The following is an 83,304-nucleotide window of genomic DNA, read 5'->3' as shown; positions in this document are numbered from 1 at the left end:
GGGGCGGCGCACCCTGTGGTGCCCCGCCCCGCCAGCTCTCGCTCGTTACGGAACCCTAAGGGCTAGGGAACGAGGAACGAGAGGATATTGGTCTGCAGGAAGACCAGCAGGCAGACGACCACGAGCATCGCAAATGACCAGGGAACCACGGCCTTGAGGATCTCGGATTCCTTGCCCTCCATATCCACAGAGGTGGCCGCAATAGCCAGTGACTGCGGCGAGATCATCTTGCCGACCACACCACCGGTGGTGTTTGCTGCCAGCATCAGCTCGGGGGTAGCACCGCTCACACCAGCATGCTGCAGGTTCTCGGCAGCGGATACCTGTAGCTTGGAGAAGAGCGCGTTTGCGCTGGTATCCGAGCCGGTCACCGCGGTGCCGATCCAGCCCAGCACCGGTGCCAGTACTGCGTAAATGGTACCCAAGCCCGCCAAGAAAGTACCCATTGCGACGGTCTGACCCGAGAAGTTCATGACGTATGCCAGTGCCAGCACCGAGGCAATGGTCAGGATCGTCCAGCGCATACGGTAGATGACCGAACCGAACTCGGCGAAAACGGCTGGGAACTTGAAACCATACCGCCCCTTCTCGTTGAAGAAGAAGTAAACAACCGCAACGATCAGGCCTGAGATAATCAGCAGAGTACCGGGGTTTGAAAGCCAGGTGAAGGTGTAAGGGGCGTCCTTGACGGGTGTGCCGTCCTTGGTGACCAGACGGGAGCTGAGCGCGGGGATATTGATTTTAATAGCCACGGTCTTCAGCCATGCCTTCAAACCGGCATTGAGGTTCACGAGGCCGAAGATAGCGACCACAATCAGGTAGGGCAGCAGAGCCATCCACACGCGTACTGCGGGCAGTGCCTCTTTCTCCTCAGACTGTGAAGGCAGGCCGTAGCGTTCACGCACGCCCTCAACACCGCGCGGCTTCCAGAAGCGCAGGAAGAGCACCGCAGCACCCATCGAAACAATACATGCCACCACGTCGGTGAGGTTGTAGGCGGGAGTTGCGGCGGTAATCCACTGCGCAATAGCGAAGGAAATACCGATAACGAAAGCGGGGAGCCATGCATCTTTAACACCCTTCATACCGTCGAGGATGAAGAGCAGAATGACGGGCACGAACATTGCCAGGAACGGTGCCTGGTGACCGACGATAGTTGCAATAACGTGCGGGTCTTTGCCGCCAACGTCGCCTGCAGTCACAATCGGGACGGCGACGGCGCCGAAGGCCACAGGAGCGGTGTTAGCAAGAAGCACGGTAATAGCTGCTTTGAGCGGCTTCACACCGAGGGCAAGAATCATGGTCGCGGTAATTGCCACGGGAGCACCGAACCCTGCGAGGGCTTCAAGCAGACCACCGAAGCAGAAGGCAATCAGAATCGCCTGGATGCGCAAATCGCCGCCGCCCAGACGGTCGAAGGTGCGGCGCAGGTCTTCAAAGCGTCCGGCAAGCACGGTGACCTGGTAGAACCAGATAGCGCCGAGGATCACCCAGCAGATGACCAAACCGTAGATAGCGCCGCGTACCGCGCTGAGTCCTGCTAAGTCGAAGGGCATCGTAAAGCCGAGGCTTGCCACTAGGATAGATGCGGCAAGTGCTACCAGTGCCGACCAGTGCGCGCGTGCCTTGACGACGAGTAGCATGATGAAGAAGGTCAGCAGCGGTATGGTTGCCACGAGCGCGCTTAGCCCAAGGCTTCCCCCGACTGCGTTGGGTTCAGCGAAGAATGTATTCACTGGAACTCCTTTGGTTCGGTTCGACGTGGATGTGGTCAGACCAATCAAAACTCCACGAGTTCGTGGCGCTTATGGCGCCGCTTGGGATGTGGTCTGACCATTAGCTTCATGTGAAGCCTACCCGAAGGGTGCTTTGAGATACAACTTATAGAGTGCAGGTGTGTTTTCCGCACGATGGCGGGGGAGAGGGGTGATATTTGCGTTCTGGGCGTCAAAAACGGGTTGTTCCAACTTCTGGCATTAAATTTCAGCTCTGCGCATAGAGATTTTGCGCACTGTATTTTTTCGAGATGTTCCCGGGTTGTACCACCCGATATTGCAAGGGATTTCATGGGTAAAGTATGCATATTTACGGGAAATTATGCAGATAAATTTGGCAGTTCCGCGTCAGCTCGCGGATGTTGCATATACACCCGCTGGAATGTCTGTTTAAGGTATCTCGAAACATTGGGGTTGCTATGACCTAAAGCATGCTTTACTACCTGAAACTAAGGGAATCCTTAAAACTCAATTTGGTGAGAAAAATGTTCGTTATTTCAATTAAAGGAATGCTCCGAACCTGGTGTTAAATGAAGATCAACGAAGAAAGTCTACGATTACGTTTCTACACCGATATGACCGGTCCCCGTAAACACCGGCGGGTTCCTGAGAGAACCTGGTCAGTCATGATCCTGGCGCGTTGAAAACCCGCGTTACGTAAATTCGGCACAGGAATTTGCGTCCCGGAGCGCATACCGCATCCCACACCAGCGGTTCTGTAGAGACTCGAAACCAGAAAGGACGGATAACATGCGTATTGCGCTTTTCTCCACGTGCATTGTTGATGGCATGTATCCCCGCGTAGCGCGCGCGACCGTCGAGATTCTAGAACGCTTGGGGCATGAGGTTGTTTATCCTCCCGGGCAGACCTGCTGTTCCCAAATGCATGTCAATTCCGGGTACTTTGATGATGCTTACCCCGTCGTAAAAAACCACGTCGAGTCTTTTGAGGCGTGGGACTGGGATGTTGCCGTGGCACCCTCAGGTTCCTGCGTGGCATCCCTGGGGCACCAGCAGCCCATGATAGCTCGTCATCAGGGCGACGAAGATCTTGCCGTGCGAGCAGAGCAGATTGCCGCACGCACCTTTGAACTTTCCCAGCTTCTCATTGACGTTCTGGGTATCACCAACGCCGCCGAGCAGCTTGGTTCTTACTTCCCCGAGCACGTGACCTACCACAGCTCATGCCACGGTATGCGCCTGCTGCACCTTGGCTCCCGCCAATCAGATCTTGTGCGCACCGTTGAAGGCATTAAGTACACCGAAATTGAGGGCCTCGACCAGTGCTGCGGCTTCGGCGGAACCTTCTCGTTCAAGAACGCCGATGTTTCCGGTGCGATGGTTGAAGACAAAGCAACCAATGTTGAGAAGACCGGTGCATCCGTATGCACCGGCGGCGACTGCTCCTGCCTGATGAATATCGGCGGTGCACTCTCACGCCGCGGATCCTCTGTTAAGACCGTCCATTTTGCCGAAATCCTCGCCTCCACCAAGGAGAATCCGCTGAAGATTGACGGCAACGTAGAGCTCGCCTTCGCATAGAAAGTAGGTTGATGATGACTTCCACCGCAATCCCCCTGGGTATGCCGAAGGTCGTGCACTACGGCGAAGGCAATATCTTTGAGAACGAACCGTTCCCCGAATACGCCAAGCGTGAGCTGAAGAATGACCAGCTGCGCAATAACCTGCGTTTCGTGACCCACGCTATTCGCAATAAACGTGCCCGCGTTACCAGCGAGCTGCCCGACTGGCAGGAACTGCGCAACACCGGCGAAATGGTGAAGAACTATGTGCTCTTCAACCTGCCCCAAATGCTGGAACAGTTCGAGCGCAACTTTACCGCGCGCGGCGGTCACGTGCACTGGGCGCGCGATGCTCACGAGGCAAACCAGATTGCCCTCGATCTGATTCGCGAACAGGGTGTGGACGAGATTATCAAGATCAAGTCCATGGCAACCGCTGAAACCGGTCTGAACGAGTTCTTGGAAGAGAACGGCATTAACGCCATTGAGACTGACCTTGCGGAAGAAATTGTGCAGCTCGGCGAAGACCGTCCCTCGCACATCCTGGTTCCGGCAATTCACCGTAACCGCCGCGAAATCCGCGATATTTTCCTTAAGAAGATTGAAGGCATTAACCCGGATATTACCGATGAACCCGCTGAGCTTGCGGAGGCTTCGCGTAACCGTCTGCGCGAAAAGTTTCTCTCGACCAAAGTTGCCGTTTCGGGCGTGAACTTCGGTATCGCTGAGACCGGTACCATGACCATCGTGGAATCCGAAGGCAACGGTCGTATGTGCCTGACCCTACCCGATACCCTCATCTCGTTCATGGGTATCGAGAAGCTGCTGCCCACCTTCCAGGACTACGAGGCATTCCTACAGCTTTTGCCGCGTTCCTCCACCGGTGAGCGCATGAACCCCTACACCTCCATGTGGACGGGCGTAACCCCCGGGGACGGCCCGCAGAACCTGCACGTGATCCTCATCGATAATGGCCGTACCGCTGTGCTGGCCGATGAACTGGGTCGCCAGGCGCTGCGCTGCATCCGTTGCTCCGCCTGCATGAACGTGTGCCCTGTGTACGAGCGTGCCGGTGGTCACGCCTACGGTTCCACCTACCCCGGTCCGATCGGTGCAATTCTTTCGCCCCAGCTTTCCGGCATTGAGGCGGCGCACAATAACTCGCTGCCATACGCATCTTCGCTATGCGGTGCCTGCTACGAAGTGTGCCCCGTGAAGATCAACTTCCCCGAGGTGCTGGTGCATCTGCGCGGTAAGGATGTTGAAGCGAAGCACGCGAAGAAACACGCACCCACCCAGATGGACGCCATGATGTACGGTGCTAAGAAGCTGTTCTCCTCGGGCAAGATGATGGCGGTCGCCGAGCGTGGTCTGCCGATGTCCCGTCTGATTAGCGGCAAGAAACATAAGATCACGAAGGTGCCCGGAATTGTCGGCGGTTGGACGGATTACCGCGATATTCCTGAGCCTCCCAAAGAATCGTTCCGCAACTGGTGGAAGAAGGAAAAATCTGGTGCACCCGCTCGCGACAGCGCCGAGCGCGTGGATATTGCCGCTCTCATCGAAGCGAATAAGAGTAAGGTTGCAGAAGCCGCAGCAAACGCACAGGCTGCGGCCGAAGCTCAGGCGGCTCGTGAAGGTAAGGAGAACGCATAATGTCCTCTGCGAAGGAAGATATTCTCACACGTATTCGTGAGTCCCTGTCGGACGCCCCCGAGGCACCAACCCCCGTGCGTAATTACCGCCGCGTGAGCGAGCTGAACCGCGAGCAGACTATTGAGATGCTGGTGGATCGTCTGATCGACTATAAGGCGAACGTCTTTAACGCGACCGAGTCGAATATCGCCGAGGTTATTGCCGAGCGTCTGGGAGAGAACTCGCGCTATGTGGTTCCCACCGGGCTGAACCCCGAATGGCTGCCAGAGGATACCGCAACCCGCGTGCATGTCACCGATTCGGGGAGCACTCTCGAACCCGGCGCGCTTTCGGTGCACGAGCTTGATGCCGTGGATGCGGTGGTCACTTCCTCGACCGTATCGTGCGCTGAGACCGGCACCATTTTCTTGAACTCCACCCCGCAGGAAGGTCGCCGTGCGATTTCCCTGGTACCCGACCACCATGTATGCGTGGTGCCGGAATCTACAGTTGTGGAGCTGGTGCCGGAGGCGATTGAACGCATCACCTATGAGCGCCCGGTGACCATGATCTCCGGGCCGTCTGCGACCAGCGATATTGAGCTGATTCGCGTGGAGGGTGTGCATGGGCCGCGCATCCTGGATGTGGTGATTCTCGAAGGCAAATAGCCGGTTCGGCAAATGCGGTAAACGGACTATGCGGTTGAGCCTAGAGCACCGCTGACGCAATAGAAAGGGGATGGGAACCTAACGTGGTTCCTATCCCCTTTCATTGTGTGCGGGCGTACTTTCCGCGAGCAGATGGTTTTTGACCGATAAAAGCTTTAGCTCCTGTATCGGCTGGTTAGGGAGCGATATTCTCTGGTCGGCAATAAATCCGTAGGGCTCATCGACCCTTGGGGACTCTCACCTATCTCGGCTGAAAACCTGAAGGAGCTATAATTTAGAAAGGGTTTTAACTGGTTTAAAATTTTTTTACTTATACCGAGTGATTGGTTCTATAGGATTATGAATTTTTTATCATGCTTCGTGATATTTTTAGAATATTTTCTTCTCGATATTAGAACCATCATCATTGACGAAATACCATTCATTATTTGAATAACGTAAGCCGATTGCGGACTTTTTCTCAGCTTTTTGGTCTGAAAATTCTAGAAATGGTGTAGTTGTTCCAGTGGTAGAGTTATAAACCTTGGTTTCTGGAGATATTCGTATAATACTTTGCCATTCTCGGATCGAGGGATCATTTAGATTATTATTTGATCCCGCTGTTTCAAATTCGACGCTGCAGGGATGCTGTGGTCCTATAACCCATCCGGTTTTTTCTTCATAGAGTTTGATAATTTCAGAATTAAGAGTGAGTCGAGCATCAGTGATTTGGCTAAGAGGTTTAAGATCTCCAGTCAGGTACGCGTAGTTAACTGCTTCTACCCAATAAGCTATAGAAGCGTAAAATCCATTGTTGCTGTATTCGTTGATGTAGTCGGGCATGAGGGGTTTAGGGACGTTTTGCGCCGGATGTTCGGTGGTTGCTGGAATGAATTTACCGTGTTTTTCGTAGGTATCAAGACGAACGGGTCCATCGTAGTCATATTTACTGCCAATATCGAAAGATTGCGTCGGCTTAGGGTATGTGGCTCTTGCTTTAGGAGCGCTTCGTGTAGTGGGCGCGCATGCGCCAAGTGCGAGCGTTCCTATGCCGAGCCCAAGAGTAAGGAAAGCACGACGTGTGGGCAGGTGTGTGGAATTCATGGGCGTTTGGCTCTCTGGGCATTTTGGTCAGTGTATTACTCTATTGTATAGGGTATGGTTTGGGTTGTTGTCTGGCTGATTTTGCTGCGATGAAGGGGAGTATGATGGGCAGATTATCTCGCCGATTAATATTTACTGGTGGTTTGGGTGTTGTTGCTGGCTCGGTGTTGAGTTCATGTGCTGTTTCCAGGCCAACTCCTTCTAGAACTGAGGGTTTTTCGTCTTCTCCTTCGCCTACGGAGGAGCCTTTTTGGGATGATAAAGATCGTTCGGGTGAGGTGAAGTATTGGGAGTTTCAGGCGGTTGGTAAGTTTATTCCTGGGACTCGGGAGCATCGTGCGTGGGGTGTTCCAATTCCTCGCCCTTATCAGTCGAGTAATGGGTATGCTATTTCGCATATGCGGACTAGTATTGGCATGTGGGTTTCTGCTCTGAATTATTTGTTGCTTACGGGGGAGGCAGAGCCTTTGAAGATTATTGATCCTGAGTTGAAGACGGCTCGTCCTGATATTGTGAAGCTGTATGAGGACGAGACTGGGTGGGTAATCAGCCCAGATAACTTTCCTATAAAAGCCGAACTTGTCGCTCCGCAACCGGTGGAATTCGCAAAAGGATCAAATGTCTTTACCTGGGATGCTCGGTTGAGTGTAGATGCCAGTGCTTCGGTGTTTTATGCGGACACGAAGGAGAGCCGTCCTTTGGCTGAGGTTCTAAGGTTACAGCCGGGTGAGGTGCAGTTGCAGATTGTGTATGTGGAGGGTAAGTGGAGGTCTGAGACTGCTTATGATGTTGTTTATCAGGTCTCGTGAGAGGTTTTAGAGTTTTTTCTTCTCGACATTAGAGCCATCATCATTGACGAAATGCCATTCATTATTGAGGTAGCGCAAACCAATCATAACTTTCTTTTCAGCGGTCTGATTTATCGCTTCTAAAAATGGTGTAATCGAACCATCGACTGAATTGTATATCTGGGTGTCTGGGGATAACCGGATAATACTTTGTCGTTCTCGAATGGAAGAATCTTTTAGGCTGTCGTGTGATCCTGCTGTTTCAAACTCAACGCTGCAGATATGCTGCGGTCCGATAACCCATCCAGTTTTTTCTTCGTAGAGCTTGATAACTTTGGAGCTAATTGTTTGATGGGCGTCGGCGACTTGGTCGAGGGGTTTAAGATCTCCGGTGAGATAGGCATAATTGACGGCTTCCATCCAATAAGCAATAAAGGCGTACATCCCGTCGCTACTGTATTCGTTGATGTAATCGGGCATGAGGGGCTTAGGAACATTTTGTGCCGGATGTTCGGTGGTTGCTGGAATGAATTTACCGTGTTTTTCATAGGTATCAAGGCGTATTACTCCGTCGTATCCATTTTTATCCTTGTTGAGCATGAAAGTTTGTGTTGGTGAGGGGTAGGAGGGGCTTGGTTTTTCTTTAGTGCGTGTTGATGGTGCGCATCCACTGAGTGTAATGGTTGTGGCGGTGAGTCCGAGGGTGAGAATGGTTCTGCGTGTGGGCAGGTGTACAGAACTCATCGGGTCTCGCTTTCTACGCATTATGGCTAGTGTATTTACTCTACCGCATGGGGGAGTATTAGGTTTACGTGGTAGGTAGCTATATGCGAGCAGGGTAAGGGAGGCAAGGGAAGCAGAGGTAGTCGAAGAAGCCTGCTGCATTGCATACCCCGTATGCAATGCCCCCGCACCACCCGGGCAGCATGAGAACAGCACGGAGGTGGATACGGCAGGCGTGCAGAGGCAAGGTCAGCCACACACTAGCACGCACATCACGAGCTGGAGCGCAGCCGCCCGCAGCCACAGGCACAGCGAAGCCCCTGCCGCGCATCCGGGAGAGTACCCGGTGCCCAGCAGGGGCTTCTAGGAACAAGCTACAGAACTTTACGCGCGAGCGTCGAAGTGCTGCAGACCGGAATCTTCGCGGCTACCGCCTTGACCGTCGCCAACATCGCGGTAATCGCTGATCCATTCAATTTTCTGAACCCACTTGACCATCTTGTAACCGTGCATGGAATCTGCACGCAAGCGTAGGGGACCACCGTAAACATCTGGGAGGGGCTTATCGTTCATACCCCAAGCCAGAATGGTTTCGTCCTCCATTGCCATGGAGATATCCAAGCATTCGTAGTAGGGTTCGGTGGGCCTGCCATCGTAGGTGTGACCCACGTGCCCGTAGGAAGTCACCATAACGTACCGTGCGTTATCGTCCTTTTCGACAAGGGCGAGTACATCACGCAGGCGAACACCTTCCCATTTGGCGATGCCCGTCCACCCCTGCATGCAGGTGTGCATCGTAATATTGACTTCCTTGCCCAAGGACTTCAAATCGTCGATGCTTAGCGACTTCGGCTCTTTCACCAAACCGCCCAGCTCCAGGCGATAATCTACGAAGTCCTGTTCACGCAATCGGTTCCATTCGGTGCTTTCACGCTCTGTAGGCGGGCGTGTGTTAACCCAGTGGAACGGCGAAATATCGGCATCCGTGAAGGTCTGCTTCTTGACCTGATGCGAGGAGATGCGATCCAGGAACAGGTTGCGAACCGGCTGGGTCAGACCCCAAACGAAGGTCTGAGCGAAGCGCAGGTCACGATGCGACCAGTAAGAAGCACCGATCCAGACCGCGAGAACTACGACGACGCCAACGATCAGCATGGTCACTGCTTGGGCGAACTGTGCCGCATCAATCTCGTTGTAGTTCTTGTTGAGCATCATGTGCGCAATGTTGTACTGCGGGTGAACGATGAGTACCAGCGCCACGTGCATGATCGTGAAGACGCAGTAGAACGCCATGCCCAAGAAGTGAATTGAGCGGGCGGTCTGGCGGTTACGGAACAACCGCACGTAGCGTGGGAAGCGACCGCAGAACGCGGGGCTCATGATAGGACCGGTGGCAATCATCAGTGGTGCCACGATGAAAACCACGGTGAAGTACATGAGCTTCTGAAGCGCATCGTAGGGTTGGAAATGCTCAATAGAGGGGATTTGGAAACCCGCGTAAATCTGGATGGACTGCCATGCCTCGGGGAAAATATCCCAGGAGGTAGGAACAATACGGCGCCACTGACCCGTAATAAAGAGTAGGCTCACATAAACCAGACCATTAGCAATCCAGATGACGGTAGTGAGAGCGTGCCAAGCACGTCCCAAGCCAATCTGAGCCTTACCGGGGAGCGAGATCAGAGGGGAGAGGCTTCGTTGATCGTCGCGGGCGGTGTATTCGCCAGGAACGGTTGAAACCTTATCCTTCGTGAACTTGAGCCACTCAGACCCGGGGGTGCAGTGGTTGTTCCAGTAAAAACGCGGATGTGAGGCAATAACTTCCCAACCGGATCGGATGAGAAGTCCAATCATCAGAAAGTTAATGAAGTGGGTGATGCGCAGCCAGGCAGGAAAGTCTAGTGCTACACCACCGGCACTCATCATGAGTGTTTGGTGCATTTGTCTTCCTTAGAATGACTGTGTGTGCGTATGGAATTAGTGTGTGAGGCCGTAAAGTTGAGATGCTCTAATGAGCTATTCAGAGGTTGAGTCCATATCGTTCTCCGTCCCTGTAGAGCTCGTCTGTCAACGCGGGACTACCCGGAAGAGTCATGTCTCGACTAACCTGCAACCCCACATGAGATATTGGATTCTGTGGGATTTATGAGGAGCCCTGCCGTATCTATTTCATCTTAGCTGACACAGTGTCACTCGCAAAAGATAAGAGGCGTAACACGCCGAAAATTTGTCGTAAAAATACCGAATATTACGGACTTTTGAGGGTGTTAATGACCTTAAGTAATGTTGCTGGACAGCGATTACGTGATGGGTAAATTATGGAATTTAAGAGGTTATATGTATGAAAACTTAGGATACCCTTTTTGTGGGTTTAGAGCGATTAAACCAAAATTACATGTTCTTATTTTATGGTTTCAGACACCTCAACTCGTCGGCACCCTGAGAACCGGAGTATGCACGATGCACGCGAACGCAGCAGGTGAGGCTCGGTCGGGCACATCTCCCCGCCCGCACCTAGAGCGCGAGTAGATATTATTTCGGCGAGCAGATAACGGATTGTTATCTGCTCGCCGAAATAATATCTGGGGGTAGAATCCTGACTCTAGACCGTGCGGATTGCATCGGCGGGCTGCGCGCGAGAGGCCACAATAGCCGGAACCATGGCAGATACCAGTCCGGAGATCCCACCTGCGCCGAGCCCCAGGAATAGGGGAGTCGCCTCCAGAATAGGTTTCCAGCCATTGAGTTGGCATATCAGTAAGGTCAGGAGCGTGCCTAGTGTAATCCCCAAAATACCGCCCGCAAGCCCAATAAAAAGCCCTTCAAGCAGAAACATGCGCCGTACTGCCGCTTTCGACGCTCCCACCGCACGCCGTAACGCGATCTCGCCGCGCCTGGTTTGCACGCTTAAGTACAGAGTTGTGCCCGCGCTCAGTGCCGCCAGCAGAAGAATACCCCAGGAGGATACAAGCGAGAGGGTTGCGATATCGTTCGAGACCCCGCGATGCAAAGACCTCAAGTCTGTGACCGTCTGAACCTTGTAATTTTCCGGGTGCGCCGCATCCACGCTTAAGGGCGCTACCTCAGAAACAGGCGCGGGGTAGCCTGGTTTAGTGCGCATGAGAAAAAGGTGCTCGTTTTGCGGGTATGACGATGCGCTCTTCATATCAAGCACCACAGCATTAAGCAGGAGAGCATCTCGGGGAGCTTCCTCAATAATGCCGACCACACTATATTCCCGCCCCTTGACTGTCACGATGGAGCCGGAACCAGAACCGGAAATCCCAAGCTGTTCCGCTGCGTGCTTTCCTACGAGAGCCGAAGGGCGGTCTTGATTCGTATGTGCGCGGGTAAAAAGGGTGCGGGCGTTGCCTGGTTTGGTGACCGCCTCTGCCGCATCCAGGTACCCCGTGTCGATAGCGTAGGTGAGCACGCTTATTTTATTGATGGGAACCGGTACGTCAAGCGGGAACTTTGAGACATCACCGGCGATGCTCGTGCGGTATCCGACGGCAGTAACCCCGTTAATCGCCGTGAGTTTTTGGGAAACCTCCCCGGCTTCTTCAGAGGAAAAATCTTGGGAGACGGGTGAAAGTCGAACCTCGTCGAGAGCCGCCGCTTCCAGGCGTTCACTGACCTGATGAGCAGTGCTGTTCAAGAGTCCCGAGGATGCCACCAGCCCGGTGACCGCGAGCGCATAGGCGGTGCAGAGCAAAGCTGAGCGTCCTAGCCGTGTTGTCATGGCGGCCGCCGCATCCCAGACGGAGGAGAACCAGGCTCGAACACCGCTGCGTTCCAGGGGCTGCTTTTTCTGCTGCCGTTCAGACATATTATGCTGTGGGGCGGTACTTGATTCTGCGTCCTCGAGGTGCACCTCTTCTAGATGGCCGTCTACCATGCGCAGACACCGGCTTGCCTGACGGGCAACATCTTCATCGTGGGTAATCAAAACAATGGTAGTACCCGCCGCATTGAGCCTTTTGAAATCTTGCATGACTCGCTCGGTAGTTACACGGTCCAGGTTTCCGGTGGGCTCATCAGCAAGAAGAATATCCGGGTGCGTGCTCAGGGCACGGGCTATAGCAACCCGTTGGCGTTCACCGCCGGAAAGCGCACCTCCGGAATACATGAGCCGGTGTTCCAGCCCCAACTGGGTGAGTGTCTCTTCGCTAATGCGTAGTTGTTCGTGAAGACCCACTCCCTGTACCCGAAGGGGAAGTGCAACATTGCGTATCACGCTTTCGTGGGGCAGCAGATGTGCGTCTTGAAAAACGAACCCGAGATGTCGGCTGCGCAGAATGTCCAGGTCGCGGGTCGGTGCATGGGTAATGTCACGTCCACGAAGAAAATAGCTGCCGTGCGTGGGGGTATCTAAGAGGCCGAGCACATTCAAGAGCGTAGATTTACCGGACCCGGAAGGGCCGATAATTGCGAGCATATCGCCCGGGTACACCCGCAGGTCTAGGTTCTGCAGAACGGGAGTATCGGCCCTGGTGTAGGTTTTGGATATGCCTACGAGCTCAAGAATAGGCTCATACCCGTTGTTGATGGATTCTTCGTGTTCGGTTTCGTAGGGCAAGTCAGCGCTACGGGGTTGGGATTTCAACGTCGGTTCCTTCCCGCAGCTCCTGGTCGCTTTTAATGGCCGCCCAGCCTTCAGCCTGGCGTACTACGGTCACGGTGACTTCTTCTCCACTGTGTAGGCGCAGATACTCTTCACCGTTTTTCTCACGCAGGGCTGTAATAGGTACGGCTAGTGTGGGGTCGCCGCTGCTTTTCACCTCAAGAGTTGCGGATGCACCATCGGGCGCTTGGAACCCTTCCGGCACGGTGAAGGTCACGTCTTTACCTGGTATATCGCCGGTGGCGTTAAACTCTGATATTGCGGTAACGGTTGCCGTTCCTGAGGCCCCACCGGCGGATTTTGCTTCGGCGGTGCTGCCCACGTGCAGGTCACGGGTGACATCGATGGTTGCACGTGCCACGATCGTGGGAGAGCCGTTCCGTGTAGTCAACAGCGGATTCTCCCCCAGTACCGTACCCTGTGCTGCGATAGTTTCGACGGTGCGCCCCGCAGAGGGCACCAGCATAAAGGTTTTCCAGTCGATGCTTTCGACATCGCCGTTGGCAACCCCTAAGTTGTAGAGGAAGGACTGATAGGCCTTCATACTTTGTTCCGACCAGGTGCCGTCTGTACCGGGGGCATACCCCCAATTGGTGAGGGTCTGTTGGAGCGCCAGCACATCAGACCCCGAATCGTCTTTCTTGATGGCGCGGTAGAAAGGAATGGAGTCGGGCATGGCAATAATGGGTACATCAGAGATTGTTGCCACAAGGTCACCGGGGTGAATGGTGCGCCCGGGTTCTACCGCAACGCGAGTAACCACGGCACGTTCAGCCCCTACAGCAGGGGAGTAGGGCTCAGTTTTACCCAGTTGCACTTTCCCTTGAAGTACCGTCGCCTGCCCTACCTGACGTTTCTCGATTTTGGTGGTGACGGTGAGTTTTTCTTGAGAGCTGGCAAGGGCCTCTGACTGTGCGGTACTCATATTTTTACCCACGATTAAACCTAGAACCAGAAAAAGCAAGTTAGCGCAGATAAAAATAATGAGGATGCGCGAGCGGGGAATGCGCTCCAAAGAAACGTGTGACGTATTTTTTACCATGAGGGCAGCGGCTCTCCGTGATCGGCTAATACTTTTTTAGCCTCTTCGATTTGGGCGTCAAGGTTTTTGCGGTATTCATCAAGCTGCGGCTTGTACTTTTCGATGGCTGCGGCCTGATATTGTGCCCGGCGGTTCATAGTTTTCATGAAATATCCGGTGCTGTCTTTGCAGTCTAGATCGGCGAGAGCGACTTCAATTTCTTTTTCTTTATCGCCGGGAACTTCTGGTGCCCAGTAGTAGTCTTTGGGAATAGAAATACCTTTATCTTTGAGGCATTGTTCCCATTCTCCGTGCCATTTTTTGACGTCTTCATCGCGCATCCATGCGGAGTCTGCTTCAAGATCAGCCTGAGCAACGATAGTGTTGGCTTCGGGCATTCGAGCGGGGAAATCGCCCAGCTGACGGACTGTATTTTGGCATTCGCTATATATTTCCATCTGGGCTTCCGAATATTCTTTGTGGGGAAGTAATGTAACTATACGAATTTTTGTTACATCATGGTCGATAGAGTATCCGTATTTGGAGACGTAGTCTTTATTCCAAATTCCGTACTGAAAATATGGTTTAATTTCAACGCCATCTCCGGTGCTGCCGCTTGGAACTCCTCGCGCTACTGAACAGTCATTGTTATTGTAAATATTTGCACTGAGCGTTATAAGCCCTTCTGATGTAGACATCATATATTTGTTGAGTGGAAGAATAATTTCCATATGTTCGTTATCAAAGGTTGCTTTAACATCTGAAAATTTTGAATAATTTAAATCTTTTCCGGCGGTAGGATCACCCTGAGGTTCACCTGTGTGGGGTCCGCTTGAACATGCTGAACACAGGAGAGTAAGGCAGGTGATGGCAGAGAGAAGCCTTTTCATAGCTTTGGATTCTTTCGAGATGAGGGGACTGAGCATCCAGTCCAACAGAACCATGTGAGTGGTACAGCACGTTTTTGTGATGTATCTCAAATCTAGCGTAAATCACCCAGAAAGCAAGGCTGTAGAATTATAAAATTACCCATATTTATGAATAAATATCTGTGAATTATGAATAAATATTGATGAGATGTGTGGCATACACGCGAAAATGATGTGTTATAGCCCCCCCCATATAAGGGATATATGTAGCTGATGTGCCTCAAAAAGCCGGTGGATGCTCAACGCAACATGTATATATATTTTTTCTAAGTTAACGGACATCTATCTGACAGATACTCGTTACGGGACGTCATATACCGTCTAAAACCCGGAATCTCGCAGGTAACACCGTCCCTATAATCGTGCGGGTTTCTGGCATGGGAGGGGGGACCACGAACTTCGGACGGTGTGGCCGCAGCGAACGCATCGACGCGGGAAAATCCCTACAATGAACCATAAACGCAGAACGAGCAACGCCTTGTGTCAAACCTACAGGAGCAGCAGATGAGCAATGATATGGATCTTCGCACCTCCTATAAGAAATTCATCCAGGACTTACCCCAGCTTCTCGCGGACAAAGGCCCCGAACAGGTATATGCCCTGTACAAAGCCGAGAATTACGGCAGCCTACGCGCGGGCGGGTTCCGCGAGGAAGTTGAACGACTGGCCAGTCCCGCACCTCACTGGTGCGATCAGGGGTTCTTTCGGTTAGCCGAGCTCTACGATGGGCTGCAGCTGAACCATGACGACGACTATTTTCTGGCGCTTATGAACTTGAACGTTTCGCTTCGGCAGAGTCTACTGCGCCACGACCGGCAATTTCGTGACGAGCTGCTGTGGCACCTGTTCACCGTCGAGGGAACCCCCGAAAGGTCGCTCGCGACGGTAGATAAAAATACGTTCAGAAACACCTGGCAGAGAGAACTGCTTGATGCTTCCGCCGAGGGGCTGATTCCCCGGGAACATCTGCTGGATGTGTGCCTGGCATCGTTAGCGCGGGACTTTGCCGCCTACCGCGCCGGGTGGTTCTCCCGCATGTATGCCGCGCTCAAACCCACCGCCGCAGAATCCGCTCAACGGCAGGATACACTCGTGAATCTGCTGGGGTCGCCGGTGGGCACGACCGTAACCCTAGCGGTCAAACAGCTTTCGGCGGTGCATCGGGCGGGGCTTCTTGACGCCGACCAGTTCGTTCGTGGATGCGCCCCCGCACTGCTGACGAGCAAGGCGAATGCGCTGGCGATCCTCAAACTCTTGGCGTCTCTGCGCGGTACAGTCGGTGATGCGCCGGTTGCCGAAGTATCTGTTGCGGGGCTGAACCACGCGCATCCGCAGGTGCAGGTGGCAGCCGCAAAATTGCTGCATCAAGCCAAAGCATCATATAGACCGTGCGGGAGCCGCCGAGCTGTTGGCGGAGAACCTTGACGTTCGACTCTCCTACGAAGACGCCACTACAGGGTTTTCGCAGGCTGCTCCGGCGCTAATGTTCACCCGGTGGGCGCATACCTTTGAGGATATGGCGTCCATAGACCCGCGCGTTACCCTACGTTTCTTAGGCGGTCTGCTGCCGCATTGTGAGCGCACCCAGCACGGGATGGGGAAGCTCCTGGGAGTATATGCGCAGGAATACGTGCGTGCTTACGGCGCGAATGATTCCCCGCAGCTAAGCCTCGAGATGACCGCGTGGTTAGGCGGTTTTAAAGGATCTTCGCAAACGGCAAAACATGCGCGGGCTATCCTCAAAACCCTCACCTAAATACGCTTCCTTAGCCCGGGGAACCAGCTAGTTCTCCGGCGGTTTCTGGGTTTTGGAGGACCCCGAAGAGTCATTGCCCCGCAGAGGACTGTGCGTTTCTTTCGTCGGTTTCACAGCCGGAATCATGCCGGTTGTGAGCTTCACCGTCGCGTTGCGGTGCGCCTTCAACGCATCAATCTGGGCACGTTTAGAAACGCCGGACTCAGCCTCAGCCGTCTGCGACCTAAAAGCCCGCTTAATGGCTGCAGCCCACAGTGGGAACAGCAGAACCGTGAGGGCACCGCCGGTCACCAGAAGCGATGCGGTAGAGCTCTCAAGCAGCCCCGAACTCGTGGCGATACTCGTGACCGCCACAATAATAGGCAGACCCGCCGCCGAATACAGCGCTAACTCAACCTTCTCGCTCATCGACTGCAGCCCCGAACCCGTGTTCGTGAACCTCTCCGCAATAAACACCGGCACCCCGCGCACCAGCAGAATACCGATAACCACCATCGCCAGCAGCAGAGGCGAAGACGCCACCACAGAAGGGTTAATCCCCATACCGCTGACCACGAAAAACAGCGGAATCATGAACGTAAACCCGACCGTCTCTAACCGTGCCGTGATCATGTGAAGTGCGCCCACCGGGGTGAGCGAACGCATAATAATACCCGCAGCGAAGGCGCCGAGCACCGCATCCAGCCCGAAAAGCGCCGTAAACATAATGAGGGTAGCCAGCAGAAACATAGCAAGACGCAGCACGAGCTGACTGGTTGTGTTAGTTTCTACCGCCATAATCTGGCGCAGGCCGGGCACTTTCTGCAGAAGACGATGCGGAATAATCGCCGTCACCACAGCAATCGCCATGAACCCCAGCAGAATCAAAATCGCCAAGCCCGGCGAATACGAGGAGAGCAGCAGCGACATCGCAAAAATCGGGAAAAGCTCGCCAACGGCGCCGTGCACCAGCACCGCATTACCCACCCGAGTACCCGCTGCACCATGCGATTTGAGCATGGGCAGCAGCGTGCCTAGAGCCGTGGAACTCAGCGCAATGCCCACCGCAATATAGGTGTTAAAACCCTTGGCGAAACCGGTGATGAGCGCCGCCCCCAGCACGCCAAGCGCAAAACAGATAAACCAGGTTGCGATCGCGCTTTTGCCCTGGCGGTTACGCAGCGAATCGACGTTAATCTCAAACCCGGCAATCAGAAAGAGCATGCCTAAACCCAGCTCTTTCAGTAGCGGAATGCCGCCGTCGCTGCCGGATGCCAGCCCCAACACGTTCGGGCCTATGAGCACACCGCAGATTAACAGGAACACCACATCAGGGATGCGCTTGCCCGTTAGCCGCGACATGATGGGCGAAAGCAGCGCCGCTAAGGTCACCCAGAAAATCGAGACATACTGCGCGGTACCCTCAACCCCGGACGCCTCGTGCGGACCCGTAGCAAGAATATGCGTGTGCGCGGCGGCGAGGGGCTGGGCAAGCTGAGAAACATCCAGAACGTTCATAGTGAAGAAAGCATACCTTAGATACTTCGGGTTATTCACATAGGAGGGGCTTCAATGAGTTTGGGCGTAAGTACAGCGGGCGAAGAAATCTACTCCAGTTGCCCAAGGTATCACATGACGTTCCGAAGCCAGCGGATAATCCGCACACAACAATCCGGTATCTTGCACCCACCCCCGCACATCTGCGCCCTGAGCTGGGGCAAAACATTTTGACATCACGTGATGCGGCATACCCTCAACACGAACCGTCACAGCATCAGGCGCCGCTAGAAACCGCCCGCAGAACACGGTACCGTAGAATGCACCACCACAGGCACGAGCGAGCAGGAGATGCATGCTACCGGAAACCAACACCCGGCGAGATACCGGGTTAGACAGCGCTCGCGCTTTTGCGCTTCTGCTCATGCTTATTCCCGTGAGCGTAAGCCATAACCTGGTGCCCGGCAAACATTTGAGCTGGCTTTCACAGATGCTTCCACAGGCGTTGGATCTGTTCGCCGTGATTCTGGGAGCGGCTGCATATTTATACTCCCGCAAAGTGGCTTTTCCGCAGTTTTTTGCGAGCAGCATCGTGCGTTTTCTGGCGTTCTGCGTGCTCGGCTGGATTCTCGCCCAACTTCCACACAGCACCTTTGCGGATCAAGCTTTTTCCGGGTGGAAAGACTTCCCCATCCGTTTCGATATGCTTCTGCCCCTAGCCGTGCTGACCCTGCTGAGCATCGGGCTAGTATATATGCCGTTTTGGGTGCAGCTTGCCGTGACCGTGCTCGCCAGCCCCGCCGTGCCGTTCACTTACGAGCGGCTGAGCGTGGGCGGGTGGACTGCCGACGACTGGCTGCATCGTACAATTCCAGCAATCGTGAACGAAAGCGCGGGAACCATGTTTCAGGATGGGTTCAAACTCATTTGGCTTATGGGCTTGGGCATGGTGCTGTGGCGAGGGTACGAAAAACTCGGCGCACGCCTGGGCACACCGGTGGCGCTGGGTTCTCTTGCTATGAGCATCTACCTGTGGGTGTATCCGCATGCCCAACTGGGACCGCTCACGTGGCCGATCATACTCACCATCGTAGGCGTGGTGGGAACCATCTGCACCTGGGGCGAACTTGCGCGGCTCAGTGCCGGAAAAGGCATGCTGGAACCGTTCGCGCGGCTGGGTCGAATGTCGTTGAGCGCATCCATTGTGATGCTGGGGCTGGCATTCTACGGTGGCGGGCGGCTCGTGACGATGGTCGCCGGTGAAGGTTATCGCGCCCCGCAGCAGGGGAGCGTCTATAGTTATGCGCTCTGGTTCGGGTTCCTGCTCGTATGGTGGGTGCTGGCGATGATGCTGTGCACCCTGTGGGAGAAAATTCAGCAGCGAGGCCCCCTCGAAATGGCGCTCGCCCTCATGAGCGGGCGGGGATAGGACCTGGACTCGGTGTCTACAGTCCCGAAGATCTCGTCCTCGCATCGCAGCGCGGACAGGCCCGAAAGACACTCGCTGCCTCAACGATAAAAAATGAGGTAAGGGTGAACCAACATGCTAAGGATCTGGCAGAGCAATACGGCACTAAGTGTAATGGTGGTCATCAGTTTGGTGGGTCGCTGGAGCCAAGCCGACCTCGCCGAATGTATCAACGTGTCACGGCAGACGATCGTCTCACTAGAGAACGGTCGATACGAGCCGACGCTGAAGACCGCCATGCGGTTATCGGCAGTGTTCGATGCACCGATCGAGGAGAAGATCTTCAGCCCAGACCCCGACAACCTCAGCCTCGGTCGCACAGACTGACCACACGCGCCCTTGACCCACAAGACGTCGAACGCCTCGATTCATCTGGATGGACGCCGATACAGCGAGGCCACTACGAGCACACCGTTACCTTCCGCCCAGGGCGATGACGAGCGTTGCTGCTGCCAGCAGGAGGCTGGTCGGTGCCATCGTCCAGCGTTCGGCGGGGCTGCGCGAGATCGCGTTGAGCGCCACGCTCGCGGCGAAGAACGCGAACACCACCCAGGTCAAGACGATCACCGCTGTACTGTCTCCGGCCGGGAGAACGCCCGCGCGGCTGAGCAGCAGGGCCGCCAACCCTGCGTACACCAGCACCGACGCCACACTGGCGACGCGGAGCCCGCGCGGCAGAACGCGGTGCTGGCCGCCCCACCCGAAATGACCTAAGGGGAGGCCCGACGCGGCGAGGATCTGCATGATGGCGAGCGCCGCCAGCAGCGCGAGCGCGACGACAAGAGCGATGGCGGTCATGCGGTTTCCTCTCGTTGAGCCACTGCATTGCGAGGATATGCGCAAGGATGCAGTGGTCCGGGGTCGACCGCCGTCTTGCTCCTGTATCGCTTGACCAGGTGCCGGGCATCGACAGTCAGAGGCGGAGTCGCGGTATCCATCATTCGCTCCTCAGATCGTGGGCCATGCTCGGTCGAGTACGTGCTGGTAGGGCTCTTCCTGGTCACGGTCACTCCTGAGAGTTCTTGGTCGACTCGGCGAGTCCGAGCAGCTGGCGTGTCTCGCGCAGCCACTCCCGTTCGGCCTCGGCGTGGACCAAGCCATTGCGCAGGGTCGCCGTCTGCAACAGCCCCATCAGGTCATCGGACCTGATCGTGATCGAGGATAACGTGGTCAACGCCTCGTTCATCTGACGCTCCCGCTCATCAAGCATCCTCTCCACCCCTTCCCGGCCGATCAGGGCGGCAAAGAACAGCCGGGCGAGGAACGGCTCCTTGGGAAGGTCCTCCTCCACCGGAGACGACAGCCAGTCCGTCAGCTCCGCGCGCCCGGCGTCGGTCAGGGAGTGCACCTTGCGGTCGGGCTTGCCGTCCTGTCGCACCACCTCTGTCGTGATCGCCCCCGCCCCGCTCAGCCGATCCAGCGTCCGATAGATCTGCGATCGGTCGGCGTGCCAGAAGTGCGCTACCGAACTTGCGAACGCACGTGCCAGGTCGTAACCACTTGCGGAACGGATCGACAGCAGCCCAAGGATTGCGTGCTTCAATTCCATGTCATATAGTCTACCACACACCTATATGACTATACACCTATGAGTTCGGAATCTACGAGCACACTGGTGCTGCGGTCACCTGTCCAGGGACGACCCGCCATAGTGTGGGCCGCGGTCTTGAGTCAGGGCGCGCGAGGACTGGAGGTGGCGGTGACGTTCCTCGACAGTACGGTCGGTGGCATCGCGCTGCATCTGCTCGATGGCACGGGGCTGCTTGACGCGTCGAAGTGGGGTGCGTGGTTGTGGTCGCACTTGTGGATGGAGGCTGCTGACGGGGTGCTGCATCAGGAGTGTGGCTGGATGCGCGAACCAATCATAGGGCCTCGTCTTCGCAGGGAAAAGGATGCTGCGTTTGAGTTGGATCAGTTTCCTCGGGATCCGCAGTGGGTTCCGGAGTGGATGGCGGTCAAGGCGACTGCTTATCACAAGGAGGCGGAGAAGTGGGAGCGTCGGGCTAGGAAGAAAGCCGAGAAGGCTGAGGCTGCGGGGGGGGGGCAGCTGTATGTGACTGGGCGCATCAAAGATATGATGATTGTGAGGGGGGGGGAGAACTATTTCCCGAACGATATTGAGAAGTCTTTGCGAAGGGACTTGCCAATCCTGCGTGGGCGGCGGTTTGTCGTGTTCCAAAATACGGAGGACCTTATCTATTGCTTCGTGGAGGAGGTGATTGAGATAGGCGATAGCACGGGTGTTCCAGGTCTTGTTCGGGACAGTGATGATGAGGTTGGCAGCATGTTGCGATCCGGAATCGCGCGTAGCGTGGCGCAAAGATATGGTTTGTATGTTGCTGATATGCGGGTGGTTCCGGCGGGCAGCTTGCCGACGACTGTCTCTGGAAAGATTGTCCGGACAGGTTTGGAGGACCTAATCAGTCGGTTAGACGTTGGAGAGAACGACGAGTGAGTTGATGGTATATGGGAACTGCAGTAGAGTCCGGTAGTCGCGAAATTACAGATTTAAGGGATAGCCGCGTTCTAGCGCTTGTGCTCGTCTGCACGGTGAGTTTCATGAACGTCCTGGATATCACGGTGGTGTCGGTGGCACTGGGTGATATCGGGCAGAGTCTTGGTGGGTCGCAGAGTGAGTTGCAGTGGGTAGTGGACGCTTACACGTTGCCGTTGGGAGCGTTGCTGATGTCAGCGGCGACTTTGAGCGGAAGTCTGGGGCGGCTGCGATTGTTCCGATGGGGGCTGATCCTGTTCACGGTGGGGTCGGCCGTGTGCGCGTTGGCCCCTTCGATGGTCGTACTCAACGTTTTCCGGGCTCTTCAGGCGGTCGGTGGGGCGATCTTCTTGGGCGTCGGCGTGCCGATGATCTCTGATCGCTATGCCGCCGGACGCGAGCGGGCACGAGCTACCGGGATTTACGGGCTCATCTCAGGGGTGGCTATCGCAGTGGGGCCACTGGCAGGCGGCGGTCTGGTCCTAGTCGCCGGGTGGCGCTCTATCTTTTGGATTAACGTCCCTGTGGGGGTGGTGTCCTGGTTGGCGTCGTGGTATGTGAAGGATCACGGCGCGGATCGCAGAGGTTCAGACATGGACTGGCCCGGAACGCTGCTGGCAGTCCTTGCCGCCGGGGGCGTGACGGTCGTCCTGCTGGAGGGGTCGGCATGGGGGTGGACCAGTGCGCGCACACTTGGTGGCGTTGCCGTCGGACTGGCCGCGATGGGTTTGTTCATGGCCGTCGAGCGGCGCTCGGACTCACCTATGGTTCCGGGACGCCTGCTGACTGACCGGCTCTATGTGGTGAGTATCCTGACCGGCTTTGCCGTCCAGGCTGGTCTGGTGGGGCAGATGCCCTGGCTGTCGCTGTATGCGCAGAATATCTACCTGTTGTCACCCCTGCAGGCCGGACTCTGCTTCCTCCCGTTCAGTCTCTGTGCCATCGCGGGGGCGTGGCTGTTTCGTGGCGGTAATAGGCGCTGGGCGCCGTCGGCCAGGCTGCTGGGGATCCTTGTCGTCGGGTGCGCGGCGCTGATGTCATGGGTACTGTTGTACGGCTCATCGACCTGGGTGGCGCTCCTGCCGGGTCTGATCCTGGCAGGCATTGCGGTTGGCGCTGCCGGGACCGTAGTCAACGAGCTGGCGGTTGCCTCCTTCGAGGGTGATGACGCAGGTGCGGCCTCTGGGCTGTCCGCTGCGATGAGGCAGATCGGTGTGGTACTCGGCGTGGCTGTCTCCGGCGTGGGGTTCGGTGGCGCGAGCGAGCACGTGGTGCGTGATCAGTGGCCGGTGGGTGCGCAGGAGCTTGTCAGCAGCGTGCGCTCAGGACAGGGACTGCGTACGACGGCTAGTGCTCCCGGTGCCGGGCGCAGCCTTCTTGCCGACGTCGTGCACCGTGCCACCGACTGGGGGATGGTGACCAGTTTCGCGATCGGGCTGTTCATCATGCTAATGGTGCTGGTTACCGGTGTCCTGTGGCTACGACGAGGAGGCGTCAACATGCCGACTCCGGGGAAGAAAAACTCCCCCGGTCCGAGAAACACCGCGCACCCCGCACACTAAGCGTCATGAGTCAGGCGTTTTCGCCTCACAGCTCTAGAATGCTCGGCTTCGGCGTGCCTTCTTGGGCTTCTTCAGTAGGTCGGTCATGGGGAAGTTCACATACCAGGCCTGGCGCTACCCCGGCAGAACACCAGAATTGGAGCACGATTCCGGGGACATGAATCTTCATATCCCCGAACTCGGTATTCCGCGAGATTAAGTCACAAGGACGACCCTCAAGAAATCTGCTTTCCCAAGACTTCAGCCACAACCGCCAAAGCTGTAAATGCATGAAAACTTTGATAGGACATGACGGATTATCTTAGCAGGTTGATCACAGCCTTGCGTGAGGCTGAGATTCACGTTCAAGGCAACAAAGGACTTGTGAGTTTTCCTTGCAGGCGAAACATCAACGACGCCTGCTTCTGGGCAACCAATGACACATGGAATGTGGGCTATTCACGCTGGCTCACGGATCCAATAGCAATTCTCACCACTCCTGATCGTGATGTCTCACTGCGCTGGCTGATTTGCTGCATCGGCAACCTGTATCGCAAGAAGCAGAATGATTCTACCTCCTCCCTCTCCGAACCACTTCCGGATTCGTGAACGGCTGGAAAGTTCCCGAACCCAGCAACGGATAGGCACGTAACGGACTACTGTCGGACAGTGCGGGCGTATTCCTCTATCACAACGCCGGATTCAAAGCTTCGACAACTCACCAGATCAAAGTTCTGTATGACGGTACCAGCATTACCGAACAGTCGGACACCATCACCAAGGACGACGGGATTGCGTTTGAGAATGAGGCGGTCGATCTCGGGCAGCAGCTCTCCTGCAAGATTTCCACCACCGCAGAGATAGATCGCAAGCCCCTCTTGCTGCTTCAGCTCACGCACAGTCGCGAGCGCGTCAGCGGTGAATGTCACGCCAGCTGGCGGGGCTGTCTCCGAGCGTGTTGCGACGAACTCGCTCAGGTGCGCATAGGGTCGTTCAATACCGGCCGCCCGCGCAATGTCATAACTTGCTCGCCCTTGAATGACCGTGTCGAAGCGATTACCCGGCGGATGCATGTCGAGTGCCGCGAGTACATGGGCGGGGAGCGCATCGGCGAAGTCACTCAAGTAGACAGCCATGTGATCCCCTTCAACGGGGAAGGCATCGTAACTGCCGTCCGGTGCGGCGATGTAGCCATCGATAGACACGGCGACGTAGTAAATCAGTTCACGCATCATATCTCCAATCACTACTTTTGTCGTGGTTAACATGACTTTACCACGATATCAGTAGTACATGCGATAGCATGATCACATGGTCCGTAATGCTGAACGACGCACACTGCTCTCCGACGCTGCTGTACGAGTACTCGCTCAACAAGGCTCACGCGGTCTGACGCATCGGGCGATCGACGCCGAGGCGAAAGCACCCAGAGGTACAGCCTCGAACTACTTTGCCTCGCGCGATGAAATCATCGATGCGATCCTGCTCCGTATTAGTGAACGTCTGCAGCCGGACCCCGACATCCACGCTGACCTTGCCCAGCGACCTCCCGGCGTTGAGCTATTCACCGAGTACTTGCGCGACATTGTCCACCGGCTGACAGACAACCGTGATGCTGCGATAGCGCTCTTCGAGCTGCGGCTCGAAGCCACCCGCCGCCCGCGCGTCGCGGAGGCGCTCACCACCTGGCGGCGAGCAGGGCTTCAAGCCGATATCGAGTTCAACGAGAAGATGGGCCTACCCGGTCGGCCGGCGGACATCACGCTTTTCCACTACGCCCTCGACGGACTGCTTCTTGATCATCTCACCGTTCCCGTGGATGAAACTGTCAACCCTGACGAGGTGGTGAGCGTGCTCGCCCACCGACTTCTCGGCAGCTGATGCAACTCATCACTTTAAAGTCGCCAACACACTGGGTTCTCCCCAGACTCTCCAGCTCAATCCTGCTCTGCCGAGTAGACGCGGTCTACCAACGACAGCTCAAACTGCTGCATTTTGTGTCGCTGTCCAGGGCATGCTTGTCACGCAGATACTCCAGCGTCAGAACGAGGTTCTCAGTGGGGCCACTACGTGCTGCGCATAGGCGCTCGCCCTCATGAGTGGGCGGGGTTAGCCCGGCGAAGTGACGAATATGCTAGCACGCACGGTTTCTCTTCGATACTCTGGTGCCTACTGAAGAACACGTGAGAGAGGAATAAGTCCGTGACGTACTTTGCGTACAGGGTGGTGGGGAAGACTGAATATAACGGATTCGATGTCCCCCAGACTCCGCAGTCTTTCGCCGACGATACCGAGCAGCGCCTCACTGATCCCGACTTTTTGGAGGGTGACAAACGCTTCGCCCTGGTGGTGTGGGCTCTGCCTGAAGGCGTGAACCATGTTGATGACGTTCCCCAGGATTCGGTGGCGCACGGCAACTATATACAGTGTGCCGGTTCCACGCATGCGATGACGGTGGAAATTAGGGTGGCTGCCGAAGATGGTTCGTATGAACAGTACACGGTGGCCCGCAAACCTGTGACCGACCCCGATGCGTGGACAACCATCACATGGGTTGGTAACCGTATGCCCGCTCAAGTGCACCCCGAAGAGGTTTTCACGGGTGAGCAGGCGGCGCCTATCTTCCGCGCCTACATTGAGGACGGCGTAATTCCGCCGCGCGAGTTGCTTCGTGTATTGGATATTTAGACATTTGACTCGACCCAATGGGTGATCCGAGCAGAAGGCACATACAGTAAACCCCCTGAAGATTACTCTCAGGGGGTTTAGAATTGGTCGGGATGACAGGATTTGAACCTGCGACCTCGTCGTCCCGAACGACGCGCGCTACCAAGCTGCGCCACATCCCGGTGTTAACCTGTCGGACAACCCGCAGGCAACTCATCAATAATAGCCGAAGAACCCGGGGAAAGCAACACGAATAAGCCCTCTCAAAAACCTGTAAACCCTGAGTTTCCAGGGGAGTAAGTGCGGTGTCTTGTGCGTGTGCTTCCGCCTTCTGCTTGACACACTAAAAACGCGGAAGCACACGCAACACCGGAGAGAAACGCTCAACATTTCCCGCAGCGACTGTACAAGATTATCCGCTTAGATCTTGGCGAAGCGGAACACAAACGCGGCAGTCGCTTCACGAGTAACAGGCTCATGCGGGCGGAAAGTGCCGTCGGGCCAGCCGGTCGTGATCTTCTGGGCCTTGAACCACGCGATTTCGCGGTGGAACGGGCTCTTCGAGGGAACATCCGTAAAGGGCGCCTGAGTCGGTGCCACATCGTCGTTCATATTGGCGGCACGGTAGAAGAACGCCGCCAGAGCCTCACGAGTAACGGAATCGTGCGGGCGGAAGGTACCATCCGACCAGCCGGTCGTGATGTGCTGCTGATGCATCCACACGATCTCCTTGTAGAAGGGATCGCTCGGAGCAACGTCGGTGAACGGCGACTGCTTGGGCAGAACAACATCGGGTGAGCCAGCCATCCGGTAGAAGTATGCGGCAATTGCGGCGCGCTCAATATTCTGGGACGGGCGGAAAGTGCCATCGGGCCAACCCGTCGAAATACCGGTCTGTCCCAGCCAGGTGATCTCCTGATAGAACATGTGGGTCTGGGGAACATCCTTGAAGACTACCGCCGCTGGCTTTTCGCTCGGCGCGGGTGCGGGTGCCTCCGGAGACGGGCCGTCACTCGGAGCCGGTGCGACTACAGGCGCCGCAGGAGTCGGATCTACCGAGAGTCCAGGGTTCGCCTCAGCCGCCGGTGCGCCGGGGGCTGCGGATGCGCTCGGCGCAGGATCCGCCGCCTTCGCAGTCTCCGCAAAAGCAGGCTGAGCGGCAAAGGTCAGACCAAGAGCAAGAGTGAGTGCAGAAGCGGTGCCCTGAGCCAGAAACCTCCTCGCATCATTGCGTGACATATTTTCCTCCATGAGGTTATAAGGGTTTAAGTGAATGAGTATCTGCGCGCTCTACGAAGCGGCAAGACACCTTTATCATCCACAAAAAACTTTGCCGTGTCTACTCAGGCGGTTACAGCTAAGAACTATGACGTTTAGGGCTCTCATGCACGTATCACAATAGATAAACGTGCGCATAAGAGTTAGGCACTGGGGGAGTCTGAATCCTGCCGCGCATCCTCCCACGAGGTGTACATTGCGGCAAACTCGCCACCGGCGGCAATCAGCTCCTGCGGTGAACCATCCTCAACAATAGACCCCGCAGAAACAACCAGCACCCGGTCCGCACTCAGCACGGTCGAAAGACGATGCGCAATCACCACGGCGGTACGCCCCGCCAACAGGGCATTGAGCGCCCGCTGCACCGCCCGCTCGCTGGGAATATCCAAGGATGCGGTAGCCTCATCCAAAATCAGTACCCGCGGATTTGCCAAGAAAACGCGGGCAAAAGACACAAGCTGACGCTGCCCGGTCGAAAGGTTCACACCGCCGCGCCCGAGCATCGTGCCGTACCCCTGCGGGAGGGTCTGAATAAACTCATCCGCGCCGACAGCCTGCGCCGCCCGGCGCACCTGGTCGTCGGTCGCCTGCGGGTTGCCCAAACGAATGTTCTCGGCAATCGAGGTTGAGAACAGAAAGACTTCCTGGGTGAGCATAACGACGTTTCGGCGCAGCTCCTGATCGGTCAGGGAACGTACATCCACGCCGTCGAGAAGCACCCTGCCGGTATCAACGTCATAGAAACGGGCAATTAATTTGGCAATCGTAGACTTTCCGGCACCGGTTTCACCCACGAGCGCCACCGTCTGCCCCGGTGTAATCCTCAGCGACGTAGGCATGAGCGCGTGCTGACCTGCAGTGTAACCGAATGCGGCATCCTCAAGAACGATCTCACCCAGCGGGGCTGCCTCTGCCGAACTCTCGGTGCTCGCCGGCGTGGAGGGGGACTGCGGCAGGCTTACCGGATGCTGCGGGTCTTGAATCTGCGGTTTTTCGGCTAAGAACCCGGAAACCTTCTCCAACGCCGAAAACGCCGACTGGAGTACGTTATAAAACTCGGAGAGCGTCATAATCGGCTCAAACACCCGGTTCGCGTAAATAATGAGCGCAAGCAGGGTGCCCACCTGCATGGTGCCGCCGAGCACCGCATACCCACCAATCACAAGCGCCGCCGCCACAAAAATATTGCCCAGCAGAATCAGCACGGGGGAGTAGATGCCGAAGAGCTTGATGGAATCCATGACCGCCACCCGGTACCGCTCGGCGTTGCGTGCGTACGATGCGCGCGCATCCGCCTCTGCACCGAAACCCTTGATAGCTCGAATACCGGTGTAGGTTTCAACAAAACGGCTTGTCAGCTGGGCAGATTCATTACGCATGGCACGGAACGCGGTCTCTGATCGGGTGCGGAACCAGCGGGTTATCAGCCAGATGGGAACCGTCATAGCCACCAGAAGCAGCCCGATGCGCCAATCCAACAGGAAAATGGCGATTACCGAGAACGCAATCCCCAACAGGGTTGTGGCAAGCTGACTGATACCGCTGTCTAAGAAGGTGCGGATCGTATCAATATCACTTGTCAGCCGCGAAATTACGCGGCCCGATGTATATGACTCGTGGAACGAGACGCTCAGCGACTGCGAATGCTGGAACACGCGCGTGCGCAGGCTCAACAGCACACCCAGCGAAACCCTCACCGTATACACCACATTCACCCAGGTCAGGGTGCCGTTAGCGAGCACGGTCGCCCCAAAAAGCACTACGAAGAATATAAGCGGGGCGCTGTCGCCGCGGGTGAGCGGTTCAATCGCGGTATCGAGCACGCGCGCAATCAGCCAGGGCTGCACGGCGGATGCGATCGCCCCAAGTATTACCGCCGCCACCGAAATCGCCAGGGACAGTCGATGCGGGCGCAAAATCTCGCGCAGTAGACGGTACGAACGTTCCCGAGCCTGCCGCCGCTCTTCGGGGGTCAGGTTCGTGCGTTCGTCGGAATTCGGCACGAGACGCTTGGGCATTAATCCTCGTCCTGCACACTCATTAGGCGGCGATACTGTGGCAGCTTCATAAGCTCGGTGTGGGTGCCTTGGGCGGTAATACGGCCATCCTCCAGCAGCAGCACCCGGTCGGCAAGCGCCACCGTTGAAGGACGATGCGCGGTCAGCAGGGTGGTAGCCCCGCCCAGTCCTTCGTGGCCGGTGCGCAGCGCCTCAATAATCTTCTCTTCCGTGTGAACGTCCAGCGCCGAGAACGGATCATCAAGCAGCAGCACGCTCGGGCGAACCGCCAGGGCACGCGCCAAAGAAAGCCGCTGACGCTGACCACCCGAGAGGCTCAACCCCTCTTCGCCAATAATGGTATTGACCCCTTCGGGAAGGTCGTCCACGAAATCGCAGGCCGCGATCGTGAGGGCGGCGCGCACACGCTGATCCGCCTCCTCAGAAGAGCTAAGATCGTGCACCCCTAACAGGATGTTCTCACGCACCGACCCCGAGAACAGCACGGCCTCCTCAAAAACAGAGGCCATTTGCGCGCGTACCTCAGGCAGCGGCATATCGGCGGCATCGTGACCACCCAGCAGAATTTTTCCCGAAGAGGGCTCATAGAACCGCGGAATCAGGTTGAGAATTGTCGATTTTCCGCTGCCGGTAGCCCCCACGAGCGCCAGAATCTCGCCCGCAAAAGCCTTAAACGTAATATCGTGAAGTACCGACGGGGTTTTGGAGGTTGCAGCCTTCTGCTGCGCACGCGCAAACTCGCGTTCCTGCTCCGTAGGCTCGGGGCTTGGATCCTGCATATCAGCCTGTAACTCCGGGAACGCTGCGGGGTCTGACTCCTGCGCGGAACCGGCGCTGTCCTGGTGATCCTGCGGACCCTTGGCAAAACCTAGAATCTTCGCCAGAAAACCGCCCAAACCGCTCTGCTCGGCGTGATCCGTTGAAGCCCCATCCTGCCCGGAATGCTCCTCAGGAACCTCAGCCGTGCGCGCTTGATTCTCAGCGGAATCTGCGTGTGTGCGAGCTTCCGAACCAGAGTCAGAATCTACAGCGCTTGCCTGCTCGGCATAGCTAAAGCTCACCGCCTCACACGCCACAGAAATTGCGCCACCCGAAGGATAAGCCACGGTCTCCTCCTCAACTAGTCGTACCTGTTCATCGCCGGGATCCGACATCACCTCAACGTGACGCTCAAACGCCACCCGGTAGTTCAAATATGATGCCATCAGCGCGGTCGAACGGAGCACATGCCCCAACACCACCGTCAGCACCGCAAAATAGGCGGTCATCGCGCCCAAAGAAAGACTACCCGATGCCACCTGCGGCGCGCCCACCAGCAGGGCGAGCATCGTCACCGCCCCCACAATCACGCGCTGATAAAACCCCACGCGCGCCACCAACATGGCACGGCGATGCTCCACCTCATTCAAATGTTCGGCATCGCGGGTGTACTCGGTAATCTGCTCGGGGGAGCGGCCCAGCGCTTTCACCACCCGAATACCGCGCACAGACTCCTCAATGCGGGTCGAAAGATCGCTGGTGAGCCGCTGAATCTCGCGGGTGTATGCCTCATATTTGCGCACATAGCTGATGAGTGACAGCACCAGCACCGGAATAGCCACCACAAAAATAACCGCAAGCGGGGCGGATGCGGTCACCATAAAATACCCGCCCGTTACGAACATGACCACAACCGACGTCATCTGCACCAGCGCAAACGAAAGCCACCGGCGAATCGTACTCAAATCGCTCATGGAACGGGTGAGCAGCTGCCCGGAAGACCACCGGTCAAGAACGCTCAGCGGCGCCCGCAAAATCCGGTCAAAAAAGTTCATGCGCATGCGGATTTCAAGCGTGGAGGTAGGATCCACGATCAGCCACCGCCGCCAATACGCCAACGATGCGTTTCCTACACCAATCAAAAGTACTAATCCGCCGCCAATCCAGACTCCCGCCTCGATCGTATTCTGCACAAGCTCATCGACAATGAACCGAAGCATCTGCGGAATAGAAATTTCGAGAATCGCCGCACCAACAGCGACCAGCATGCCGATAGCCCAGCGCCACCGAATCGGGGCAATATACGGCAGGAACTTGAGGGGCGCGCGCTCGCCCGCATCGTAATTCACAGGTGCGGGAATAGGCTCCGGGGCGGTTTCCAGGAAGGGATTGCGTCGTCGAGAAGTGCCAAGGGCGTGTGTGCGGGTCGTGCTCGATTCCTCCTGCTTAGATGCGGTTCAACGTTTCTACAAGGTGTGAGCGTTAGTGCTCTTAATTATAGAGGGGCACCCCGGATGCACCCGCTACGGTTCTGCGCTGAGCGTCCCGTTCTTATCGGTGAGCTTAACCCGTTCTCTTACGTCTTAACCCGCGAGCAGGTAGCTTTTGACCGAGCAGGTAGGAAAATACTACCTGCTCGGTCAAAAACCACCTGCTCACGGATATAAAGGAAAAAAACCTACCCGTCCTTAGCCGTGAGGGTGACGAGCACCGCCTCCGGGGGACAGAAGAGTCGCACAGGCGCGAACCGTGAGGTCCCCAGCCCCGCCGAAACCTGCACCGGAACATCGTCCTGATAGCTCACACCCTTCGCGCGCGAAGGCGGCAAATCACAGTTACTCACGAGCGCACGACCGCCCGGCAGACACACCTGCCCGCCGTGCGTGTGACCGGCAAAAATAAGTTCGGCACCATCCTGCACAAATCTGTGCAGAGTGCGCATATACGGTGCATGGGCAACACCCACACGAATACGCGGCACGTCCGAAGACTCAAACGCTTGCGGTGAGAACCCCGGATGCGCATCGTAACGCAGATGCGGATCATCCACCCCCGAAAATTCCAGGCGCAGCCCACCCAACGTGATGCCGTCGTACCGGTTAATAAGCCCTACCCAGCCGCGCGACTCAAAGGCGTCATGCATACGCTCAATCGGAAGCGGCACACGCGACCCCTCCTCAATCTCCTGAGGCGTGCGCGCCTGCCACAGATACCGTGCAGGATTCTTCAGCACCGGGGCAAAATAGCAGTTCGAGCCAGGCACGAAAACCCCCGGAAAATCCAGGAGAGGGTCAAGTGCCTCTAGGAGAGGATCAAGCCCGCCCACATGCGAGAGGTTATCGCCCGTATTCACCACCAAATCCGGGTTCAGGCCCGCCAAAGAATGCATGAACTCGGTCTTCGCCCTCTGCCCAGGAATCATATGCATATCCGAGATATGCAGAATCCTAAAGTTTGGCGACCCCACCGGAAGCACCGCGAGAGTTTCCTCGCGCACCTGAAAATTATTCAATTCGACGAAGCGCCCATACGCCGCCGTGGCGGCCCCCAAAGCAAGCCCCGCAGCCGCAAACTTCACCATACTCTGTGTGAAGTGCGAACCACGTGCCGCTTCAGAAGCCGCCACGGATGCGCGGGCACCGGATGCGCTCTCACACATCGTGTGCCTTTCTTCAGTACGCCCTCTTAGTTACCGTTGACGTTTGTTGACGTCACCGATGCCGGGGGCTCAGTAAACTTCTCGGTGTTGTACTTCGGTGCCATGGCCTGCATGAACTGCTGCCACTGGGCACCCGCATAGGTCGCACCGTCCACGTACTCCAGCACGCGACCGTTAATCGCAATACCGTTCATCGAGCGGTAACCCAAGTCGTTACTGCCCACCCATGAAGCAGTTGCCAGGCCGCGGGTGTAACCAACCATCCAAGTCTGCGAGGAGTTATCGTTCGTACCGGTCTTCGCGGCGGAAGCATCCGGCAGACCGATAGCGCGCTTAGGCGCTGAACCTCCGGAGGCAAGCACGCCCTTGAGCACGTAGCTCACACCGTTAGCAATATCCGGGCTGATCGCCTGCTCACACTTAGACTCGTAAGTCTTCATGGGCGAACCGTCACTCTTAGTAATCTTCTCAAGTGGGCGCGGCTCACAGTACTTACCTTCGCTCGCGAAAGTTGCGTATGCGCTCGCCATGGTCAGCGGGGTAGCACCGTACCTGGTACCACCAATGTTTGCACTGAGCAGACCCGGATCGTACAGCTGCTGACCCAGACCGTCGTGCAGGTGCAGCTTATTTGCCATATCGCTGATATCGCAGAGGTCGAGTTTACTGACCATCGAGTACAGGTAGGAGTTAGCCGAAACGCGAATACCGTAGGCGACCGTACCCCAGCTCTGGTATCCCGGAACCGCGTTCTTGAAGGACCAGCCGTTAGCGGAGTCGCGGTAGTAGTACTTACCGCCCTCCACACAGCGGGCGTTCCACCCAAAGCTGCTTGGGTAGGATAGGGCCGTACCATCGATTTGGGCGTTCACACCTCGACCAGAGTTAATCCACTGGGACAGCACCACGGGCTTGAAGGTTGAGCCCGGCTGGAATCCGGGGGTGCCGCCATAGAGCGAATCTACGTTGAAGTTGAACTGGGTTTGCGAGTGGTCATTCGCATCCTTGGGTTTACCCCATTCGGCGTTCTGAGCCATCGCCACCACGCGACCGCTGCCAGGCTCCACACTGGTCAAAGCGGCGTTCACGTTGTTGGTGTTGGTGGAACCAGGCTGAACGGCCTCCACAGACTGTTTAGCGATCTTCTGCGCTTCGGGGTTCAGAGTACTCACAAGCTTAAAACCGCCGCGGTTGAGCAGGTTCAAACGTTCCTCGGGAGTTGCCCCGAAAGATTCGTCGAGCGCAACATAGTTCACCACGTAGTTACAGAAGAATGAGCTTTCGCCCGCAACAGAGCAGCCCTTCTCAGGCGGATGAACATTGAGCTTAATAGGCGATGCAATGGCTTCATCGTATTCTTGCTGTGAAATCTTACCGTCACGAAGCATGGTGCCAAGCACCACATCGCGGCGTTCACGCGCCAGATCGGGGTGGGTTGTTGGGTCATAGGTGTTCGGTGACTGCACCAGACCCGCGAGAAGGGCCGATTGGGCTACCGAAAGATCCTTCGCGGAAATACCCCAGTAGTATTGGGCCGCCGCCTCAACACCGTAGTTGGTACCGCCCAAGTTCACGATGTTCAGATAGCCCTCAAGAATCTCGTCTTTAGACTTGTTCTGCTCCATCGAGATAGCGAGCTTCATCTCTTTGATCTTATCGAGATACCCTTTATTCCCGCCTAGGGTTGTGGGGTCTGCGCCGCGCTGCACATCGGAATCAACGATCAGGTTGTTCACGTACTGCTGTGTGAGTGTCGATGCACCCTGACGTTTCTTCGGGTTCAGGAAGTTATTCGCGAACGCACGACCAATGCCGATAGCTGATACGGCACCGTGGTTGTAGAAGTCGCGGTCTTCCACCGAGATAATGGCATCACGCATATGCGGTGACATCTGATCGAGCTTAACCTCTGTGCGGTTTTCCTCGAAGAAGGTCGCAAGCTCGGTCTTACCATCAGAGGCGTACAGAGTCGATGGGCGTGAGAAGGGGCCTTCTGAAATGTCTTCCGGAAGATCCTGGAACCACGTCATTGAGGCATTAGCGACCATGCCAACACCTACCGCCGGGGGTACCACGATAATTGCTACCAAGAACCCGGCAATGATACTGAACGCCACAAACTGCAAAAAGTCACTGGGGCGACGCCGTTGCGCGCGCGATTTTTTTCGTGAAGCCATTCATTCAGTTTAGCGGATACACCTGAGAACGCATCCCTCAAAAGGGTTAAACTCTAGGTTTAACTTGCCGGTTTCCCGTCTTCGCGGGCAACGCGCCGGATGTACTTCCTTGGCTATACCGTGAAAACACTGGATCTATGCCCCGAAAATCCGCGTCATTTCGCGGGTTATGTACTCTGTGCGGGGCTGACCGGCGTACCCGGTGCACGAGGTGACCGTTCGGCGTCACGTTCTGCCCCTTTGTTACGCCTAGAGCGTTGAACCTGCAATAGAGCGCAATGACCTTGTTCGAGCCGGGGAACAGGACTACCCTAGAGCTATGAAGAAATGGGAATATTTGACTGTGCCGTTGATCGTGCACACCACCAAGGCAATCCTCGATAACTACGGTGAGGAAGGGTGGGAACTTGTTGCGGTTCTGCCCGGTGCACCCGCACCCAGCGGACCGACCCCTGCAGGCAACATGGTGGCACCCACCCAGGGTAACCCCATTGCCTACCTCAAACGCGAGAAAGTTGAAGGCTAAAGCCTTGCACCACGCCCGGTAACCTGAATCCTCCGGTTGCCGGGTTTAGCGTTCCTTTTGCGATATGCTTCTACACAACACTACATATATGCGGCGCACGTGCCACCAACCACATCCCTGGAGAACTCCATGACTGAATCCCGTTACGAACTGAGCATTCGTGAACTCGGCTACCAGCTTCCCGAAGTCGCAGCCCCTGTCGCCGCCTATGTACCCGCCGTGGTGAGCGGGAATTATGTTTATACCTCCGGGCAGCTTCCATTCGTCAGCGGTCAGCTGCCCGCCACCGGTAAAGTCTCGGATTCGGGTGACTCAACATTTGTGACCCCTCAGGATGCCAAGAAGTACGCCGCTATTGCAGTGCTGAATGCGCTTGCCGCCGTGAAGTCCGTTATCGGCGATCTTGATCGGGTGAAGAAGGTCGTGAAAGTTGTGGGATTCGTGGCATCTGACCCGGAATTTACCGGTCAGCCCGGGGTGATCAATGGCGCCTCTGAGCTGTTGGGTGAGATCTTTGGCGAGGCTGGTACGCACGCCCGCTCGGCGGTCGGTGTTCCGGTGCTTCCGTTGGACTCTCCCGTTGAGGTTGAAATCATCGTCGAGTACGTCTAATATTCTCAGGATCATGACTACGACACCTTCTCAGAAGCTGTACACCGGAGTAGTTCCGGTGGTTGGTGAAGAACGGAAGCCGCGCATCTTTACCGGGCGGTCTTCTGCACCTGCCGCACGCACCGAACAGATTCAGCGTCTTTATAAAATCCCGGAGTTTATGCGCACTGCCGCCGAAACATGGGTATCCGAAGGCGGTGAGGATGCGGGGGCATGCTCGCTTCGCCAAGCGGCATCAGTCATCTTTGTGCGTGACGGCGAAGACGGTCTTGAAACCATTCTGACCTACCGTCCGGGGTCTTCACCCTTGGGCGTTGTCGCTTTTCCGGGCGGTACCGTGACCCCCGGCGACGACGACGCAACCCCCTGGTATGGTCCGACCCCCGATGAATGGTCTGCCAAGTTCAAATTCAAAAATGTAACCTGCGCGCGCCGCACCGTGATCGCTGCTATTCGCGAGTCCTTTGAAGAGACCGGTCTGCTTCTTGCCGGTGAGGACGGGCAGAACGTCGCCGAGAGCGGCGCGGGTGAAGAACAGATGAGTCAGCGTGAGGCAATCGCCGATCAAGACAAGAGCTTCGGGCAGTTCCTAACCTCATGCGGGCTGAAACTGCGCACAGACCTGTTGCGCCCGGTATCGCGTTGGCAGTCGCCAGACTTCTTCCATAAACGCTACGACATCGCCTATTTCACCACGGTTGTTCCTGTGGGGCAGAACGCCAAGCTGCTGGAAGGCAAGGGTGTGTGGGGCAGCTGGGTGAATGTGCGCACGCTCATGGAGAGTAAGGATACTTCGGAACTGGGGGATCGTATCGGGCAGCCGAATACGGTGGGTAAGACCCTTGAGGAACTGGTGACTCCCGCCGTGATGTGCATGCTTGAGTCGCTCGCCGCCTCAGAAACCGGGGTATCGTGGCTGGCAAAGCGTCGTACCGTTGAGGTGAAGAAACCCGTGCTCGTGAAGAACGACGGCGCGTGTATGCTTTCGTTTACCGAAGTTGTGCCGGTGTCGTCTAAAACAGGAACGCTTGGCACAGTCGGTCCACTCAGGTCGACCTCTGTTGCCCCCTCATAAAACTTGGAAGGCCGGATTTTCCGCAATGTGTGGAGAATCCGGCCTTTGTTGTAGGCAGATAGTTACAGTAAAAGGAGAAATCTCATGATTCGCAAAATTCAGTACAACGCCTATGGCGATCCCAGCGTCCTAGAAATGGTTGAGACAGACGAGCCTACGCCGGGCGAAGATGAAGTCCGTGTGACGGTTAAAGCGGTTGGACTGAACCCCATAGATCTGAAAACCTTTGAGGGGTATAAGCCGCTTCGTGTCGCAGAGACTAGCAACCGTTTGCGTCACCCGTCCTGGTGGTTTGGCCGCGGCCCCGCACGTTTTCCGAAGGGCGTGGGGCGTGATTTTTCAGGCGTGATAGATGCCCTCGGCCCCGGTGTGAACAATGTTGCTGTGGGGGACGCGGTACTGGGAACCCTGCGCAGCGCTCCCGGCTCCGGCGTGACGGAAGGCTCCCTGGCTGAGAAGCTGGTGACTTCTGCCCAGAATATTGTTGCGAAACCTGAGAACCTGAACTTTGAGGTTGCCGCAGCCTTGGGCGTCGCCGGGGAGAGCGCATGCGGGGCGTTCCGTGCAATCGATCTGAAACCCGAGGATGTGCTGGTTATCAGTGCCGCATCCGGCGGTGTGGGAGCCGTGGCGGTTCAGCTTGCGGTGCATCGGGGAGCAACAGTTATCGGTATCGCATCGGAGAAAAACGCGGAGTTTGTGCGCTCTCTGGGGGCTATTCCGGTTGCTTATGGCGATGGTTTGAAGGAGCGTATTCTCAAGGCGGCCCCAGCCCCGGTTACGAAAATACTTGACTGCTACGGCGGGGACTATATCCCATTAGGGGCAGAGCTCGGCCTGAAAGGGTCCGCTATGGGCACGCTGATTCCTACACCGAAGGCGATGATGAAGGGCGCGCAGTTTACGGGGGCGCGGCATGCTCAGCCCGGTGACCTGAAAGAAGTCGCCGATCTGGTGGCATCGGGAGATATTGACGTGACCTTAGCGCATGTGTACCCGTTCAAGCTTGATTCCATCCGTGACGGTTATAAGGAACTGGGCACGGGACATGTGCGCGGTAAACTTGTGGTCACTATTCCCTAACAAAAGTCGAAAACTATGAAAATTTTAGTATCTGGTGCTACCGGAAACGTGGGTCGTTTGGTCGTGGAACAGGCGCTTGCGCGTGGTCATGAGGTAGTTGCACTTGCCCGGAATCCGCAGAATCTTCAGCTTGAACACCCGAACCTAACCACGGGCGCTGTAGATATTCTTGATGCTCAGGCCCTCAAACCCTGGCTTCAAGGCGTAGATGCGGTCATTAGTACCGTAGGGATTGGCACCTCGAAAACCCCGACAACCCTTTACTCTGCCGGGACAAAGAATCTTCTGGACGCCATGCAAGAGCATGGGGTATCACGTTTGGTCGTGATCTCTTCGGAGGTCGCCGAACATTGGGCTCATCAAGGGCTCTTCAAGCTCTGGGTGGTGTTGCCGCTGCTGCAGCACTTTTTGGGCGCGACCTACGATGATATGCGGCGTATGGATGTGGTTTTGTGGGAAAGCACTGCGCAGTGGACGGCGGTGCGTGCCCCTCGCATTCAGCCGATGAAAGCTAAAGGCTCTTATCGGCTAGATGCCAACATGCCGCTTCGACGCGGCTGGATGATTACTCCAGCGGATATGGCGACTGCGTTGCTCGATATTGCCGAACGTGAGGATCTGAACCGGCAGCACGTCTACGTTGCTAACTAGATGTGAGAAGGCGCCCATGATGAGCGCAGATATTCCGCACGATGTTAAGAGCCTTAAGCCAGCTACGCAATTGAGGCGCAGTGAGGTCGCACTGACTAGATATAGTATTCTGCACGCTAGTGGGTGAAAGCTCGTAAAGATAGGTCAAGCTTCCCCAGTCCATAATCTCCGTGGCAGCCCATACTGGGAGCTTCCCGCCATATTTCTGTTTGTGGTGTTTAACAAAGTCTTCACGTGATGATTTAAGCTCATGTTCATAACGTCTACGCCAGTATTCATACTTAGTACTACGAGCGGTAGCCCCTAGCTTGTAAGGATCAAGGTGAATCAAAGGGTCGAGACGCCCTAGTTCATGACCAAGATGCGCACGTATTGCAAGCTCAATAGGTGTAAGGGCTGTAAATGTTGCAGTACGAAGTCGAGAATCAAATCTATATAAGTCAACTACATCTCTCAACCGCGTACCTGGAAAGAAAGTATCTGCACGGCTGCTATTTTTAAACTCTCGAAACGGGTAGCAATAACCGCTCAAACGATAATAACTAACCTGCTGAAGCAAAAATATCGCTTCGTCGCGATCTCCTATGTCCATACCACGTCTGACTAGGATATCTACTTGCTCATTGTAAGTTTTAAATTCTTTGATGTCCTCGCCCATGAGTACCCTCTGCATGATGAAGACCGGCCCTGGACCTAACTATCAAAGTAGTAGGCGGAACCGGTCGTGGTGATAAACACTCTACACAACGTTCGTCATTCTAAGCAAGCGCGATCGCGCCTTATTCTTGATAAATGTCATAAGAACTTTCGTCTTGCTAGAGTTATCCGCACTCGCTTTACAAGGGGACCCGTATCGCCTGGAGGCGATCCACCCTTAGGCGCTTATGACGAGTATCCCATCGGAAACGTCTGGCTTCCCGTACTCTTGCTTGGGCTCAGGAGGATATCCGCAACGAGCGCCTAAGGCTGTCATCCACGGCAAAGCGAAGCGGCACCGGGGATGACAGGTCGCCTTGTCAAGCGAGTGTGGAGTATCCTCCTGAGCCTTGGAGCTGATTCGATGCAGAGCACGCAAAAACCGCATCCGAAATCGTTGAATAACACGACGTATCGGATGCGGTTTCGTACGAAGACTTTGCGCGCTGTCAGAGAGCTTAGCGCGAGCGTTGGCGCAGTCGCGGCAAATCGAGAATCACGACTGCGCGAGCCTCTAGGCGAATCCAGCCGCGGGAGACGAACTCTGCCAGTGCCTTATTAACGGTCTCGCGGGATGCACCGACAAGCTGTGCCAGCTCTTCCTGGGTGAGTTCGTGGGCAACGAGGATGCCGTCGGTTGCGGGGCGCCCAAAGCGGTCTGCAAGGTCGAGGAGAGCCTTGGCGAGGCGACCGGGGACGTCGGAGAAGACGAGGTCTGCCAGCGCTTCGTTGGAGTGGCGCAGGCGGCGTGCCAGAGTCTTGATAACCTGGTCGGAGATGCTGGGGTCCTGCCGCTGTGCACGTTTGAAGGATTCGTGCTTGATAGCGGCCAGGCGTGTTTCGGAGACCGCTACGGCGTTGGTGGAGCGGGGCGATGGGTCGAAGAGCGCCATTTCGCCGAAGACGTCACCGGGTCCCATGAGCGCGACCATGTTTTCGCGCCCGTCTGCGGCGGTGCGCCCAAGCTTGACCTTGCCGGAGAGCACGGCGAAGAGCTGGTCGCCCTGGTCACCCTCGTAGAAGAGCACGGCGTTGCGGGACAAATCAATTTCTTGGATATCGTCTGTGAGCAGCTTGAACGCGGCGTCATCGAGGGTCGCGAAAAGCGGGGAACGACGAAGGATATCGAGATCCATAGTTACTCCTTGAGTGGGATAGCGGGCGATTCTTTCGCTCGAAAATCTGTGCGTCACACGGTCGCATCTGCGAGACGGATACGATGTGAACCGCATCGCTGGTGTGTGACATATTCAACTAATACTAATACTGAGCGTACCTCATATTTTTTATTTCCGCATCTAAAAAACAACATCCAGGAGGAAAAGTTTTCTGCGCTTACGGGGAAAACTTAAGAAATTCACAGCTTCGCACTCTAGCATCAGCATGTACAGTGTGAGAGGGCTTTGAGCAGCGCACGAACTCTTCGATTTCTCTCATGCTCAGGTGTGCCTTCCGGACGCGCCGTGCGGATTCACCGCATTTTATGTATTCACCAAGGAGGACGCTCATGTCAGCAACTTTTAGCCCCCTTGACATTATTATTCCTGTCATTCTCGTGCTTTATTTCATTGCCGGTCTGCGTAGCGGTTTCTTCACCACGCTAGGCACCTTTATTGGTCTTGCTCTAGGTGTATGCGCCGCCGCGTGGCTCATCCCGCTTGCCGTTGCGGCTGTGGGATCCAAATGGGGGCTGATTACCGCTATCGGTATCCTGATCCTCTGCCTAACGCTGGGGCAGTGGTTGGGACTCATCGGCGGCCGCAGCCTGCGCCGTGTCACGGATATAACCCCGCTTAAAGGCGTAGAACGTTTCTTTGGCGGCGTGCTCAATGTTGCCGCCTGCGCGCTTGTGCTCGTGGTCTTAACGCTCACGATGCGCACCGTACCCCTGCCGCAGTTCAACGCAGCGTTGAACAACTCAAAGACCCTCTCATGGATGGTCGAGAACACCCCGGATGGTCTGCGCAACGGTATCGAAAATATTCGTAACGATGTGCTCGCATCCGGCACTATTCCCGAGGTGCGCCAGCTGATCGCCCCGGAAACCAGCGCGCCCACCCAGGGCGTAGAGACGGAGGCGCTCAATAACGCATCTGCCTCTGTAGTGCAGATTCTTGGTGCCGCCGAACAGTGCGGATACACTTCAACCGGTTCCGGGTTCGTGGTGGATCATGGGCTTATCGCAACGAACGCACACGTGCTTTCGGGCGTGAACTCGCCTATGGTGAGGGATCAGCGCGGGCGCACCTGGCAGGGTGAGGTCGTCTATATGGATACCGCCCAGGATCTTGCCTTTATCCGCGTGCCCGGGATGAACCTGGATCCGCTGCCGATCGGCAGGAACGCGAACCCCGGCGAGACCGTAACCTTCATGGGTTACCCCCAGGGCGGACCGTTCAAGGCGCTCCCTGCGACCGTGCAGGGTGTGGGCAATACCCAGACCATTGATGTAGAGACCGGTAAGCCTAACCCGATGCGCCAGGTCTACCAGCTTGCCGCAGATGTGCAGCACGGTAACTCCGGCGGTCCTGTTCTTGACGAAAACGGTAACGTTGTGGGTGTGGTCTTCGGTAAAGCTCCCGACGGTGAAAGCAGCACGGGGCAGACCGGTTATGCGATAACCGCATCCACCCTGAAGCAGGCGCTTGAGGCTGGTGGCAGCAACACCGCTTCCGTGGCGACCGGAACCTGCAAGAACTAATTGCTGTAACACGATAAACGCATGATGTTATCGCTGGGTAACCCTGCGACGACAACCAAGATATAAGGTGCCTCACGTATCCCTGCTATTGGATGCGTGAGGCACCTTTGCGTGCCCGCCTCACCGCACGGCGCTGAGGCTCTGCGACCGATACTTCTCGGCTCTACTCCGACTCTAGATGCTGTGCCAAGAAATCTACCGCCATCACGTACCCGTAGGCGCCTGCTCCGGCGATCACCGCCGTAGCCTGCGGGGACACATACGAATGATGCCTAAACTCCTCGCGCCGGTGCACATTCGAGAGATGAACCTCAACGACGGGCAGCTCGGCGGCCTCCAGCGCATCGTGAAGCGCCACCGACGTGTGCGTGTACGCCGCCGGGTTGATAATAATCGCCGCGCCACGGGTGCGTGCACGCTGAATCTCATCCACCAGCACACCCTCATGATTGGACTGCATAAACTCAATATCGAAGCCGTGCAGGGCGGCGCGCTCACGCACCATCAGCTCAATATCGTGCAGAGTCGTGTACCCGTACACCTCGGGGCGACGCTGCCCCAGCAGATTCAGATTAGGGCCGTTCAGAACAAAAATCGTTGCAGACATACCCCTAGTGTGGCATATTTACCCGCTCAAAAGCGGCAGAAACCGTGCGGTAACGGCGAACTTCGGTACCCCTAGCTGGGAAAAGCAGACAAAAAACGGTAGGCTCGCGCTATGAGCGCATCCGCACCGAAAAGCACCACCGACACAGCCCCAGAGCTACAGCTCACCGAGGAAGAACGTGAACTGCTAAGCATCCGCACCGTGCCCGAGTTTGAGGCAGCACAGGCGGCACGCCGCCGCGCGAAGACACTCGCCAAAGCCCCCGAAAGCCACCTTGCCACCGTGCGCCGCGCCCGCAAAATCAACCGCATCCTGGGCGAAACCTACCCCTACGCCGTGGCTGAACTCGACTTCACGAACGCCTTTGAACTGCTGATCGCCACAGTGCTCTCGGCGCAAACCACCGATGTGCGCGTCAATCAGGTAACCCCGGCTCTCTTCACCCGCTACCCGGATGCGCCCGCCCTCGCCGCTGCCACCGAAGAAGATGTCGAACCCTATATTCAATCCCTCGGGTTCTACCGCGCCAAAGCGAAATCTATCGTCAAACTCGCCCGCCAGCTTACCGACGACTACGACGGAGAAGTGCCCGGAACCCTCGATAAACTGGTGAAACTGGCAGGAGTCGGGCGCAAAACCGCAAACGTGGTACTCGGCAACGCTTTCGGGGTACCCGGACTAACCGTCGATACCCATTTTGGCAGGCTCGCGCGGCGTATGGGATTCACCACCGAAGACGACCCCGTCAAAGTCGAACACGACGTTGCCGAGCTTATCGAACCGCGCGAATGGACCGACTTCTCACACCGCATGGTTTACCACGGGCGGCGCATCTGCCACGCCCGCAAACCCGCCTGCGGAGTCTGCCCCATCGCCGACCTGTGCCCGTCCTGGGGTGAAGGCGAGACGGACGAAACCAAAGCGCGTAAACTCATGAAATATGAAATGGCACCCGGTCGTGAACGCCTGCACCTGCGCTTCCTCACCGGTGCCACACGCCGCCAACTGCACGCCGAAGGATACCCGCTGAGTGCATAACACCCCGAACACCGCCGCCGAACAAGCCCGCGATGCACTCGCGAACCTTGCCGCAGGAAAACTCGATGTCAACATAGACGCCCTCATGCGGTACGCGCCCAACAGTACACTCTCCAAAGAGGCGGCAGTGCTCGTTCTCTTCGGGGTACTCGATGATGAACCGAGCGCATCCGCAGACTTTGACGGATGCCCAGAGTGCGTGGGCGAGAACCTGGACGTTCTGCTTTTGGTGCGGGCGGATACTCTGCGCTCACACGCCGGTCAGCCTGCATTCCCGGGCGGCAAAATTGACCCCGAGGATTACGAACTGGCGCGCCAGCAGGGAGTTCCGGTGGGGCGCATCGCCGCCCTGCGCGAGGCCGCGGAAGAGACCGGGCTTGACCCTGCGGGCGTTGAAATTCTGGGGGAGCTGCCGACCCTGCCGCTTGCCGTGAGCGATTTCAGGGTGACCCCGGTGCTGGGGTGGTGGGCTTCACCCACGCGGGTTGGCGTGGTCGATACGAACGAGTCTGCCCTGATTGCGCGGGTGCCCGTGCGGGATCTGCTCAACCCCGCCAACCGGCATACGGCATATGTGAAGCGTGGCCGTATAACCCATAAAACCCCGGCGTTTGAGGTCGTGCACTCTGGCGGTGATGCGCGGGTCGAGTTCACCGTGTGGGGATTCACTGCGATCGTGCTCGATAAGATTTTTGATGCGCTCACCTGGACGGTCCCGTGGGATGCTTCGGTGCTTAAACCCGCGCCCGCATCCGGGTAGGCTGACGTTAGCCGGTACTTAAAGGCTCGTGGGAAGGAATGGAAACGAGCATAGGCGGCGTGGACTATTTGCCTTCGGCATAGTTGGTTGTGACCGTCACTGAGACCGGGAACTCCACCGGCACCGTCCCGAAAAGTAGGCGCGCCGCCTCTGCAGCAGACTCCCGCAGAATCCTCTCGACACGCTCCGCCTCCAGTTTGGGGCCGCACAGCAACAGCTCATCGTGCAGAAAATAGACAATTTTGGTGCGCATGGGCATGCCGAAAACCGTCTCAGTCAGCAGACGTGAACGTACCCTGCCCATCCAGCACAGTGCCCATTCCGCAGCCGTTCCCTGCACAACAAAATTGCGGGTCATACGCCCGTAAGAGCGAGAAAGGGAGACGGCACGCGACTCCGCCGCAGGGGTAGAACGGTCTGCGACCGTCCGTTTGAAACGTTCGTCTGGCGCGGGTGAGGTGCGCCCCAAAAAGGTGGTGACTTGCCCGCCCACCTCGCCGATGCGCGCCGCACGTTCCGTAAACTCCATCGCACGCGGAAAAAGCTTGGCGACATGCGGCAGCAGCGCCCCAATTTCTCCGCTGCGCCCGCCGTACATAATGGCGAGAAGCCCCACCTTAGCCTGTGCGCGTTCGGTGAGCGCCACGCCCTCAAGCCGGGCGAGTTCGGCGATTCCCGCATACATATCGGTGCCGCGGCCCGCCGATGCCAGCGCCTCGTCGTGGCTGAGCGCCGCCAGGATGCGCGGCTCAATCTGCGAACCGTCAGAAACGAGAAAAACCTCGCCTTCGGGGGCTAGAATTGCCGAACGGATCTCGGCGGGAAGCTGCAGAGCCCCGCCGCCGGATGCGCCCCACCGCCCGGTCGCGGCGCCTCCAACTTCAAGATGCGGGCGAAAACGACCGTTGCGCACCCAGGAATCCGCCCAAGACCACCCGTTCGCCGTAAAGATACGGTACAGCTTCTTGTACCTGAGGATGGGCTCGATGAGCGCCCACCGCCGTTCCCGCTGCGTGGCAGTCTCCTCAGCCCAGCCCTTGAGCACATAGGAGCGGGTACTGGGCACGTTCACCCCGGCGGCGTGAAGTGCGCGTAAAAGTTCCTGCGGGGAATCTGGATTCAGATGGGGCGCGAAAAGGTCGGCACGAATCTGCTCGGCAAGCTCCATCAGCTTGGCGGGATGCTCGCCTTCAGGCGGGCGCGGGCCCAAAATCTCAGTCAAATGGGCATCATGCGCGGCGGTGTCAAAGGGAATTCCGTAGTATTCGATTTCTGCCGCGACCAGGGATCCTGCCGATTCCGCCGCCGCCAATAACCGCAGCCTTTCGGGATGCGCACCGGTGGCGATCGCCCGCAGCTGCGCGGTAAATTCATCGAGATGCTGGTGCACCAACTCGGTATCTGCCGATGTCAGCGTTGGGGGCGCCGCCTCATGACCAGATACAGTATTTTCCTCAGCCGCCGTCAAAAAGTCGTCCCCGAAAAGCTCGCCCTGACCGGCAATTTGGCGTGCGACGGGCAGCTTACCCGCAGGTTTTTCGACAGTATCCTGCGCCAGGTCGAGAACGGGTTCATAACGAACATGCCCGCTCGGGTGAGTGCTCGCGGTGAGCAGAATGCGCTGTACCAGGCGCATATCGTGGCACAGCGGAACTCGCACCCCTTTGCGCAGCAGAATAGGCGCAATCGTGCGGGTGTCAGCCCATATCCAGCGTGCGTGCGGTTGCTTCGACTCGGGGTTAATGCGCGGGTCAGAGCGGCGTTCAACTTCGCGCACATAGGCAGGCAGATTCCCGGTACTCACGCGGTCGGCACGCAGAATATTGAGCTTCGTGTGCATGCCGGTCAGCTGCGCCGGGGCGAGGGATTCGACGTGAAAAACTCCCCAAAAAGCGGGGGAGGATGGGGAACCATGCCCCGATGTTCCCGTGCCCGTGTGGGTGCGCGCGGGATGCGCATCCAGCGGAATGACCGAACCTCTGGCGGGCGCATCAAGGGGAACAACGAGAATGTACACACTCCTATTATCGGTGAGAGAACCCCGAATATGCGAAGACGGTTAGGCATGAACCTGCATGTCAGGGCGAATTCGATGGCAGCAATCTATGTCCAAACCTTGCCGTGGCAGATATTCTAAAAGAATAGAGAAACGCTTTGCCGTTGAGACAGGACAAAGAGTGACACGAAGCACGATTAAGGCGGTGATCGGACGATGAAGGCTCCACACAAACAAGAGACGACCGCGTTCATATCCTGGTTCCGGCGAGGTCATCCCTCCGGGGACTCTCAGGTAGTCAGCGTCGGCGGCAAGGGCGCCAACCTTATAACGATGCATCGCGCCGGTCTGAATGTGCCGCCAGGATTTTGCGTGACAACAGACGCCTATAGAGCCGCCGTCACGCCGATTGCCGAGGATATTATTCACGAGGCAACCGGTACGAACTCTCACGCTGCACGAAAGCTGATCCTGAAGCAGGAAGTCCCGCGTGCCGTGCGAGACGCCGTCGTCGAGGCTTACCGGGCGCTGGGATCGCCGGTTGTGGCGGTACGTTCATCAGCGACAACGGAAGACCTAGACAGCGCGAGTTTCGCGGGGCAGCAGGATACCTATCTCGGTGTGCAGGGAGAAGAGTCTGTTGTCGATGCTCTAAGGCGATGCTGGGCGTCCCTCTGGACGGATCGGGCAGTGGCATACCGCACAGAAGCCGGGTTCTCCCATGAATCGGCGGAACTTGCCGTGGTGGTGCAGGAAATGGTTGCTGCAGACGTGGCGGGCGTCTTATTTACGGCAGATCCTATCTCTGGCATGACGGACCGGATGCTCGTCAGCGCCTCCTACGGTCTTGGCGAGTCCGTCGTCGCCGCCCATGTCAACCCGGATACATTTACGCTGGACTCACAGGGGCACGCCGTCGAGACGATCATCGGGGATAAAGAAACGCGCATCGACCTCGACCACACTGGCGGGACTAAGAGAAGCCCGGTTCCACCGAATGATCGCGCGGCTTCATGCCTGTCAGACTCCAATCTTCGACGGCTCCACGCTCTCGGGCGGCAGGTATCCGCCTATTACAACGCACCCCAAGATATCGAGTGGGGTATATGCGGCAATGAGCTCTACCTCTTGCAGACTCGACCGATTACATCTTTATCGAATCTGTCGAACACCGACTCGGGACACGGACCTGCACAGTCAAAGACTCTGCAGATGATGCGTGATGACCTGATCGAGCATTATCCCGCACCGTATCCCCTAGACATCATGCCCGTGCGCAAGGTACAGCAGGAAGTTCAGCAAGTTCTCGGTTCTCTCGGCGTGGATACGCCACCCGTTGATCGTGTTATCCGCATCAGCGATGATGGGATTGCGAGCATTCACGCAACGTGGCCGCGTGTTTCGCCGCGCATCGTAACGCACTTGCCGCGCACGATTCGACAGGCCTTTTCGTCGGCGAATCCCGACTGGGATGCAGACTCGCTGGACTGGAAACATGAACTTGAAGCATTCCAGGCGGATAATCGGGCACTTGAGAGTATCACCGACCGTGACCTGATTGCGCGCAGTCACCGTGCGGTTGATGCGGCGGCTGAGCTTACGCGCGCTCGCTTCTCGCGCTACCTCATACCGCTAATGTTCAAACGTGCTGAGGCGGATATGATGATGAAAATTGCGCGGCTCGGCCCGAGCGTCACCACCGAGGATTTATTCGCGAACCTCGATTTTGTGACGGCACATATCGACCGCGAGATTTCGCGCCTCTGCGAGCGCGCCCGCGATCTTGCTCTCGACGACGTCCTTGTGGAAACAGATAACGCGGTTGAATCTCTCTCGAAGCACGCCAACGGGCCAGCGTTTCTCGAAGAGGTTCAGCAGACGCTTTCGCGGATTGGGGCGCGCACACCGCGCATGTACCTGCCCTATTCAAGCAGGTCTTGGGGCGAGAACCCCGAAGCATTTTTCACGCTGATTGCCGCCGGCATTCGTGGCAGGCACACCATGGATGCAGATCGGGCCGATAAACGTCAGCTCGTGCGCAGCCGACTGCCACGGTTCCTGCATAAACGTTGGGATAAGACGGTCACCACGCTGCGGGCTCTGCATGTCGCACGTGAAGGCTCTCTGTACCTTATTGAGGAATGGTTCGTTGAGGCTCGTAAGGTCATGGATGAGATCGCACATCGGCTCGTTGAACGCGGTATCTTGACTACTCCCTCAGACGTAACCTATGCGCTGTTTGACGAGGTGGAATCTGCGCTGCTTGCAGAAGAACCATCCTCCGATCTTCAGCAGAAGATTTCGCGCCGAAAGCAGAAGCGCACAACCGCTGAAACCTTGTGGTGGGACCGAGGGAAGCACCGCTCTGAGGCGGACGGCATCAAAGGGGTTGGCGCGAGCCCAGGGGTGACGATGGGCACGGCACGGGTTATCCACGGGCCGGAAGAGTTCGGGCTGCTGGAACCGGGCGAAATACTCGTGTGCCGGTACACCGATCCCACCTGGACCCCACTGTTCAATGTGGCTGCCGCCGTAGTGGCTGATACCGGAGGTCCGCTTTCTCACGCGGCTATCGTTGCGCGCGAGGTCGGGATTCCCGCTGTACTCGGCACTCAATCCGGTACGCAGGATATTGTGTCGGGTCAGACGATTCGGGTCGATGGGAACACAGGACTGGTTACACCGGTCGAAAATGAGTGAGGGCAGATGAATCGTCGTCACTGGTGTCTGGCAGCCGTGCTCATTGGGTCTGCAATCATTGGTGTGTCTGCATATAACCCGGTACATGAACCGTCTCGTGAAGACAAGGCAGTAGGGTGAGGCGATAAGAACCCTTCCTAGTGGTTCGGGCACAAAGCGGCGCGGTTAGTGCGGCGCGTCATAGAACGACATAAAAGCGTGGTGTGCACGCTGGGCGAGCGGAGAGATGGTACGGGAATGGCCTCCTGTCCTGTGGATACCGCACAAAACTGTCCCGTAGGGTGAAGTTATCCACAGTCTGCTGCTCGGTTGCCGTGCGCATGCGCGAAAACCTGTGAAATAGGGGTATGGCAGCTTTACCTCCTTCACCTCAGGCAGTATTTCGCACCCAAACGGCAGAACACGGCTTTTTCCGGGCATTCTCTCGCGGCGCCGACAGCGCTTATAGATCGGGCAGCGCCGAGACAGCAGGCACCGACGGGTTTGCCCCCGAGCAAACAGACTTCGTCACCTGTGGAAACTATGCCCCACCTGAAACCCTCTCGATTGTTGGCACCTGCATGCCGCCTCAAGAGCTGATGGCACCCGATTTCTCAGCCGAGACAAGAGAACGCCTGGGGCTCACCCCTATTCCGGTGTTTGAGGATCACCGCGCGCGGCGCATCGCCCGGCATGCCCTCACCTATCTGCTAGCGCGCCCACCCAGCCCGCACACCGAGACCGATCAGGCTTCACCTGCTGCTTCGGCAGACGGCGAAAATCCCCGATTGTGGTCGAGTAAAGACCTAACGTTAGCGGTGCAGCAGGCCTGCGAAGAGGACATGTACGGGGACGAAAACCACGATTTTCCTGCCGAGAACGAACCCGACCTCGTATCGCGGGCGCTGTCCTGCCTGCACGCCGAACTTTACGGTCTGGGCGCGCTTGAAACCCTCACACATATTCCCGGAATCACCGATATTTACGTGAATTCCCCGCAGGATGTGTGGGTTCAGGCGCACGGACAAACCCAACCGGTAACCCTCACCTTCGAGACCGAGGCGCAGGTACGCCAACTCGCCAACCGTCTTATTAGAGCGCACGGCGGCAGGCTTGATGCGGCGCATCCGGCAGACGACGTGCACGACGACTCCGGTCGGCGTATTCACGCGGTCATTCCGCCGCTGGTCGAGAACACACACCTGTCTATTCGTCTGCCCGCCCAAAGCTGTTTGACACTTACCGCGCTCCGCGAAAGCGGCATGTTTGATGCGGCGACCGAGCAAGCCCTGCGCACCATGATTGCGCACCGGCAGAATTTTGTCGTCAGCGGGGGAACCGGCACCGGAAAAACCACGCTTCTCAACGCGCTTTTGGGCGAATGCGAAGCCTGGGAACGCCTCATGATCCTGGAAGATACCCCGGAACTGAACCCGCAGCATCCGCATACGGTGAGCCTCAAAACCCGTGCCGCGAACGCCGAAGGTGCCGGAGAGATCACGCTGGGAGACCTGCTGGTGCAAGCTCTGCGTATGGCACCCGATCGGCTTATGGTGGGGGAGTGTCGCGGCTCTGAAATCCTGCACCTGCTTAACGCCATGAACACCGGGCACCAGGGCGCAGGTACAACGCTGCATGCGAATTCCGCATTCGCTGTGCCGCATCGTCTTGCCGCGCTGGGTGCGCTCGCCGGTTTGGATGAACGCACCGTTGCCCTCCACGCTTCTACCGCATTTGACCGCATTATTCACCTGGAACAGGTGCAGGGCGTGCGGCGGATCGCTGGAATTTACCGGCTTGACCTGCGCCAGGATGCGCTGGTGGTAACGCCGTGCGGGTCTGAGCCTGCGGGTGAACTCTTGCCGGGCGAAGGCTCAACGGCAGACAATTCGGCGGGCGGCACCCTACCTGAGGGTAACGGGGAAAACTTACCGCTGAACCCTCCCATGGACGCTATTTCACCGGATAGGCACGCTGCCCATGCACGCTCGGCAACCGCGCATCCCGCACACGAACACCGCGGCGCAACCCCCGAAACGCAGACTACACCGACCGCATGTACCTATGGATACGACCCCGGGGTTCGCACCGATTCTGATGTTCCGCCCTATACAGCCGCACCACGGGAACAAACCGACCGTAGTAGCCAGGAAGGAGAGGAACTATGAGCCTGATGGTGCATCATAAGACGCGCGCCGCCGGTTCGTCTCAGAGAATAGCGCATAAAAACGCGGGCGACAGCATGGCTTTTGGCGAGTATCTGCCTGCCACAAGACAGCCTCGGCTAAAGGCACGGTTTCAAAGGCTTATCCCGCCGACTCCACCAACCTCAACCGAGATGCGTCTATGGCCGCAAGCGTTGCGCGGTATATCTGCGACCCTGGATGCGGGTCTGAGCCTGCGCGAGGCAACGGCTGAAAACCGTACCCGGCATCCGCCTGGCACTGACGGCATTACGGTTCACGGTTCCGCAGCACAAAGTCGGCAAACGGGGAACGCTGATGGGAACGAACCCGAAAAGTCCTCGCTCCTTCGCCGGGTGCTGCACCGGCTGACGGGCAGCAGACGTGAGCGGGCATACCGGCAAACCCAAGACGATATTGACGAGTTATTAGACACTTTGGCCCGTGAAGAACAGCTTGGTTTCGCGGCGGGAACAACCCTGGGTGCCCTCAACGCGCGGCGGGCACACAGCCGGGAGCGCATCCGCGAACTCGGCCTGTGCTTACGTATGAACGAAACCACCGGTGCACCCCTGGCGCAGACCCTACGGGCTGCGGCCGAACATGCCGAAGAACATCTGGATGCTCTTCTCGGGCGAGAAAGTGCGCTGACGGGGCCGAAAACGACCGGCAAGATACTGTCGTGGCTGCCGTTTATCGGCTTAGCGATGGGCTGGCTGATGGGAACAGATCCCGTCGGCGCGCTGACCGGTTCGCTGGCTGGCCTGCTGACTGGTTTTTTCGGCATCACGCTGGCGCTTCTTGGGAGGCGCTGGACGGCCCGGCTTGTGCATCGGGCCGAACGCAGCTCCGTGTTGGCCGAGGAACCTGCGCAGAAGAATGCCCGTGCTCAAGGAACTAGGCGGCGCCGAAGAGAAAAGAAACCGCCGAAAGAACCGGCAGGGTTTAGCGGTTCTGCAGAGACTGAGCCGCTGGATCCGGCGCTGATGCTTGAGCTTCTTGCCGCACAATTGCGCGCGGGGCTCAGTCTGACCGGCGCCTTACAGGCTCTTGGCCGGGCACTCGCGCATGAAGAACGAGCGATAAGCGATGCGCTTGAGTACATCACCTTGACCCTAACGGTAAGCACCGATTGGCAGGCCGCCTGGGACGGTTACGACCATCCGCTCCTGCGGGAATTGGCTCGGATTCTGGCACCGGCGTATTCGGCGGGAACACCCAGTGCGGCGCTGCTGCGGCACTGCGCGGCAACCTATCGGCTGGAAGAGCGCCGGGCGGCGGAGCGTGCATCCGCAAAGCTCGCCGTAGCGCTGGTTCTTCCGCTGGGACTGTGCTCGCTTCCGGCCTTTATCTGCTGCGGAATCATACCGATTGTGATCTCGCTTCTTCCGGGGCTGCTGGCCTGAACCCGGTGAGCTTCGCCCCGAGGCACGTTGCACCAAATCTACCCACAAAAATTATCAAACAACACTATATGAAAGGAAACAACGATGACTGTTGTACACTCTGCTCCCGCTCTGCACACCACGCACCGGAGCACTCAGGAATGCCTTGAGGCCTATGCCCGCACGGAAGAGAACCCCGTACTTTTAGGGCAGGCACTTGACGAATACACGAACATATACCTGCAGCAGCTTGAACCGCATCTTGCCCAACAACTAGCGCAGGCGCTCGCCGCCGGCTGCACCCTCGATAAATGCGCCGCAGAATGCCGTTCCCTGAGTGAACACGAGGAACTCTTCGCGGGAATTCGCACGGATGAAGCTGCCGAACTGCACGAGATGACCTCGCCCACCGATGAGGTTGAATATGCGGACGAAAACGACCCTGAGGAGGGCGCCAGCACCGCAGAATACGGCATCGTAATGCTCGCCGCCGTAGGTTTTGCCGGTCTGCTGGTCGCCATTCTCAAGTCCGACGAGATTCGCGGCATGCTCGTAGATATGGTCAAGAACGCCCTTGCAACGGGCGGTTCTGGGCTGACCTTTGGGCTTTTCTAAACCCGGTACTGCCCGTGAAAGCCGCGAGAGTTGCCCAAACCCCACGAAAGGAACGTCTATGAGGCTTATACACCGCATGATGCGCGCCTGGCGGTTACGCGCACGTGATGAAGGCGCTGTGACTGCCGAATTCGCGGTCGCTCTGCCCGCCGTGATCGCAGTGCTCGCACTCTGTCTCTCAGCGGCAGCGGTAGGCATAGCCCAGTCGCAGCTAGAAGAATCCTCGCGAGTCGCGGCACGCGCCTTCGCCCGGGGAGACAACCTCGCCGCCGTACAGCATGAAGTTTCGCGGATAGACCCCAGCATTAACCTACAGGTACAGACCATGGAAGAAACTTCGGGGGCGCGGCAGGTGCGGGTTCAGGTGGAGCGTGCGGCACCGGGGGTTATCGGCTCGGTAACCGGCTGGAGGCTGCAGGCCACCGCGACCGCACGGGTTGAGGGCAGCTCGGATAACGCCACGACAGTTGGCGGCGAATAAACATGGTCACGCCTGGTTTCATCTGGAATGCATGCGTGCCGCCGTTTGCCAAACCGCGGCGCGAGGCGGCTGACCGACCGCAGCCGACCGAAAACCCGGAGGAGGGGAGCGGCACCGTACTCGCGGTAGGCATTATCGCCGCCCTGCTGATCCTGGCAACCGTCATCATCGGTTTTGCGGGGGTAAGCATGGCGAATCGGCGGGCGGCGCAGGCGGCAGACCTTGCGGCGCTCGCCGCGGCGGATGCGCTGCGCGGCATCACCCCTGGGGATCCTTGCGAAGTTGCCGCCCAGGTAGCCCGTGATAATAACGCCAATCTGGTGGGGTGCGCCCTCGCGGACCGCCCCGAAACCGTGGATATTCGGGTGAACTCTGCCGTGCACGGACCGTTTGCTTTCCTCGGCGATGCGCAAGGTACATCGCGTGCCGGGGCACCGCATCCGGACTCTGGGGCGGGTGCACCCGATGAGGGATTATCCGGCGACGAGATTCCCGAAAACGCTCCCTCTGACCGATCTGCTGAAGAACCGAAAAGCCCATAAAATCCGGCTGATGAGATCGATAGGAGGTGTTAGTCAGACCTCGTGGAATGCTCTAGCCTTACAGCATGTCCCGTTCTGCGTCATCGAGTGAGTGCAGCATTACCCGCAGTAGGTTTTGTGCGCCCGCCTTGGAGAGCGGTTCGTTGCGGTTGCCGCATTTGGGGGACTGTACGCAGGAGGGGCAGCCGCTCTCGCATCCGCAGGAATCAATAGCGTCCAGGGTTGCGCCCAGCCAGGTGCGAACCGCCTCAAACCCGCGCTGGGTAAAGCCTGCTCCGCCGGGTGCTGCATCGTACACGAAGATGGTGGGGCGTTCCGTATCGGCGTGGTACAGGGTGGAGAGTCCGCCTAAATCCCAGCGGTCGCAGGTCGCAATCAGCGGTAGCAGACCGATGGCGGCGTGTTCTGCGGCGTGCAGGGTGCCGGGTGCATCGGGTTCGGTCACACCGGCGGCAAACAGGTAACTTGGCTCGAAGGTAAACCAGATAGCCTCGGTCATCAGGATGCTCGGCGGCATCTCCATCGGCTCATCGCCCAGGTACTCACTGCCGTACACCGAGAACCGTTGAAAGCCCATAACCTGATCGGTCACCTGAACCCGCCCGCGATGCATCGTCAGACCAGCAGCACCGGGCTGGGTGCCGTCGAATCCGTACCGCACACCCGCCTTTTCCTGCAGAATCTTAACCTCGGTCGCCTCGATCGCCCGCGTGTAATAGTCGGGGTACACTCGCGAGAGCAGAATAACGCGCGCCGCTTCATCCAGGGACTCCACCAAATACTGGGCGTTCTGGTGAATATAGATAGCACCAGGGTGTCCCTGAGTCATTGCCTGCGCCGAATCCATCGTGCCAATCAGCGAACCGTCCTCAGCATCAATCAGTTGATAGGGACCACCGCCGGTGGCACGCAGATCCACCAGATTCGTCGCCGACTCCGCGTGCGTCCAATACCAGCCATCCGCCCGGCGGCGCAGATAATTCTGCTGCACCAACCGGTTAAGCAGAGCCTCAGTATGCTCGCCGAACAGCGAAAGCTCCTCGGCACGCAGCGGCGACTCCGCCGCGGCAGCGCACAAATGTGGCGAAAGCACATACGGGTTCGTCGGGTCGAATACGGTAGCTTCCACGCTCTGCCCGAAAATCGCCTGCGGATGATGTACCAGGTACGTATCCAACGGATCGTCCCCGGCGATAAGCACAGCGAGCGCATCCTGACCCCCGCGACCGGCACGCCCAATCCGCTGAATAAAGGATGCGCGGGTTCCGGGCCAGCCCGTCACGAGCACCGCATCCAGCCCGGAAATATCGATACCCAGCTCAAGCGCAGAGGTACTTGCCAGCCCGAGCAGTTCGCCGGTGCGCAGCCGATGCTCAAGCTCACGGCGTTCCTCGGGCATATACCCCGAACGGTACGCCGCCACCCGATGCGCCAGCCCCGCCTCCGTCTCATCAAGGTAGCGCTGCGCTCGCTGAGAGATCAGCTCAGCACCGCGCCGCGACCGGGTGAAGGCAAGCGTGCGGGTGCGCGAAAGTACCAGGTCGGTGAGCATCTGAGCACCCTGTTCAATAGCGGAGATACGCTGCGGCGCCTGCTTTTCCGCCTCGGAACGGGTGTCGAAGGCGCTAGCACCGGCGGCGAGTTTATCGGTCACCTGCGTATCGGGCAGAAACTCCGGTTCCCATAGGATGACGGTGGATTCTCCACGCGGTGCGGTCGATGCGGTAATCGCGTCAACGTTCCCCTCAGGTACGCCAATGAGCTTGGCGAAAGACTCGGCAGGGTTCGCACTCGTGGCAGATGCCCCATAGAATACCGGGCTCACCCGGTAGAGCGCGCAGACTCGGCGCAGGCGGCGCAGCAGATTGGCGATATGCGCGCCGAACACGCCGCGGTAGCTGTGTACTTCGTCAAGCACCACATAGCGCAGCCCGCGCAGGAAGTTCGCCCATTGCCGGTGGTTGCCCAGAATTCCGTAGTTGAGCATATCCGGGGTGGTGAGCACAAAATTAGCGTGTTCGCGCACCCACCGCCGCTCCTGTGCCGGGGTGTCGCCGTCATAGGTGGCGGCGTTGAGCCCGGGAAGGTGGTAGGCGGTGATGGCGTTGAGCTGGTCGGCTGAGAGCGCCCGCGCCGGTGAAATATATAGAACGTTCGCTCTCTGATGAAATCCTGTGGAACCTGCATCTGCTGCCGTGGTGCTGAGCGGTTCACGGCGCGCCCCGCGGTAGAGGGCGTCGAAGGCGGGCATGAGGTAGCTCAGGGATTTTCCGGATGCGGTCCCGGTCGCCACAATCACATGCCGCGCCGTTGTGTCCGACTCATCGTGCCCCTGCCCGGATGCTCGCCCGAAGGAGAGCCGGTGCGCGTCTTCGGCGAGTGCAGCATCGAATGCACAATGCGCTGCCTGTGCCGCCTGCACCTGGTGGGTGTACGGTTCGTGCACGCCCAGCGACTCGAAAGCCTCAATCACGCGCGGGTGCAGCCAGTGCGGCCACGGCGAATACTGCCCTTCACGTGCGGGGATGCGGTGCACATGGGTGATTTGCGGGGGCAGCGAGCCGTCACCGGGAAGTTTGGGCATAAGCCTGCTCAGCTGTTCGCGAAGGTTCTCATCGGGGCGCGAGGCAGAGGGGAATCCGGGGTGCTCATCAGCCGGGGAGTCGCAGGAAGGTTCGGGGCGCATCACACCATTGTAAAACCTCGGGTACGGTAAACCGGCGTGGGCAATCGCAGGGCGCCCGGTATGTTCCACTCGCCTCAGCAGGAAGGTATTCGCTACCAGAAAACGGCGAAATCAGCCGGTGCAATGGGGCAGAAAAACGACGAGATATACCTCATGGTGAAGAAATCACATGCACCCATCATCGCGGGCGCATCCCGCGGGAGAACAAGGATTATCGGCCACGTTACGGGACGAGTTCCGCCGCCACGGCACACACGATGTACCTAGAAAGCGTAAAATAAGAGGGTGGCTCAGAATCGAATTATCTTGTATTACCAGTTTGCCCCCATAACCGACCCCGTGGCGGTCATGCTCTGGCAGCGTGCCCTGTGCGAGAAGCTCGGTTTGCGCGGGCGCATCCTCATTTCCAAACACGGCATTAACGGCACGCTCGGCGGCGAAATCAGCGCGGTTAAGGCGTACACCAAAGAAACCCGCCAGTACCCCGGTTTCAAGAACATGGAATTCAAATGGTCTGAGGGCGGTGCCGAAGACTTCCCCCGTCTGTCGGTCAAAGCACGCGATGAAATCGTGGCGTTCGGCGCTCCCGACGAGCTCAAAGTAGACGAAAACGGCGTGGTCGGCGGCGGCGTGCACCTCAAACCCGAAGAGGTGAACAAGCTCGTGGAAGAACGCGGCGATGAAGTCGTCTTTTTCGATGGACGCAACGCTTTCGAGGCCAAAATCGGTAAGTTCAAGAACGCCGTGGTACCCGATGTTCGCACCACCCACGACTTTATTCGAGAGATCGAATCCGGTAAGTATGACGATCTGAAAGATAAGCCCGTCGTCACCTACTGCACCGGCGGCATTCGATGCGAAATCCTCTCCGCCCTCATGAAGAACCGCGGATTTAAAGAGATCTACCAGATCGACGGCGGTATTGTGCGCTACGGCGAAAAATACGGCGATAAGTCCCTGTGGGAGGGCTCGCTCTACGTGTTCGATAAGCGCATGCACATGGAGTTCACCCCGGATACTGTCACAATTGGCCAGTGTGAGCGTTGCTCGGCACCGTCTAATAAATTTGAGAACTGCTCGAATGAGAGCTGCCGCGAACTCGTGCTCCTCTGCCCAGAATGCGCCACCGACGATGCGAAACGCCGCTGCGTGCCCGAATGCGCGGTGGACCGCCAGAGCGCCCACGCGGGTATCTCATGAGCGATTCCGTACAGGCGCCCGTGACGGTTTCACCCGCGCGCATTGAGAAACACGGCTCTTTGCTGGTCGCGGGAGTATCCCAGGTGTATAAGCTGGGGGACGATTTCACGCCGCTGTGGGATGAGCTGAATCAGAAGGCATCCCCGGCGATGCTCGATATTCTGGCGGTCACCCAGTACATTGGTGTGTGCACCCAACCCAGCACCGATGGTTTCGTGCGCTACACGGCCGGCATTTTGGTTGATGACCGTGCCTCGGCACATAAACTTGGGCTGGGTCTGCTGGAACTTCCCGCGAGCACCTACGCGGTGGTTGAGATTACCGGGTCGATTTCGCGGTCTATTCCGGCAGGTTTTGAGAGCTTTGAGCGTGATTTCTTCCCGGCGCATCCGCAGTACCGCCCGTTAGGCGGCCTGGAGGTGTACGGTCGCGGCGATATGCAGGCGGCAGACTACACGATGGAACTGTGGGTGCCGCTGCTAGAGGTTCCTGCATCAGCATAAAGCGCTCCGACTAGAACTCCTTGGTCTTCTCCCAGTCTTCTACCTCGCCGGAGACTACCTCGAACACGGGGTGCACCGCGGGCTTACCGGCCTGGGTGAATTTCGCGAGACGCTCGGTAAGAATAGGCTCCCAATCGACATCTCGCCCGGCAACTTTGTGTGCCAGAAAGCTCAATTCGTAGGCAAGCTGGCCCTCGGTCACGGGAATAGAGCTCAGGTTCTTACCCCGCTCAGTGGCAATCAGCGAACGGTTGAAGGAGTACCCGCGCAGATGCGCCTCATCGGCGAGCCCGTGCAGATAAGCCCCAATTGCCTCCACCGGCTGAGAATGCGCACGAAACCGAATGAGCTGAGGATGATTCGTGTACCCTCGGGTGAGCCCGCGCAGCACTTTCTGCGCAAGCAAGCTCTCACGCCAGCACGCGATCAGGGCGCGACGGTCAAGAAGGGACGGGTGGGCAGACCAAATACGCATCTGTCCACTATACAGCCGCAGACCTGCGCTCTTAGGTAAAACAGCAGCGGTCTGCCCAAAAATATTGAGGCAGAATGCACCTGTGGGGCGCTCGCATCTGAACAGGATGCGAGCGCCCCACAGTGGTGCAGGTGCCTTGAGGCTACGAGTTCCGCGCTAGCTATGTCCAGTATCCTGGACCTTCGGGCGAGGTAGGCTCCGGATCGGGCTGCTTATTCGGATCTGAAGGGCAGAAAGAATACGTAATTGTGCCGTCTCTGATTTCTCCCCGCCAGTCTGCCCCGCCTTCGGCGCTAATATAGGGATCGATCACGTCGGGAGACACAAAGTTTCCGCCGCCGCCTCCTCCTCCCGAGGCAACGCCCACAAATGCGGCTTCATCATACATATACACGGGATTTTCGGATCCGCCTCCACCGTAGCCCGCGCCACCGCCTCCGGAAACAATGTATCCGATACCATTGCGGTCATCGCTTGTGTTGCCTGCGGTATTGAGCGTATACCCGTAGGCAACAACGCCGTCAGCCCCGTTGCCGTTGGGCCCAGAGCCCCCGGGTTTGCCTGCGGTATTTCCGGTATGAATCTCTGTTCGTGAGGTTGAGGAAAAGGTCAGCTCTTTATCTCCCGTAATAGTGGCGAGGTCGCCGCCGGAACCGCCAGCTGTGTTGCTGCCATTCGACCCGGAAGGAATCAGAATCTCGGCGTCGTAGTGCTGATAGTAACGTTCCTGCCCCGAGCGCCCCAACCCCTCGGGCACGTATTCATCGCCAGCAGAACCTCCCTGACCAATATGCAGATTAAAGTTGTCATAAGAAGTTGGGTCGTCTGTTATCCAGGTTCCCGCGTAAGTAACGACGTGTGTGAGCCCGCGTGCGCCTGCGCCCCCGCCGCCTCCAGCGATGGCGAGTACGGTTTCTTGGGAAGTTTTTGCATCGACCATGACGATTGCCGAAGAACCGCCGCCGGAGCCCGAATAGACTGTAACCTTATTGCTGTGGCTGTTCAGCTTGCCCTGTACATCTGACCCCAGCGCGGTGGGTAGTGCCGCAGACGAACCGCCGTTACCGTACCCTTCGCCGCCTTTGGCGGGGCGGTCATAATATCCGACGCCGCTGGCACCCACATAGAATTTGATGCGCTGCCCGGGTGTTACCTTGACGGTTCCTTGAATATAAGCACCACCGCCTGCGGTTCCGCCGGTTCTGTTATATCCTGTGGCTTCCGAGTACCGTGTCGCCAGGCTACCGCCCGACCCGCCGCGCAGGTAGAAGCGCATATACGAGGCATAATCGGGAACCACAATTTCTTCATAGCCTTTTTCACCGGCTGCACGGCTTTGCGCGGCGGTGCGCACATCCTTGGCAAAAATATCGTAGCTTTTATCGGGGTCTAGGCAGGGGCCGTCGTCGGCAGATGATGATGCGTATGCCGGAATAACGGCGGTGCTCAGCACAAGCGGCGCAGCCCATGCGGTTCCGGTCACCAGGTTTCGGCGAGAGAGGCCTCGTCTCATGAAAATATCCTTGCGTTTGAAGTTGTCGTGAGTGTTTGCCGTGCGCAATAGTCCCAAAAAACCGCGCTGCACCGCCAACTCAAGGCTGGTGGGGCTTCGTAACGCGTGCGTGACGTCATGGTCAGCGAGATCCACTGTGACAGAGCGTTGCCATTATGTCATGACCTGTCTTATATCGAGTATTTCCTAAAATTCAGGTGCATCTTGAAGAGCCGAGCCAGAAAAACAATGTCTGTAGTACCTGCACCTAGAAAATAATGAATCATATGGTTTTTCTGCCGGGGTCTTATACATAAAAGATTTGAACGAGGTATGGATATGCTAAGGGTAGAAGAAATGCACATTCATTACCTTGAGGTAAGTATTGCGCGTAAAAAAATATAAATGAATCATTACCTAATATGTCGCATGTATTTTATATAGAATAGCTTTCTGACTAGTAATTATATAGGTGGTTTTACTCATATTATTTAAAACTTGTTCTGTAAAGTAAATAATTGTATGCTGAATGCTCATACACGAGGAAATACCCCCTGTAGGGCAATACGAAAGGCATAACAATGAACGCATCAGACACTCAGAAAACCGAACTAGCGGTACAAAATCTTGAACCACAGCCGGGCACAGAGAAAAAACTTGGTTTTCTTTCTTTTGGGCACTGGGCCGAAATTCCCGGTTCGCGCGTGAACAGCGCATCCGAATCTTTGCACCAGGCTATCGATTTGGCGGTAGGCGCCGAAGACATCGGCCTAGACGGTGCTTTCTTCCGCGTGCACCATTTCGATCAGCAGCAGGCAACCCCGTACCCGCTTCTGTCGGCGATCGCCGCGAAGACCAGCCGCATTGAGCTTGGTACCGGCGTGATCGACATGCGCTAGCGCATGTAGCGGTTGCAACACCCGTTCACGTAAGCTTGGTTGCATGGTCGAACTGGTATCGCTGAGGAAGACGAACGAGGTTGCGGCGTACGTCCGCGCCTCGATGGACCGCAAGGGCGACCGATGGACCGTCGAGACCCAGCTGAGAAAGATCAGGGCGCTGGCCGAGGCCAAGGACTGGAAGGTCGTCGAGGTCTACGACGACAACGCGGTGTCCGCGACGAAGAAGCGCCGTGCTGGCACTCGGTGGGCCGAGATGCTGGAGGACGCCCGTGCGGGCAAGTTCTCGATGGTGGTCGCCGTGGACATGGACCGGCTCCTGCGTAGCACGAAGGACCTGAACACACTGATCGATCTCGGCCTGCGTGTCGTCACCGTTGACGGCGAGATCGACCTCTCGACGGCGGACGGGGAGTTCCGGGCGACGATGCTCGCCGCTCTCGCCCGGTTCGAGGCACGACGCAAGGCCGAGCGACAAATCAGGTCGAACGAGCGCCGACGCGCCGAGGGCATCCCCACGTCCGCCTGGAAGGCGTTCGGCTGGACGAGGGACGGCGAGTTGATCGAGGAGGAGGCCGCCGCCGTACGGCGGGCCTTCGATGCGTTCCTCGGCGAGCCGTCCCTGTCGATCCGGCGAATCCGCGAGGACCTGAACAGCGCCGGTCACTTCACCGCGCGTGGGTCGGAGTTCTCCGTCGATGCTGTGCGCTACCTGCTCGCGAACCCGCTTTACTGTGGCTACATCAAGCACTACGCGTCGGGCGAGCTGTACCCGGTTCAGGGCGAGGCGTTCCCGCCCATCGTCGGCGAGCAGACGTGGCGGGCCGCGGTGGCGAAGCTGGAGGACAACGTGCGGAGGTCGGCGAGGCAGGGGAACCAGCCGAAGTATCTCCTGTCCACGATCGGGCTGTGCGGGAAGTGCGGCGCGACGCTCGTCTCGGGGACGAACAGCCGCAAGCAGCCGACGTACCGCTGCGGCGAGCAGTTCCATCTCACCCGCCAGCGCGAGCCCGTCGATGCGATGGTCACCGAGGCGGTGCTCACGCGTCTGTCCTCGGTGGACGTGCACGACCTCGTGATGCCACAGGAGGACGATGGGCCGGATCGCGAGGAGCTGCTGACGGAGCGGAACGCCCTGGTCGATCGGGTGAAGGAGCTGAGCCCGCTGCTGCGCGACATCCATCAGCCGGTCCTGGAGATAACGGCAGCGATCAACGACGTGAAGGCCCGCATCGACGAGATCGACGCGGAGCTGCTCGACCGTTCGGTGTCGGCGGCGGCGAAGCTGCTCGTGGACGTCGAGGAGCCGGTCGGCACCGCGGAGCGCCGCGAGGTGGTCGAGGCGAAGTGGAAGGTGTTGGACGTGGACCGCCGCCGGATGCTCGTGGACGAGCTGGTGACGGTGACCATCGAGCCCATCACGCCCGGTCACGTGAAATTCGACCCCGACCTGATTCGGATAGAGCCGCGTCGCGACTGACTCATGAGTCGACTCGTCATTGCAATGGTGAGTCGACTCGTGGGAGAATGGTTGCAGACAAGAAGATCCCACCGGGGCCGCGACTTAGAAGCGCGGGGTTCTGCTCCCGGATGAGTAGCCGGTCAAACAGCCCAATTACCGTGGCGGGGAACCGGAAGATACTCATGTCTGAGGACTTCCGATGTCTGTCGTTATCGACGTTCCCCGCGCATCCGCGCTCGACCGCCCTGGCCTCGATCAGGGCTCCACTCCTTCTCCGCAGGCAGACGGCCTCGATCCCGTCATCGCCGCCGCTCGTGCTGCTGGTCGTCTGGCCGGTGAACGCCTGGCTCGCACGCCCCTGACCCCGCGACAGCGCGCCGCGGTCGCCGCCGTGATGGGCGGTGGTCACTGATGAGCGCCAACTCCGCCGCCTTCGACCACGTGAACGGCTTCCGCTGGCGACAGGGCGACCCCTCCCTCGCCGAGTCCGAGGCACGTCTCTACGACCTCGGCGTGCTCCGCTCCGTGCTGGAGGAGTCCGTCGAGATCGCCGTCGCCGACGCCCGCGCCGATGGGGTGACCTGGGCGAAGATCGGCGACGCCCTCGGCGTCACGCACCAGGCTGTCATCAAGCGCTACGGCCGGGGCGGTGGTCGCTGATGCGCGCCGACGCACGCAACCTCAGCACCGCTCCCGCCGACCTGACCCCGCCCGGAGGGCCTGGCCTGGCACCCGCCGAAGGCGGGCTGCCCGTCGTCGTGATGACGGTCCGCAGCCGTGCTTCGCACTCTAAGAGTTTCGGGAGCCTCATTCGTTCCTACGGGCGCGGCAAGGGCTTGTCGATTGCCGCGTCCTGCAACAACGTGTCTGGTCAGCGGTCGGTTCCGCCCGCGCTCCGTCGCGTGGCCTCGTGGGATCATTTTGGGTCTCATTTGGGGGTCAATAGGGGGTCATTTAGGCGCCGCACTCTCTCTGAGGCCCTCCGCGCTGTCCGCGGCGGGGGTGGTCGCTGTGGCTAAGCAGGAGAACAACCCGACGAGCATCGGGCTCACGCAGTACCTCGATCCGTCGTACTGGACCTGGGCTGCCGAGGACCCGAACGGGGCCGCGCTGCTCCAGCAGGGAGCCGAGGCGATCCTCGCCTACGTGGTGCAGCGGCTCGAGGCCACCGGCTGCGAGGTCGTCGAGGCCTACGGCATCGTGCATGACAAGGACGAGCGCGAGGTCTGGAGCGACACGGAGAAGGCTCTGGTGATCGAGCCGAAGCCCGATCACCTGCACGCGGTCATCAAGTTCGCCAGCCGTGCGAAGAGCGCACCGCTGGATCGGCTCGCGTTCGGCATCGGCGTCGAGCCCCAGTACGTCGAGAAGCCGGGCCGCGGGCGGTACGCCTACGACAACATGCTGTCGTATCTGACGCACGTGAAGTACGCGGACAAGCACCAATACGCGCCTTCGGAGGTCGCTACGGTGCGTGGGCCTGACTACCTCGGGATCGACGCCCAGCGTCGGGAGACCTGGCTCAAGGGGCGCGCGCACGTGAAGAAGAAGGTCGTCGCCGAGAACTTCGAGGACATGCGCGAGCGCGTGCTCCAGGGCGAGTTCACGCGGGATCAGATCATGCTCACGGACGAGCTGTTCGACATCTACTCGCGGCATCAGCGGGAGATCGACGACGCGCTGTCGGCCTACGGCCAGCGCCGCGCATACCGGGCGGCGGCGAAGCTCCGCGCCGGTGAGTTCTCGACGCACGTGGTGTTCGTCCATGGGGATGCCGGGATCGGCAAGACCCGGTTCGCCACGGACTTCATCACCGAGGCGATCAACGCGGCGAACGCGCACGGCGAGCGGTGGCAGGTCTACCGGGCCGCGACGGGGAACCCGCTTGATGACTGGCGAGGCGAGGAGGTGCTGCTGCTGGACGATCTGCGGGCCTCGGCGATGGATGCGAACGACTGGCTGCTGCTGCTTGATCCGTACAACGCCTCGCCTGCGAAGGCTCGGTACAAGAACAAGGGCGAGGTGGCCCCGCGCCTTATCGTCATCACGGCGACGATCGAGCCTGTCGAGTTCTTCTACTACGCCCGCCAGAAGGGCAACGTGGACGAGGCGTTGGACCAGTTCATCCGCCGCTTGGCCTCGGTCGTGAAGGTCTATCGTGCCGACGACATCAATCGTTACCTCGTGCAGCACATTGGGAAGATCGAGCCCTACGAGTGGCACCAGTGCAGCATCCCGACCGCCGCACACACGCCCGGCATGTACGGCAACGCGTATCACCAGAACGTCGGGTCGCGGGAACTGACCTACGGTCCGGAGACCTCGGCGGAACATGACGCTGAGGGCGCGGTTGCTGAGCTGCTGGGCGGGCTCGCGGTGCGGAGCCCTGACGTGCCGCTGGTGCTGATCGGAGGTGCCGCATGAGCACCGAACGCGATGCGCTCTTCCAGGGGGTCGAGGGGGCCGGAGGCCCCTCGCAAGCAGCCGGGGAGGACATGAGCGCCAGCGAAATGTCCGACACGGCTACTGCTTGCCACTCTGGCGTACAGGTGGAGCAGCAGACCGACTCCCAGGTGAACACCGGTCGGGCTGATGCGGAGGCTGTGCGTCAGAGTCACGGCGGCGCGAAGCGTCGTCGTGGGGACCGCGCGAAGCTCGATACCGACTTCGGAGAGGAGACGCTCGCGGCGCTTCGCACTCGTGCGAAGCGGCTCGGGCTGGCTCCGAGCACGTGGGTGCGGACCGTCGTCCGGGATGCCCTCCACGCCTCTCGGAGCGAGGAGTTGGACGCCGCCGTGGCCGCGCACCTGCTCGGGGTCGAGGCGCGGGTGCAGGCGTCGGCGGATGCTCGCGAGCTGGCCGCGCAGATTCGCCCGCTGGCGATCAACGTCAACGACCTCGACCGCCGGGCGCGGGCTGGTGAGTCAGTGGCGCTGTCGGCGGAGGTGCCCGAGCTGATCGAGTTGCTGCGCGAGGTCCGCGCCCTGCTCGGGGATCGGGCGGCCTCATGAGCACCACGCACTACAGCCCGAGCGCCAGCGCCGCCGACACGGAGCGCTATATCCGTGGCAAGGAGGACGAGCGGGGCATCGCGATCACGTGCGATGTGCCGGGAGGCCCCGGCGCGTTCTCGGCGCGCGCTCGGTCGCTCACGCAGAACACGACGCGCGAGGTCGAGGCGGTGCATTACCGCCAGTCGTTCAGCGACGAGGAGTTCGACCCGAAGAGTCCGGAGGACGTGCAGCGGGTGAACGATCTCGGTTATCAGCTCGCGAAGAAGATGCACCCGGATTCCGACTGCCTCGTAGTCAGTCATGTGGATGGGCGGGGCAAGAAGCCGCACAACCACATCTTGGTCATCAACCACAACAACCGGACGGGGAAGGCGCTCTCGGACTATCGCACGTTCCACGACCGCAAGGCCGGGAATCAGCGGGGCGTCCAGTCGGCGAACGACCAGCTGATGCGAGAACACGGGCTCTCGGTCGTGAAGCGGCTGGAGCACGCACCGAAGGACTGGGAGCTGCGCCGCGAGGACTTCGCCGAGGGATCGCTCGACCGCGAGATGGGCGACCGGATGAGCGCGGCGCTGGCCGATCCCCGGGCGGTGGACAAGGCCGGTCTGGTCTCGGTGATCGAGGAGCAGAACCAGCGGCTCGGCGATGACGGGGAGCGGGTGCCGCGGATGCGGTTGCACAGCCCCGTCAGCAAGAAGGGCAAGCGCGCCGGGCAAGAGACCTGGACGCTCTACATCGAGGATCGCCGCGGCGAGTCCGGCCGCGCCGAGCGCCGCAAGCGCGCGAGCGCCCTCTCGGCGGACTTCACCCCGGAGGGCGCGCAGGCGTTCTTCGACTACCACCAGCAGCAGAAGGAGAAGGAACATGAGCGCAGCGCTCGACAGGCTGAAGCAGCAGAACGAGCCCGAGCAGTCGCAGCAGCAGCTCGGCAGTCCGGAGACGATGGAGCTGTTGACCTCGATCCTCGCCGCCGTCGAGGCGCAGAACACGAGGATCGCCACGCTGACCGAACAGCAGAAGAAGCTCGCGGGGTTCGTGAAGGTCATGGACGAGGAGACGACGAGGCGGCTGGAGCGGATCACGGCCCCGGCGTCGACCTCCTCGCCCTCCAGCGACGTGTCCGCGAGGATCGCGAGTATCGAGAGCAGGCAGAACGAGATCGCGAGCACGCTCGGCGAGTTCGCGCAGAGTCTCAACGGCGAGAGCTTGAACGCCGCGTCGCGGAGCTTGGTCGCGGAGGCGCAGAAGAATCGCGCGGCTACGGCCTCGGCGATTGAGGGTCTGAAGGCGCAGGTCACAGCGAACCAGAAGCTCGTGAGCCAGGTCGGCGGCGCGGTCCAGCGGATCGAGAAGCGCACCGAGGAACGGGTCGAGAAGGCTGTCGAGCAGGTCGCCGGGGAGGCTTCGGCCACGATGACCGCGAGCCTCGACGCCTCGAACGCGCGGGCGGAGCGGATCATCGCCGCGACGGCGAAGCTGGAGGCGCGACAGCTCTGGTCCGCCGCCGCCGCGATGTGCCTTGTTCTCCTGCCGGTGGCCGTGGTCGTCGCCGGTCTCTGGATGGGCATCGCCGGGCTCATCACGGGTGTTCAGTGGGCGCTGGACGTGGACGGGAGCGTGTGGCTCGGCATCGGCCGGTGGCTCGTGGTCGGCGCTGGCCTCGCCGGGGCCGGCTACGGGCTCTTCGCGTCCGTCCGCTGGGTTGCGGGTCTCGTGGAGACCTGGAAGGGCCGCGGGATGCCGAAGTGGCCCCGCTGGCGCAAGAGGTGATCACGCCTCACGAGGGCAAGCGCGCGCAGCGCGTGCGGCAGCCGCGACAACTGGACATTAGGTCAGCGGCTGCTGTATAGTTCAGTGCATGCTGACCATTGCTTCGCGTCTTGACGTCATGAACCGGCTCGGCCGGGCCATGGCCGACCCGACGCGCTCCCGCATCCTGATGTCCCTGCTCGACAGCCCGAGCCACCCCGCGGTGCTCTCGCGCGAGCTGGGGCTGACCCGCTCGAACGTGTCCAACCACCTGACCTGCCTGCGCGACTGCGGGATCGTGGTCGCCGAGCCCGAGGGCCGCCAGACTCGCTACGAGATCGCCGACCCGCACCTGGCCGCGGCGCTGACGGCACTGGTCGATGTGACCCTCGCCGTGGACGAGAGCGCGCCGTGCATCGACCCGGCCTGCTCGGTGCCGGGCTGCTGCGCCGCGAGCAGTTCGGGGGACGCCTCGTGAGCGCCGCCTGCGGCTGCGACGAGCCGACGACCAGCCCCGCGGACGAGGCAGAGGAGGCAGAGCGCCCGTGGTGGCGTGATCCCGGCCTGGTCGTGCCGATCCTCTCCGGCGTCGCGTTCGGCACCGGCCTGGCGCTGGAGTGGTCGGGGCTGCACATCGCGGCGCTGGTCGCGTTCTGGGCGGGCCTGCTGCTGGGCGCGTACACGTTCGTGCCCGGTGCGATCCGGAATCTCGTTGTGAAGCGCAAGCTCGGGATCGCGCTGCTGATGACGATCAGCGCCGTGGGCGCGGTGATCCTCGGCTACGTCGAGGAGGCGGCCGCGCTGGCGTTCCTCTACTCGATCGCCGAGGCCCTGGAGGACAAGGCGATGGACCGCGCCCGCGGCGGGCTGCGCGCGCTGCTGAAGCTCGTGCCGGAGACCGCGACCGTGCTGCGCGACGGGACCTCCACCTCGGTCCCGGCCAGGGAGATCGCCGTCGGCGACGTGCTGCTGGTCCGCCCTGGCGAGCGGGTCGCGACCGATGGGCTGGTCCGCTCGGGCCGGTCGAGCCTGGACACTTCGGCGATCACCGGTGAATCGATCCCGGTCGAGGTCGCGCCCGGAGAAGCGGTGTCGGCGGGCGCGATCAACAGCGCCGGCGTGCTGGAGGTCGAGGCGACCGCCGCGGGCACCGACAACTCGCTGACCACGATCGTGGAGCTGGTAGAGCAGGCCCAGGCCGAGAAGGGCGACCGAGCCCGGATCGCTGACCGGATCGCCCGCCCGCTGGTGCCCGGCGTGATGGTCCTCGCCGTCCTCGTCGGCGTGCTCGGGTCCCTGCTCGGCGACCCGGAGACCTGGATCACCCGCGCCCTGGTCGTCCTCGTCGCGGCCAGCCCCTGCGCGCTGGCGATCGCGGTGCCCGTCACCGTGGTCTCCGCGATCGGCGCGGCGACCAAGTTCTGCGTCGTCATCAAGAGCGGGGCCGCCTTCGAGCGCCTCGGCGGCATCCGGCACCTGGCCGTGGACAAGACCGGCACTCTGACCCGCAACCGGCCCGAGGTAACCGCCATCGTCGCCGCCCATGGGTTCGACGATGCGCAGGTGCTTGCTTGGGCTGCCGCCGTGGAGCAGCACTCGACGCACCCACTCGCCGCCGCCATCGCCGCCGCGGGCCGGGGAACCCCCGCCGCGCAGGACGTGGCCGAGGAGGCCGGGCACGGCATCGGTGGCCTGGTCGACGGCCGCAGGGTGGCGGTGGGCAGTCCGCGCTGGATCGACGCCGGTCCGCTCAAGGCCCGGGTCGAGGACCTGGAGGCCGAGGGGCAGACCTGCGTGCTCGTCACCGTCGACGGCTTCCTGGCCGGGGCGATCGGCGTCCGCGACGAGCTGCGCCCCGAGGTCCCCGAGGTCGTGCGGACCCTGCGCGACCAGGGCGTCGAGGTGAGCATGCTCACCGGCGACAACTCCCGCACCGCTGCTGCGCTGGCGAAGCTGGCCGGGATCGGCGACGTGCACGCCGAGCTGCGTCCCGAGGACAAGGCTCGCATCGTCGCCGGGTTCTCGGAGACGTCGCCGACCGCGATGATCGGCGACGGCATCAACGACGCGCCCGCCCTGGCCGGGGCGACCGTGGGCATCGCGATGGGCGCGACCGGCTCCGACGCCGCGATCGAGTCCGCCGACGTCGCCTTCACCGGCCACGACCTCGGCCTCATCCCGCAGGCTCTGCGCCACGCCCGCCGCGGCGGCAGGATCATCAACCAGAACATCGTGCTGTCCTTGGCGATCATCACTGTGCTGCTGCCGCTGGCGATCACCGGCGTGCTCGGCCTGGCAGCGGTCGTCCTCGTGCACGAGGTCGCCGAAGTCGTCGTCATCGCCAACGGACTGCGGGCTGCGCGTGCCCGCAAGCAATAGGTGTTCCGTCCAACGCCATAACTCAGACATGCGCTACGAGAACCCGCTGTATATGGCCGAACTCGCCGCGATGGCCGACCTGATTTCTGCCGGGCGCCTGCAGCTGGGTGTCTCACGCGGCTCGCCCGAATCCGTTATCCGCGGTTTCGAGAGTTTCGGCTATTACCCCGCCGAAGGTGAAGATGAGAGTGCGATGGCACGCCGTCACCTCGACATCTTTATGAAGGCAATCCAAGGCGAAGGCATGGCACCCTCCGCGCGGGTGCAGGGCAAGTACGCCCCCGTGCAGCCGCAGTCACCCGGTCTGAGCGAGCGCATATGGTGGGGCGCGGGAACTGACAGCACCGCCGTGTGGACCGCACAGCAGGGGCTGAATCTCATGTCTTCAACGCTGATGCTCGAAGATAAAGGTGTGCCTTTCGATCAGCAGCAGGCGGAGCAGATTCGCCTCTACCGCGAGGAATGGGTCAAGGCAGGGCATACCCGTGTGCCGCGTGTTTCGGTCTCGCGCTCGGTGATCCCCATTATTGATGCCGATTCGGCGCGTTATTTTGGCCGCCGCGCGCAGGAAGATTCGCAGGATTACACCGGTATTATCGACAACACCTTCTCGCGGTTTGGGCGCAGCTATATTGGCGAACCTGACCTGATTGCCGAAGAACTCGCCCGTGATGCTGCCGTTCAGGCGGCAGATACCGTGCTGCTGACCGTGCCGAACCAGCTGGGCGTGGACTTCAACCTGCGGATGCTCGAATCCATTGTGAAGGACATCAAACCCGCGCTGACGGTAAAGGCATAGCGGAGTTCCGCCCCCAAGATCGAGTGGGAACACCGCGAGCAGGTGGTTTTGGTACGAGCAGGTGGGAAAATACTACCTGCTCGTACCAAAACCACCTGCTCGCGGCGTTAAGAAACGGGGCGCTTAGAATGGGGAGTATGGCTGATGAACTGTACTCCCGCATCCCCGACACCCCCATAAGCGACGATACCGCCCGGCTTGAGCGAATCCGGGGTGCCCTTGAGAGGCTTAACTACAGCTACGACGGGGTGCGTGACCTGCTGGGGGAGCGCGCTTTTGAGGCAATGGCGCGCGACCAGGTTGTGCCCGGCACCTGGCGGGTACAGAACATCCTTGATGATGCACACACCACCGACCCCGACCGCCGCCTGGCGCGCATGATCGGGTTTTTCCTGTTCGCACGCACCCTAACCCGCATGGAACTTGCCGATGCGCTCGGCGGCGAACCCGCGCTGAATGACTTTATCGCGGCAAACCTCGTGGAATTCGCGGAGTCAGAAAATACCCGCACCCCAGAGAACCCCGGCGAAGAACCGCATTACCGCGCCGTGTTTGACCTGCGACCGCATTCGGCTGATGACGGCACCGAGCTGTGGGTGGCCTCTGATTTGGGGGCGCATCAGCGACCCGGGGTGCTGCGCAAAGATCACGTGCTGGGTATCGGGCAGGCATCCCTAACCCTGGCGCAGATTACCGAGCGCACCCCCGTGGCGCGTGCCCTTGACGTAGGGATCGGCTGCGGTATTCAGACCTTCCACCTGCTCGCCCACGCAGACCACGTAACGGCCACCGATATTTCGCCGCGCGCCCTCGCCTTCGCCCGTTTTAACCTGCTGTTGAACGCCGGTGCCCTGAAACTCGACCCGCAGAACCTTGAAGCACGCGTCAGCCTTCGACAAGGCTCTTTGCTGGAACCCGTGGTGGGGGAGCAGTTCGACCTTGTGGTCTCAAACCCGCCGTTCGTCATTACCCCGCGCCGCGCAAACGAAAGCAGCGACGACCAGTTTACGTACCGTGACGGCGGGCTGCCCGGTGACGATATTGTCAGCACGCTTATTCGGCGCATCCCCGAGGTTCTGGTGCCCGGCGGGCGCGCCCAGATGCTCGGCAACTGGGAAATTCACCGCGACAACACAGGCGAGGCGCAGCCCTGGGATGCTCGCCTGCGCACCTGGTTCGCCGAATCAGCCACCGGCACCCCGAGCGAGGCGTGGGTAATTCAGCGCGAAGTGCTCACCCCCGAATCCTATGCGGAAACCTGGCTCAAAGACGCGAGCGAAAACCGCGACCGCGACCACTACGAGAACACCTACCGAGCCTATCTCGACGACTTTAAAAACCGGAACGTTCATTCTATTGGGTTTGGGATGCTCTGGTTCCGCCGCCCAGCGCACACCACCGAAACCGCACCCCTAAACCGGTTTGAAGACATCACCTACCCCATAGCCCAGCCCATCGCGCAAAGCATCACCGAGGCCGTGGCACGCTTCGACCGCCTTACCGCCCTGACCGATCAGGCGCTCGCCGAAGCCCACCTCGTTCTCGCCGAAGACGTGACCGAAGAACGTCACGGCCGCCCCGGCGCCGAGCATCCAAACGTAATTCTGCTGCGCGCCGGATCCGGGCTGTGCCGCACAATCCTGCTCTCAACCGAAACCGCCGGGTTCGTCTCCGCATGCGACGGCGAGCTGAGCATCGGGCAGATTTTAGGTGCGCTCGCCGTGCTTCTCGGCTGGGAAGACTACACGCCGGATGCGCGCGCCGCCTTCGGCACCGAGAATGAGCATCCGCGCGATACCCTGCTGGTCGCTATTCGAGAACTCATCGAAAAAAGTTTTCTGCACTTCGCAGACGAAAACAGCTAACCCCCAGCACCCCAGCGCGAACCTATAAAACACGCCTTGCCGCGCCGAATATCACAAATCCCGGCACGAAGAAACCCCTACACTAAAAGAATGACTATGCAAGACACCCCAGACACCACCAAGAAAATGAGCGCCGAAGACTGCTGGGCGCGCCTGCAGGCCAACAATCTAGGGCGACTCGTGCTCACCGATGGCAATTTTGTAGACGTGCTGCCGGTCCTCTACGGGGTAGCCGACCACGAAATCTACCTGCGCACCACCCGCGGCGACCGTTTCTCCGCCGTGGTCATGAGCCGCCGCGTCTCCTTTGAAATCGACGAGGAACTAGAGAACGGCATCCGTTCCGTGATCGTGCAGGGCGTGGCGCACTGGCTGCCGCCCGAAATGACCCCGCCGCTCGTGCACACTTTCGGCCTGCGCCACTACGAAAGCGGGCACCTCATGCAGTGGGTGCGCATTGTGCCGCGCAAAGTGTACGGCCGCGAATACCCGCTTCTTCCCGCCCAGGGCGAAGGGTATTTTCCGTACAACTAATTTCGCCCGCCAGCTCGCCTAAGGCCCATATCTGCGGTTGCCAACTCGATACAGACGTGCATAATAACTGGTATCGTTGCATCCACACCCTTAATCCAAACACAAGCTGTAAAACGTGATAAGACACATGCGTGATAAGCGCACCTAATAGGCGTAACCGCCAGAATGTGCGCTATTGTTGTATCGCATCTACACCATACAAATATGAGGAGAGCCGTGCCCACCAAGGCAAAGAACGGAAAAGCGCTGCTGATCGTTGAGTCACCATCGAAGGTGAAGACTATCAGCGGTTATTTAGGAAACGAATTTCTGGTGGATTCGTCCATGGGACATATTCGTGACCTGCCGCAGCCTTCCGAACTGCCCGAAAACCTGAAAAAGGGCCCGGTCGGCAAGTTCGCGGTCAATATCGACGACGATTTTGACCCCTACTATGTGGTTAACCCCGACAAAAAGAAAAAAGTCGCCGAACTCAAACGCAAACTCAAAGACGTTGATGCCCTCTACCTCGCAACCGATGGTGACCGCGAAGGTGAAGCGATCGCCTGGCACCTCAAAGAGGTTCTGAAACCCAAGGTTCCCGTCTACCGCATGACCTTCCCCGAAATCACCCGCGAAGCCATTGAACGCGCCTTCGGGGAACTGCGCGATATTGACCTGCACCTGGTCGATGCTCAAGAAACCCGCCGTATTCTTGACCGTATCTACGGTTACGAAATCTCACCCGTACTGTGGCGCAAGGTTGGTCGCGGGCTATCCGCGGGTCGCGTGCAGTCCGTGGCAACCCGCCTCGTTGTTGAACGCGAACGCGAACGCATGGCCTTCGTCGCCGCCAACTACTGGGATCTGACCGGGCATTTCATCACCATCAGCAACGAGGGCTTTGACGCCAAACTCGTGGCGGTCGACGGCACCCGAGTTGCCACCGGTAAAGACTTCGCCGACGACGGCACCCTCACCTCCACCAAAGTCACCCACCTCTCAGAGGCGGATGCACGCACGCTCGCCGAAGCCCTCACCGCCGCCCCCTTTGCAGTGCGCTCGGTCGAAACCAAACCCTATAAACGCCGCCCCGCCGCGCCGTTCACCACCTCAACCCTGCAGCAGGAGGCGGCGCGCAAGCTGCGCTTCTCATCGCGCGTGACCATGCAGGTTGCCCAGCGCCTCTACGAGAGCGGCTACATCACCTATATGCGTACCGACTCGGTGGCACTCTCAGACCAGGCCGTGAAGGCGGCACGCCGTCAAGCATCCGAACTCTACGGCACCGAATACGTGCCCTCCGCGCCGCGCACCTACGCCTCCAAGAGCAAAAACGCGCAGGAAGCACACGAAGCAATCCGCCCCGCAGGCGACACGTTCCGCACCCCCGACGCTGTGCGCGGCACGCTCTCCAACGACGAATACCGGCTGTACGAGTTGATCTGGAAGCGCACCATCGCCTCGCAGATGGCAGACGCCACCGGTTCGACCGCATCCGTGCGGTTGGGGGCAACCGCATCCAACGGGCGCGACGCCGAGTTCGCAGCATCCGGCACTGTCATCACCTTCCGCGGCTTCCTTGCCGCCTATGAGGAAGGTGTAGACGCAACCCGCCTGGCAGAACGCGACGCCAAGAACGCCGAGAAACGCCTGCCCGCGCTCGCGCAGGGCGACTCGCTCACCGCCGAAAAACTTGAAGCCGCCGGGCATGAGACCCTGCCCCCGCCACGCTACACTGAGGCTTCGCTCGTGAAAACTCTTGACGAGCTGGGCATCGGGCGCCCCTCCACCTACGCCGCCGTGATTTCAACGATTATGGATCGCGGCTATGTGCAGGTGCGTTCCGGCTCGCTCGTGCCTTCGTGGACCGCGTTCTCGGTGGTGCGCCTGCTCGAAACCAGCTTCGGTCCCTACGTGAACTACGAGTTCACCGCGCAGATGGAAGAAGACCTTGACCGCATTGCCCGCGGCGAAGAATCGCGCGTGGAGTGGCTGGGCGACTTCTACTTCGGCGGCGGGGTGCAGAAGAAACGCGGGCTCAAGCCGATCGTGGATAATCTGGGCGATATTGATGCCCGCGATATTAACTCGATCAGCATTGCTGACGGCATTGTGCTGCGCGTGGGTAAATTCGGTCCCTACCTTGAAGCTGAAGGCACCGTCAATACCGAAACCGGTGAAGTTTCTGACCCCGTGCGCGCCAATGTTCCCACCGATTTGGCGCCCGATGAGCTGACCGCTGAGAAGGCGAAAGAGCTGCTTGAACAGGGCAAATCCGATGGGCGCGTGCTCGGCACCGATCCCGCCTCCGGGAACCAGATTATCGCCCGAGACGGGCGCTACGGCCCCTACGTCACCGAAGTTATCGAAGAGATGACGGAGGAGCAGATTCAGGCGTACCTGGATGCGCAGCCCACCGAATACTACAAGAACGGCAAACCCAAGCCGAAGAAGAAGCCCAAGCCCGCTAAGCCGCGCACCGCATCGCTCTTCAAATCTATGGATTTGGCGACCGTAACCCTAGAGGATGCGCTCAAGCTCTTGAGCCTGCCGCGTGTGCTCGGTACCGATGCTGAAGGCAACGAAATCACCGTGCAGAACGGGCGGTTCGGCCCGTACCTGAAGAAGGGTACCGACTCGCGGTCGATTGGGTCTGAGGAAGAGATCTTCACGATCACCCTTGAACAGGCGCTCGATATTTATGCGCAGCCTAAACAGCGTGGGCGAGCCGCCGCTAAGCCCCCGCTCGCCGAGCTTGGTGTAGACCCGAACAGCGAGAAGAATATTGTGGTCAAAGACGGACGATTCGGGCCGTACATTACCGACGGCGTTACCAATATTACGGTGCCGCGTTCGGAAACCATCGAATCGCTCACCCATGAGCGCGCCGTCGAACTGCTTGCCGAAAAGCGTGCCAAGGGGCCTGCGAAGCGTAAGACCGCAGCGAAGAAGACGACCACCAAGAAAAGCACCGCGAAAAAGACGACGACTAAAAAGTCAACCACTACAAAGAAGACTGCGGCTAAGAAGGACTAGTTTTTTCTTCTTCCCAACAATACGGATGCGCTGCTCACGAAAGTGTGGGCTACGTATCCGTATTGTTGCGCTTGGCAAGATTTACATGGATGCGCGACTTGCGCTCGCTTTACAAGGCGACCAGTCACGCCGGCTCCGCTTCGCTTTGCCGTGCGCGACAGCCTTAGGCGCTCGCTGCTAGTTGCGCATCCTGAAGCCGTTCGCCAGAGCCTCCGCATCCCTTAGTTACACGGTTTCGTCCCGTTTTCTCTAAAAACCCGATGTAAAATCTCGCGGGCATTGAGCCCGTGAGATTTTTTCGTGTACTCACACTCCATGACCTGTGCATCCATGTGCGGCGGGCGAACTCGCGCATACCCGGCGGTGGATTGCGCGCATCATGCGGCGACTTGTGCCACACTTAATGAAGTTGTACGTTATCCTGGCGGTGGCTGGGGGATAGGAGCGCGCCGTGCGCCTCGGTGTTCTTGATGTTGGCTCAAATACTGTTCATCTTCTGTTGCTTGACGGCCACCCGGGCGCCCGCCCCGAGCCGTATGCCTCGCATAAGATTCCGCTGCAGCTGGTGCAGTATTTGACACCGTCGGGTGATATTTCTGATGAAGGCCGCGCCGCGCTGACCGAGTTCGTGAAGTCTGCGCGCGATTTCGCTATTGAGAATAACGCCGAAGACCTGCTCGCCTTCGCGACCTCCGCTATTCGTGAGGCCGGTAATGGCGCCGAGGTTCTGCAGTATGTGCGGTTGAAGACCGGCGTGAGTTTGAGCGAGATTTCGGGCGATCAAGAGGCCGCTATCACCTATTTCGCGGTGCGCCGCTGGCAGGGGTGGGGTGCGGGGCGCATCCTGAATTTTGATATTGGGGGAGGGTCTTTCGAGTTCTCCACGGGCACGGATGCCCTGCCGGATGCGGCAATGTCGGTTCCGTTGGGTGCCGGTCGCCTGACCCGCGAGTTCTTTGATGAACAGCCGCCTTCGCCGAAGCAGACGAAGCGGCTGCGCAGGTATGTGCGTGAGCAGATTGAGCCGGTGGCGCAGCGGTTGCTGGCATTTGGGGAGCCGAACATGGTGGTGGGCACCTCGAAGACGTTCCGTTCGCTGGCGCGTATTTGCGGGGCGGCACCGTATTCTGCGGGGCCGCATGTGAAGCGTGAGATGCATGTGACGGATTTGCGCCTGTGGACTCGCCGCATGGAGGCTATGGCTCCCGCCGAACGCGCTGACCTGCCCGGTGTTTCCCGGATGCGCGCCGACCAGGTTCTCGCGGGCGCGATGGCGGCTGAGGCTGCGATGGAAACCTTCGGTATCGAAACGATGCGCGTCTCACCCTGGGCACTGCGCGAAGGTTTAATCTTGAGGCGCCTGGAGCACCTGGCAGAGGGCACCAGCACCCCGCTGGACCCGAAGACTTTGGTAGGGGAGTAGGGGCACACTTAGCGGGTCAGGAGAGCAGCGGCTAATGGGCAACCGGGCTAATGAGCCGTTCTACGAGGGCTACCATTAGATCCTTTTCTTGCGGGTTGCTCATGGCGACCATTAGGGTCATCGCCGCTAAGGCGTTGTTGGAGACAAGAGGTGTGCCATCCGCCGAAAATAGCAGGTTATTCCGGGATAAAAACTCGATGAACAAGGCTGCGGCGCTGCGTTTATTCCCGTCAACCAGCGGGTGGTCTTTGACCATAAGGTACAGTAAATTCGCTGCCTTTTGTTCGGTGGTTTGGTAGAGATCCTGACCCGCGAAGCTCTGGTAGATGGTAGCAACGACCGACTTGAGCTTATCCCCGTTTTCGAGTCCGAAAAGCCTATCCTGCGGGAATTCGCTGCGGGCGCGGGCAATGATCGCCTGCGCTTCGGTATGCGTGAGCTGCCACACCGGCGCGTTCCCGGTGGACTCGCTATCAGAGAGCGTGCCTTCGTCGTAGTCACGCAGGGTCTGCAGGCTCGGTAGATAGGCTGCGAGTACTTCACCAGTACCGGCCACGAGGTGGTTATCTGCCCGCGCCATGACCTCCACATTTTGCCCGAGCTGTTCAAGCCGCTGCTGGTTAACGCTGTACCCCTGCACCAGGTATTCCCGCAGGCGTTTGGTGGCCCAGATACGGAACTGCGTGGCTGTGGCTGATTTGACCCGGTAGCCCACGGAGATAATGGCATCAAGGTTGTAGTGGCGCACTGATCGCCGAACTTGCCTGTTCCCTTCTTGACGAACTACCGAGAAATCCTCGGTAGTTGCCCCTTCTAGGAGCTCTCCCTCGGCATAGATGTTTTTCAGGTGGAGCCCGACATTGTCTGAGCTGGTATCAAACAATACCGACATCTGCCGTTGGCTGAGCCACACGGTTTCGCCCTCTATCCGAACATCAATAGCGGGCTGATCAGTATTTGGCTGGTAAATAATAATGGAGTTATTAAATTCGTTCATGTGACAAGAGTTACGGTGGATATGTGTTTCCATTATGGCATGAATTCAGCCGGAATTGTTGGGCACAGTCCACTCATACACTTTAGAACCGCTGGATTAGAAACAGCGTGCAGTAACTTGTACAAAGGCTCGCGCTGACCCTGTGAAACCAAAGACCTATTTTGAGGAGTTTTTGTGCCCATCTATACACCTGAAGAATACCCGAGCGTGATCGAGCGCATTAAGACTAAAATCGCTCAGAAGAATATCAGCATGGGACCTACCATTTCGGAGGCAGAGATTATTGCTTTTGAGCGTACCTGCAATATTCGCCTGCCGCAGGCGTACCGGCTGTTTCTGCTGGAGGTTGGCGATGGTTGGCGTGACCCGGCGATGGGGAATATTAGCACCGGTTCCATTCACCGGCTCGCAGAGATTGAGCGTAAAGACCTTTCCCGCCCGCTGACGCTTACGGATGGTTGGCTGTGGGAGGTTGAGGATGATGAAGAGCAACTCACCGATGAGACTTTTGAGCGTAAGCTCGGGGATCAGGATATCGAACTCATGGATGAGGGGTGCGGCATGACCTATGAGCTGATTACCGCCGGGCCATGCGCCGGTGAGGTGTGGAGCTTCTCGGATGTTGGTGTTAGCCCCTGCTGTGAACGCCAGGACTTCCTCGGCTGGTTTGAGCTCTGGCTAGACAGCGACGGCGAGGCGACCCTGACTATTTCAAGGATTATGTCTACGAAGAAGACGAATAGCATATGCCACAGGGGTTTATCAGGCCCCGTGTGCCTGGTTTTGATGCGGCTGGAGCACCTGGAGGAGGTACTAGTGCGCCGCTGAACCTGAAAACTTTGGCAGGGGAGTAAGGACGAGCAGCTACATAAACCGCCAGTATTTTCGTTTTACATTGTGGTGTTCTGGGACAATTATTCTTTGATAACTGTCCCAGAACACTATAAGCTGATTAGTCCTCAGGATTCTCTAGTATGTTATTTTCATAAAATTTATGAATTTCGGGAGTTGCTTTTAAAGTTGCTTTCTCACGCCATTTATGAAGTTCTTTCGTGATAGATTTCAAATTATTTAAATAAAATTTATTTTCTCTAGGGTTCGTCCCATTAAGAAATTTATTAAATACACTCTTTATAATTTTAAATTTATCTTCTAGATATTCTTTTTGCGAAGATGTTAATAAATCACAGTGCAGTGGAAGATTTTTAGAATTCCTCTCTAATGTGTATTCATAGTTTTGTGAAACGTCAAAGCTATTGTTGTGTTCGCCAAATAAAGTCCTAATGGTAAAGTTATAAAATAAACTTACATCAGGGTCGCCGTATTTAATATACAACTCTTCGTATAGTTCTTCGTACTCTATTTCTGAACTATCGCACGTGTAAGAAAAATGAGGAGGATATTTTGTGAATTTTGCAGTTTTGTCGATCCAATAAGATTTGTCGGCGCCGTAAGAATGTATAACTTCAGAGTTTTTAAAGTGAACAGAATTATAGAAAATTGATCCATTAAAATATGTGGAATCTTCATATGTAGCGACAATATTAACTTCTTGATTATAAATTGAGTTTTTAAAATTGGCGCTCTGAAAATAAGTGGAATCACTAAAATTAATTTTTCCGCAATAAATTGAATTACTACAGTCTGCACTGCAGTTATATTCAGTAGCAGAAAAATCTACATCGCTTATATAAATTGAATTAGTGAAATCTACTTTAATATTATTTATATTTCTAGATCCGTAAATGCAATTTTCATAGTCTACATTACCTCCATAGATAGATTCTTTGAATATTATAGATCCTTTATGTTCGCATCTCCTAAAAATGGCTTCTCCTTGATAAATAGAGTGATTGAAGTAAGCATTATCTCCATACTTAGAAGAGCTAAAATAGACTTCATTCTTGTAGATGGACCTGCTGAAGTCAGCCTCACCCTCGTAAGTGGAGCCGCAGAAGTTAGCCTCTTTCCGGTAGGTGGAGCCGCTGAAATTAATAGGTTTTGTGTAATAGGAGTTCGTAAGGTCTATTGGGTAGAAGAAGGCGCTTCCCGAGAAATCGTATTCAAACTCTGACCACGCCCCCGGTGTGTTTTTGTCAGAGCCTTGTAAGCGGTCGTGAATTTCTTTAATAATACTGAGGCGAACGTCTGCTTCGGAATCTAGCGTGGCTTTGTCTGCGTAGAATTCTTGCTCCCTATCTTTGTAGAAAGCTGTATAGCCATCTTGCGATAACTCATCATGGCGAGAATCAGGAGTAAATCGAGAACGGATACAGGCGTACAGATTACTGCTAATAATCTGCCATTTCTTATGTGATTTCTGTTGATCATTTTTGTAAATCACCTCAGTTGTAGGAGTATCTTGCGATAGCTCATAATAACGAGAGGCAAGAGTAAATGGAGAACGAATATAAGCACAGAGGTTATTGATGATAACCTGTCCTTCTTTGAGTCTATCTTCATATTTTTTTATAGACTCGTCTTCAAGCCACTCATCTACGAGACCTACAAGTGTATATACACCACCCATACGAATAGGTGCTTTCTCATCGCCCAGTTGCTCTACCGCTTTGGTGTACCGTTCTCGGCGTTCTGCCCTAACCTGTCGCCGGTAATCCTTGTCGTTTTTATCTTTTTCCTGATCGTTCTTGTGCTTGTCGATATCGTTTTTACGACGAGTCTCACCCAAGGTAAGGATCGCGAGAAGACCACCGGTTGCTAGTAGAATAGAGTGTCGTAGCCCGCCAACACCTGTTGTAGTGCTTTTGACAGCTATGGGTAAAAGAAGAGCAAATGCCCCACCTGTAATGCCAGTGGTAAGAACTCTGGTAATAAAATATTTTTCAGAGCTCGAAGTAATAATTTGTGGTTTACATAAAGCTACCACGCCTGCAACAGCTAGGGCTCCTAGATATAGTTGTAACCATATGTGTTTTTTGGTGGACCATTGCTTGGGAAATAAGCGGAGCCAACAGATAAACTCGGGAGATAAATAAAGCCAACAGATAAAAAGGGAAAAAACTCCGAGGACTATCATAATAATCCATTTACCCCACGACCAGCCTTTGTTCTGTTGTCTAGGCTGCTCTGTTTCCGGCTGTTTTTTATCGCTCATAGGTGAGTAGACTCCTTGCTGTGAGTGTGCGCAAGTACCACCCTACCGCATCTTCCGCTCACCTTTCAGATTTTTCTGAATTTTGACCCGAGGTTTACCTGCAAATCTTTGCTGAACAGGCAGATAACGGCCCAGTCTTGCGCATATTCAGGGGTGTTGTGGATTGAAATCTGTAGTTGAAGCAGACCAGCCACGCCAGAGCAGGGGCAACCCATATGGGGCATACGGCACCGTGGAATCTTGATGTTACGGCAGGAAGCGGAGGTCGTGAATCCCTCGGGCGGCTAGTTATCTTCCTCTCCAAGTGCTGTACCCTCCACTTTTACCGTGGTGGCTTCCTCCCGCCATTCATAGAGATTTTCGTCAAGAGCTTGCAGATTTTTCGAGAGTTCTGCTTTCTCTTTGGGATCTTTTACTTCACGAAGTTTATTCTTCGTTTCGTCTATTTCTTGGAACTTATCTGCAAGGTATTCCTTCTGCTCTGAAGTAAGGAATTTACAGTTAAGGGGTATACCTTTGGAATCTAGGTCAATAGGACAACCTTTATTAATATCTACTGTGAAATCATTATTATGTGACCCAAAAAGCGTATTCTTACGGTTTGTCTTGTCATAAAATTGAGGGGCGCGGTTTGTAAAACAAGAAGAGCTGTTACTGTATCCGTCTTCGCCAAAATAAGTTTCCTGATAGAAGATAGATCCGCTAAAGTCAGCTACATCATTGTAGGTGGAGCCGGTGAAGTTAGCCCCGCCCTGGTAGGTGGAGCCGGTGAAGTCAGCCCGACTCTGGTAGGTGGAGTCGCTGAAGTCAGCCCATTGGTAGGTGGAGCCGGTGAAGTCAGCCCCGGCCTGGTAGGTGGAGTCGCGGAAGTCAGCCTCATCCTGGTAGGTGGAGTCGCGGAAGTCAGCCTCATCCTGGTAGGTGGAGTCGCGGAAGTCAGCCCAGCCCTTGTAGGTGGAGTCGCGGAAGTCAGCCCATTGGTAGGTGGAGCCGGTGAAG

The 83,304-nt window shown here is 58.0% G+C and carries 72 protein-coding genes, 1 tRNA gene and 3 pseudogenes; 47 read left to right on the top strand and 29 right to left on the bottom strand.

All coding sequences use genetic code 11. The annotated features are described in order from the left end of the window. Positions 1-62 precede the first annotated feature (62 nt). On the bottom strand, positions 63-1,736 hold the full coding sequence (locus HMPREF3016_RS05730) for an L-lactate permease (protein ID WP_070740854.1): 1,674 nt from the start codon (positions 1,734-1,736) through the stop codon (positions 63-65). Positions 1,737-2,525: 789 nt separating this feature from the next. Between HMPREF3016_RS05730 and HMPREF3016_RS05725 the strand changes: the two genes are divergently transcribed. Genes HMPREF3016_RS05725 through HMPREF3016_RS05715 form a run of 3 tightly spaced genes read left to right on the top strand, consistent with a single transcriptional unit; the run spans position 2,526 to position 5,601 of the window. Then, positions 2,526-3,317 (top strand): (Fe-S)-binding protein, encoded by a 792-nt coding sequence (locus HMPREF3016_RS05725; RefSeq protein ID WP_004005516.1) that lies wholly within the window; start codon positions 2,526-2,528, stop codon positions 3,315-3,317. Positions 3,318-3,328: 11 nt separating this feature from the next. Beyond that, entirely contained in the window at positions 3,329-4,954 is a 1,626-nt protein-coding gene (locus HMPREF3016_RS05720; RefSeq protein ID WP_070740851.1) for a LutB/LldF family L-lactate oxidation iron-sulfur protein, read from the top strand. Next, complete coding sequence (locus HMPREF3016_RS05715; RefSeq protein WP_013397788.1) at positions 4,954-5,601, top strand: LutC/YkgG family protein; 648 nt, start codon at positions 4,954-4,956, stop codon at positions 5,599-5,601. Before HMPREF3016_RS05720 ends, HMPREF3016_RS05715 begins: the two co-directional genes overlap by 1 nt. Before the next feature lie 369 nt (positions 5,602-5,970). Here HMPREF3016_RS05715 and HMPREF3016_RS05710 read toward each other — a convergent pair whose 3' ends face one another. Next, complete coding sequence (locus tag HMPREF3016_RS05710; protein ID WP_070740848.1) at positions 5,971-6,684, bottom strand: DUF6318 family protein; 714 nt, start codon at positions 6,682-6,684, stop codon at positions 5,971-5,973. A gap of 101 nt (positions 6,685-6,785) precedes the next feature. Between HMPREF3016_RS05710 and HMPREF3016_RS11305 the strand changes: the two genes are divergently transcribed. After that, complete coding sequence (locus HMPREF3016_RS11305; protein ID WP_246828481.1) at positions 6,786-7,493, top strand: DUF6318 family protein; 708 nt, start codon at positions 6,786-6,788, stop codon at positions 7,491-7,493. A 6-nt stretch (positions 7,494-7,499) separates the two neighbouring features. On the opposite strand, the gene HMPREF3016_RS05700 is transcribed toward HMPREF3016_RS11305, so the two are convergent. The 5 genes from HMPREF3016_RS05700 to HMPREF3016_RS05680 form a co-directional block, all read right to left on the bottom strand. Continuing rightward, positions 7,500-8,216 (bottom strand): DUF6318 family protein, encoded by a 717-nt coding sequence (locus tag HMPREF3016_RS05700; protein ID WP_070740842.1) that lies wholly within the window; start codon positions 8,214-8,216, stop codon positions 7,500-7,502. Between the two features lie 363 nt (positions 8,217-8,579). After that, complete coding sequence (locus HMPREF3016_RS05695; protein WP_070740840.1) at positions 8,580-10,136, bottom strand: molybdopterin-dependent oxidoreductase; 1,557 nt, start codon at positions 10,134-10,136, stop codon at positions 8,580-8,582. 661 nt (positions 10,137-10,797) lie between these two features. Then, on the bottom strand, positions 10,798-12,801 hold the full coding sequence (locus HMPREF3016_RS05690) for an ABC transporter ATP-binding protein/permease (protein WP_070740837.1): 2,004 nt from the start codon (positions 12,799-12,801) through the stop codon (positions 10,798-10,800). Next, positions 12,782-13,861, bottom strand: coding sequence for an efflux RND transporter periplasmic adaptor subunit (locus HMPREF3016_RS05685; protein WP_070740835.1), 1,080 nt, complete (start codon positions 13,859-13,861; stop codon positions 12,782-12,784). Before HMPREF3016_RS05685 ends, HMPREF3016_RS05690 begins: the two co-directional genes overlap by 20 nt. Further along, positions 13,855-14,730: a hypothetical protein gene (locus HMPREF3016_RS05680; RefSeq protein WP_070740832.1), complete on the bottom strand. Its 876-nt coding sequence runs from the start codon at positions 14,728-14,730 to the stop codon at positions 13,855-13,857. The genes HMPREF3016_RS05685 and HMPREF3016_RS05680 overlap by 7 nt, the downstream gene beginning before the upstream one ends. A gap of 543 nt (positions 14,731-15,273) precedes the next feature. On the opposite strand from HMPREF3016_RS05680, the gene HMPREF3016_RS05675 reads away from it, so the two are divergent. Beyond that, entirely contained in the window at positions 15,274-16,194 is a 921-nt protein-coding gene (locus HMPREF3016_RS05675) for a DUF6493 family protein (RefSeq protein ID WP_246828480.1), read from the top strand. Then, the gene (locus HMPREF3016_RS11300; protein ID WP_246828479.1) at positions 16,178-16,525 is read left to right on the top strand and encodes a hypothetical protein; all 348 of its coding nucleotides are present in this window, start codon (positions 16,178-16,180) and stop codon (positions 16,523-16,525) included. Before HMPREF3016_RS05675 ends, HMPREF3016_RS11300 begins: the two co-directional genes overlap by 17 nt. A 27-nt stretch (positions 16,526-16,552) precedes the next feature. Here the strand turns inward: HMPREF3016_RS11300 and HMPREF3016_RS05670 are convergent, their stop codons facing one another. Both HMPREF3016_RS05670 and HMPREF3016_RS10970 read right to left on the bottom strand, forming a co-directional pair. Then, entirely contained in the window at positions 16,553-18,022 is a 1,470-nt protein-coding gene (locus tag HMPREF3016_RS05670; RefSeq protein WP_070740829.1) for a cation:proton antiporter, read from the bottom strand. A 51-nt stretch (positions 18,023-18,073) separates the two neighbouring features. Then, complete coding sequence (locus HMPREF3016_RS10970) at positions 18,074-18,358, bottom strand: hypothetical protein (protein WP_141744112.1); 285 nt, start codon at positions 18,356-18,358, stop codon at positions 18,074-18,076. Between HMPREF3016_RS10970 and HMPREF3016_RS05665 the strand changes: the two genes are divergently transcribed. Both HMPREF3016_RS05665 and HMPREF3016_RS05660 read left to right on the top strand, forming a co-directional pair. Further along, positions 18,357-19,430, top strand: a complete 1,074-nt coding sequence (locus HMPREF3016_RS05665; protein WP_070740826.1) for a DUF418 domain-containing protein — start codon at positions 18,357-18,359, stop codon at positions 19,428-19,430. The two genes, HMPREF3016_RS10970 and HMPREF3016_RS05665, sit on opposite strands and share 2 nt — an antisense overlap. Positions 19,431-19,583: 153 nt before the next feature. Beyond that, complete coding sequence (locus HMPREF3016_RS05660) at positions 19,584-19,796, top strand: helix-turn-helix transcriptional regulator (protein ID WP_070741129.1); 213 nt, start codon at positions 19,584-19,586, stop codon at positions 19,794-19,796. 87 nt (positions 19,797-19,883) lie between these two features. Here the strand turns inward: HMPREF3016_RS05660 and HMPREF3016_RS05655 are convergent, their stop codons facing one another. Next, positions 19,884-20,267: a hypothetical protein gene (locus HMPREF3016_RS05655; RefSeq protein ID WP_070740823.1), complete on the bottom strand. Its 384-nt coding sequence runs from the start codon at positions 20,265-20,267 to the stop codon at positions 19,884-19,886. Positions 20,268-20,475: 208 nt separating this feature from the next. Beyond that, positions 20,476-21,018 (bottom strand): PadR family transcriptional regulator, encoded by a 543-nt coding sequence (locus HMPREF3016_RS05650; RefSeq protein ID WP_070740820.1) that lies wholly within the window; start codon positions 21,016-21,018, stop codon positions 20,476-20,478. A gap of 144 nt (positions 21,019-21,162) precedes the next feature. Here HMPREF3016_RS05650 and HMPREF3016_RS11120 point away from each other — a divergent pair, with 144 nt between their 5' ends. Both HMPREF3016_RS11120 and HMPREF3016_RS05640 read left to right on the top strand, forming a co-directional pair. Then, positions 21,163-21,924: a hypothetical protein gene (locus HMPREF3016_RS11120; RefSeq protein WP_210399787.1), complete on the top strand. Its 762-nt coding sequence runs from the start codon at positions 21,163-21,165 to the stop codon at positions 21,922-21,924. A gap of 11 nt (positions 21,925-21,935) precedes the next feature. After that, on the top strand, positions 21,936-23,525 hold the full coding sequence (locus tag HMPREF3016_RS05640; RefSeq protein ID WP_083313690.1) for an MFS transporter: 1,590 nt from the start codon (positions 21,936-21,938) through the stop codon (positions 23,523-23,525). Between the two features lie 25 nt (positions 23,526-23,550). Here HMPREF3016_RS05640 and HMPREF3016_RS10965 read toward each other — a convergent pair whose 3' ends face one another. Then, positions 23,551-23,796 (bottom strand): hypothetical protein, encoded by a 246-nt coding sequence (locus tag HMPREF3016_RS10965; RefSeq protein WP_141755789.1) that lies wholly within the window; start codon positions 23,794-23,796, stop codon positions 23,551-23,553. 17 nt (positions 23,797-23,813) lie between these two features. Here HMPREF3016_RS10965 and HMPREF3016_RS11115 point away from each other — a divergent pair, with 17 nt between their 5' ends. Further along, complete coding sequence (locus tag HMPREF3016_RS11115) at positions 23,814-24,113, top strand: hypothetical protein (protein ID WP_210399785.1); 300 nt, start codon at positions 23,814-23,816, stop codon at positions 24,111-24,113. Positions 24,114-24,160: 47 nt separating this feature from the next. Here the strand turns inward: HMPREF3016_RS11115 and HMPREF3016_RS05635 are convergent, their stop codons facing one another. Next, positions 24,161-24,772 (bottom strand): dihydrofolate reductase family protein, encoded by a 612-nt coding sequence (locus HMPREF3016_RS05635; protein WP_246828478.1) that lies wholly within the window; start codon positions 24,770-24,772, stop codon positions 24,161-24,163. 43 nt (positions 24,773-24,815) lie between these two features. Here HMPREF3016_RS05635 and HMPREF3016_RS05630 point away from each other — a divergent pair, with 43 nt between their 5' ends. Together HMPREF3016_RS05630 and HMPREF3016_RS05625 are read left to right on the top strand one after the other, a co-directional pair. Continuing rightward, entirely contained in the window at positions 24,816-25,385 is a 570-nt protein-coding gene (locus tag HMPREF3016_RS05630; protein WP_070740814.1) for a TetR/AcrR family transcriptional regulator, read from the top strand. Between the two features lie 321 nt (positions 25,386-25,706). Then, a complete protein-coding gene (locus HMPREF3016_RS05625; protein WP_070740811.1) occupies positions 25,707-26,192 on the top strand; it encodes an NTP pyrophosphohydrolase in 486 nt (161 codons plus the stop codon). An 84-nt stretch (positions 26,193-26,276) separates the two neighbouring features. On the opposite strand, the gene HMPREF3016_RS05620 is transcribed toward HMPREF3016_RS05625, so the two are convergent. The 6 genes from HMPREF3016_RS05620 to HMPREF3016_RS05595 all read right to left on the bottom strand — a co-directional run bounded on the left by HMPREF3016_RS05620 (position 26,277) and on the right by HMPREF3016_RS05595 (position 35,062). Next, positions 26,277-26,353 (bottom strand) — tRNA-Pro (locus tag HMPREF3016_RS05620). A 238-nt stretch (positions 26,354-26,591) separates the two neighbouring features. Continuing rightward, positions 26,592-27,410 carry an S-layer homology domain-containing protein gene (locus HMPREF3016_RS05615; protein ID WP_246828477.1) on the bottom strand — a complete coding sequence of 273 codons (819 nt, stop codon included), beginning with the start codon at positions 27,408-27,410 and terminating at the stop codon, positions 26,592-26,594. A gap of 182 nt (positions 27,411-27,592) precedes the next feature. Continuing rightward, positions 27,593-29,467: an ABC transporter ATP-binding protein gene (locus tag HMPREF3016_RS05610; RefSeq protein ID WP_070740805.1), complete on the bottom strand. Its 1,875-nt coding sequence runs from the start codon at positions 29,465-29,467 to the stop codon at positions 27,593-27,595. Next, a complete protein-coding gene (locus HMPREF3016_RS05605; RefSeq protein WP_070740802.1) occupies positions 29,467-31,575 on the bottom strand; it encodes an ABC transporter ATP-binding protein in 2,109 nt (702 codons plus the stop codon). Before HMPREF3016_RS05605 ends, HMPREF3016_RS05610 begins: the two co-directional genes overlap by 1 nt. 329 nt (positions 31,576-31,904) lie before the next feature. After that, positions 31,905-32,885, bottom strand: a complete 981-nt coding sequence (locus tag HMPREF3016_RS05600) for a metallophosphoesterase (protein ID WP_070740799.1) — start codon at positions 32,883-32,885, stop codon at positions 31,905-31,907. Positions 32,886-32,911: 26 nt separating this feature from the next. After that, entirely contained in the window at positions 32,912-35,062 is a 2,151-nt protein-coding gene (locus HMPREF3016_RS05595; protein ID WP_048751234.1) for a transglycosylase domain-containing protein, read from the bottom strand. A 319-nt stretch (positions 35,063-35,381) separates the two neighbouring features. Between HMPREF3016_RS05595 and HMPREF3016_RS05590 the strand changes: the two genes are divergently transcribed. The 5 genes from HMPREF3016_RS05590 (at position 35,382) to HMPREF3016_RS05570 (ending at position 39,009) form a co-directional block, all read left to right on the top strand. Continuing rightward, the gene (locus HMPREF3016_RS05590; RefSeq protein WP_048754236.1) at positions 35,382-35,588 is read left to right on the top strand and encodes a DUF4177 domain-containing protein; all 207 of its coding nucleotides are present in this window, start codon (positions 35,382-35,384) and stop codon (positions 35,586-35,588) included. Between the two features lie 129 nt (positions 35,589-35,717). After that, positions 35,718-36,200, top strand: a complete 483-nt coding sequence (locus HMPREF3016_RS05585; protein WP_013397767.1) for a RidA family protein — start codon at positions 35,718-35,720, stop codon at positions 36,198-36,200. A gap of 13 nt (positions 36,201-36,213) precedes the next feature. Continuing rightward, complete coding sequence (locus HMPREF3016_RS05580; RefSeq protein WP_070740796.1) at positions 36,214-37,275, top strand: NUDIX hydrolase; 1,062 nt, start codon at positions 36,214-36,216, stop codon at positions 37,273-37,275. An 84-nt stretch (positions 37,276-37,359) separates the two neighbouring features. Then, positions 37,360-38,358, top strand: a complete 999-nt coding sequence (locus HMPREF3016_RS05575; protein ID WP_070740793.1) for an NADP-dependent oxidoreductase — start codon at positions 37,360-37,362, stop codon at positions 38,356-38,358. 15 nt (positions 38,359-38,373) lie between these two features. Further along, positions 38,374-39,009, top strand: coding sequence for an NAD(P)-dependent oxidoreductase (locus tag HMPREF3016_RS05570; RefSeq protein ID WP_070740790.1), 636 nt, complete (start codon positions 38,374-38,376; stop codon positions 39,007-39,009). Here the strand turns inward: HMPREF3016_RS05570 and HMPREF3016_RS05565 are convergent. Both HMPREF3016_RS05565 and HMPREF3016_RS05560 read right to left on the bottom strand, forming a co-directional pair. Then, positions 39,002-39,667, bottom strand: coding sequence for an Abi family protein (locus HMPREF3016_RS05565; RefSeq protein WP_246828476.1), 666 nt, complete (start codon positions 39,665-39,667; stop codon positions 39,002-39,004). The two genes, HMPREF3016_RS05570 and HMPREF3016_RS05565, sit on opposite strands and share 8 nt — an antisense overlap. 496 nt (positions 39,668-40,163) lie before the next feature. After that, positions 40,164-40,841 carry a Crp/Fnr family transcriptional regulator gene (locus HMPREF3016_RS05560; RefSeq protein ID WP_004005489.1) on the bottom strand — a complete coding sequence of 226 codons (678 nt, stop codon included), beginning with the start codon at positions 40,839-40,841 and terminating at the stop codon, positions 40,164-40,166. Between the two features lie 371 nt (positions 40,842-41,212). Here HMPREF3016_RS05560 and HMPREF3016_RS05555 point away from each other — a divergent pair, with 371 nt between their 5' ends. After that, positions 41,213-42,406 carry a MarP family serine protease gene (locus HMPREF3016_RS05555; protein ID WP_004005488.1) on the top strand — a complete coding sequence of 398 codons (1,194 nt, stop codon included), beginning with the start codon at positions 41,213-41,215 and terminating at the stop codon, positions 42,404-42,406. Between the two features lie 163 nt (positions 42,407-42,569). Here the strand turns inward: HMPREF3016_RS05555 and aroQ are convergent, their stop codons facing one another. After that, entirely contained in the window at positions 42,570-43,013 is a 444-nt protein-coding gene (gene aroQ / locus HMPREF3016_RS05550; protein WP_004005487.1) for a type II 3-dehydroquinate dehydratase, read from the bottom strand. Between the two features lie 111 nt (positions 43,014-43,124). Between aroQ and nth the strand changes: the two genes are divergently transcribed. Further along, positions 43,125-44,051, top strand: a complete 927-nt coding sequence (gene nth / locus HMPREF3016_RS05545) for an endonuclease III (RefSeq protein WP_070740787.1) — start codon at positions 43,125-43,127, stop codon at positions 44,049-44,051. Next, a complete protein-coding gene (locus tag HMPREF3016_RS05540; protein ID WP_070740784.1) occupies positions 44,044-44,811 on the top strand; it encodes an NUDIX hydrolase in 768 nt (255 codons plus the stop codon). The genes nth and HMPREF3016_RS05540 overlap by 8 nt, the downstream gene beginning before the upstream one ends. A gap of 64 nt (positions 44,812-44,875) precedes the next feature. On the opposite strand, the gene HMPREF3016_RS05535 is transcribed toward HMPREF3016_RS05540, so the two are convergent. After that, on the bottom strand, positions 44,876-46,828 hold the full coding sequence (locus tag HMPREF3016_RS05535; protein ID WP_083315889.1) for a bifunctional 3'-5' exonuclease/DNA polymerase: 1,953 nt from the start codon (positions 46,826-46,828) through the stop codon (positions 44,876-44,878). A gap of 195 nt (positions 46,829-47,023) precedes the next feature. Here HMPREF3016_RS05535 and HMPREF3016_RS05530 point away from each other — a divergent pair, with 195 nt between their 5' ends. From HMPREF3016_RS05530 to HMPREF3016_RS05505, 6 genes are all read left to right on the top strand, one after another. Further along, positions 47,024-49,507: a PEP/pyruvate-binding domain-containing protein gene (locus tag HMPREF3016_RS05530; protein WP_070740781.1), complete on the top strand. Its 2,484-nt coding sequence runs from the start codon at positions 47,024-47,026 to the stop codon at positions 49,505-49,507. A 347-nt stretch (positions 49,508-49,854) separates the two neighbouring features. Beyond that, entirely contained in the window at positions 49,855-51,654 is a 1,800-nt protein-coding gene (locus tag HMPREF3016_RS05525; protein WP_246828475.1) for a TadA family conjugal transfer-associated ATPase, read from the top strand. Next, entirely contained in the window at positions 51,651-53,075 is a 1,425-nt protein-coding gene (locus HMPREF3016_RS05520) for a type II secretion system F family protein (protein ID WP_070740778.1), read from the top strand. Before HMPREF3016_RS05525 ends, HMPREF3016_RS05520 begins: the two co-directional genes overlap by 4 nt. 84 nt (positions 53,076-53,159) lie before the next feature. Further along, positions 53,160-53,669: a DUF4244 domain-containing protein gene (locus HMPREF3016_RS05515; protein ID WP_004005479.1), complete on the top strand. Its 510-nt coding sequence runs from the start codon at positions 53,160-53,162 to the stop codon at positions 53,667-53,669. 58 nt (positions 53,670-53,727) lie between these two features. Beyond that, complete coding sequence (locus tag HMPREF3016_RS05510; RefSeq protein ID WP_070740775.1) at positions 53,728-54,150, top strand: TadE/TadG family type IV pilus assembly protein; 423 nt, start codon at positions 53,728-53,730, stop codon at positions 54,148-54,150. Positions 54,151-54,152: 2 nt separating this feature from the next. Next, positions 54,153-54,692 (top strand): Rv3654c family TadE-like protein, encoded by a 540-nt coding sequence (locus HMPREF3016_RS05505; protein WP_070628254.1) that lies wholly within the window; start codon positions 54,153-54,155, stop codon positions 54,690-54,692. Between the two features lie 58 nt (positions 54,693-54,750). On the opposite strand, the gene HMPREF3016_RS05500 is transcribed toward HMPREF3016_RS05505, so the two are convergent. After that, positions 54,751-57,276 (bottom strand): DEAD/DEAH box helicase, encoded by a 2,526-nt coding sequence (locus tag HMPREF3016_RS05500; protein WP_070741119.1) that lies wholly within the window; start codon positions 57,274-57,276, stop codon positions 54,751-54,753. Positions 57,277-57,438: 162 nt separating this feature from the next. Between HMPREF3016_RS05500 and HMPREF3016_RS10785 the strand changes: the two genes are divergently transcribed. From HMPREF3016_RS10785 to HMPREF3016_RS05490, 3 genes are read left to right on the top strand one after another with little or no spacing between them, the layout of a single operon-like run. Continuing rightward, entirely contained in the window at positions 57,439-57,645 is a 207-nt protein-coding gene (locus tag HMPREF3016_RS10785; RefSeq protein ID WP_246828474.1) for a hypothetical protein, read from the top strand. A gap of 18 nt (positions 57,646-57,663) precedes the next feature. Then, on the top strand, positions 57,664-58,578 hold the full coding sequence (locus HMPREF3016_RS05495) for an oxygen-dependent tRNA uridine(34) hydroxylase TrhO (protein WP_013397752.1): 915 nt from the start codon (positions 57,664-57,666) through the stop codon (positions 58,576-58,578). Beyond that, entirely contained in the window at positions 58,575-59,081 is a 507-nt protein-coding gene (locus HMPREF3016_RS05490) for a GyrI-like domain-containing protein (protein WP_070740772.1), read from the top strand. Before HMPREF3016_RS05495 ends, HMPREF3016_RS05490 begins: the two co-directional genes overlap by 4 nt. Positions 59,082-59,091: 10 nt before the next feature. On the opposite strand, the gene HMPREF3016_RS05485 is transcribed toward HMPREF3016_RS05490, so the two are convergent. Next, positions 59,092-59,556, bottom strand: a complete 465-nt coding sequence (locus HMPREF3016_RS05485) for a pyrimidine dimer DNA glycosylase/endonuclease V (protein ID WP_070740769.1) — start codon at positions 59,554-59,556, stop codon at positions 59,092-59,094. 160 nt (positions 59,557-59,716) lie between these two features. After that, positions 59,717-61,069, bottom strand: a complete 1,353-nt coding sequence (locus HMPREF3016_RS05480; protein WP_246828473.1) for a hypothetical protein — start codon at positions 61,067-61,069, stop codon at positions 59,717-59,719. Positions 61,070-61,629: 560 nt separating this feature from the next. Here HMPREF3016_RS05480 and HMPREF3016_RS05475 point away from each other — a divergent pair. From HMPREF3016_RS05475 to HMPREF3016_RS05405, 16 genes and pseudogenes are all read left to right on the top strand, one after another. After that, positions 61,630-61,944: pseudogene (locus HMPREF3016_RS05475) on the top strand (LLM class flavin-dependent oxidoreductase); the annotation flags it as partial. Between the two features lie 46 nt (positions 61,945-61,990). Continuing rightward, positions 61,991-63,427, top strand: coding sequence for a recombinase family protein (locus tag HMPREF3016_RS05470; RefSeq protein ID WP_048751202.1), 1,437 nt, complete (start codon positions 61,991-61,993; stop codon positions 63,425-63,427). Positions 63,428-63,608: 181 nt separating this feature from the next. Further along, complete coding sequence (locus HMPREF3016_RS05465; RefSeq protein ID WP_003780572.1) at positions 63,609-63,821, top strand: hypothetical protein; 213 nt, start codon at positions 63,609-63,611, stop codon at positions 63,819-63,821. Beyond that, positions 63,821-64,069: a hypothetical protein gene (locus HMPREF3016_RS05460; RefSeq protein ID WP_003780556.1), complete on the top strand. Its 249-nt coding sequence runs from the start codon at positions 63,821-63,823 to the stop codon at positions 64,067-64,069. Before HMPREF3016_RS05465 ends, HMPREF3016_RS05460 begins: the two co-directional genes overlap by 1 nt. Continuing rightward, positions 64,069-64,428, top strand: a complete 360-nt coding sequence (locus HMPREF3016_RS05455) for a hypothetical protein (protein ID WP_048751204.1) — start codon at positions 64,069-64,071, stop codon at positions 64,426-64,428. Before HMPREF3016_RS05460 ends, HMPREF3016_RS05455 begins: the two co-directional genes overlap by 1 nt. Further along, the gene (locus HMPREF3016_RS05450) at positions 64,412-65,833 is read left to right on the top strand and encodes a Rep family protein (RefSeq protein ID WP_048751205.1); all 1,422 of its coding nucleotides are present in this window, start codon (positions 64,412-64,414) and stop codon (positions 65,831-65,833) included. Before HMPREF3016_RS05455 ends, HMPREF3016_RS05450 begins: the two co-directional genes overlap by 17 nt. Beyond that, the gene (locus HMPREF3016_RS05445; RefSeq protein WP_048751206.1) at positions 65,830-66,420 is read left to right on the top strand and encodes a hypothetical protein; all 591 of its coding nucleotides are present in this window, start codon (positions 65,830-65,832) and stop codon (positions 66,418-66,420) included. Before HMPREF3016_RS05450 ends, HMPREF3016_RS05445 begins: the two co-directional genes overlap by 4 nt. Beyond that, complete coding sequence (locus HMPREF3016_RS10780; protein ID WP_009397940.1) at positions 66,417-67,703, top strand: relaxase/mobilization nuclease domain-containing protein; 1,287 nt, start codon at positions 66,417-66,419, stop codon at positions 67,701-67,703. The genes HMPREF3016_RS05445 and HMPREF3016_RS10780 overlap by 4 nt, the downstream gene beginning before the upstream one ends. Continuing rightward, positions 67,654-68,196: a hypothetical protein gene (locus tag HMPREF3016_RS10775; RefSeq protein WP_009397937.1), complete on the top strand. Its 543-nt coding sequence runs from the start codon at positions 67,654-67,656 to the stop codon at positions 68,194-68,196. Before HMPREF3016_RS10780 ends, HMPREF3016_RS10775 begins: the two co-directional genes overlap by 50 nt. 88 nt (positions 68,197-68,284) lie before the next feature. Beyond that, positions 68,285-68,653 carry a Cd(II)/Pb(II)-sensing metalloregulatory transcriptional regulator CmtR gene (locus tag HMPREF3016_RS05435; protein ID WP_003780589.1) on the top strand — a complete coding sequence of 123 codons (369 nt, stop codon included), beginning with the start codon at positions 68,285-68,287 and terminating at the stop codon, positions 68,651-68,653. Next, positions 68,650-70,554: a heavy metal translocating P-type ATPase gene (locus tag HMPREF3016_RS05430; protein WP_070740763.1), complete on the top strand. Its 1,905-nt coding sequence runs from the start codon at positions 68,650-68,652 to the stop codon at positions 70,552-70,554. Before HMPREF3016_RS05435 ends, HMPREF3016_RS05430 begins: the two co-directional genes overlap by 4 nt. A 25-nt stretch (positions 70,555-70,579) precedes the next feature. Next, positions 70,580-71,353, top strand: a pseudogene (locus HMPREF3016_RS05425) (LLM class flavin-dependent oxidoreductase); the annotation flags it as partial. A 137-nt stretch (positions 71,354-71,490) separates the two neighbouring features. Continuing rightward, positions 71,491-73,218, top strand: coding sequence for a DUF7059 domain-containing protein (locus HMPREF3016_RS05420; protein ID WP_070740760.1), 1,728 nt, complete (start codon positions 71,491-71,493; stop codon positions 73,216-73,218). Between the two features lie 90 nt (positions 73,219-73,308). Beyond that, a complete protein-coding gene (locus tag HMPREF3016_RS05415; protein WP_004005453.1) occupies positions 73,309-73,752 on the top strand; it encodes a pyridoxamine 5'-phosphate oxidase family protein in 444 nt (147 codons plus the stop codon). Between the two features lie 216 nt (positions 73,753-73,968). Next, on the top strand, positions 73,969-76,770 hold the full coding sequence (topA, locus tag HMPREF3016_RS05410; protein ID WP_070740758.1) for a type I DNA topoisomerase: 2,802 nt from the start codon (positions 73,969-73,971) through the stop codon (positions 76,768-76,770). A gap of 451 nt (positions 76,771-77,221) precedes the next feature. Then, positions 77,222-78,193 carry a Ppx/GppA phosphatase family protein gene (locus HMPREF3016_RS05405; protein WP_048754217.1) on the top strand — a complete coding sequence of 324 codons (972 nt, stop codon included), beginning with the start codon at positions 77,222-77,224 and terminating at the stop codon, positions 78,191-78,193. 31 nt (positions 78,194-78,224) lie between these two features. On the opposite strand, the gene rhuM is transcribed toward HMPREF3016_RS05405, so the two are convergent. Beyond that, complete coding sequence (gene rhuM, locus HMPREF3016_RS05400) at positions 78,225-79,190, bottom strand: virulence RhuM family protein/type II toxin-antitoxin system death-on-curing family toxin (protein ID WP_070740754.1); 966 nt, start codon at positions 79,188-79,190, stop codon at positions 78,225-78,227. A gap of 174 nt (positions 79,191-79,364) precedes the next feature. Here rhuM and HMPREF3016_RS05395 point away from each other — a divergent pair, with 174 nt between their 5' ends. Beyond that, entirely contained in the window at positions 79,365-80,018 is a 654-nt protein-coding gene (locus HMPREF3016_RS05395) for an SMI1/KNR4 family protein (protein ID WP_246828472.1), read from the top strand. 124 nt (positions 80,019-80,142) lie between these two features. Here HMPREF3016_RS05395 and HMPREF3016_RS05390 read toward each other — a convergent pair whose 3' ends face one another. Continuing rightward, positions 80,143-82,305: a pentapeptide repeat-containing protein gene (locus HMPREF3016_RS05390; protein WP_070740751.1), complete on the bottom strand. Its 2,163-nt coding sequence runs from the start codon at positions 82,303-82,305 to the stop codon at positions 80,143-80,145. 284 nt (positions 82,306-82,589) lie between these two features. Beyond that, a pseudogene (locus HMPREF3016_RS11295) lies at positions 82,590-83,304 on the bottom strand (pentapeptide repeat-containing protein); the annotation flags it as partial.

It is taken from the genome of Rothia sp. HMSC065D02 (assembly GCF_001815285.1).
GTDB classification, from domain to species: Bacteria; Actinomycetota; Actinomycetes; order Actinomycetales; family Micrococcaceae; genus Rothia; species Rothia dentocariosa.
Note: the sequence above shows the minus strand (reverse complement) of the source record. Positions and strands in the feature narration are given on the sequence as shown.

Excerpts from the sequence above, each read along its gene's own strand:
- HMPREF3016_RS05725 (WP_004005516.1), top strand. The coding sequence starts at position 2,526 with ATGCGTATTGCGCTTTTCTCCACGTGCATTGTTGATGGCATGTATCCC.
- HMPREF3016_RS05720 (WP_070740851.1), top strand. The coding sequence starts at position 3,329 with ATGATGACTTCCACCGCAATCCCCCTGGGTATGCCGAAGGTCGTGCAC.
- HMPREF3016_RS05715 (WP_013397788.1), top strand. The coding sequence starts at position 4,954 with ATGTCCTCTGCGAAGGAAGATATTCTCACACGTATTCGTGAGTCCCTG.
- HMPREF3016_RS05710 (WP_070740848.1), bottom strand. The coding sequence starts at position 6,684 with ATGAATTCCACACACCTGCCCACACGTCGTGCTTTCCTTACTCTTGGG.
- HMPREF3016_RS11305 (WP_246828481.1), top strand. The coding sequence starts at position 6,786 with ATGATGGGCAGATTATCTCGCCGATTAATATTTACTGGTGGTTTGGGT.
- HMPREF3016_RS05700 (WP_070740842.1), bottom strand. The coding sequence starts at position 8,216 with ATGAGTTCTGTACACCTGCCCACACGCAGAACCATTCTCACCCTCGGA.
- HMPREF3016_RS05695 (WP_070740840.1), bottom strand. The coding sequence starts at position 10,136 with ATGCACCAAACACTCATGATGAGTGCCGGTGGTGTAGCACTAGACTTT.
- HMPREF3016_RS05685 (WP_070740835.1), bottom strand. The coding sequence starts at position 13,861 with ATGGTAAAAAATACGTCACACGTTTCTTTGGAGCGCATTCCCCGCTCG.
- HMPREF3016_RS05680 (WP_070740832.1), bottom strand. The coding sequence starts at position 14,730 with ATGAAAAGGCTTCTCTCTGCCATCACCTGCCTTACTCTCCTGTGTTCA.
- HMPREF3016_RS05675 (WP_246828480.1), top strand. The coding sequence starts at position 15,274 with ATGAGCAATGATATGGATCTTCGCACCTCCTATAAGAAATTCATCCAG.
- HMPREF3016_RS05670 (WP_070740829.1), bottom strand. The coding sequence starts at position 18,022 with ATGAACGTTCTGGATGTTTCTCAGCTTGCCCAGCCCCTCGCCGCCGCG.
- HMPREF3016_RS05665 (WP_070740826.1), top strand. The coding sequence starts at position 18,357 with ATGCTACCGGAAACCAACACCCGGCGAGATACCGGGTTAGACAGCGCT.
- HMPREF3016_RS10970 (WP_141744112.1), bottom strand. The coding sequence starts at position 18,358 with ATGCATCTCCTGCTCGCTCGTGCCTGTGGTGGTGCATTCTACGGTACC.
- HMPREF3016_RS05660 (WP_070741129.1), top strand. The coding sequence starts at position 19,584 with ATGGTGGTCATCAGTTTGGTGGGTCGCTGGAGCCAAGCCGACCTCGCC.
- HMPREF3016_RS05655 (WP_070740823.1), bottom strand. The coding sequence starts at position 20,267 with ATGACCGCCATCGCTCTTGTCGTCGCGCTCGCGCTGCTGGCGGCGCTC.
- HMPREF3016_RS05650 (WP_070740820.1), bottom strand. The coding sequence starts at position 21,018 with ATGGAATTGAAGCACGCAATCCTTGGGCTGCTGTCGATCCGTTCCGCA.
- HMPREF3016_RS05640 (WP_083313690.1), top strand. The coding sequence starts at position 21,936 with ATGGGAACTGCAGTAGAGTCCGGTAGTCGCGAAATTACAGATTTAAGG.
- HMPREF3016_RS10965 (WP_141755789.1), bottom strand. The coding sequence starts at position 23,796 with ATGCATTTACAGCTTTGGCGGTTGTGGCTGAAGTCTTGGGAAAGCAGA.
- HMPREF3016_RS11115 (WP_210399785.1), top strand. The coding sequence starts at position 23,814 with ATGACGGATTATCTTAGCAGGTTGATCACAGCCTTGCGTGAGGCTGAG.
- HMPREF3016_RS05635 (WP_246828478.1), bottom strand. The coding sequence starts at position 24,772 with ATGTTAACCACGACAAAAGTAGTGATTGGAGATATGATGCGTGAACTG.
- HMPREF3016_RS05630 (WP_070740814.1), top strand. The coding sequence starts at position 24,816 with ATGGTCCGTAATGCTGAACGACGCACACTGCTCTCCGACGCTGCTGTA.
- HMPREF3016_RS05615 (WP_246828477.1), bottom strand. The coding sequence starts at position 27,410 with ATGTCACGCAATGATGCGAGGAGGTTTCTGGCTCAGGGCACCGCTTCT.
- HMPREF3016_RS05610 (WP_070740805.1), bottom strand. The coding sequence starts at position 29,467 with ATGCCCAAGCGTCTCGTGCCGAATTCCGACGAACGCACGAACCTGACC.
- HMPREF3016_RS05600 (WP_070740799.1), bottom strand. The coding sequence starts at position 32,885 with ATGTGTGAGAGCGCATCCGGTGCCCGCGCATCCGTGGCGGCTTCTGAA.
- HMPREF3016_RS05595 (WP_048751234.1), bottom strand. The coding sequence starts at position 35,062 with ATGGCTTCACGAAAAAAATCGCGCGCGCAACGGCGTCGCCCCAGTGAC.
- HMPREF3016_RS05590 (WP_048754236.1), top strand. The coding sequence starts at position 35,382 with ATGAAGAAATGGGAATATTTGACTGTGCCGTTGATCGTGCACACCACC.
- HMPREF3016_RS05585 (WP_013397767.1), top strand. The coding sequence starts at position 35,718 with ATGACTGAATCCCGTTACGAACTGAGCATTCGTGAACTCGGCTACCAG.
- HMPREF3016_RS05580 (WP_070740796.1), top strand. The coding sequence starts at position 36,214 with ATGACTACGACACCTTCTCAGAAGCTGTACACCGGAGTAGTTCCGGTG.
- HMPREF3016_RS05575 (WP_070740793.1), top strand. The coding sequence starts at position 37,360 with ATGATTCGCAAAATTCAGTACAACGCCTATGGCGATCCCAGCGTCCTA.
- HMPREF3016_RS05570 (WP_070740790.1), top strand. The coding sequence starts at position 38,374 with ATGAAAATTTTAGTATCTGGTGCTACCGGAAACGTGGGTCGTTTGGTC.
- HMPREF3016_RS05565 (WP_246828476.1), bottom strand. The coding sequence starts at position 39,667 with ATGGGCGAGGACATCAAAGAATTTAAAACTTACAATGAGCAAGTAGAT.
- HMPREF3016_RS05560 (WP_004005489.1), bottom strand. The coding sequence starts at position 40,841 with ATGGATCTCGATATCCTTCGTCGTTCCCCGCTTTTCGCGACCCTCGAT.
- HMPREF3016_RS05555 (WP_004005488.1), top strand. The coding sequence starts at position 41,213 with ATGTCAGCAACTTTTAGCCCCCTTGACATTATTATTCCTGTCATTCTC.
- aroQ (WP_004005487.1), bottom strand. The coding sequence starts at position 43,013 with ATGTCTGCAACGATTTTTGTTCTGAACGGCCCTAATCTGAATCTGCTG.
- nth (WP_070740787.1), top strand. The coding sequence starts at position 43,125 with ATGAGCGCATCCGCACCGAAAAGCACCACCGACACAGCCCCAGAGCTA.
- HMPREF3016_RS05530 (WP_070740781.1), top strand. The coding sequence starts at position 47,024 with ATGAAGGCTCCACACAAACAAGAGACGACCGCGTTCATATCCTGGTTC.
- HMPREF3016_RS05525 (WP_246828475.1), top strand. The coding sequence starts at position 49,855 with ATGGCAGCTTTACCTCCTTCACCTCAGGCAGTATTTCGCACCCAAACG.
- HMPREF3016_RS05520 (WP_070740778.1), top strand. The coding sequence starts at position 51,651 with ATGAGCCTGATGGTGCATCATAAGACGCGCGCCGCCGGTTCGTCTCAG.
- HMPREF3016_RS05515 (WP_004005479.1), top strand. The coding sequence starts at position 53,160 with ATGACTGTTGTACACTCTGCTCCCGCTCTGCACACCACGCACCGGAGC.
- HMPREF3016_RS05510 (WP_070740775.1), top strand. The coding sequence starts at position 53,728 with ATGAGGCTTATACACCGCATGATGCGCGCCTGGCGGTTACGCGCACGT.
- HMPREF3016_RS05505 (WP_070628254.1), top strand. The coding sequence starts at position 54,153 with ATGGTCACGCCTGGTTTCATCTGGAATGCATGCGTGCCGCCGTTTGCC.
- HMPREF3016_RS05500 (WP_070741119.1), bottom strand. The coding sequence starts at position 57,276 with ATGCCCAAACTTCCCGGTGACGGCTCGCTGCCCCCGCAAATCACCCAT.
- HMPREF3016_RS10785 (WP_246828474.1), top strand. The coding sequence starts at position 57,439 with ATGTTCCACTCGCCTCAGCAGGAAGGTATTCGCTACCAGAAAACGGCG.
- HMPREF3016_RS05490 (WP_070740772.1), top strand. The coding sequence starts at position 58,575 with ATGAGCGATTCCGTACAGGCGCCCGTGACGGTTTCACCCGCGCGCATT.
- HMPREF3016_RS05485 (WP_070740769.1), bottom strand. The coding sequence starts at position 59,556 with ATGCGTATTTGGTCTGCCCACCCGTCCCTTCTTGACCGTCGCGCCCTG.
- HMPREF3016_RS05480 (WP_246828473.1), bottom strand. The coding sequence starts at position 61,069 with ATGAGACGAGGCCTCTCTCGCCGAAACCTGGTGACCGGAACCGCATGG.
- HMPREF3016_RS05470 (WP_048751202.1), top strand. The coding sequence starts at position 61,991 with ATGGTCGAACTGGTATCGCTGAGGAAGACGAACGAGGTTGCGGCGTAC.
- HMPREF3016_RS05465 (WP_003780572.1), top strand. The coding sequence starts at position 63,609 with ATGTCTGTCGTTATCGACGTTCCCCGCGCATCCGCGCTCGACCGCCCT.
- HMPREF3016_RS05460 (WP_003780556.1), top strand. The coding sequence starts at position 63,821 with ATGAGCGCCAACTCCGCCGCCTTCGACCACGTGAACGGCTTCCGCTGG.
- HMPREF3016_RS05455 (WP_048751204.1), top strand. The coding sequence starts at position 64,069 with ATGCGCGCCGACGCACGCAACCTCAGCACCGCTCCCGCCGACCTGACC.
- HMPREF3016_RS05445 (WP_048751206.1), top strand. The coding sequence starts at position 65,830 with ATGAGCACCGAACGCGATGCGCTCTTCCAGGGGGTCGAGGGGGCCGGA.
- HMPREF3016_RS10780 (WP_009397940.1), top strand. The coding sequence starts at position 66,417 with ATGAGCACCACGCACTACAGCCCGAGCGCCAGCGCCGCCGACACGGAG.
- HMPREF3016_RS05435 (WP_003780589.1), top strand. The coding sequence starts at position 68,285 with ATGCTGACCATTGCTTCGCGTCTTGACGTCATGAACCGGCTCGGCCGG.
- HMPREF3016_RS05420 (WP_070740760.1), top strand. The coding sequence starts at position 71,491 with ATGGCTGATGAACTGTACTCCCGCATCCCCGACACCCCCATAAGCGAC.
- HMPREF3016_RS05415 (WP_004005453.1), top strand. The coding sequence starts at position 73,309 with ATGACTATGCAAGACACCCCAGACACCACCAAGAAAATGAGCGCCGAA.
- rhuM (WP_070740754.1), bottom strand. The coding sequence starts at position 79,190 with ATGAACGAATTTAATAACTCCATTATTATTTACCAGCCAAATACTGAT.
- HMPREF3016_RS05390 (WP_070740751.1), bottom strand. The coding sequence starts at position 82,305 with ATGAGCGATAAAAAACAGCCGGAAACAGAGCAGCCTAGACAACAGAAC.